The sequence below is a fragment of the Streptomyces rubradiris genome (assembly GCF_016860525.1).
GTDB lineage: Bacteria > Actinomycetota > Actinomycetes > Streptomycetales > Streptomycetaceae > Streptomyces > Streptomyces rubradiris.
Genome location: NZ_BNEA01000001.1, coordinates 1,520,786 through 1,633,967, shown reverse-complemented (window position 1 = coordinate 1,633,967; position 113,182 = coordinate 1,520,786). Strand labels below are relative to the sequence as shown.

Annotated in this window: 105 protein-coding genes and 2 pseudogenes (1 of these 107 only partly in view); 62 read left to right on the top strand and 45 right to left on the bottom strand. The window is 72.1% G+C overall.

The window, feature by feature from the left end; genetic code table 11:
• Together polA and Srubr_RS07585 are read left to right on the top strand one after the other, a co-directional pair.
• Positions 1-51, top strand: partial view of a DNA polymerase I gene (polA, locus tag Srubr_RS07590; RefSeq protein WP_189996663.1) — the 3' portion only. Its footprint begins 2,676 nt before the window's first position; the window shows 51 of its 2,727 coding nt (coding positions 2,677-2,727); the start codon falls outside the window, past its left edge; its stop codon occupies positions 49-51.
• A 268-nt stretch (positions 52-319) separates the two neighbouring features.
• Entirely contained in the window at positions 320-721 is a 402-nt protein-coding gene (locus tag Srubr_RS07585) for a hypothetical protein (RefSeq protein ID WP_189996664.1), read from the top strand.
• Here Srubr_RS07585 and Srubr_RS07580 read toward each other — a convergent pair.
• Positions 639-1,499 (bottom strand): DUF4184 family protein, encoded by an 861-nt coding sequence (locus Srubr_RS07580; protein ID WP_189996665.1) that lies wholly within the window; start codon positions 1,497-1,499, stop codon positions 639-641. The two genes, Srubr_RS07585 and Srubr_RS07580, sit on opposite strands and share 83 nt — an antisense overlap.
• Positions 1,500-1,815: 316 nt before the next feature.
• Here Srubr_RS07580 and Srubr_RS07575 point away from each other — a divergent pair, with 316 nt between their 5' ends.
• The 3 genes from Srubr_RS07575 to Srubr_RS07565 all read left to right on the top strand — a co-directional run bounded on the left by Srubr_RS07575 (position 1,816) and on the right by Srubr_RS07565 (position 4,922).
• The gene (locus Srubr_RS07575) at positions 1,816-3,585 is read left to right on the top strand and encodes a lytic transglycosylase domain-containing protein (protein ID WP_189996666.1); all 1,770 of its coding nucleotides are present in this window, start codon (positions 1,816-1,818) and stop codon (positions 3,583-3,585) included.
• A 183-nt stretch (positions 3,586-3,768) separates the two neighbouring features.
• Positions 3,769-3,903, top strand: a complete 135-nt coding sequence (locus Srubr_RS07570) for an SPW_0924 family protein (protein ID WP_189752364.1) — start codon at positions 3,769-3,771, stop codon at positions 3,901-3,903.
• A 26-nt stretch (positions 3,904-3,929) separates the two neighbouring features.
• A complete protein-coding gene (locus Srubr_RS07565; protein ID WP_189996667.1) occupies positions 3,930-4,922 on the top strand; it encodes a PorA family protein in 993 nt (330 codons plus the stop codon).
• Here the strand turns inward: Srubr_RS07565 and hrpB are convergent.
• Both hrpB and Srubr_RS07555 read right to left on the bottom strand, forming a co-directional pair.
• Entirely contained in the window at positions 4,912-7,422 is a 2,511-nt protein-coding gene (gene hrpB / locus Srubr_RS07560) for an ATP-dependent helicase HrpB (RefSeq protein WP_189996668.1), read from the bottom strand. The two genes, Srubr_RS07565 and hrpB, sit on opposite strands and share 11 nt — an antisense overlap.
• Before the next feature lie 168 nt (positions 7,423-7,590).
• Positions 7,591-8,427 (bottom strand): class I SAM-dependent methyltransferase, encoded by an 837-nt coding sequence (locus Srubr_RS07555; RefSeq protein ID WP_189996734.1) that lies wholly within the window; start codon positions 8,425-8,427, stop codon positions 7,591-7,593.
• Between the two features lie 366 nt (positions 8,428-8,793).
• On the opposite strand from Srubr_RS07555, the gene rpsA reads away from it, so the two are divergent.
• Positions 8,794-10,290, top strand: a complete 1,497-nt coding sequence (gene rpsA, locus Srubr_RS07550; protein ID WP_030792463.1) for a 30S ribosomal protein S1 — start codon at positions 8,794-8,796, stop codon at positions 10,288-10,290.
• A 141-nt stretch (positions 10,291-10,431) separates the two neighbouring features.
• Here the strand turns inward: rpsA and Srubr_RS07545 are convergent, their stop codons facing one another.
• The gene (locus tag Srubr_RS07545; RefSeq protein WP_189996669.1) at positions 10,432-11,430 is read right to left on the bottom strand and encodes a right-handed parallel beta-helix repeat-containing protein; all 999 of its coding nucleotides are present in this window, start codon (positions 11,428-11,430) and stop codon (positions 10,432-10,434) included.
• A 195-nt stretch (positions 11,431-11,625) separates the two neighbouring features.
• Here Srubr_RS07545 and Srubr_RS07540 point away from each other — a divergent pair, with 195 nt between their 5' ends.
• From Srubr_RS07540 to Srubr_RS07530, 3 genes are all read left to right on the top strand, one after another.
• The gene (locus Srubr_RS07540; protein ID WP_189996670.1) at positions 11,626-12,564 is read left to right on the top strand and encodes a PAC2 family protein; all 939 of its coding nucleotides are present in this window, start codon (positions 11,626-11,628) and stop codon (positions 12,562-12,564) included.
• A 68-nt stretch (positions 12,565-12,632) separates the two neighbouring features.
• On the top strand, positions 12,633-13,250 hold the full coding sequence (gene coaE / locus Srubr_RS07535) for a dephospho-CoA kinase (RefSeq protein WP_189996671.1): 618 nt from the start codon (positions 12,633-12,635) through the stop codon (positions 13,248-13,250).
• A gap of 49 nt (positions 13,251-13,299) precedes the next feature.
• Positions 13,300-13,680: a tetratricopeptide repeat protein gene (locus tag Srubr_RS07530; protein WP_181795697.1), complete on the top strand. Its 381-nt coding sequence runs from the start codon at positions 13,300-13,302 to the stop codon at positions 13,678-13,680.
• A gap of 63 nt (positions 13,681-13,743) precedes the next feature.
• On the opposite strand, the gene Srubr_RS07525 is transcribed toward Srubr_RS07530, so the two are convergent.
• Positions 13,744-14,028 (bottom strand): DUF6343 family protein, encoded by a 285-nt coding sequence (locus Srubr_RS07525; RefSeq protein ID WP_189996672.1) that lies wholly within the window; start codon positions 14,026-14,028, stop codon positions 13,744-13,746.
• Positions 14,029-14,237: 209 nt separating this feature from the next.
• Here Srubr_RS07525 and Srubr_RS07520 point away from each other — a divergent pair, with 209 nt between their 5' ends.
• Complete coding sequence (locus tag Srubr_RS07520) at positions 14,238-14,930, top strand: class I SAM-dependent methyltransferase (RefSeq protein ID WP_229926742.1); 693 nt, start codon at positions 14,238-14,240, stop codon at positions 14,928-14,930.
• A gap of 333 nt (positions 14,931-15,263) precedes the next feature.
• Here the strand turns inward: Srubr_RS07520 and Srubr_RS07515 are convergent, their stop codons facing one another.
• Positions 15,264-15,944: an RNA-binding S4 domain-containing protein gene (locus tag Srubr_RS07515; RefSeq protein ID WP_189996674.1), complete on the bottom strand. Its 681-nt coding sequence runs from the start codon at positions 15,942-15,944 to the stop codon at positions 15,264-15,266.
• A gap of 134 nt (positions 15,945-16,078) precedes the next feature.
• Here Srubr_RS07515 and Srubr_RS07510 point away from each other — a divergent pair, with 134 nt between their 5' ends.
• Positions 16,079-16,774 carry a uracil-DNA glycosylase gene (locus Srubr_RS07510; protein ID WP_189996675.1) on the top strand — a complete coding sequence of 232 codons (696 nt, stop codon included), beginning with the start codon at positions 16,079-16,081 and terminating at the stop codon, positions 16,772-16,774.
• A gap of 19 nt (positions 16,775-16,793) precedes the next feature.
• Here Srubr_RS07510 and Srubr_RS07505 read toward each other — a convergent pair whose 3' ends face one another.
• On the bottom strand, positions 16,794-17,468 hold the full coding sequence (locus Srubr_RS07505) for a GntR family transcriptional regulator (RefSeq protein WP_189996676.1): 675 nt from the start codon (positions 17,466-17,468) through the stop codon (positions 16,794-16,796).
• A 199-nt stretch (positions 17,469-17,667) separates the two neighbouring features.
• Here Srubr_RS07505 and Srubr_RS07500 point away from each other — a divergent pair, with 199 nt between their 5' ends.
• Positions 17,668-19,125 carry an NCS1 family nucleobase:cation symporter-1 gene (locus tag Srubr_RS07500; RefSeq protein ID WP_189996677.1) on the top strand — a complete coding sequence of 486 codons (1,458 nt, stop codon included), beginning with the start codon at positions 17,668-17,670 and terminating at the stop codon, positions 19,123-19,125.
• Position 19,126: 1 nt separating this feature from the next.
• The gene (locus Srubr_RS07495) at positions 19,127-19,912 is read left to right on the top strand and encodes an aspartate/glutamate racemase family protein (RefSeq protein WP_189996678.1); all 786 of its coding nucleotides are present in this window, start codon (positions 19,127-19,129) and stop codon (positions 19,910-19,912) included.
• On the opposite strand, the gene Srubr_RS40255 is transcribed toward Srubr_RS07495, so the two are convergent.
• Together Srubr_RS40255 and Srubr_RS41820 are read right to left on the bottom strand one after the other, a co-directional pair.
• Entirely contained in the window at positions 19,894-20,361 is a 468-nt protein-coding gene (locus Srubr_RS40255; protein WP_229926745.1) for a GNAT family N-acetyltransferase, read from the bottom strand. The genes Srubr_RS07495 and Srubr_RS40255 overlap by 19 nt on opposite strands.
• Positions 20,350-20,751, bottom strand: a pseudogene (locus tag Srubr_RS41820) (RidA family protein); the annotation flags it as partial. The pseudogene Srubr_RS41820 and the gene Srubr_RS40255, both read right to left, overlap by 12 nt.
• Positions 20,752-21,082: 331 nt before the next feature.
• On the opposite strand from Srubr_RS41820, the gene Srubr_RS07485 reads away from it, so the two are divergent.
• The 4 genes from Srubr_RS07485 to Srubr_RS07470 all read left to right on the top strand — a co-directional run bounded on the left by Srubr_RS07485 (position 21,083) and on the right by Srubr_RS07470 (position 25,805).
• Positions 21,083-23,155 (top strand): FUSC family protein, encoded by a 2,073-nt coding sequence (locus Srubr_RS07485; protein WP_373313553.1) that lies wholly within the window; start codon positions 21,083-21,085, stop codon positions 23,153-23,155.
• A gap of 132 nt (positions 23,156-23,287) precedes the next feature.
• A complete protein-coding gene (locus tag Srubr_RS07480) occupies positions 23,288-24,658 on the top strand; it encodes an amidohydrolase (RefSeq protein ID WP_189996681.1) in 1,371 nt (456 codons plus the stop codon).
• Between the two features lie 132 nt (positions 24,659-24,790).
• Complete coding sequence (locus Srubr_RS07475) at positions 24,791-25,435, top strand: DUF899 domain-containing protein (protein WP_189996682.1); 645 nt, start codon at positions 24,791-24,793, stop codon at positions 25,433-25,435.
• 193 nt (positions 25,436-25,628) lie between these two features.
• A complete protein-coding gene (locus tag Srubr_RS07470) occupies positions 25,629-25,805 on the top strand; it encodes a hypothetical protein (RefSeq protein ID WP_189996683.1) in 177 nt (58 codons plus the stop codon).
• A gap of 166 nt (positions 25,806-25,971) precedes the next feature.
• Here the strand turns inward: Srubr_RS07470 and Srubr_RS07465 are convergent, their stop codons facing one another.
• Positions 25,972-26,352, bottom strand: a complete 381-nt coding sequence (locus Srubr_RS07465; RefSeq protein WP_189996684.1) for a hypothetical protein — start codon at positions 26,350-26,352, stop codon at positions 25,972-25,974.
• Between the two features lie 278 nt (positions 26,353-26,630).
• Positions 26,631-27,386 (bottom strand): ATP-binding protein, encoded by a 756-nt coding sequence (locus Srubr_RS07460; RefSeq protein WP_189996685.1) that lies wholly within the window; start codon positions 27,384-27,386, stop codon positions 26,631-26,633.
• Positions 27,387-27,588: 202 nt separating this feature from the next.
• Between Srubr_RS07460 and Srubr_RS07455 the strand changes: the two genes are divergently transcribed.
• Together Srubr_RS07455 and Srubr_RS07450 are read left to right on the top strand one after the other, a co-directional pair.
• Entirely contained in the window at positions 27,589-28,449 is an 861-nt protein-coding gene (locus Srubr_RS07455) for a helix-turn-helix domain-containing protein (RefSeq protein ID WP_189996686.1), read from the top strand.
• Entirely contained in the window at positions 28,450-28,704 is a 255-nt protein-coding gene (locus Srubr_RS07450) for a DUF397 domain-containing protein (RefSeq protein WP_189996687.1), read from the top strand. It begins immediately after the preceding gene.
• Positions 28,705-28,865: 161 nt separating this feature from the next.
• On the opposite strand, the gene pdxR is transcribed toward Srubr_RS07450, so the two are convergent.
• Positions 28,866-30,323 (bottom strand): MocR-like pyridoxine biosynthesis transcription factor PdxR, encoded by a 1,458-nt coding sequence (gene pdxR, locus Srubr_RS07445; RefSeq protein ID WP_189996688.1) that lies wholly within the window; start codon positions 30,321-30,323, stop codon positions 28,866-28,868.
• A 47-nt stretch (positions 30,324-30,370) separates the two neighbouring features.
• Between pdxR and Srubr_RS07440 the strand changes: the two genes are divergently transcribed.
• On the top strand, positions 30,371-30,928 hold the full coding sequence (locus Srubr_RS07440; protein WP_189996689.1) for a carboxymuconolactone decarboxylase family protein: 558 nt from the start codon (positions 30,371-30,373) through the stop codon (positions 30,926-30,928).
• Positions 30,929-31,290: 362 nt separating this feature from the next.
• Here the strand turns inward: Srubr_RS07440 and Srubr_RS07435 are convergent, their stop codons facing one another.
• On the bottom strand, positions 31,291-32,778 hold the full coding sequence (locus Srubr_RS07435; protein WP_189996690.1) for a glutamate synthase subunit beta: 1,488 nt from the start codon (positions 32,776-32,778) through the stop codon (positions 31,291-31,293).
• Between the two features lie 316 nt (positions 32,779-33,094).
• Complete coding sequence (locus Srubr_RS07430; RefSeq protein WP_189996691.1) at positions 33,095-33,241, bottom strand: hypothetical protein; 147 nt, start codon at positions 33,239-33,241, stop codon at positions 33,095-33,097.
• 154 nt (positions 33,242-33,395) lie between these two features.
• Here Srubr_RS07430 and Srubr_RS07425 point away from each other — a divergent pair, with 154 nt between their 5' ends.
• A complete protein-coding gene (locus Srubr_RS07425) occupies positions 33,396-34,028 on the top strand; it encodes a nucleoside/nucleotide kinase family protein (RefSeq protein WP_189996692.1) in 633 nt (210 codons plus the stop codon).
• A 126-nt stretch (positions 34,029-34,154) separates the two neighbouring features.
• Here Srubr_RS07425 and Srubr_RS07420 read toward each other — a convergent pair whose 3' ends face one another.
• The 3 genes from Srubr_RS07420 to Srubr_RS07410 form a co-directional block, all read right to left on the bottom strand.
• A complete protein-coding gene (locus Srubr_RS07420) occupies positions 34,155-35,282 on the bottom strand; it encodes a magnesium and cobalt transport protein CorA (protein ID WP_189996693.1) in 1,128 nt (375 codons plus the stop codon).
• Positions 35,283-35,547: 265 nt separating this feature from the next.
• The gene (locus Srubr_RS07415) at positions 35,548-36,483 is read right to left on the bottom strand and encodes a carbohydrate kinase family protein (RefSeq protein WP_189996694.1); all 936 of its coding nucleotides are present in this window, start codon (positions 36,481-36,483) and stop codon (positions 35,548-35,550) included.
• Positions 36,468-37,373, bottom strand: a complete 906-nt coding sequence (locus Srubr_RS07410; RefSeq protein ID WP_189996695.1) for a pseudouridine-5'-phosphate glycosidase — start codon at positions 37,371-37,373, stop codon at positions 36,468-36,470. The genes Srubr_RS07415 and Srubr_RS07410 overlap by 16 nt, the downstream gene beginning before the upstream one ends.
• Before the next feature lie 99 nt (positions 37,374-37,472).
• On the opposite strand from Srubr_RS07410, the gene Srubr_RS07405 reads away from it, so the two are divergent.
• Positions 37,473-37,901 (top strand): VOC family protein, encoded by a 429-nt coding sequence (locus tag Srubr_RS07405; RefSeq protein WP_189996696.1) that lies wholly within the window; start codon positions 37,473-37,475, stop codon positions 37,899-37,901.
• A 146-nt stretch (positions 37,902-38,047) separates the two neighbouring features.
• On the opposite strand, the gene Srubr_RS07400 is transcribed toward Srubr_RS07405, so the two are convergent.
• Positions 38,048-38,602 carry a methylated-DNA--[protein]-cysteine S-methyltransferase gene (locus Srubr_RS07400; RefSeq protein ID WP_189996697.1) on the bottom strand — a complete coding sequence of 185 codons (555 nt, stop codon included), beginning with the start codon at positions 38,600-38,602 and terminating at the stop codon, positions 38,048-38,050.
• Positions 38,603-38,641: 39 nt separating this feature from the next.
• On the bottom strand, positions 38,642-39,514 hold the full coding sequence (locus Srubr_RS07395) for a glycerophosphodiester phosphodiesterase (RefSeq protein WP_189996698.1): 873 nt from the start codon (positions 39,512-39,514) through the stop codon (positions 38,642-38,644).
• Between the two features lie 274 nt (positions 39,515-39,788).
• Between Srubr_RS07395 and Srubr_RS07390 the strand changes: the two genes are divergently transcribed.
• The 5 genes from Srubr_RS07390 to Srubr_RS07370 all read left to right on the top strand — a co-directional run bounded on the left by Srubr_RS07390 (position 39,789) and on the right by Srubr_RS07370 (position 46,145).
• A complete protein-coding gene (locus Srubr_RS07390; protein ID WP_189996699.1) occupies positions 39,789-40,667 on the top strand; it encodes an MHYT domain-containing protein in 879 nt (292 codons plus the stop codon).
• Positions 40,668-40,707: 40 nt separating this feature from the next.
• A complete protein-coding gene (uvrB, locus tag Srubr_RS07385) occupies positions 40,708-42,846 on the top strand; it encodes an excinuclease ABC subunit UvrB (protein ID WP_189996700.1) in 2,139 nt (712 codons plus the stop codon).
• Between the two features lie 164 nt (positions 42,847-43,010).
• A complete protein-coding gene (locus Srubr_RS07380; RefSeq protein ID WP_189996701.1) occupies positions 43,011-43,589 on the top strand; it encodes a TerD family protein in 579 nt (192 codons plus the stop codon).
• Between the two features lie 288 nt (positions 43,590-43,877).
• Complete coding sequence (locus Srubr_RS07375; RefSeq protein WP_189996702.1) at positions 43,878-44,867, top strand: TerC family protein; 990 nt, start codon at positions 43,878-43,880, stop codon at positions 44,865-44,867.
• A 177-nt stretch (positions 44,868-45,044) separates the two neighbouring features.
• On the top strand, positions 45,045-46,145 hold the full coding sequence (locus Srubr_RS07370; RefSeq protein WP_189996703.1) for a calcium:cation antiporter: 1,101 nt from the start codon (positions 45,045-45,047) through the stop codon (positions 46,143-46,145).
• A gap of 28 nt (positions 46,146-46,173) precedes the next feature.
• On the opposite strand, the gene Srubr_RS07365 is transcribed toward Srubr_RS07370, so the two are convergent.
• Positions 46,174-47,484, bottom strand: coding sequence for an MFS transporter (locus tag Srubr_RS07365; protein ID WP_229926744.1), 1,311 nt, complete (start codon positions 47,482-47,484; stop codon positions 46,174-46,176).
• A gap of 183 nt (positions 47,485-47,667) precedes the next feature.
• Between Srubr_RS07365 and aroQ the strand changes: the two genes are divergently transcribed.
• Positions 47,668-48,141 carry a type II 3-dehydroquinate dehydratase gene (aroQ, locus tag Srubr_RS07360; RefSeq protein WP_189996736.1) on the top strand — a complete coding sequence of 158 codons (474 nt, stop codon included), beginning with the start codon at positions 47,668-47,670 and terminating at the stop codon, positions 48,139-48,141.
• A 14-nt stretch (positions 48,142-48,155) separates the two neighbouring features.
• On the opposite strand, the gene Srubr_RS07355 is transcribed toward aroQ, so the two are convergent.
• The 5 genes from Srubr_RS07355 to Srubr_RS07335 form a co-directional block, all read right to left on the bottom strand.
• Positions 48,156-48,884 carry an amino acid ABC transporter ATP-binding protein gene (locus Srubr_RS07355; protein ID WP_189996737.1) on the bottom strand — a complete coding sequence of 243 codons (729 nt, stop codon included), beginning with the start codon at positions 48,882-48,884 and terminating at the stop codon, positions 48,156-48,158.
• Between the two features lie 67 nt (positions 48,885-48,951).
• Positions 48,952-49,878 (bottom strand): amino acid ABC transporter permease, encoded by a 927-nt coding sequence (locus Srubr_RS07350; RefSeq protein ID WP_189996704.1) that lies wholly within the window; start codon positions 49,876-49,878, stop codon positions 48,952-48,954.
• Entirely contained in the window at positions 49,875-50,759 is an 885-nt protein-coding gene (locus Srubr_RS07345; RefSeq protein WP_189996705.1) for an ABC transporter substrate-binding protein, read from the bottom strand. Before Srubr_RS07345 ends, Srubr_RS07350 begins: the two co-directional genes overlap by 4 nt.
• A 478-nt stretch (positions 50,760-51,237) precedes the next feature.
• Positions 51,238-51,894 carry an MBL fold metallo-hydrolase gene (locus Srubr_RS07340; RefSeq protein ID WP_189996706.1) on the bottom strand — a complete coding sequence of 219 codons (657 nt, stop codon included), beginning with the start codon at positions 51,892-51,894 and terminating at the stop codon, positions 51,238-51,240.
• A gap of 81 nt (positions 51,895-51,975) precedes the next feature.
• Positions 51,976-52,662: a maleylpyruvate isomerase family mycothiol-dependent enzyme gene (locus Srubr_RS07335; protein WP_189996707.1), complete on the bottom strand. Its 687-nt coding sequence runs from the start codon at positions 52,660-52,662 to the stop codon at positions 51,976-51,978.
• A gap of 224 nt (positions 52,663-52,886) precedes the next feature.
• Between Srubr_RS07335 and uvrA the strand changes: the two genes are divergently transcribed.
• Positions 52,887-55,961, top strand: a complete 3,075-nt coding sequence (gene uvrA, locus Srubr_RS07330) for an excinuclease ABC subunit UvrA (protein WP_189996708.1) — start codon at positions 52,887-52,889, stop codon at positions 55,959-55,961.
• Positions 55,962-56,151: 190 nt separating this feature from the next.
• On the opposite strand, the gene Srubr_RS07325 is transcribed toward uvrA, so the two are convergent.
• Positions 56,152-57,072 carry a carbohydrate kinase family protein gene (locus Srubr_RS07325; protein ID WP_189996709.1) on the bottom strand — a complete coding sequence of 307 codons (921 nt, stop codon included), beginning with the start codon at positions 57,070-57,072 and terminating at the stop codon, positions 56,152-56,154.
• Between the two features lie 294 nt (positions 57,073-57,366).
• Between Srubr_RS07325 and Srubr_RS07320 the strand changes: the two genes are divergently transcribed.
• Positions 57,367-57,795, top strand: a complete 429-nt coding sequence (locus Srubr_RS07320; protein WP_189996710.1) for a Rieske (2Fe-2S) protein — start codon at positions 57,367-57,369, stop codon at positions 57,793-57,795.
• A 62-nt stretch (positions 57,796-57,857) separates the two neighbouring features.
• Here the strand turns inward: Srubr_RS07320 and Srubr_RS07315 are convergent, their stop codons facing one another.
• Positions 57,858-58,805, bottom strand: coding sequence for a hypothetical protein (locus Srubr_RS07315; RefSeq protein ID WP_189996711.1), 948 nt, complete (start codon positions 58,803-58,805; stop codon positions 57,858-57,860).
• A gap of 530 nt (positions 58,806-59,335) precedes the next feature.
• Between Srubr_RS07315 and uvrC the strand changes: the two genes are divergently transcribed.
• The 12 genes and pseudogenes from uvrC to pgi all read left to right on the top strand — a co-directional run bounded on the left by uvrC (position 59,336) and on the right by pgi (position 74,509).
• Positions 59,336-61,456, top strand: a complete 2,121-nt coding sequence (uvrC, locus tag Srubr_RS07310; protein ID WP_189996712.1) for an excinuclease ABC subunit UvrC — start codon at positions 59,336-59,338, stop codon at positions 61,454-61,456.
• Positions 61,453-62,496, top strand: coding sequence for an RNase adapter RapZ (gene rapZ / locus Srubr_RS07305; RefSeq protein ID WP_189996713.1), 1,044 nt, complete (start codon positions 61,453-61,455; stop codon positions 62,494-62,496). The genes uvrC and rapZ overlap by 4 nt, the downstream gene beginning before the upstream one ends.
• Entirely contained in the window at positions 62,493-63,560 is a 1,068-nt protein-coding gene (locus tag Srubr_RS07300; protein WP_189996714.1) for a gluconeogenesis factor YvcK family protein, read from the top strand. The genes rapZ and Srubr_RS07300 overlap by 4 nt, the downstream gene beginning before the upstream one ends.
• Positions 63,551-64,540, top strand: coding sequence for a DNA-binding protein WhiA (gene whiA, locus Srubr_RS07295; RefSeq protein WP_030605113.1), 990 nt, complete (start codon positions 63,551-63,553; stop codon positions 64,538-64,540). The genes Srubr_RS07300 and whiA overlap by 10 nt, the downstream gene beginning before the upstream one ends.
• A gap of 159 nt (positions 64,541-64,699) precedes the next feature.
• The gene (locus tag Srubr_RS07290) at positions 64,700-67,645 is read left to right on the top strand and encodes a M14 family metallopeptidase (RefSeq protein ID WP_189996715.1); all 2,946 of its coding nucleotides are present in this window, start codon (positions 64,700-64,702) and stop codon (positions 67,643-67,645) included.
• 298 nt (positions 67,646-67,943) lie between these two features.
• Entirely contained in the window at positions 67,944-68,951 is a 1,008-nt protein-coding gene (gene gap, locus Srubr_RS07285) for a type I glyceraldehyde-3-phosphate dehydrogenase (RefSeq protein WP_189996716.1), read from the top strand.
• 134 nt (positions 68,952-69,085) lie between these two features.
• Positions 69,086-70,297 carry a phosphoglycerate kinase gene (locus tag Srubr_RS07280; RefSeq protein ID WP_189996717.1) on the top strand — a complete coding sequence of 404 codons (1,212 nt, stop codon included), beginning with the start codon at positions 69,086-69,088 and terminating at the stop codon, positions 70,295-70,297.
• A gap of 5 nt (positions 70,298-70,302) precedes the next feature.
• Positions 70,303-71,079, top strand: a complete 777-nt coding sequence (gene tpiA, locus Srubr_RS07275) for a triose-phosphate isomerase (RefSeq protein WP_189996718.1) — start codon at positions 70,303-70,305, stop codon at positions 71,077-71,079.
• Between the two features lie 109 nt (positions 71,080-71,188).
• Complete coding sequence (gene secG / locus Srubr_RS07270; protein ID WP_078637776.1) at positions 71,189-71,425, top strand: preprotein translocase subunit SecG; 237 nt, start codon at positions 71,189-71,191, stop codon at positions 71,423-71,425.
• A 234-nt stretch (positions 71,426-71,659) separates the two neighbouring features.
• A complete protein-coding gene (locus Srubr_RS07265; protein WP_078637775.1) occupies positions 71,660-71,995 on the top strand; it encodes an RNA polymerase-binding protein RbpA in 336 nt (111 codons plus the stop codon).
• A 70-nt stretch (positions 71,996-72,065) separates the two neighbouring features.
• Positions 72,066-72,798, top strand: a pseudogene (locus Srubr_RS07260) (MFS transporter); the annotation flags it as partial.
• Between the two features lie 58 nt (positions 72,799-72,856).
• On the top strand, positions 72,857-74,509 hold the full coding sequence (gene pgi, locus Srubr_RS07255; protein WP_203854916.1) for a glucose-6-phosphate isomerase: 1,653 nt from the start codon (positions 72,857-72,859) through the stop codon (positions 74,507-74,509).
• 83 nt (positions 74,510-74,592) lie between these two features.
• Here the strand turns inward: pgi and pgl are convergent, their stop codons facing one another.
• The 5 genes from pgl to tkt are packed head-to-tail and all read right to left on the bottom strand — an operon-like array spanning position 74,593 to position 81,248.
• A complete protein-coding gene (gene pgl / locus Srubr_RS07250; protein ID WP_189998181.1) occupies positions 74,593-75,375 on the bottom strand; it encodes a 6-phosphogluconolactonase in 783 nt (260 codons plus the stop codon).
• Positions 75,372-76,472 (bottom strand): glucose-6-phosphate dehydrogenase assembly protein OpcA, encoded by a 1,101-nt coding sequence (opcA, locus tag Srubr_RS07245; protein ID WP_189998180.1) that lies wholly within the window; start codon positions 76,470-76,472, stop codon positions 75,372-75,374. Before opcA ends, pgl begins: the two co-directional genes overlap by 4 nt.
• Entirely contained in the window at positions 76,469-78,007 is a 1,539-nt protein-coding gene (gene zwf, locus Srubr_RS07240) for a glucose-6-phosphate dehydrogenase (RefSeq protein WP_189752313.1), read from the bottom strand. The genes opcA and zwf overlap by 4 nt, the downstream gene beginning before the upstream one ends.
• 1 nt (position 78,008) lies before the next feature.
• Entirely contained in the window at positions 78,009-79,127 is a 1,119-nt protein-coding gene (gene tal / locus Srubr_RS07235; protein WP_189998179.1) for a transaldolase, read from the bottom strand.
• Positions 79,128-79,160: 33 nt separating this feature from the next.
• Complete coding sequence (gene tkt / locus Srubr_RS07230) at positions 79,161-81,248, bottom strand: transketolase (protein ID WP_189998178.1); 2,088 nt, start codon at positions 81,246-81,248, stop codon at positions 79,161-79,163.
• 439 nt (positions 81,249-81,687) lie between these two features.
• On the opposite strand from tkt, the gene Srubr_RS07225 reads away from it, so the two are divergent.
• The 3 genes from Srubr_RS07225 to Srubr_RS07215 all read left to right on the top strand — a co-directional run bounded on the left by Srubr_RS07225 (position 81,688) and on the right by Srubr_RS07215 (position 84,310).
• On the top strand, positions 81,688-82,677 hold the full coding sequence (locus Srubr_RS07225) for a heme o synthase (protein ID WP_373313612.1): 990 nt from the start codon (positions 81,688-81,690) through the stop codon (positions 82,675-82,677).
• A gap of 69 nt (positions 82,678-82,746) precedes the next feature.
• Positions 82,747-83,067, top strand: a complete 321-nt coding sequence (locus Srubr_RS07220) for a hypothetical protein (protein WP_189998177.1) — start codon at positions 82,747-82,749, stop codon at positions 83,065-83,067.
• Between the two features lie 493 nt (positions 83,068-83,560).
• On the top strand, positions 83,561-84,310 hold the full coding sequence (locus tag Srubr_RS07215; RefSeq protein ID WP_189998176.1) for a nucleotidyltransferase family protein: 750 nt from the start codon (positions 83,561-83,563) through the stop codon (positions 84,308-84,310).
• A gap of 1 nt (position 84,311) precedes the next feature.
• Here Srubr_RS07215 and Srubr_RS07210 read toward each other — a convergent pair whose 3' ends face one another.
• The 4 genes from Srubr_RS07210 to Srubr_RS07195 all read right to left on the bottom strand — a co-directional run bounded on the left by Srubr_RS07210 (position 84,312) and on the right by Srubr_RS07195 (position 87,997).
• A complete protein-coding gene (locus tag Srubr_RS07210) occupies positions 84,312-85,322 on the bottom strand; it encodes a COX15/CtaA family protein (protein WP_189998175.1) in 1,011 nt (336 codons plus the stop codon).
• 141 nt (positions 85,323-85,463) lie between these two features.
• Positions 85,464-86,180, bottom strand: a complete 717-nt coding sequence (locus tag Srubr_RS07205; RefSeq protein WP_229926904.1) for an ABC transporter permease — start codon at positions 86,178-86,180, stop codon at positions 85,464-85,466.
• A gap of 47 nt (positions 86,181-86,227) precedes the next feature.
• The gene (locus Srubr_RS07200; protein WP_189998173.1) at positions 86,228-87,151 is read right to left on the bottom strand and encodes an ABC transporter ATP-binding protein; all 924 of its coding nucleotides are present in this window, start codon (positions 87,149-87,151) and stop codon (positions 86,228-86,230) included.
• A gap of 30 nt (positions 87,152-87,181) precedes the next feature.
• The gene (locus Srubr_RS07195; protein WP_189998172.1) at positions 87,182-87,997 is read right to left on the bottom strand and encodes an AAC(3) family N-acetyltransferase; all 816 of its coding nucleotides are present in this window, start codon (positions 87,995-87,997) and stop codon (positions 87,182-87,184) included.
• Positions 87,998-88,181: 184 nt separating this feature from the next.
• On the opposite strand from Srubr_RS07195, the gene Srubr_RS07190 reads away from it, so the two are divergent.
• The 11 genes from Srubr_RS07190 (at position 88,182) to dapD (ending at position 96,762) form a co-directional block, all read left to right on the top strand.
• Positions 88,182-88,916, top strand: a complete 735-nt coding sequence (locus tag Srubr_RS07190) for a helix-turn-helix transcriptional regulator (protein WP_189998171.1) — start codon at positions 88,182-88,184, stop codon at positions 88,914-88,916.
• Positions 88,913-90,334: a Fe-S cluster assembly protein SufB gene (gene sufB, locus Srubr_RS07185; protein ID WP_055707848.1), complete on the top strand. Its 1,422-nt coding sequence runs from the start codon at positions 88,913-88,915 to the stop codon at positions 90,332-90,334. Before Srubr_RS07190 ends, sufB begins: the two co-directional genes overlap by 4 nt.
• A gap of 54 nt (positions 90,335-90,388) precedes the next feature.
• Positions 90,389-91,606 (top strand): Fe-S cluster assembly protein SufD, encoded by a 1,218-nt coding sequence (gene sufD / locus Srubr_RS07180; RefSeq protein WP_189998170.1) that lies wholly within the window; start codon positions 90,389-90,391, stop codon positions 91,604-91,606.
• On the top strand, positions 91,603-91,923 hold the full coding sequence (locus Srubr_RS07175) for a non-heme iron oxygenase ferredoxin subunit (protein WP_189998169.1): 321 nt from the start codon (positions 91,603-91,605) through the stop codon (positions 91,921-91,923). Before sufD ends, Srubr_RS07175 begins: the two co-directional genes overlap by 4 nt.
• Positions 91,924-91,930: 7 nt before the next feature.
• Positions 91,931-92,695: a Fe-S cluster assembly ATPase SufC gene (gene sufC, locus Srubr_RS07170; RefSeq protein ID WP_189998168.1), complete on the top strand. Its 765-nt coding sequence runs from the start codon at positions 91,931-91,933 to the stop codon at positions 92,693-92,695.
• Positions 92,692-93,948 carry a cysteine desulfurase gene (locus Srubr_RS07165; protein WP_189998167.1) on the top strand — a complete coding sequence of 419 codons (1,257 nt, stop codon included), beginning with the start codon at positions 92,692-92,694 and terminating at the stop codon, positions 93,946-93,948. Before sufC ends, Srubr_RS07165 begins: the two co-directional genes overlap by 4 nt.
• A gap of 16 nt (positions 93,949-93,964) precedes the next feature.
• Complete coding sequence (sufU, locus tag Srubr_RS07160) at positions 93,965-94,432, top strand: Fe-S cluster assembly sulfur transfer protein SufU (protein ID WP_189998166.1); 468 nt, start codon at positions 93,965-93,967, stop codon at positions 94,430-94,432.
• Entirely contained in the window at positions 94,429-94,761 is a 333-nt protein-coding gene (locus Srubr_RS07155; protein WP_189998165.1) for a metal-sulfur cluster assembly factor, read from the top strand. The genes sufU and Srubr_RS07155 overlap by 4 nt, the downstream gene beginning before the upstream one ends.
• Before the next feature lie 89 nt (positions 94,762-94,850).
• Positions 94,851-95,174, top strand: a complete 324-nt coding sequence (locus tag Srubr_RS07150) for a DMT family transporter (RefSeq protein ID WP_189998164.1) — start codon at positions 94,851-94,853, stop codon at positions 95,172-95,174.
• Complete coding sequence (locus tag Srubr_RS07145; RefSeq protein WP_189998163.1) at positions 95,174-95,710, top strand: TetR/AcrR family transcriptional regulator; 537 nt, start codon at positions 95,174-95,176, stop codon at positions 95,708-95,710. The genes Srubr_RS07150 and Srubr_RS07145 overlap by 1 nt, the downstream gene beginning before the upstream one ends.
• A gap of 65 nt (positions 95,711-95,775) precedes the next feature.
• Entirely contained in the window at positions 95,776-96,762 is a 987-nt protein-coding gene (dapD, locus tag Srubr_RS07140) for a 2,3,4,5-tetrahydropyridine-2,6-dicarboxylate N-succinyltransferase (protein ID WP_189998162.1), read from the top strand.
• Positions 96,763-96,815: 53 nt separating this feature from the next.
• On the opposite strand, the gene dapA is transcribed toward dapD, so the two are convergent.
• The gene (gene dapA / locus Srubr_RS07135) at positions 96,816-97,736 is read right to left on the bottom strand and encodes a 4-hydroxy-tetrahydrodipicolinate synthase (protein WP_189998161.1); all 921 of its coding nucleotides are present in this window, start codon (positions 97,734-97,736) and stop codon (positions 96,816-96,818) included.
• Between the two features lie 171 nt (positions 97,737-97,907).
• Here dapA and Srubr_RS07130 point away from each other — a divergent pair, with 171 nt between their 5' ends.
• The 3 genes from Srubr_RS07130 (at position 97,908) to Srubr_RS07120 (ending at position 99,495) form a co-directional block, all read left to right on the top strand.
• A complete protein-coding gene (locus Srubr_RS07130) occupies positions 97,908-98,048 on the top strand; it encodes a hypothetical protein (protein ID WP_189998160.1) in 141 nt (46 codons plus the stop codon).
• Positions 98,045-98,740 (top strand): hypothetical protein, encoded by a 696-nt coding sequence (locus Srubr_RS07125; RefSeq protein ID WP_189998159.1) that lies wholly within the window; start codon positions 98,045-98,047, stop codon positions 98,738-98,740. The genes Srubr_RS07130 and Srubr_RS07125 overlap by 4 nt, the downstream gene beginning before the upstream one ends.
• Before the next feature lie 107 nt (positions 98,741-98,847).
• Positions 98,848-99,495, top strand: coding sequence for a DUF3618 domain-containing protein (locus tag Srubr_RS07120; RefSeq protein WP_189998158.1), 648 nt, complete (start codon positions 98,848-98,850; stop codon positions 99,493-99,495).
• 69 nt (positions 99,496-99,564) lie between these two features.
• Here the strand turns inward: Srubr_RS07120 and Srubr_RS07115 are convergent, their stop codons facing one another.
• Positions 99,565-101,388, bottom strand: a complete 1,824-nt coding sequence (locus Srubr_RS07115) for an endonuclease/exonuclease/phosphatase family protein (RefSeq protein WP_189998157.1) — start codon at positions 101,386-101,388, stop codon at positions 99,565-99,567.
• 268 nt (positions 101,389-101,656) lie between these two features.
• Between Srubr_RS07115 and Srubr_RS07110 the strand changes: the two genes are divergently transcribed.
• The 3 genes from Srubr_RS07110 (at position 101,657) to Srubr_RS07100 (ending at position 105,523) form a co-directional block, all read left to right on the top strand.
• The gene (locus tag Srubr_RS07110; RefSeq protein WP_189998156.1) at positions 101,657-103,081 is read left to right on the top strand and encodes a hypothetical protein; all 1,425 of its coding nucleotides are present in this window, start codon (positions 101,657-101,659) and stop codon (positions 103,079-103,081) included.
• A gap of 312 nt (positions 103,082-103,393) precedes the next feature.
• On the top strand, positions 103,394-104,845 hold the full coding sequence (locus tag Srubr_RS07105) for an alkaline phosphatase PhoX (protein ID WP_189998155.1): 1,452 nt from the start codon (positions 103,394-103,396) through the stop codon (positions 104,843-104,845).
• A 102-nt stretch (positions 104,846-104,947) separates the two neighbouring features.
• Positions 104,948-105,523, top strand: a complete 576-nt coding sequence (locus Srubr_RS07100; protein ID WP_189998154.1) for a TetR/AcrR family transcriptional regulator — start codon at positions 104,948-104,950, stop codon at positions 105,521-105,523.
• A gap of 106 nt (positions 105,524-105,629) precedes the next feature.
• Here the strand turns inward: Srubr_RS07100 and Srubr_RS07095 are convergent, their stop codons facing one another.
• From Srubr_RS07095 to Srubr_RS07065, 7 genes are all read right to left on the bottom strand, one after another.
• The gene (locus Srubr_RS07095; protein WP_189998153.1) at positions 105,630-106,823 is read right to left on the bottom strand and encodes a TerD family protein; all 1,194 of its coding nucleotides are present in this window, start codon (positions 106,821-106,823) and stop codon (positions 105,630-105,632) included.
• Positions 106,824-106,936: 113 nt separating this feature from the next.
• Positions 106,937-107,926, bottom strand: coding sequence for a zinc-dependent alcohol dehydrogenase family protein (locus Srubr_RS07090; RefSeq protein WP_189998152.1), 990 nt, complete (start codon positions 107,924-107,926; stop codon positions 106,937-106,939).
• The gene (locus Srubr_RS07085) at positions 107,923-108,747 is read right to left on the bottom strand and encodes a carbohydrate ABC transporter permease (protein WP_189998151.1); all 825 of its coding nucleotides are present in this window, start codon (positions 108,745-108,747) and stop codon (positions 107,923-107,925) included. Before Srubr_RS07085 ends, Srubr_RS07090 begins: the two co-directional genes overlap by 4 nt.
• Positions 108,744-109,679 carry a carbohydrate ABC transporter permease gene (locus tag Srubr_RS07080; RefSeq protein WP_189998150.1) on the bottom strand — a complete coding sequence of 312 codons (936 nt, stop codon included), beginning with the start codon at positions 109,677-109,679 and terminating at the stop codon, positions 108,744-108,746. The genes Srubr_RS07085 and Srubr_RS07080 overlap by 4 nt, the downstream gene beginning before the upstream one ends.
• Positions 109,676-111,043 carry an ABC transporter substrate-binding protein gene (locus Srubr_RS07075; RefSeq protein WP_189998149.1) on the bottom strand — a complete coding sequence of 456 codons (1,368 nt, stop codon included), beginning with the start codon at positions 111,041-111,043 and terminating at the stop codon, positions 109,676-109,678. The genes Srubr_RS07080 and Srubr_RS07075 overlap by 4 nt, the downstream gene beginning before the upstream one ends.
• A gap of 82 nt (positions 111,044-111,125) precedes the next feature.
• Positions 111,126-111,896, bottom strand: coding sequence for a DeoR/GlpR family DNA-binding transcription regulator (locus tag Srubr_RS07070; protein ID WP_189998148.1), 771 nt, complete (start codon positions 111,894-111,896; stop codon positions 111,126-111,128).
• A 285-nt stretch (positions 111,897-112,181) separates the two neighbouring features.
• Complete coding sequence (locus Srubr_RS07065; RefSeq protein WP_189998147.1) at positions 112,182-112,991, bottom strand: NAD-dependent epimerase/dehydratase family protein; 810 nt, start codon at positions 112,989-112,991, stop codon at positions 112,182-112,184.
• Between the last annotated feature and the right edge of the window lie 191 nt (positions 112,992-113,182).

Here is a 113,182-nt window from a genome sequence, read left to right as displayed (position 1 = left end):
CTGGACGTCTCGGTCGGCGTCGGCCCGGACTGGGAATCAGCGGCCCACTGACCCCGCCGGGCGGCGGAGAGCGCGCCCCGCACCGACCAGAGCCTTCGCGCTCCGCTCGGTGCCCCTCTCCGCCGCGGCACCGGCCGCCCGCCGGGACACCGCCCGACCGTCACCGAGAGCGGCGGAAGAGCGGCAGCACAGCCCAGCCCAGCCGCCACCCGGAAAGCGGCCCTCGCCCCCTGCGCCCCGCCCAACCCCCGGAGGGCCCGTCACTCTCGTGGCCCCCGTCAAAACGCCCCCCACCGTCCGCAGCCGCAACACTGCGGGCATGGGTATACGCATGCTTCACCGCCGGACGCCCGAGGCAGTCGCCGGGGCCTGGGCGGGTGTCGCCTCGGCGCAGGCCGCGCCCGCCGCGCCGGTCCCGGCCCTCGCGGCCGGCGCAAGCACCGCCCGCATCCCGGCCGACCTGGCCACGACCGTCCGCACCGTCACCAAGGGCCTCGGCCGCGGGCTCACCGCCCGCCCCGCCCGCGTCCCCGACTGGCGCCAGTGGTCCGACCTGGCCCGCGGCTACCTCGCCCTCGCGCTCGCCCTGCTCCCCAGAGCGCGCCCCCGGAACAAGCTCACGGTCTTCGTCGCACCCCTCACCGCGAGACCGAACGCCCCCGGCCCGCACCGACCACCCCACCGTCACCCCCGCGACCAGCGGCCGGACGCCAGACCCTGACCCCCACGGCGTACACCAGCAGCCCCGGCACCAGCCCCGCGCCCACCCCGAAACACAGGGTGGGCACCAGGTCCCACGGCCGCGCCCCCGTACCGCCACGCTCCCGCCAGTGGGCCGTCCGCTGCACCGCCCCCGCCAGCGCGCAGCCCCCGATCACCGCCAGCGCCCACCACCGGTCCCGTACGGACAGCACCGGCACTCCCACGGGCGCCCCACCGGGCAGCCGCCGTAGCGCCCGGACCAGGAACACCACGATCAGCACGGCGCCCGCCGCCGACGACCCGTACTGCAGCCAGGTGTACAGCGGCACGCCCGCCGGACGGGCCCGTCCGATGGCCGGGATCAGCCGCGTACCCCACCGGTCGTGATGGGTGAACGCGTCCCACACCACATGGGTCAGCGCGCCGAGCACCGCGGAGGCGTACCACCGGACCACCGACGCGCCCCGCACGCGCCCGCGGGGCGCCCGGCAGCCGAGCAGGACGGCCGGCCGCCCCTGCCACGCCCGCGGCAGCAGCGCCAGCAACGGCTCCCGGGCCAGTAGCCACAGCCCCGCGAGCGCCCAGGCGAGGAGCACATCGACCGTGACGACTGCGGCGAACGCGTGCGTGACCGAGCCGAACCCCATTCCACCCGGCAGGACATCGGCCGCGTAGTACGGCAGGTCGGGCGCGCAGGAGCCGGCCACGAGCACGGCGGGTACCAGCCGGCCCCGCCCGCCGCCGTCCCGGCGGACCGCGGGCAGCACCGCCGCCGCATGGCTGAGCGTGAACGGCAACAGAGCCTCCTGAGCGTACGCCGGCCCGTACGGGACCGCCGGTGACCGGATCCGGCCAGTATCCGCGACGCCGCTGGAAGGGTCCGTGTGACAACCGGGGTTGGCCGACCGGTGAACTTCGGGTACCAACGCGTGCCCGTCCACAACAAGTTGTCGTAGGGTCACCAGGGTCCCTTGCCGGGCGCACGGTGACACACGGCGCTCGGACGCGACGGCGGAACAGGGGCAACCAGAGCACCGGGTCAACCGTCACACCAGAGCGAGGCAGGCAGCGACGGAGACGGACGCGCGGGCGTCCACGGGAGGGGTTCACTCTATGGCGGCGCATATCGGCAGGCGACTGCGCAAGGGAGCGGCGAGCACCGCCGTGGCCGCGGCGGCGGTCGCGGCTCTGTCCGCGTCCCAGGCTCCGGGAGTGGCCGGCGAGGACAACAGACCCACGACGGCCGGAGCCACGGACTCGGTACCGGACGGCATCGGCGGCGCCACCGGCAACTCCCCGTACTACACGGACCTTCCACCGCTGAAGAGCCCCGCGCCCAGCCCCTCGGCCCCCGTCGGGACACCCGTCTCCCGGGGAGACGCGGAGGCCGGCATTCCGGCGACGGTCCTCGACGCCTACAAGAAGGCCGCGGCCGAACTGCGCACCTCCAAGCCCGGCTGCAACATGCCCTGGCAGTTGCTGGCCGCCATCGGCAACGTCGAGTCCGGGCAGGCCCGCGGCGGGCAGGTCGACGCCGACGGCACCACCCTGCACCGGATCCTGGGTCCGCAGCTCGACGGCAACGGCTTCGCCCTCATACCGGACACCGACGGCGGCGCGTACGACGGCAACAGCACGTACGACCAGGCCGTCGGGCCCATGCAGTTCATCCCGTCCACCTGGGCCTGGGCCGGCCGTGACGGCAACGGCGACGGCAAGAAGGACCCGAACAACATCTACGACGCCGCGCTCGCCGCGGGCCACTACCTGTGCCGCAACGACTGGGACCTGTCCCGCGAGGCCGACCTGCACAGCGCGATCCTCAGCTACAACAACTCGCAGGACTATCTCGACCTGGTCCTGAACTGGATGGAGTACTACCGCAAGGGCACCCACACCATCCCCGACGGCACCGGTGGCGTCCCGGAGCACCGCAGCGACGAGGGCACCCGGCGCGTCCCGTCCCCGTCCCCCCGCCCGACGCGGCCGCCGACGACCAAGCCGGCCCCCAAGCCCCACAAGCCCGGCAACGAGCACGGGGGCAACGGCGGCAAGGAGACGCCCGAGCCTTCGAAGCCGCCGGTCCCGCCCACGCCCCCGCCGACGACCCCGGGGACGCCCACCGACCTCGTGGACCACCTGACGGGCACGGGCACCGGGAAGCTCACCGCGATGACCGGCGACGCCTTCACCGAGCGGATCGGGGTGCGCGCCGAGACCAAGGTCGGCAAGTCCGTCGCCAAGGTCAGGATCAGGTTCACGCTCACCGGTGACACCGACGCCACCTTCGCGAACGGCGAGACCGTCGCGACGGTCGCCACCGACGCCAAGGGCGTCGCGCTCGCCCCGCCGCTCCAGGCCGGGGAGAAGACGGGCGACTTCAAGGTCACCGCCGCCGTGGTGGGCCGCCAGGTCAAGGGCGTCGACTACACGGCGACCGTCACCGAGCGCGTCGCCGACGCCCTGGCCCGCACCGGCACCGACCCGCTGATCTGCGCCGCGGGCGCGGAATTCGCCGAGCAGGTGCAGGTGAAGGCGACGTACCGGGGTGCCGCCGCGGGCAAGGTCGCGGTCACCGCCACCCTGGTCAAGTCCCTCATCGACGCCAGGGCGAACGACAAGGGCCCCTACTTCAAGGACGCCACCGGAAAGCCCGTACGCTCCCTCACCGGCCTCCGGACGGACGCGAACGGCCTGCTCACGCTGCCCAAGCTGTACGCCGACGACACCGCCGGCACCTTCCTGCTCCGCGTCACCACCGCGGGCGGCGCGACGCTCACCGTCCCGCTGACGGTGGAAGCAGCCGGTTCCCCGGCCGTTCCCACGCCGGACCCGTCCACCTCCTCGGACAGCCCCGCCCCCGACGCGTCCGCCTCCTCCTGACGCCGCGCGGCACACCACCAGGGCGCCCTCCCCGCTCGCCGGGGAGGGCGCCCTCGTTCGTGCCCGCGGCGCTGTTCTCATCTCGCCCGCGTGTTGCTACGGTGCCGGACCTGACGGGCCGTCAGCAGCCGCGGGCGGCCGGCCAGTCCAGTCAGGCCACGACCGTCCGCCGGGAGGCCCCGCATGCGCGCCCTGATCGCCGCCGCGACCGGTCTCGCCCTCGCGTTCGCCCTGGTCCTCGCGATCAGCGCGCTGGGCCGGCCGTCGGGCCGGACATCCCCCGAACCGCTGCTGACGACGGTGCCGGCACACCCCTAGCCGCGCCCGTCCGGGAGGGAGCCGCCATGCGCCGCACGGCAAGCCTGGTCCTGCTCGCCTGCGCCGTGTGCTGCGCCGCGCTGGCCCCGCTGCTGCGCTGGTACGCCTTCCCGCGTCTGGCCCGCGTCCCCGCCCACCAGTACCAGGCGATGGTCCTGGAGGCCCGCGACGCCACCCTCCTCGACTACGGCACCATGCGCGCGAAGAAGGTCCCCAAGGTCACCATCGTGCAGACCCTCAAGGGCGACGTGGAGGCCGCGCGGCGGATCGAGAGGACGGCGGGACGGCCGGTCGTCGTCTGGGACAGCCTGTCCTACGTCCAGGGCCCCGACGGCAAGATGGTCTCCAAGGTGCCCGAAAGGTACATCTTCGACGCCCACAGCCAGGACCCCGTGCACGCCACCGGCGAGACGGTCGACGGCGACCCGGTCCGGCGCGAGGGCATCGAGTTCAAATGGCCCTTCCTGACGAGGAAACGGGACTACCGGTACTTCGACGCCCAGACCCGCGCCGCCGGCCCCATCCACTACCGGGGCACCCGGTCCTTCCGCGGCCTGACGGTCTACTGCTTCGAGCAGACCGTCCCCTGGACCAAGGTCCGCATGCCGAAGACCATGCCCGTGCGGGGCATCACCCCCGAGACCGTCGCCGCGACCGGCACCACCCGCTGGTACTCCACGGTCCGCAGGTTCTGGGTCGAACCGGTCACCGGAGCGCCGGTCTACGGCGAGGAGATCCACCGGGAGGAACTGCGCGGCGGCACCCTGCTCGGCGGCCGCGCCAAGGTCACCGCGTTCGCCGGGCACGTGAAGATGCGCGAGGACTACATCACCCACACGGTCGCCATGGTCAAGCACAACCGCACCCTCGTCCTGGCCCTCACCTCGTACGCCCCCTGGGGCTCCCTCGGCCTCGGCGTCCTGCTCCTCGCCCTCTCCCTCTGGCTGGAGGCCCGCGCCCGGCGCCCCCGGGGCCCGGCGCCCGCCCGGCCCGGTAAGGCCGCGCCGGTCAGCGCCTGAGCCGCGCGTTGGTGTGCCGGGTGGGCTCGGCGGTCGCCGGGTCCTCGGGCCACGGATGCTTGGGGTACCGGCCGCGCAGCTCCGCCCGCACGGCCCGGTAGCCGTCCGCCCAGAAGGAGGCGAGGTCGGCCGTCACGGCGGCGGGCCGCCCGGCGGGGGAGAGCAGGTGCACCAGCAGCGGCACGCCCGCCACGGCCGGCGTCTCCCGCAGCCCGAACAGCTCCTGGAGCTTCACGGCGAGCACCGGCCGCTCCGGATCGCGGTAGTCGATCCGGACCCTGGACCCGCTCGGTACGGTGATCCGCTCGGGCGCCAGCTCTTCCAGCCGGGCCGCGTCCCCGCTCGCCCACGGCAGCAGCCGGGCCAGCGCCTGGCCCGCGTCGATCCGGGCGAGATCGGCCCGCCGCCGGGCCCGGCCCAGTTCCGGTTCCAGCCACTCGTCCACGCGCGCGTGGAGCGCATCGTCCGACACGTCCGGCCAGGGCTCCCCGAGGTGCGCCCGCAGGAACGCCAGCCGCTGCCGCAGCCCCAGCGCCTCCGGCGACCAGCGCAGCAGTCCGAGCCCCTCCTCCCGGAGGCCGTCGAGCAGGGCGGCGCGTACGAGGGCGGCGCCGGCGTCCTTCAGGGGGCGCACGGCCAGCTCGATCGCCCCCAGCCGCTCGACGTGCCGGGCCACGACGTCCCCGCCGGCCCAGCGCACCTCGTCCCGCGCACCGAGCAGGGCCCCGGCGGCGGCCCGCGCCACGTCCTCGTCGACGGCCGCGCCGAGCCGCACGCGCGCGTGCCCCTTGCCCGCGGGCCGGTCGGCGACGGCGACGACGATCCACGGCGCCCCCCGCAGCCCCGAGCCCTCGGCCAGTTCGACCCGGGTCCCGGACGCCATGAGGTACGACCCTCCGTCGAGCCTGGCCACCCGCTCGGGGAACGCGAGGGCGGCGACCAGTCCGGCGAGCCGGTCGTCGCCGGTGTCCGGACCGACCCGGACGGCCCCGTCCCGCGCGGGCTGGGCGGACCCGGCCGCGACGGCGCGCAGCCGCCGCACCTCCGCCGCCCACCGCGCGCCATAGGCGTCACCGCCGGCCCGGGCCCGCCGCAGCGCGCCCGCCAGGTCGTCGCCGTACTCCCGCGGCACCTCCTCGGAGAGCAGCGCCACCACCGGCGCCCCGTCCCCGCCCGTGTCCAGCAGCGCCCGCCCCAGCCGGGGGTGCACGCCCAGCCGGGCCAGCCGCGCGCCGGTCTCCGTGGCCCGCCCGGCACAGTCCACCGCGCCGACCGCCGTCAGCGCGGAGCGGGCCGCCGCCATCGCCCCGCCCGGCGGCGGATCGAGCAGCGCCAGCCCGGAGGCGTCAGGATCGCCCCAGCAGGCCGCCTGAAGGGCGAACGAGGTCAGGTCGGCCACCTTGATCTCCGGCGCCGGAAAAGCCGGCAGCCGGCCGTCCTCGGCCTCCGTCCAGCACCGGTACACCACCCCCGGCGCCTCACGCCCGGCCCGGCCCGCCCGCTGCCGCCCGGCCGCCCGCGAGGCCCGCACGGTGGTCAGCCCGCTCAGCCCGCGCGCGTGATCCACCCGCGGCTCCCGGGCCAGCCCAGAGTCGACCACCACCCGCACCCCGGGCACGGTCAGCGACGACTCGGCCACGGACGTCGCCAGCACCACCCGGCGCCGCTCCCCGGCCGACAGCACCGCGTCCTGTACCGCCGCCGGAGCCCGCCCGTGCACCTGGAGCACCTCCACCCCGCCGAGGTCCCCGAGCAGCCCCGCCACCCGCGCGATCTCGCCCACCCCGGGCAGGAAGCACAGCACGTCCCCGTCCCGCTCGGCCAGCGCCCGCCGCACCACCGACGCCACATGCGCCGGCAGCGCCGGATCCACCCGCATCCCGTGCGGCGGCCGCAGCGGACGGGCCGGCGGCGCCCACACCACCTCCACCGGATGCGCCACCCCCGCCGCCTCCACCACCGGCGCCCCGCCGAGCAGCCGCGACCACCCCTCGGCGTCCGTGGTCGCCGACGCGGCCACCAGCCGCAGCTCCGGCCGCAGCGCCTGCCGCACGTCCCACAGGAACGCGGCCACCGTGTCGGCGTCCAGATGCCGTTCGTGGCACTCGTCCAGGACCACCACGTCCACCCCGGCCAGCTCCTGGTCGCGCTGGAGCCGCTGGAGCAGGACACCGGTCGTCACGACCTCCACGCGCGTGTGCCGCCCCACCGCCCGCTCGCCGCGCACCGTGAAGCCGACGCTCTCGCCGGGCCGCTCGCCCAGTAGCCACGCCATGCGGCGGGCCGCCGCCCGCGCCGCGATCCGCCGCGGCTCGGCCACCACGACCCGCCGCGCGGGACCGTCGCCCACCAGCCCCGCGAGCACGAGCGGCACCAGAGTCGTCTTGCCGGTGCCGGGCGGCGCCACCAGGACTGCGGCCCCCTCGCCTTCCAGGGCGTCGGTCAGGGCGGGCAGGGCGGAGCGCACGGGCAGCGCGTCCAGAGCGTCGTAACGGATCACGCCCCCCAGTGTCGTACGACAGGAAAACGGCCCCCCACGCGCGCGTGCCGCCCACGACCGAAGACGAGCCCCTGGAGCTGTGCCGGACTGCGGTCTCCACGCGCGCACGGGGTCCTCATGAACACGGGCGGTGATCAGACGACTCCCGCGGGCCGTTTTCGGACGGCTTCAGTCCCGCTCGCACACGAAGATCGCCGTGCCCGGGATCAGGTTCCCGCGCATAGGCGACCAGCCACCCCACTCGGAGGTGTTCCACGCCGGCCACTCCGGCTCCACCAGGTCCACCAGCCGGAAGCCGGACGCCACGATGTCCCGCACCCGGTCGCCGAGCGTCCTGTGATGCTCCACGTACACCGCGCGGCCGTGCTCGTCCTGCTCCACGTAGGGCGTGCGGTCGAAGTAGGAGGCGGACACCGACAGGCCCTCGGGGCCCGGCTCGTCCGGGAACGCCCAGCGGATCGGATGCGTCACCGAGAACACGAACCGTCCGCCCGGCCGCAGCACCCGGTGCACTTCACGCAGCACCAGCCGCGGGTCGGCCACGAACGGCAGCGCCCCGTACGCGGAGCACGCCAGGTCGAAGGCGCCGTCCGCGAAGGGCAGCGCGCCGGCGTCGGCGCAGACCAGCGGGAAGGCCCCGCCGATCCGCAGCGCGTGCTGGAGCTGGCGGTGGGAGAGGTCCAGGGCCACCGGCCGCGCACCCTGGGCGGCCAGCCAGCGCGCGCACTGCGCCGCGCCCGCGCCGATCTCCAGGACGTCCTTGCCCTTCAGCTCCTCCGGCCGGCCGAGCAACCCGGCCTCCACCTCGTCCAGGCCCTCCGGGCCCCACACGAAGCGGTCGTCGCCGAGGAAGGTGCCGTGTTCGGTCTGGTACTCGTCCGCGTTCCGGTCCCACCAGCCCCGGTTGGCCCGTGTGCTTTCCGTGACGTCCGCGTCGCGCCGGGTGGCCTCCGGCTCGAACCCTTCGGACCGCTGGGGCGCGTGCCCTTCCGGCTCTTGGATGATCGGCTCCCTCGTCGTACTCTTCCGTCCAGCCCGCCGGAGGGGCCCGCATGGGAGGGTTCCCACGGCTCCGTGCGGCCTGTTGACGCATCTTCTCCGCCGGATATGCGGCGATCCGCCCCGGGTGTCCGCCGTCGCGCATTGACCCTGCCCGGCTGCCCCCGTATGCTACAAGTTGCGCTGCGGGCCTGCGCACCTCAGACGTAGCAGGCTGCGCTCGCATCTGTTGTATGTCCCCTCGGTTGTCGAGGCGCCATCGCCAGCAATGGTGGGGCGCTTCCTTGGCTGTCCGGCTTCTGCAGAGCGAAACGGGCTCCCGGCGTAAGCAGTACCTACGACTTCAATGTCCGTACCGGAGCCCTTTCCCACATGACGAGCAGCACCGAGACCACCGCCACCACCCCGCAGGTAGCGGTCAACGACATCGGTAACGAGGAAGCATTCCTCGCAGCGATCGACGAGACGATCAAGTACTTCAACGACGGCGACATCGTCGACGGCGTCATCGTGAAGGTCGACCGGGACGAGGTCCTGCTCGACATCGGTTACAAGACCGAAGGTGTCATCCCGAGCCGCGAGCTCTCGATCAAGCACGACGTCGACCCGAACGAGGTCGTGGCCGTCGGCGACGAGATCGAGGCCCTGGTCCTCCAGAAGGAGGACAAGGAAGGCCGCCTGATCCTCTCGAAGAAGCGCGCCCAGTACGAGCGTGCCTGGGGCACCATCGAGAAGATCAAGGAAGAGGACGGCATCGTCACCGGTACCGTCATCGAGGTCGTCAAGGGTGGTCTCATCCTCGACATCGGCCTCCGTGGCTTCCTGCCGGCCTCCCTGGTCGAGATGCGCCGTGTCCGCGACCTCCAGCCGTACGTCGGCAAGGAGCTCGAGGCCAAGATCATCGAGCTGGACAAGAACCGCAACAACGTGGTCCTGTCCCGCCGTGCCTGGCTGGAGCAGACCCAGTCCGAGGTCCGCCAGACGTTCCTCACGACCCTCCAGAAGGGTCAGGTCCGCTCCGGTGTGGTCTCCTCGATCGTCAACTTCGGTGCCTTCGTGGACCTGGGTGGCGTCGACGGTCTGGTCCACGTCTCCGAGCTGTCCTGGAAGCACATCGACCACCCCTCCGAGGTCGTCGAGGTCGGCCAGGAGGTCACCGTCGAGGTCCTCGACGTCGACATGGACCGCGAGCGCGTCTCCCTGTCGCTGAAGGCGACCCAGGAAGACCCGTGGCAGCAGTTCGCCCGCACCCACCAGATCGGCCAGGTCGTGCCCGGCAAGGTCACGAAGCTGGTGCCGTTCGGTGCGTTCGTCCGCGTGGACGAGGGCATCGAGGGTCTGGTCCACATCTCCGAGCTGGCCGAGCGCCACGTGGAGATCCCGGAGCAGGTCGTCCAGGTCAACGACGAGATCTTCGTCAAGGTCATCGACATCGACCTCGAGCGCCGTCGCATCAGCCTCTCGCTGAAGCAGGCCAACGAGTCCTTCGGTGCCGACCCGACGGCGGTCGAGTTCGACCCGACCCTGTACGGCATGGCCGCGTCCTACGACGACCAGGGCAACTACATCTACCCCGAGGGCTTCGACCCGGAGACCAACGACTGGCTGCCGGGCTACGAGAAGCAGCGCGAGGAGTGGGAGCGCCAGTACGCCGAGGCGCAGTCCCGCTTCGAGCAGCACCAGCAGCAGGTCATCAAGTCCCGCGAGGCGGACGCCCAGGCCGCTGCCGAGGGTGGCGACGCCGCCGGTGCGGCTCCGGCCGCGGGTGGCGGTTCGTACTCCTCCGAGGGTGCGGACACCTCCGGTGCCCTGGCCTCGGACGAGGCGCTGGCCGCACTGCGCGAGAAGCTGGCCGGCGGCCAGAGCTGATCGCTGCCGCTGAGGCTTAGCCGATAGTCGCTGAGGGGCCGTACCTTTCGAGGTGCGGCCCCTCAGGGTTTTCTCCGGGCGGGTGCGGTCCCCGTCCGGGTGCAGGTCCGTCGTGGCTCGTCGCGCGGTTCCCCGCGCCCCTCAGGGTGTCACCTGGACGTTGGTCAGTCCGTTACCGCCTGTCACCGTATTGCTGCCGTGGACCGTGGCCGGGCAGGTGGCGCTGTAGTTGGTGACGTTGATCGCCAGACGGGTCGCGCCCGTCGCGCCCGTCAGGGTCGACTTGTTGCCCTTGAAGACCGTGCCGCAGCCCCAGCCGGGCTGCTGGGTGTGGGTCTGGTAGCCGTCATTGGTGGTGGCGGTGCCGGTGTTGTCCTGGACGAGGACGTCGTTGCCCTTCACGTCGACCCACGAGTCGTCGTAGTTGGCGCCGGTCAGGCCGCTGCCGTCGAAGGTGTTGCCGATGATCTGCGCGCCGGTCGTGCCCTCCTTGATGTCGACGTTCTCGCCGCCCACGTCCGGGCCGATCGTGTTGTTCAGGATGCGCACGCGGTCGCTCCGGTCGGACAGCGTGTTCGCGGTGCCGACGTACACGCCCTCGCCCATGCCCCGGCCGTCGTTCCCGGTGTCGTAGATCCTCGAGTTCTCGATCACGCCGTCCGCGCTGGAGTTGCGGAAGTGCACGCCCTCCATGTCCAGGCCGTGCACCGTGACACCGTCCAGGACGACGCCCCTGGCCGCGTCGATCATGATGCCCTTCTGGCCGCCGGTCACGGTCAGGCCGTCGACCGTCCAGTAGGAGGCGCCGTTCAGGTGCAGTCCGTAGCCGCCGGCGGCGGTGAGCACGGCGTCCGGGGAGCCGGTCAGGGTGATCCGGGCGGTGGCCGTGGCCGGGGTGGTCGCCTTGAAGTTGCCGGCGTAGGTGCCGTCCGCCAGACGGATCGTGTCGCCGGGCCGGGCGGCGGCGAGCGCGGTCTTCAGCTGCGCGGCGGTCGCGACCTCGATGGTCCCGGCTGCCGAGGCCGGTCCCGTGGCCGACGCCGGTCCGGTGGCCGAGGCCGGTCCCATGGCCGACAGGGCCAGGCCGCCGGCGGCGAGGGCGGTGGCGAGCAGGGAGGTGAGCGGCGTGCGTATGCGCATCGGAAGTGCCTTCCCGTATTTCTCCTACGTGAACGGCGGTCGTCACCGTGAACTCGTCGCCCGTGAAGGTACGGACCAGGTGACGGGTCGTCAAGGCGTCGGCCCCGCAGGAGATCCCCGACGAGCGGCATGTGGCGGGAATTCCGCTGTTCCGGGGCGCGTTGTCCATGACGAACACGAGGAGGAGCGGTCACAGTGCTTGATCCGCAGGGTTTGTACGCATGGGAGCCGAAGGGCCTCGCCGTGGTGGACATGGCGCTCGCCCAGGAGTCGGCCGGCCTTGTCATGCTCTACCACTTCGACGGATACATCGACGCGGGTGAGACCGGCGACCAGATCGTCGACCGGCTGCTCGACTCACTGCCCCACCAGGTCGTGGCCCGGTTCGACCACGACCGGCTCGTGGACTACCGGGCCCGCCGGCCCCTGCTGACCTTCCAGCGGGACCGCTGGACCGGCTACGAGACCCCGGCCATCGAGGTCCGCCTCGTCCAGGACACCACCGGTGCCCCCTTCCTGCTGCTGTCCGGCCCCGAACCGGACGTGGAGTGGGAGCGGTTCGCGGCGGCGGTGCGGCAGATCGTGGAACGGCTCGGCGTGCGCCTGTCCGTGAACTTCCACGGCATCCCCATGGGCGTCCCGCACACCCGCCCGGTGGGCCTGACCCCGCACGGCAACCGCACCGACCTCGTCCCCGGCCACCGCAGCCCCTTCGACGAGGCACAGGTGCCCGGCAGCGCCGAGTCGCTGGTCGAGTACCGCCTCATGGAGGCCGGCCACGACGTCCTGGGCGTCGCCGCGCACGTCCCGCACTACATCGCCCGCTCCCCGTACCCGGACGCCGCGCTGACCGTCCTGGAGGCCGTCACGGCCGCCACCGGCCTGGTGCTGCCCGGCGTGGCCCACGCGCTGCGCACGGACGCCCACCGCACGCAGACCGAGATCGACCGGCAGATCCGGGAGGGCGACGAGGAACTGACCGCACTCGTCCAGGGACTTGAGCACCAGTACGACGCGGCGGCGGGCGCCGAGACCCGCGGCAACATGCTGGCCGAACCTGTGGAGATCCCGTCGGCCGACGAGATCGGGCGGGAGTTCGAGAAGTTCCTGGCGGAGCGGGAGGGCGACAACTGAGCGGGGGAGCGGGCGCTGGCGGGCACCTGCCGTAACGGCCTCCTGGCTGAGCGTCTAGGCTTCCGCTCATGCTGACAGTGGGCCTGACCGGCGGGATCGGTGCCGGCAAGAGCGAGGTGTCCCGGCTGCTCGTGGAGCACGGGGCCGTCCTGATCGACGCGGACCGCATCGCCCGCGAGGTCGTGGCGCCCGGCACCCCCGGCCTCGCCGCCGTGGTCGACGCCTTCGGCCCGGACGTCCTCGCCGCCGACGGCGGTCTGGACCGGCCCCGGCTCGGCTCCATCGTGTTCGCCGACCCGGAGAAGCTCGCCGTCCTCAACTCGATCGTGCACCCCCTGGTCCGGGACCGCTCCCGCGAGCTGGAGAGCGCGGTGCCCGAGGACGCCGTGGTGGTCCACGACGTTCCCCTGCTCACCGAGAACGGTCTCGCACCCCTCTACGACGTCGTGATCGTCGTGGACGCGAGCCCCCGGACCCAGCTCGACCGGCTGGTACGGCTGCGCGGGATGACCGAGGAGGACGCACGCGCGCGTATGGCCGCGCAGGCGACGCGCGAGCAGCGCCGGGAGATCGCGGACATCGTCATCGACAACGACGTCTCCCTGGACGCCTTGCGCGAGCGGGTCGCCGAGGTGTGGGACGACCTCGCCCGCCGGGCGCGGCAGGGGAGCGCCGGCGCGGAATAGCCGACCGCTTCGGGGCGTTGAACCGCTGGAGCAAGGGAAGGACTCAGCCGTGCCCGAGACCAGCGGTTCCACCGGACGCACTCCGGAAACGCATGTCATCGACTTCCGTGCCGCCGAGCAACTGCTCAACGCGCGGGACCCGCGGGGCGCGGTGAAGCTGCTCGACGGAGTCATCGCCGCGCACCCCGAGAACACGGCGGCCCGGCTGCTGCGCGCGCGTGCCTTCTTCGCCGCGGCGCAACTTCGGCCCGCGGAGCTGGAGTTCACCATCGTGCTGGAACGCGAGCCGGACAACGCGTTCGCGCACTTCGCCCTGGCCCGCACCTACGAACGCCAGGGCCGTCCCGACCAGGCCAAGCGGCACTTCCGGCTGGCCGCCGCGCTGGACCCCAACCCGCGGTACCTGGAAGCGGCGCGCTTCGACGCGTGAGCCCGGGCGGCGCCGTCAGCACCGTCCGCCCGGTCCGGACAGGGGAGAGCCCGGCCCGCTCGTTCACGGACGCCGGGGCGGGTACGGCGGTCCGTCCTCCGGCGGCTGGTACGGGGGTACGTCACGGCCCGGCTGGTAGTGCGGGCCCTGCCGGAGGTGCCGCAGGACCACGGCCAGGTCGACGGTGGTCACCAGCCACAGCGCCGCGCACGCCGCCGCCCAGCCAGGCCGCCCGGCCAGCGCGAAGGCCACCGTGCCGAGGGCCGTCCAGCCCGCCCCCCACACGCTCAGCCAGAACCGCGCCCGCAGGGCACTGCGGGCGGTCGCCGGTTCACTGCCCGTACGCATCGCACCCACCACTCCTCCTTGCAACGTACTCTTCGCCGCCGGCCCGCACCACCACTCGGCCTGGCCCAGCTCGGCCCGGCCCGGCATGCGCGGGGCAAAGGGCGCCGGTGGGTAGGGCTCGGATGGTTCCCGTTCCGGCCTGAATAACTCGAAGGAGCGAATCGGGGGAAAGGGGGAACGGGCGTACGGGCGTGGGCCGTTGTCCGGGCATGAGGATCGAGATGCGTGAGGGATACGAGGGCACGGGCCCGGGGGCGATCACCCCGGACGGCTGCGCGGTCGAGCTGTACGCACGGCTGCCGGTGGGGGACGAGCCGGACATCATCGCCGCCGCGGTGCCGGCCGGGGCGCACATCCTGGAGCTGGGGAGCGGGGTCGGCCGGGTGACCCATGCGCTGCTGGAGCGAGGCTTCACGGTCACGGCGGTGGACGAGTCCGCCGACATGCTGGCCAGGGTCCGCGGGGCGCGCACGATATGCGGTCCCATCGAGACCCTGGACCTGGGCGAGACGTTCGACGTGGTGATGCTCGCGTCGTTCCTGGTGCACGCCGGTGACGAGGACGTGCGCAGAGGTTTGCTGCGTACCTGTGCCCGGCACGTGGCGGAGGACGGCTGCGTGCTCATTCAGCGGGAGGGCGCGGACTACCACACCAACGTGCCCAGGGAGCGGGTCGACCCGAGCGGGTTCACCGTCCGGATCAGCTCGGTGGAGCCGGCCGGGGAGGGCGTGCACTCGGTCCACGCGGAGTATGTGTTCCCGGACGCGGTCTGGACCCAGACCTTCCTGTCCAGGCCCCTGACGAAGGACCAGTTCGAGTCGGCGCTGGCGGAGGCGGGACTGCGGGTCGACAGGTATCTGACCCCGGACGGGATATGGGTGAGGGCGGTGCCGGTGGGGTGATCGGGGCGGTAGTCGCGCCGGTTGGGGTGGATGAGCGGGCTTGGGCGGCCACCCGGGCCTGGCCGGTCACGTCGGCCGGGGTGGTCGCGCCGGGATGATCACGCTGGTCGGGCCGACGACAGGGGAGGCGTCAGGCGGCCGAGGCCGTTGGTTCACCGGCGGTGAGGGATGCCGTCGGGCGCGTCGGCTCACCGGCCCTGGGCGGCATCGCCCGGACCGTCAGCTCACCGGTCCCGGGTGACCGCCGATGCTCGTAGGGGTCGCTGCCAGTGCCGGGGGCGCCGCCGGTGCCGTGCCGGTGCCGGAGCCGTCGCCTCAGCCACGGCCCTCCGGTCAGCCGTGGCCCGCCGATTCCCCACGGTCGCCCGGTCCGCGGGTGCCCCTGCGGGCGCCTGCGCCCGAGCCGCCCGTGGTCGCGCCCCTCGTGCCGCCCGGTCCGCCTCGGCCGGTGGGCGGGCCGGGGTCGGCGAAGCCGGCGGGGCTGCCGAGGGTCAGGGCGCGTAGGCGTTCGAGTTCGCGGCGGTCGCGCTTGGTGGGGCGGCCGGTGCCCCGGTCGCGGAGGCCGACGGGAGCTACGGCCTCGCGGGGCGGTGGCGGAGGGGAGTTGTCGATGTAGCACTGCGCGGCCACCGGCGCCCCGACCCGCTTGCGGATCAGGCGCTTGACGATCACGACCCGTTCCCGGCCCTCGTGCCGCAGCCGTACCTCGTCACCGACGCGCACGGAGTAGGCGGGCTTCACCCGCTCGCCGTTCACCCGCACATGCCCGCCCCGGCAGGCGGTGGCGCCGAGGGAACGTGTCTTGATCAGACGGACGGCCCAGATCCAGCTGTCGATACGGACGGTCTCGCCGCCCGCGGGCCCGGCGGCCTCGGCCGCGGCCACCGCGGCGGCGATCTTGGGGTCGAGCGGCTGTGCGGAGGGGGCGGACCCCGCCTCGCCCGACGCACCCGGCGCGCCCGCCCCCTCGCCGGTCCCACGGTCCACGTTCTCGTCCGCATCCTCGGAAGCCATGCCCTGACCTTAACGCGCACGGGCCACCGAACCGGAAGCGTTTTCCCGGCGCTCACCCGGGCACCCGCGCAACCCGGCGGGCCGCCCCGCCGCCGGCCCCGCCCCACCACCCACCCCCGACCTACGGTGACCACATGGACCACACCAGTGCCCTCGCCCGGCTGGACCGGCGCGTCGCCCGGTGCCGGGCCTGTCCCCGGCTGGTCGAGTGGCGGGAGGAGGTGGCCCGCACGAAACGGGCCGCGTTCGCGGACTGGACGTACTGGGGGCGGCCGGTGCCCGGCTTCGGCCCCGCCGACGCCCGGCTGGTGATCATCGGGCTCGCTCCGGCCGCGCACGGCGGCAACCGCACCGGCCGGATGTTCACCGGCGACCGTTCCGGAGACGTGCTCTACCAGGCGCTGTACGACGTGGGGCTCGCCTCCCAGCCCACCTCCGTCAGCGCGGACGACGGGCTGGAGCTGTACGGCGTGCGGGTCACGGCGCCGGTGCACTGCGCGCCGCCCGCCAACAAGCCGACCCCGGGGGAGCGCGACACCTGCCGTCCCTGGCTGGTGCAGGAGCTGACGCTGCTCCGGCCGACGCTGAGGGCGGCCGTCGTGCTCGGTGCCTTCGGCTGGCAGGCCGCGCTGCCCGCGTTCGCGGCGGCCGGCTGGACGGTGCCCCGACCCCGTCCGGCCTTCGGTCACGGCGCCCGGGTCGCGCTGGACGGCCTGGACCTCTTCGGCTGCTTCCACGTCAGCCAGCGCAACACCTTCACCGGCCGGCTCACCGCCGAGATGCTGCGGGAGGTCCTGCGTACGGCGGCGGACGCGGCCGGGCTGTCGTGAGCAGCCGGTACGGCCGCGCTCAGTCCTCCTCGCCGAACAGGTGCCGTACGGTCGAGCGGTAGTTGGCGCGGACGTGGCCGAGCGCGTGGGCGCGGGCCCGGTCCGGGTCGCCGGAGGCGATGGCCTCGTACAGTTCGCGGTGTTCGGCGAGGAGTTGGGGCCACTCCTCGTTGCGCCGGGTGAGCCAGCGCAGGCGGCCGTCGACCGGTTCCATCACCGAGATCAGCAGGCCGTTGCCGGCCATGGCGAGGACCCGGTCGTGGAAGCGGGTGTTGACGTCTGTGATCGCCTCGGCGTCCCCCGCCTCCGTCGCCCGGGCCGCCCGGCCGAGCAGGTCCCGCAGCTCCGCCAGCGCCTCCGGGGTCGCCCGGGCCGCCGCCAGGCCCGCCGCGTACACCTCCAACGCCTCGCGCAGCTCGAAGAGTTCGCGGACATCGGCCGGGGTGAGCCGGCGTACGACGGTGCGCCGGGCCGACTCGAAGAGGACGAAGCCCTCGGCGACCAGGGCCCGGATGGCCTCGCGCACCGGCACCCGCGAGACCCCGAACCGCTCGGCCAGTTCCCGCTCCACGAGCCGGTCGCCGGGCCCCAGGCGACCGGCGATGATGTCCTCCCGCAGGCTCGCCAGGACCCGCTCGCGCACCGCGCCCAGGGGTTCGGTCTTGGCCCGCCCGGGGCCCGTCGTGGGGCTCATGGGCCCATCTTCGCCGACGGCAGGGGTCTTTTACCGGGCCGTAACGGCGACGACATCGGTCCGGACGCTTGACGGCGGGACCATGACCGCAGTTTGGTATACCAAACGCGCTCGTCCGGCACACAAGGAAACCCGCCCGGCACGCAAGGAAACCCGCCGGGAAACCGCCGTCCTCCGTCCCCGCGACCCTGGAGGCCCCGTGTCCCTCGCCGACCGCGCCACCGCCACCGGCGCCGCCGCGTCCGTCCCCGACCCCCGCCTCGTCAACGAGGACCTCGCCCCCGCGAAACAGCGGAACTGGAAGGTCTTCGACCTGTTCGCCCTGTGGATGTCCGACGTCCACAACCTCGGCAACTACACCTTCGCCGCCGGCCTGCTGGTCCTCGGCCTGAACGTCTGGCAGGTCCTCACCTCCCTCCTCGTCGGCTTCGTGCTCATCTACGCGGGCATGAACGGGATGGGCAGGATCGGCCAGCGGCACGGGGTGCCCTTCCCCGTCGTCAGCCGCATCAGCTTCGGCGTCTGGGGCGCCAACTTCCCGGCGCTGATCCGGGCCGTGATCGCCATCATGTGGTACGGCATCCAGACCTATCTGGCCTCCGTCGCCGTCAACGTCATGCTGCTGGCCGCCTGGCCGGGCCTGGAGTCGCTGACGCGCTCCTCCTTCCTCGGCCTAGACGCGCTCGGCTGGATCTCCTTCGTCTCGCTCTGGCTCCTCCAGGCGCTGATCATCAGCCGGGGCATGGAAGCCGTGCGCCGGTTCCAGGACTTCTGCGGTCCGGCGATCTGGCTGGTGATGATCGCGCTGGCCGTCTGGGTGCTCGCCGAGGCCCACTGGCACATCCCGCTCACCGCCACCCCGAACCCGGTACCGGCCGGCGAGCAGTGGCGGCAGTGGTTCGGCGCGATCGGCCTGATCCTCGCCACCTACGGCACCCTGATGCTCAACTTCTGCGACTTCTCCCGCTTCGCGCCCGACCAACGGACGGTCCGGCGCGGCAACTTCTGGGGCCTGCCGGTCAACTCCACGGCGTTCGTGGTGGTCTCGGTGATCGTCACGGCGGGCTCCCTGGAGGCGTTCGGCGAGGCCATCACCGACCCGGCGGAGCTGGTCGCCAGGGTGGGCAACACGTGGGTGCTCGTCGTCGCCGCCCTGACCTTCGCCATCGCCACCATGGGCGTCAACATCGTCGCCAACTTCGTCTCCCCGGCGTACGACCTGGCCAACGTCTGGCCGCGCAGGATCACCTTCAAGGCCGGCGGGATGATCAGCACGGTGGCGGCCCTGGTGGTCACCCCCTGGAACCTCTTCTCCAACCCGGCCGTCGTCAACTACTTCCTCGGCGGCCTCGGCGCCTTCCTGGGCCCGCTGTTCGGCGTGATCATGGTCGACTACTACTGGGTCAAGCGCGGCAGGATCGACGTGGACGCGCTGTTCGACGCCCGGCCCGGCACCCCGTACCACTACCGCAAGGGCGTCAACCCCAAGGCGCTGTGGGCGTTCCTGCCGTCCGCCGCGGTCGCCGCCGTCATCGCCCTGGTGCGGACCTTCGGCGCGGTGTCCCCGTACTCCTGGTTCATCGGCACGGCACTCGCCGCCGGCCTGTACGCGGCGCTGTGCCGCCGGGAGCGCGCGGCGGCGGGACAGGAGGGCTGACGTGCGGATCGTCGTCACCAACTGCAACACCACCCGCGAGATGACCGAGGACATCGTCCGCGGCGCCCGTGGTGCCGCGGGCCCGGACACCGCCGTGACCGGACTGACCCCCGCCTGGGGACCGGAGTCCGCGGAGGGCTGGCTGGACAGCTACCTGTCCGCCGCCGCCGTCCTCGACGCGCTGCGCACCTACGCCGGCCCGCCCTACGACGCGGTGGTGCTGGCCGGGTTCGGGGAGCACGGGCGGGAGGGCGTACGGGAACTGGTGGACGTACCCGTGGTGGACATCACCGAGGCCGCGGCCCACCTCGCCTGCCTCCTCGGGCGCCGCTACGGCGTCGTCACCACCCTCGACCGGTCCCGCGGCCAGATCGAGGACAGCCTGGAGACCGCGGGCGTGGCCCGCAACTGTGCCGCCGTCGTCGGCACCGGCCTCGGCGTGCTCGACCTCGCCGCGGACCCGGCCCGGACCGAGACCGCCTTCCTCGCCGCCGCCGAACGCGCCCGGGACGCCGGCGCCGAGGTGCTGATCCTGGGCTGCGCCGGGATGACCGGACTGGAGCGGACGGTGGCACGGAAGCTCGGGATGCCGGTCGTCGACGGCGTAGGGGCGGCGGTCAAGCTCGCCGAGTCCCTGGTGGCACTCGGCCTGACCACGAGCCGCGCGGGTGGTTACGCCAAGCCGCTGCCCAAGCACCGGGTGTGGGGACAGCGGGCCGCACCCCCCGATGCCCCGGGGACACCGGGTGTGCGGGAGGTCCCGGTGCCTCAGGGGCGCCAGTCGTAGCGGACGTCCGGTTCGCGCTCCTCGTTGCGGCCGCCGTCGGTGAACGCCACGGCGGTGAAGCCGTGCCGCTCGTAGAAGCGGCGCGCGGGCTCGTTCACCTGGAACGTCCACAGGGTCAGCCCGCCCGGGCTGCGCTCCTTCGCCAGCGCGACGAACCGGTCCCCGATGCCCCGGCCCCGCCACCCGGGGTCCAGGTACAGCTGGTCCAGCGTCTCCCCGTCCAGCACCATCAGGCCGATCACACCGGCGCCGGCCGCCTCCGCCACCCAGGTCTCCCGCGCCGGCACCACGACCTCACGGAAGTAGTCCCGGACCTCGTCGTCCGTGTGCGGGCGGACGACGGTCGGCAGCGCGGCGTCGAAGGACCGCAGATAGACGTCGGCGACGGCACGGGCGTCGGCCGGCACGGCACGGCGCAGCACCACCGGGTCCGCCGCCGGCTCCGGCACCACGGCGGTTGCCGTGATCTCCACGAGCTGGCCGGGGTAGCCGAGGCAGCTCACGCCGAGCAGCGTGGAGGAGTGCGGTCCCGCGCTCAGCCCCGAGGACTCCACGACCTGCCACACCGCGGCCAGCGCCGCGCTGTCGTCGCCGACCACGTACACGTCCGTCGTCAGCACGTGCTCCAGATCGCTGCCGACGGCCCGCAGCTGCTCGCGCAGGTTCGCGATCACCTGCTCGGCCTGGCGCACCGGGTCCCCCGTCCCCACCAGCTTCCCGTCGGCGGTCAGCGGCACCGAGCCGGCGAGGAACGCGAGTCTCGTGCCCGCCTCGACGACGGAGGCGTGGGAGTAGGTGGGCGGAGGGAACAGGGCGGGGGCGGTCACACGCCGTATCACGAAGAGGCTCCTACGGGGGGTGGTGGACAGGTGTCCGATGATCCGGCCCGCCCGGCCTCGCCCGCATCCGAATTAACGGGGCCCAGAGACCGTCCTGACGACGCCAAGGAGGCCGTCGGGGCGTCGCGCTCATGAAGGGTGGTCGTGCTTATGAAGGCGAGGGGGCCCTCCGGGCATTGCGTTCATAAAGAAAACGGCCGTCCCGGCAGGTTTCACATGGGCGAAACGTGAGTGTTCCCTTCACGCGGGGAACGCGATCTACCGTGGAACCACCTCCACCGGCCACCGTCGTCCGAAGGCCCACCCCCGCCCTCGAATGAACAGGAGCCCCGTGCCCCGGCCCGCCCTGCCCGCCGTACCCCCCTGGCTCGCCCACGCCTTCCGCGCCCAGCGCGAACCCGTCCCCTGGAACGCGGTGTGCCGGGGCGCCCTCGCCGCCGGACCGGCGCTGCTCGCCGGGATGCTCCTCGGCCGGACCGCTCTCGGGGTGCTCGCCGCCATCGGTGCCATGCTCGCCGGCATCAACGACCGGCCCGGCGGCCGGCGGGCCTCCGTGCGCCGGCTCGGCGTGCCCGCGTGCGCCGGAGCGGCCGGGCTGCTCGTGGGGACGTATGCCGGGCAGGGGCTGACCGCCGTACCGCTGACCCTGGTGCTCACCACGCTGGGCCTGGTCGCCGGCGGCGTCAGCGCCGTCGGGCCCGTCGCCTCAGCGGCCGGTACCCAGCTGCTCGTCGCCGCGGCGGTCGGCGCCGGGATGCCCGCGGCCGACTCCGGCTGGCAGCGCGCCCTCGCCTTCCTCGCCGGGGCCGGCTGGCTGCTCGTGCTGCGGCTCGTCCTGCCCACCCCCGGCTCGCTCGCCGGGGACTTCCGGTTCGACGGGGAGCGGGCCGCGGTCGCCGGCGTGTACGACGCGATCGCCGCGCTCGTCGAAGCCGCGGGCGGCGCGCACGCCACCGCCCGGCGGGCCGCGCTGACCGCCGCGCTCGACCACGCCCAGGACGCCCTCGCCGGACCCCGGCTGCGCGGATACGCCGCGTCCGCCGCCGAACGCCGGCTGCACGCGCGGTTCGCCGCGGCACTGCCCCTCGCCGAGGCCGCCACCGCCCTGTGCTGGGCGGGGGAGCCGGTGCCGGCGCGGGCGGCGCAGGGGCCCCGGCGGCTCGCCGCGGCGGTCCGCGCCGACACCGGACCCGGCCCGCTGCCCGCCCCGCACCTGCCGCGCACCGGGCTCCGCGTCCGCGAGGCAGCCCCCGTGCTCCCCGCCCTGCGCGCCCTGGACGACGCCCTGCTGCGCGCCGCCGAGGCCTTCGACCGGGGCGAGGGCGCCCACCGCGGGCTGCCCGTCCGGCGCCGGGGCCCGCGCCGGGCGCTGCGGGCCGCACTCGGTCCCGGCGGGCGCGAGTACGGTCTGCGCGTCGCCCTCTGCTTCGGCGCCGGCGCGGCCATCGCCCAGGCCCTGCACCACGCCCGCTGGTACGGGCCGCACGCGCACTGGTACTGGCTGCCCGCCACCGCCGTCTTCCTCGTCAAGCCCGACCTCGGTCCGCTCGCCTCCCGGGTGCTGTGCCGGGCCGCGGGCACCGTCCTCGGCGCCCTGGTCTTCGCCGGGCTCGCCGCGCTGCTGCCCCGCCCGGCCGGACTGATCGCGCTGGTGGCGGTGTGCGGCGCGCTCATACCGGTCGCCACCCGGCACTTCGCGGCGCTCACCGCCGTCGTGACCGTCCTCGTCCTCGCCCTGATCATGGCCGGTGGCGAACCCCAGGCCTCGGCCGGCCGGATCGGCGAGACCCTGCTGGCCTGCGCGCTCGTGCTGGTCGTGGGACACCTGCCGATGCCGGGGGAGCGGGGCGGCCGGGTACGCGACCGGCTCGCGGCGGCCGGGGGCGCGGCACACGCCTACCTGCTGCACGTCCTCGGCCCGTCCGCCCACGAGTACGCCGCCGGGTCCGGGGCCCGCGCCGAGCGGTGGTCGACGGGCGGGGGGCCTGGTGACGGCGTCGGGCGGTGGTCGACGGGCGGGGGGCCTGGTGACGGCGTCGGGCGGTGGTCGACGGGCGGGGGGCCTGGTGACCGTGCCGAGCGGTGGACGTCGGGCGAGGCACCTGACGACCGCGCCCGGCGGTGGGCGTTGCGCCGGGAGGCATACCGGACCCTCGCCGAGGCCCGGACCGCCATCTCGCACGCCGCCGCCGAACTGCCCGCGCTGGCCCGGCACACGGAGGGCACGGACGCCGTCGCCGAGGCCCTGGAACGGCTCGTGGACACCACCACGGCCTGCGCCGTGCACCTCGACGACACCGGGCGGCTCACCCCCCGGCACCTCCGGCGGCTGCGCGAGGCGCTGGAGGAGCTGGAGCGGCTGGAGCGACAGGGTGTACGGGTACCGCTGCCCGCCGCCGCGTAGCCGTACGCACCGAGCCGCCGTACCTGTACGAGTCGCCGTAGCCCTACGGTCTTGGCGGTACCGTCGGCCGTCGTGTCCGCAGTCGTACCGGAGGATCCCCCACCACCCGGCGAAAACCCGTACGTTGGTCGTATGAGTGCCGTTGGGATCGCGGGTGGCTCTCCCGCCGACCTCGTCGTCACCGGCTGTGCCGTCCTGGTGCACGACGACGCGGAACGCATCGGTTTCCGCGAGGACGCCGCGATCGTCGTCCGTGACGGGGCGATCGACGCGGTCACCACGGCCGCCGCCGCCCGGGACGTACCGGCCGTGACGCGGATCGAGGCGTTCGGGCAGGTCGCGCTGCCCGGTCTGATCAACTGCCATACGCACGCCCCGATGGTGGCCCTGCGGGGGCTCGCCGAGGACCTGCCGACGGAGCAGTGGTTCAACGACGTCGTCTGGCCCGTCGAGACCAACCTCACCGAGCGGGACGTGGCGCTGGGGGCGCGGCTGGCCTGCGCCGAGATGATCCGGGGCGGGGTGACCTGCTTCGCCGACCACTACTTCCACATGGACGCGGTCGCCGACGTCGTCGCCGAGTGCGGGCTGCGCGCCCACCTCGGGCAGGTCTACTTCTCCGGCCAGGGGCCCCGGGGCCGGGAGGCGTCGCTGGAGTTCGCGCTCCGCCGGCGCGGCGCCGCCGACGGCCGCGTCACCACCGCGCTCGCCCCGCACGCCCCCTACACCGTCACCGACGCCGACCTCACCGCCACCGCCGTACTCGCCCGCGCGCACGGCCTGCCCGTCCACATCCACGCCGCCGAGAACCGCGACCAGACCGAGACCAGCCTGGCCCGGCACGGCCGCACCCCCATCGAGATCCTGGACCGCGCCGGCCTGCTGGACACCGACCTGCTCATCGCCCACGGCACCGGCATCCTGGAGCGGGACCTGCCGCTGCTGGAGCGGACCGGCGGCCGTACGGCGGTGGCCACCGCACCCCGTGGCTACCTGAAGTTCGCCTGGCCGACGACCACTCCGGTGCGGGCGCTGCGCGCGGCCGGCGTCCCCGTCGGCCTCGCCACGGACGGCGCCGCCTCCAACAACTCCCTGGACGTGTGGGAGGCGATGGCGCTGACGTCACTCATCCAGAAGTCCGCCGAGGGCGACCCGCGCTGGCTGACCGCACGTCAGGCCCTGCACCACGCCACCTCGCAGAGCGCCCGCGCGGTCGGCCTCGGGGACCGGATCGGCTCCCTCGCGCCCGGCCGGCGCGCCGACATCGTCCTCGTCGACCTCACCGGCCCGCACACCCAGCCGGTCCACGACCTCGCCGCCACCCTGGTGCACAGCGCCCGCGCGGCCGACGTCCGTACGACGATCGTCGACGGCCGCGTCCTGATGCGGGACCGCGTCCTGCTCACCCTCGACGTGGAAGACGTCGTACGGGAGTTGACGCGGCGGCTGCCCGGGCTGACCGCGCGCGGCCACGGACGGCGCGTCCAGGAGTACGACACCTGAGCCCGCCGCCCGGCGGAACGCGGGTGGCCTGGGAGCCCCGTGAGACTGGCCGAAAAACTCCCCCTCCGCAGCGATGAGTTCCGCGCACGCCGACGGTCACCACCCCGGACGGACCGTCGGACAGGAGGGCTCATGTCGTTTCCGGAGATCGTCTCGCGTGAGCGGTGGCGCGCAGCGCGCGAGGAGTTGCGGCGCAAGGAGGAGGCGGCCAGGAGGGCGCGCGAGGCCCTGGACGCCGAGCGCCGGAGGCTGCCCATGGTCGAGGTCGACCCGGAGTACGTCTTCGAGGGCGGCGACGGCAAGGCCACCCTCCTGGACCTCTTCGAGGGCCGGGCCCAGCTCGTCGTCCACCACTTCATGTTCGCGCCCGAGTGGGAGACCGGCTGCCCGTGCTGCGCGGCCTTCCTGGACCAGGTCGGCCACCTCGCCCATCTGCGCGCCCGCAACACCTCCTTCGCGGCCGTCTCCCGGGCGCCGTTCACCCGGATCCTGCCGTTCAAGGCGCGGATGGGCTGGGCGGTGCCCTGGTACTCCTCGGCGCACAGCGACTTCAACCGCGACTTCGAGGCCACCGTCGAGACGGACGGCGAACTGGTCGAACGCGCGGGCGTCAGCTGCTTCCTGCGCGACCACGACCGGGTCTTCCACACCTACTCGCTGTACGACGACGGGCTGGACGTGCTGGGCACCACCGCGGCCCTGCTCGACCTGACCGCGCTCGGCCGCAACCCCGCCGGCAGCGACCGGCTGCGGCTGCACGACGAGTACGACTACTGACCGGGACTGCGCCTGCTGATACGCGAGGTACGGGCGGCGATACGGAGCGTACGGTTCGTGTCACCGAGGTGAACGGATTCTCACGGTCCGCGCCGAACCGGTGTCGGCCAGGTCTCAGTACCGTCACCGGGCGAGGCGTTTTCCCTCTCCAGAGCGTTGACTCCTTACACGTACGACGCTTCTGGAGGTCGAGATGGTGAACGGGCGAAGAGTGCTCGAACGCTTCCCCGCCGGTGGTCCGCGCGGCTCCTGGCCCGCGGAGGAGTTCGCGCACGCGCGACGGCTGGAAGGCCTGCCCGCCGAGGTCGTCATGGACCTCGCTACGGACGCGTTCCTGGTGATCGTCCGCGGCGCCGACCCGTCCGAGTGAGCCGGCCGGGCGGGGCGTGACGAGGCGTACGGGGGTGTGAGGAGACGTACGGGGCGGGGGACGTACGGGGGCGGGGTGGGCGAGGTGTACAGGGGGCACACGGGGTGCGCGGGCCGTGCGCCGCGTACCAGGGGGCGTGCAGGGCGTACGAGAGGCGTGCGGGGGGTTACGCCGACGCGGCTCGTGACCAGTCCGGAGCCGTACCCGTCACCCGGCACAGGGCCAGGTAGAGCGGGATCGGCGGGGTGTACGGGACGGTGCCCGCCGGGCGGTGGATCAGCCGGGCGGTGCCGGTGGCCAGGGCACCCGTGGTGTAGCGGGCCGGTGCCGGCCAGGGCAGGGCGTAGTCGGAGTCCGACGGCACGATCCACCACCACTGGGAGCCGTCGGTGTACACGCAGCCCACCCTCGGCAGCCGGGGTACGACGAGCGGGCCCAGCCGGTCGGGCACGGCCACGGCGTCCCAGCCGAGCGGCGCGGTCATGCCGTCCGGCAGCGACAGCGGCCGACCCGCGTCCTGGTCCGGGACTGACCGCCGGCGTTGCATCCGGACGAGCGTGTCCAGGCCGAAGGCGCTCTCCGGACCGGCACTGGTACCGGCAGCGGCACGGGAACGGGGTCCGGCGCCGACTTGGGAACTGGCGCCGGCGTGGGAGCCCGCACTGGGATGGGACCCGGCACCGGCGTGGGCCCCGGCACCGGCATGGGCCCCGGCACCGGCATGGGACCCGGTACCGGCGTGGGACCCGGTACAGGCATGGGAGTCGGACCCGGCCTCGGCACCGGTCCCGGTGTCCCCGGTCCGTCCGGCGCCGGCGGTGCCCGTCACGGGCCCTCCCGGTGAGGACGCTGCTCGGGCGTGCGGCACGGGTGTCCCGCCGCCGCCGGGTGCCGGTGCGGCCCGGCGTGGAGGGCGGCGCCGTCGTACTGCCCCGGCTCCCGCAGGGGACGCTCCGCCGCGGCCTGCTGGTCCTCCCCGGAGTCCTCCGGGCGGCCCGGCTTGGGGCGGGCGCCCCAGCCGAGGTCGGCGCGCGGCTCGGGCGCGTCCTCGGCGGTGTCGGTGCCGCGGGGCAGTTCGGCCCAGACCAGCAGGCCGGGGCCGTGCTCCTGGGCGCCCCAGGCCCGGCACAGCGCGTCGACGAGAAGCAACCCCCTCCCGTGCTCCTCGTCGGGTCGCTGCGGGGACGGGTGGGGCTCGCCAGGAGCACAGCCCTCGTCTCGGACGGCTATGCGCACCATGTCGTCGTGGTCGTGCAGCTCGCACACGACCCGGCTGCTCGCGGTGTGCACGATGGCGTTGGTGACCAGCTCGGATATGACCAGGGCCGCGCTGTCACAGGTGTCCGCGCAGACCGCCCAGCCGGACAGCCGGGTCTGGGTCAGGCGTCTTGCCTGGGCGACGGAACCCGGATGTGCGGCCAGCTCGAAGCGGAACCTGCGTCCGGCGGCGCCTCCGTGGAGGGCTGCCCCCTCCACCAGGCCCGAACCGGCTCGCGCGGGGATGCCCCCCTCGGCACCGAGGCCGGCACGGCCGGCGGCGGCGTCTGTTCCTAAAGGCGCGGACGGAATCACGCCTGCCACTATCGCCCCGTCGCGGACACTTGGCAAGAGTCACTCTGAAAAATGCAGAGTGTTAGGGACTCTGTCAGGGAGCGTGGCACACTGCTCGCAACAGCACCTCGCGCGGCGCCAATTGGAGTCGTCGGAGATCGGGCCCGGTCTTCGAATGAACCTTCGAATGGCGCCGCAGGGCTGTCGGGAAACTTTCGGTGGAGGTGGGAGCGTGAGCGAACCGCGGTCCGCGCCGACGGTGGGCCAGGTGGTCCTCGGCCGGCGCTTGCAGGACCTGCGGGAACGCGCCGGGCTGAAGCGCGAGGAGGCCGCCCGCGTTCTCCATGTCGCACCCGCCACCGTCCGCCGCATGGAGACGGCGGAGGTCGCCCTCAAGATCCCGTACCTGCAGCTGCTGCTGAAGGCCTACGGCGTCCCCGACGACGAGGCCGATGTCTTCGTCCAGCTGGCCGAGGAGGCGAACCGCCCCGGCTGGTGGCAGCGGTTCCACGACATCCTGCCGGGCTGGTTCTCGATGTACGTCAGCCTGGAGGGCGCGGCCAGCCTCATCCGGTCCTACGAGCCGCACTTCGTCCCCGGCCTGCTCCAGACCGAGGACTACGCGCGCGGCGTGCTGAAGTCCGGTGCCGTCGGACAGACCAGCCCGGACGACATCGAGCGCCACGTCGACCTGCGCATGCGGCGCCAGGCCCTGCTCACCCGCCCCGACGCCCCCCGCTTCTGGGCGGTGATGGACGAGACCGCGCTGCGCCGTCCGGTCGGTGGCCCGGAGGTCATGCGCGCACAGATCGACAAGTTGCTTGAGGCCACGGAGTTGGCCCATGTGACGCTCCAGGTCGCCCCGTTCGCCAACGGGCCGCACCCGGGGACGTACGGGCCCTTCGTGCTGTTCCGATTCGCCGTGTCCGAACTGCCGGACATGGTCTACAGCGAGTACCTGACCGGCGCCGTCTATCTGGACGCGCGCGCCGAGGTGGCGACCCATCTCGAGGTCATGGACCGCATGGCGGCGCAGGCCGCTACGGCACAACGCACGAAGGAGATCCTCCGGGATCTCCGCAAGGAGCTGTGAATGGATCGCATCATGCCGCGCGGACGCGTCTACAACGGCATGCCCGCGCGGGAGTTGGGCAGCGAGGGGTGGCACAAGCCCTGGAGCGGCGGCAACGGCGGGAACTGCCTGGAGGCGATGAAGCTCGCCGACGGGCGGATCGCCGTACGCCAGTCGACCGATCCGGACGGACCGGCGCTGATCTACACCATGGACGAGATGACCGCGTTCATAGAAGGCGCCAAAGCGGGGGTGGCCGACTTCCTGCTGTCCTGAACTCGCCGACGGCCCGGCCCGGCGCCCCGTCGAGGTTTTTGATTCTTGGCTCAACTTTCCTGTCGTGACCCTCTGTCGTGACCACGAATTGACCGTTCCCCGCGTCCTACGCTCACGGAGTGCCGCATGAACAGGGCATGGCCCGACCGGGTGTACGGGAGTCACGCCGCCGCAAGCACCTCGCACAGCGCCTCCAGCGCCGCCCCGTAGGCGTGGTCGGCCGGGGCCGCGTACCCCACCACCAGGCCGTCGCCGGCCGATGCAGGGCCGTCCGGGTGCCGGAACGCGGCAAGACCGTCGAGGGCGATGCCCCGCCGCGCGGCGGCCTCCACCACCGTCTGTTCCGTGCCGGGCGGCAGCCGCAGCACCGCGTGCAGCCCCGCCGCGACACCCGTCACCTCGATGTGCGGCGCCCGCTCGGCCAGCGCGGCGACCAGCCGGTCACGCCGGCCCCGGTAGCGCTGCCGCATCCGCCGCACATGCCGGTCGTACGACCCACCGGCCATGAAGTCCGCGAGCGCCAACTGGTCCGGCACGCTCGCCCACCCCTCCCGCTCGCCCTTCGCCGCCAGCACCGGCTCCACATACCGCTCCGGCAGGACCATCCAGCCCAGCCGCAACGCCGGTGACAGGCTCTTGCTGACCGACCCGATGTGGATCACCCGCTCCGGGTCGAGTCCCTGAAGCGCGCCGACGGGCCGGCGGTCGTAGCGGAACTCGCCGTCGTAGTCGTCCTCCAGCACCACCGACCCCCGCGCGCGTGCCCAGTCGATCACCGCCGCCCGGCGCTCCGGACGCAGCGGTCCGCCGGTCGGGAACTGGTGCGCGGGCGTCAGCAGCACGGCCCGCTCGCGCCCGAGCGCCGCCACTCGCGCGCCGTGCTCGTCCAGCGGCAGCGGCACCGTGCGCACGCCGGCCGCCGCGAGCAGGTCCCGGTGGAAACCGAGACCGTACCCCTCCACACCCAGCGGCCCCCGCAGCACCCCGCCTCCGGCCGGCCCGCCCCAACCGCCTGTCCCGCCGGGCGTGTCCCGGCCGAAGAGCAGCCGCAGCGCGTGCGCGAAGCCCGAGCAGATCACGATCCGGTCCGGCTCGGTGCGCACCCCACGCGCGCGTGCCAGGTATTCCGCCAGCGTCTCCCGCAGCTCCCGGCGCCCGGCCGGATCGCCCGGCCCGAACGCCTCGCTGGGTGCCGCCTGGAGCGCCCGGCGGTACGAGGCCGCCCACGCCGCGCGGGGAAAGGCCGAGGCGTCCGGCCTGCCCTGCCGCAGATCGTGCCGTGGGCCACGCGCGCGTGCCGGCGCCCGGGCCGGCGCACCCACGGCCTGGCGCAGCGGGCGCGCCCGCTCGGCGACCCGGGTCCCCGAACCCTGCCGGGCGGTCAGCCAGCCCTCCGCGACCAGTTCCGCGTAGGCGTCGGCCACCGTGTTGCGGGCCACGCCCAGGTCCGCGGCGAGTGACCGGTACGGCGGCAGCCGGGTGCCCGGAGCCAGCCGGCCTCCGCGCACGGCCTCCCGCAGCGCCCGGGTCAGCGCGGCCCGCCGGCCCCCCGGTCCGGACAGCTCCAGATGCAGGTCGACGCCGATCCGCTCCGCGTAATTGACCCACGATTCCGTCATGGAAATGCACCCTACTATCGGTCTTTCCGGCTCCTACGGTGGAGCACATGACCACGGACACGCACACCGTCAGCACCTCCGGCCGCACTTCTGACGGCACCTTTGACAGCACCTTCGACCCCACCACCGGGATCGCCGCCGCCGAGGCCGCCCGCACCCGCCTGGACTTCGCCAAGGCCGCGCCGGAGGTCTACCGCGCGATCATCCGCTTCGACACCGCCGCCCGAGCGGGCCTGGACCCGGCCCTGGTCGAACTGATCCAGATCCGCGCCTCCCATCTCAACCACTGCGCCTACTGCCTGCACATGCACACCAACGACGCCCGCAAGGCCGGGGAGAGCGAGGACCGGCTCCACCTGGTCGCCGTCTGGCGGGAGGCCCGGCACTTCTTCACCTCCAAGGAACAGGCCGCGCTGGCCCTGACCGAGGCGGTCACCCTGATCGCCGACGGCGGTGTCCCCGACCCCGTCTACGCCGAGGCCGCCGCCCACTTCGAGGAACGGGAACTGGCCCAGGTCCTGTCCCTGATCCTCACCATCAACACCTGGAACCGGGTGGCCCTGGCCACGGGGAAGGTGGCGGGCACGGACGAACGCACCGGCTGAGGACGGGTCGACGGTGGGGGCGGGCTCGTGGGGTGGCGGAGGGTGGGCCGACGGATGGATGCGGGCTCGTGGGGTGGCGGAGGCGGTCCGGCCTGGGGGATGGCGAAGCCGGTCGGGCCCGTGCGGCGGCAGAGCCGGTGACACCCGGTCGTCCGGTCGTCCGGTCGTCCGGTTGGTCGTGGAGGGAGCATGGTGGTGCGGGTTGCCCGCGCGGTCGTGGGGGGAGCCGGGTGGCGCGGGTTGCCCAGGCGCTGTGGGAGGGAGCCGGGTGGTGCGGGTTGCCCGGGCGGTCATGGGGAGGGGCAGCCGGGTGGTACGCGTTGCCCGGGCGGAGCCCTGGGCGCGTTCGGCGGTGCCGTCGCTCAGACGGTCATCGGCCGGTCAGCGGGGGTGATCGGAGCCGGGAGCCGGGAACTCCCCGTCAGATAGCGGTCGACGGCCGCCGCGACCGCCCGGCCCTCCGCTATCGCCCAGACTATGAGCGACTGCCCGCGCGCCGCGTCCCCCGCGGCGAACACCCCGGGGACGTTGGTCGCGAACCCGTCGTCCCGGGCGATCGTGCCGCGCGGCCCCAGCGCCAGCCCCAGCTGTTCGATCAGACCGTCCTCCCGGTCCGGCCCGGAGAACCCCAGGGCGAGCAGCACCAGGTCGGCCGGGAGCGCCCGTCCGGTGCCCGGCAGCGGAAGCCGCCGCTCGTCGACCTCCACCAGATGCAGTGACCGTACATTCCCCCTCTCGTCCCCCGTGAAGCGGAGCGTGGACGCCGCGAACAGCCGGGCGTCCGCGTCCGCCGCCGGCGCCGTCCGCAGCTCCCCCGCCTCCTCGTGCGCGGCCGACAGCCGGTAGATCTTCGGATACGTCGGCCACGGGTCGCTGTCCTCGTCGCGCTCCGCGCCCGGCTGGGCGTAGATGTCCAGCTGGGTGACGGACGCGGCCCCCTCGCGCACCGCCGTGCCCAGGCAGTCCGCCCCGGTGTCCCCGCCGCCGACGATCACCACGTGCTTGCCGGCGGCCGACAGTGGCGAGACCTCCAGATCCCCTTCGCACACCCGGTTCGCCAGCGGCAGATACTCCATCGCCTGGTGTATTCCGTTCAACTCCCGGCCCGGTACGGGAAGTTCCCGCCACGCCGTGGCGCCGGTCGCGATCACCACCGCGTCGTACCGGCCTCGCAGCTCGGCCGCCGGAACATCCCGGCCGACCGCTGTCGAGGTGCGGAACTTCGTCCCCTCGGCCAGCATCTGCCCGATCCGCCGCTCCAGATGCCGCTTCTCCATCTTGAACCCGGGGATGCCGTACCGCATCAGCCCGCCGATCCGGTCGTCCCTCTCGTACACCGCGACCGTGTGCCCGGCCCGGGTCAACTGCTGCGCCGCGGCCAGCCCGGTGGGTCCGGAGCCGATGACGGCGACCGTCTTCCCGGACAGCCGCTCGGGCGGCCGGGCCGGTGTGAAGCCCTCCTCCCACGCCCGGTCGGCGATCGCGCACTCGACGTTCTTGATGGTGACGGCCGGCTGGTTGATCGCCAGCACACACCCCGACTCGCACGGTGCCGGGCACAACCGGCCGGTGAACTCGGGGAAGTTGTTGGTGGCGTGCAGCCGGTCGGAGGCGGCTCGCCAGTCCTCCCGCGAGACCAGGTCGTTCCACTCGGGGATGAGATTGCCCAGCGGACAGGCCTGGTGGCAGAACGGGACGCCGCAGTCCATGCAGCGGTCGGCCTGCTCGCTGATGATGGGCAGCAGCGCTCCCGGGACGTACACCTCGTCCCAGTCCCGCACCCGCTCCTCGACGGGCCGCCGCGGCCACTCCTGGCGCGGCGTGGTCATGAACCCCTTGGGATCGGCCATGGCGTCTTCCTCGCGTACGGGGCACCACAGGCGCCGGGTGTGCGAAGGTCCGTCCGACATCGGGCAGCACTCTTCCGGCCACGATACGTCCCCACGGGCCCCCGCGCAGAGCGGCGGACAGCGCTTTCTGCCGGGGTTGCACGCGACCTTGGGATCAGAAGGCGCCCATGCGCGGACAGACGGCGCTTCATACGTGCACAAGCGACGCCGGCGGCGGAACCGACGGCCCGACCGTGATGCCGGCAGGCCCGCTCGCACCCATGGCTCCGGCAGGCCCGCTCGCGCCCGCGGTCCCCGCCTTCCGCCCGCCGGCTGCTCAGCCCGTGGCCGCCACGGCTTCCACGGCCACCACCTTCTTCTCCTGCCAGGCCCGCAGCACCCTCTCCACGGCCGGCGCGATCCGGTGCCGTGCCTCTTGCCGTGACTTTCCCCGTGCACCCGCACGCCTCTCACCCCCGTCCATGCGTCCTCCCTTCCTTCCGGTGCCACATCTGCTTATCGGCCTCCCCGTCCTTGTCCTCCGCCACCGGACTGACCTGCTCCGGCCCATGGCCTGGTCGGCGTCGGTGCCCGACCGTCCTCGTCGCCCCACCGGGCCACCCGGCATCATGGGCTTCGTGCGACTCGAAGCGATCACCTGGGACCGGTTGGCCGAGCGGCTCGCCGACCGGCTGGCCGACGTGGTGCCGGCCGACGGAGGGGACTGGCCGCGCGTCGGCTTCGACGGTGCCCCGGCCGCCGAGCCGGGAGACCTGGCCAGGCGTGTCGGCGAGGCGCTGCGCGTCCGCGGCCGTCCGTCCCTCCTCATCGGCACGGAGGGCTTCCTGCGCCCGGCCTCGCTGCGCCTGGAGCACGGTCGCCGTGACGTGGAGTCCTACTACAGCGGGTGGTTCGACACCGGCGCCCTGTGGCGGGAGGTGTTCGGCCCGCTCGATCCCGGAGGCAGCGGGCGGGTCCTGCCCGACCTATGGGACCCGGTCACGGACCGGGCCACCCGCAGCCCCTATGCCCAACTCCCGCCCGGCGGGATCCTCCTGCTCCACGGTCCTCTCCTGCTGCGTCATTGGTTTCCCTTCGATCTGACCGTGCATCTCCTCCTCTCCCCGGGCGCTCTGCGCCGCCGCACCCCTGAGGCCGACCACTGGACCCTTCCCGCTTTCGAGCGCTACGAGGCCGAAGCCGACCCGGCCGGCACGGCGGACGTGCTGGTCCGCGCCGACGACCCGCGTCACCCCGCCTGGAACGGCTGACCGGCCCGCCCGGAGCGGCTGACCCGATGGACGGACAGGCCGCCGGGTCAGCCGGGCGGCCGTGGGAGCCGGCGTCCTGGAGCCGTACTCACGGTCGTACCGCTGCCGTGTGACCCCGGGGCCCGCTCAGAGCCAGCCGTTGCGCCGGAAGCCCCGGTACACCGCCAGACACGCCGCCGCCGTCACGGCTATGACCAGCGGATAGCCGAACCGCCAGTGCAACTCCGGCATGTGGTCGAAGTTCATGCCGTACATCCCGCACACCATCGTCGGCACGGCGATCACCGCGGCCCATGCCGTGATCCTCCGCATGTCCTCGTTCTGCGCGACGGTCACCTGCGCCAGATGCGCCTGCAGAATGGAGTTGAGCAGTTCGTCGAACGCGGCGATCTGCTCCTTGGCCCGGATCAGATGGTCGAGCACATCCCGGAAGTACGCCTGTATCTCCGGGTCGACGACCCGGATGGGCCGGGTCGCCAGATCCTCCACCGGGCGGCCCAGCGGCACCACCGCCCGTTTCAGCTCCAGCAGTTCACGCTTCATCTGGTAGATACGGCCGGGGTCGAGCCGCGCGCCGTTCTCCGAGAACACCTCCGTCTCGACCTGGTCGATGTCGCCCTGCACCGCGTCCGTGACGTTCAGATAGTCGTCGACCACATGGTCGGCGATCGCGTGCAGCACCGCCGCCGGCCCCTTGGCGAGCTGCTGCGGGTCCGTCTCCAGTTCCTCGCGCAGCGGGCCGAGGGAGCCATGGCGTCCGTGCCGCACCGTGATCACGAAGTCCTCGCCGACGAACACCATGATCTCGCCGGTGTCCACCACCTCGCTGGTCGCCGTCAGCCGTTCGTGCTCCACGTAGCAGACGGTCTTGAACACCGCGAAGAGCGTGTCCCCGTAGTGCTCCAGCTTCGGCCGCTGATGGGCCTCGACCGCGTCCTCCACCGCCAGTGGGTGCAGGTCGAACAGCTCGGCGACGCCGACGAACTCACGCTCCGTCGGCTCGTGCAGCCCGAGCCAGACGAAGCCCTCACCGGTCTTGCGTACCAGCCGCACGGCATCCACCAGATCGGTACACCCAGGGACGCGCACGCCGTCCTGATACGTCACGCAGTTGACCACCGAGGAGCCCAGGGGGGATCTGGCGGGATGGCTCAGGTCCACGCGCGGCCGACGCCGGGCCAGCCGTGCCACCTTGCGCAGGCCACCGACGCTGCCCAGCCCCGTGACCTTCCGCAGATTCCCTGCCATGGACATCTGGATCTCCTCGCGTGGATCTCCGATCGCGACGCTTCCGCGCCTCGTCCCGCAAGTCTGCCAGTCCTGGGAAAAGCGCGTGGAAGCCTGTGGGAACAGGGAGTTCCGCTTGGTTCCCGCCTGTGGACAAACGACGGCCGAACCGGGAGATCCGGGCGACCGGATGATCGGACCTGCTTCCGGCCCAACCCTCCAAGTCTTCGGACATCCCGCAGGCCGCCGCGCCCCGGCACGATCGGGGCGACGAGCCGGCCCGCGACGGGGCTCAGCTCCCGCCGTCCCGGTGCGGCGGTCTGCCGCCCACCCGGCGGACCGCCTCCGCACCCGCCCGGCAGCCCCGCGCCGCCGCCTCCTCCGGGCCCGCGCCCGCCAGCAGGGCGGCGAGGAACGCGCCGGTGAAAGCGTCACCCGCACCCGTGGTGTCGCGGGGCGCCACGGGCAGGGCCGGAACCCGGATGGGCACGGCACCGCGCCGGGCCACCAGCGCCCCGTCCGCCCCGGCTTTGACCACGACCAACGGCACCAGACGGCTCAGCTTGGCCGCCGCGTCCGCCGGATCCGGCAGGCCGGTCAGCAGGCACGCCTCGTCCCGGCTGGGCAGCAGCACGTCCAGCCCCTGCGCGAACGCCAGAAAACGCTCCACCCCCAGCTCCACCAGGAAGCCGGCCGACGCCGGATCCAGACTGACCGGCACCCCTCGCACACGCGCCGCCGCGAGCGCCGTCCCGGCGAGTGCCCGGCTCGACTCCGTGAACAGCAGATAGCCCGACAAATGCAGCCGGGCCACCCCGTCGAGCAGCGCGTCCGACCAGTCGGCGGGGTCCAGCCGCAAGGACGCCCCGCTGTCCGTCAGGAACGTCCGCTCGGCCGCCACACCCGTGTCGACGAGGCAGATCACCGTCCCGGTCGCCGCCTGCGGATCCACCACCAGCCGGGGCCGCACCCCGGCCGCGACCAGCTCCCGTTCGTGCCAGGCCACCGCGTCCGCGCCCACCCGCCCCAGCAGCCGCACGTCCGCCGCGCCCGTGTACGCCGCCCAGCAGGCCACGTTGGCGCCCGCGCCGCCCGGCAGCGTCCGGATCGCGGCGGCCGTGTCGGTGCCGGCCGCGAGCGGCCCCCGGTGCCGGGCGACCACGTCGGTGACCACGTCCCCGACGACCAGCAGGCTTCCGTTCCGGTCCGCGCTCACCCCCTGGCCCACTCCGTGGCGATCCGCGCCGCCAGCCGTACGTTGCCGCGCACCGCGGCCAGGTTGGCGTGCAGCGAGGCACCATCGGTGTGCCGTACCAGGTGGTCCAGCAGGAACGGTGTCACCGCCTGCCCGGTGACGCCCTGCTCCGCGCAGGCGCGCAGCGCGTCGGCGAGCACGCGCGCGTGCAGAGCGGGATCGAGCTGCTCCGCCTCCGGGACCGGATTGGCGACGATCAGCGCCGACCCCGGGGCGTCCAGCGCGTCCTGCGCGCGCATGACCGCGGCCACCTGCTCCGGAGTGTCCAGCGTCCAGTCGACCGGCTGCCCCGAGTCCGCCAGATAGAAGCCCGGGAACCGGTTCGTGCGGTATCCGGCGACGGCCACGCCCAGCGTCTCCAGGCGTTGCAGCGTCGCCGGCACGTCCAGGATCGATTTCACGCCCGCGCACACCACCGTGATCCGGGTGCGCGCCAGCAGTCCCAGGTCCGCCGACTCGTCCTGGGTGACCGTCCACTCCCGGTGCACACCGCCCAGCCCGCCGGTGGCGAACACCCGGATGCCCGCCAGCGCGGCCAGCTGTGCCGTCGCCGAGACGGTGGTCGCCCCGCTCGCCCCCGCCGCCACGGCGAGCGGCAGATCGCGGTGGCCCAGCTTGCGTATGTCCTCGTTCGCGACCCGTTCCAGCTCTTCCTTGCCCAGACCGATCCGGGGCCGCCCGTCGAGCACGGCGACGGTCGCGGGCACGGCACCCTCCCGCCGTACCGCTTCCTCCAGTTCGAGTGCCACCTCCAGGTTGCGCGGGCGGGGCAGGCCGTGCGCGATGATCGTGGACTCCAGGGCCACCACCGGTCGCCGCGCGCCGATCGCCTCCCGGACTTCTTCCGGCATCACCAGCACCATGTGCCCGCCTCCTGCCCGTCGGTCCTGTCTCATCTCTGGCGGGCCCCGGCCCCGGCTAAACGCTTGTGGGTCGCCCGAGAGGCCACCAGCCTGGTGCGTATGACGAAGAACAGCACGCGTCTCGACCACGTCGTCCTGTGGGTGACCGACCCGGTCGCCGCGGCGGCCTTCTACGAGACGGCTGTCGGCCTGGAACCGGTCGGCGTCGCCGAGTACACGAACGGGGAGTCGTCCTTCCCGTCCGTCCGTGTCAACGAGGAGACCATTCTGGATCTCGCCCCGCACAGCCTGGCCGCACGGATGAGGATGCTGCCCGGCTCGGCCGACAGCGCGGGTCACCCGGTCAACCACATCTGCCTGGCCCTGCCGGCCGACGCCTTCGACGACCTGCGCGCCCGCCTGGAGGAGCACGGCGTCCCGGTGTCCGGAATCGACCCCGGCCTGTCGGGCGCCCGCGGCGACGCCACGCGCAGCTTCTACTTCCGCGACCCCGACGGCAACGTCTTCGAGGCCCGGCACTACGACTAGCCGCACCCGTCGGCGAGGTCTTCGAGGCCCGGCACTACGACGAGCCGCACCCGTCGGCAAGGTCTTCGCGACCCGGCACTACGACGAGCCGTACCTACGGCAAGGTCTTCGAGGCCGGCCCTACGACCAGCCGCACCCGGAGCCGGTCAGAACAGGGGCTCCGGCAGCACGCCCTCCAGGGCGAGCAGCTTCCGCTTCGTCTCCAGCCCGCCCCCGAAACCGCCGATGCCGCCCTCGCTCTCCACCACTCGGTGGCACGGCACCACGACCGGCAGCGGATTGGATCCCATCGCCATCCCCACCGCCTGCGCCCCGCCGGGCTGCCCGACCCGCCCCGCCAAATCGCCGTACCCGACCACGCTGCCGTACGGCACACCGGACGCCAGCTCGCGCAGCACCTGCCGGTTGAACCCGGAGCTCAGCGACCAGTCCAGCGGCAGGTCGAAGCTGTGCCGCTCGCCCGCGAAGTACGCCCGCAGCTGGCGTATCGCCTCCGCCAGCAACGGGGAGTCCGGATCCTCCACGAGCCGGCCGCCCAGTCGGGCGGCCAGCCGCTGAAGCGCCCGGTCGCGCGCCGCTCCCGAAGCGTGGAAAACCACGTTGACCAGGCCGTCCCGGGTCGCCGCCAGCATCAGCGGGCCGATGTCCGTACCGACCACGGCCCATACGACCCGCTGCTCATCGTGCCCAAGGCTGTCCATGCGCCCACGGTACGACCCGGCACTGACAACGCTCGCCGGTCAGCTCGAACTCAGGGCGTCCCGCACCACGTCCGGCTTGTTGGTGATGATCCCGTCGACTCCGTAGCCGGCGACCCGGCGGGCGCCGGCCGCGGTGTCCACCGTCCAGGTGAACACTCTGAGCGGCCGGCCGTGCGGACCGCGGAGGCCGTGCACCGCCGAGACGTACTCCGCGGTGAGAGACCCGTTCTGGGGGTTGACCATATCCGTGAAGCGCGCGAAGTCCTTCAGCTCCGTCACGGCGGGCGTACCCAGGTACGCCGTGGTGACCGCGGGCTTCAGTTCGTGGACGGTCCGCACGCTGTCGGCGCTGAAGCTCTGGATGATCAGCCGGTTCCGGTGCCGGCCGTCCAGCCAGCGCTCGTTGCGGAGGAGCTTGAGCGTCTGCTTCTCGATGCCCGGGTACAGCTCAGGATTCTTGATCTCCAGGAGCAGTTTCTCGTGGTTGCGCTCGACCCGGCGCATGTACTGCTTCAGCGTCGGCACGCGCGCGCCCGCGTACGTGGAGGAGAACCAGCTGCCCGCGTCGAGCCGGGCGATCTCCGCGGCGGTGAAGTCCCGCACCTTCCACGGGGCCCGCTCGGGGAACACCTCCTCGACGTTCGTTGTGCGTGCCAGGGAGTCGTCGTGGAGGACCACCAGCTGGCCGTCCTTGGTGCGCTGGACGTCGTTCTCCACCCAGGAGAAGCCCAGCTGGGCGGCCTTGTCGATGGCGGCCAGGGTGTTCTCGGGGGCGTAGGCGGAGGCGCCCCGGTGGGCGATCACGGTGGGCACGGCCCCGTCGCCCGCCCGGGCGTCGGAACCGGTGCTCAGCAGGACCGTCGCCGCTCCCAGGGCCGCGATGACCGTCCCGGCGACTGCGCGCGCGTACATGCGTACTCCTCCCGTCGGGGATACCGACAGCACCAGACTGACAGCAAAGCGTCAACGGCACCCGCGCAGGATGGCCACATACCGACGCAGGCGCCCCGAGTCCGCTCACCGGTGACGCACATCTGCGGCAAGGGCGTGTTTCTTTGCCGGAGAGTCGTTCGAGCATTCCGGTGCGAGTCATACTCTCTGCGACAACCCTGACCGCCCGCGCCGTCCTGGGACGGGGGCATATTCAGGTATTCCGGGACGCAAGAAGGCGGAAGGGCAGCCGCGGATGCAAGGCACGGTCGACGGATTCAGCTACGGGGCCGTCACCCCGGTGGTGGCCTACCTGATGGCCTGCCTCGGTGGCGCCCTCGGCCTGCGCTGCACCACACGGTCGCTGCTGGTCACGCACTCCCGGCGCCCCGCCTGGCTGGCCCTCGGCTCGGCGGCGATCGGCTCCGGCATATGGACCATGCACTTCGTCGCCATGATGGGCTTCACCATCGAGGAGACGCCGATCCACTACGACAAGTCGCTCACCTACGCGAGCCTCGGGCTCGCCATCGTCATGGTCGGCATCGGCATCTTCATCGTCGGCTACCGGGGCGCCACCGGCGCCCCGCTGTTCACCGGCGGCACGATCACCGGCCTCGGCGTCGCCTCGATGCACTATCTCGGCATGGCGGGCGTCCGCTTCCACGGGCAGTTCACCTACAACACCTACACCGTCGCGGCCTCCGTCGTCATAGCGGTCGTGGCCGCCACCGCCGCCCTGTGGGCCGCCGGACAGGTGCGGGGCTTCGCGTGGAGCGTGGGTGCCAGCCTCGTCATGGGGCTCGCGGTCAGCGGCATGCACTACACCGGGATGGCGGCCCTCGGCGTCCACCTCGACAGCGCCCCGCATCCCGCCGACGGCGGGTCCGCGGCGTCCTCGCTCGCGCCGATGCTGATCGGCCCGCTCGCCTTCCTGCTCATCGCCGGTGTCGTCGTGGTCTTCGACCCGCTGATGGTCGTGGGCGGGTCCGAGTGGTCGCCGGTCGAGCACAAACCGGGTGTCCCGGCCGCCGCCGTCGCCTCCCACGCGGTCCATGGCCCCGCAGTCCACCAGGAGCACGGGCCGGTCCGCCGAGCCGCGCACCACCGCCCCCGCACCCCGCAGAACCGCTGATCGGAACCGGTTGTCAGTGCGGGGTCGTACGGTGGATGACATGCGGCCCGTTTCCCACATCGAACGCACGGTGGCGCCCTTCGAGGTCGTCAGCCCCTACCAGCCCAGCGGCGACCAGCCGGCGGCCATCGCCGACCTGGCCCGGCGCGTCCAGGCCGGTGAGAAGGACGTCGTCCTCCTGGGCGCGACCGGCACCGGCAAGTCCGCCACCACGGCGTGGATGATCGAGAAGCTCCAGCGCCCCACGCTCGTGATGGCGCCGAACAAGACACTGGCCGCCCAGCTCGCCAACGAGTTCCGCGAGCTGCTGCCGAACAACGCGGTCGAGTACTTCGTGTCGTACTACGACTACTACCAGCCCGAGGCGTACGTCCCCCAGTCGGACACCTACATCGAGAAGGACTCCTCGATCAACGAGGAGGTCGAGCGCCTGCGCCATTCCGCCACCAACTCGCTGCTCACCCGCCGCGATGTCGTCGTGGTCGCCTCGGTGTCCTGTATCTACGGCCTCGGTACGCCGCAGGAGTACGTGGACCGCATGGTCCCCCTCAGGGTCGGCGACGAGATCGACCGGGACGAGCTGCTGCGCCGCTTCGTGGACATCCAGTACACGCGCAACGACCTGGCGTTCACCCGCGGCACCTTCCGGGTCCGCGGCGACACCATCGAGATCTTCCCGGTCTACGAGGAGCTGGCCGTCCGCATCGAGATGTTCGGCGACGAGATCGAGGCGCTGTCCACGCTCCACCCGATCACCGGCGAGATCATCAGCGACGACCAGCAGCTGTACGTCTTCCCCGCCTCCCACTACGTCGCCGGCCCCGAGCGCATGGAGCGGGCCGTCAACGACATCGAGAAGGAACTGGCCGAGCGCCTGGCCGAGCTGGAGAAGCAGGGCAAGCTCCTGGAGGCCCAGCGGCTGCGGATGCGCACCACGTACGACATCGAGATGCTCCGCCAGATCGGCACCTGCTCCGGCGTGGAGAACTACTCGATGCACTTCGACGGCCGTTCCCCCGGCTCCCCGCCCAACACCCTGCTGGACTACTTCCCGGACGACTTCCTGCTCGTCATCGACGAGTCGCACGTCACCGTCCCGCAGATCGGCGCGATGTACGAGGGCGACGCCTCCCGCAAGCGCACCCTGGTCGACCACGGCTTCCGCCTGCCCTCCGCCCTGGATAACCGCCCCCTGAAGTGGGAGGAGTTCCAGGAGCGCATCGGGCAGACCGTCTATCTCTCGGCCACCCCGGGCGCGTACGAGCTGTCCCGCTCGGACGGCGTCGTGGAGCAGATCATCCGCCCGACCGGCCTGGTCGACCCGCAGGTCGTCGTCAAGCCCACCGAGGGTCAGATCGACGACCTGGTGCACGAGATCCGCAAGCGCACCGAGAAGGACGAGCGGGTCCTCGTCACCACGCTGACCAAGAAGATGGCCGAGGACCTCACGGACTACTTCCTGGAACTCGGCATCCAGGTGCGTTATCTGCACAGCGACGTCGACACCCTGCGCCGCGTCGAGCTGCTGCGCGAGCTGCGCGCCGGTGAGTACGACGTCCTGGTCGGCATCAACCTCCTCCGTGAGGGCCTGGACCTGCCCGAGGTGTCGCTGGTGGCGATCCTGGACGCCGACAAGGAGGGCTTCCTGCGCTCCGGCACCTCGCTGATCCAGACCATCGGCCGCGCGGCGCGCAACGTCTCCGGCGAGGTCCATATGTACGCCGACAAGATCACCCCGGCGATGGAGAAGGCCATCGAGGAGACCAACCGCCGCCGGGAGAAGCAGATCGCCTACAACAAGGCCAACGGCATCGATCCGCAGCCGCTGCGCAAGAAGATCAACGACATCGTGGCGCAGATCGCCCGCGAGGAAGTCGACACCGAACAGCTCCTCGGCTCCGGGTACCGCAAGACGAAGGACGGCAAGGGGGCGAAGGCACCCGTTCCGTCGCTCGGGGACAAGGCGGCCAAGGGCGCGAGGGCCGGCAAGGCCGCCAAGGGCAAGGCGGTGCCCACGGACCGTCCGGCGGCCGAGCTGGCCGAGCAGATCGAGGAGATGACCGAGCGGATGCGCGCCGCCGCCGCTGAGCTGCAGTTCGAGATCGCGGCCCGGCTGCGCGACGAGGTCTCCGAGATGAAGAAGGAGCTGCGTCAGATGCGAGAGGCCGGCCTCGCCTGACCACTCGGCTCCGCCGACCTCGGCATTTATGTGCCAAGTGTTGCAACACCGACACAAAGCGCGGGCCGGGGTCGGTACCGGCGGTCGCCCTGCGTAGGGTCTGAACAACCGCGTCGCGCGACGGCCCGGCGCGGCAGCAGGGACTGTCGAGAGGGGATTCAGCCGTGTCCGTCAACTTGTCCAAGGGCCAGGCCATCAGCCTGGAGAAGAACGACGGGGCCACCCTGACCGCGGTCCGCATGGGGCTCGGCTGGCAGGCGGCGAAGCGGCGCGGCCTGTTCGGCACCCGCACCCGCGAGGTGGACCTGGACGCCTCGGCGGTCCTCTTCGCCGGACAGGAACCGCAGGACGTCGTCTTCTTCCGCCACCTGGTGAGCGACGACGGCTCGGTGCGCCACACCGGTGACAACCTCGTCGGCGGTGCCGGCCAGGGCGGCGACGACGAGGCGATCCTGGTGGACCTGCAGCGCGTCCCGGCCCGCATCGACCAGATCGTCTTCACGGTGAACTCCTTCACCGGCCAGACGTTCCAGGAGGTGCAGAACGCGTTCTGCCGACTCGTGGACGAGACCAACGGCCAGGAACTCGCCCGCTACACCCTGGCCGGCGGGGGCGACTACACCGCTCAGATCATGGCCAAGGTGCACCGCGCGGGCTCCGGCTGGACGATGACCGCCCTCGGCGCCCCGGCCAACGGCCGCACCTTCCAGGACCTCATGCCGGCGATCCGCCAGCACCTCTGAGTCAGGGAGCCCGCCCACAGGGCTCGGCACCGCGAGAGAAGCGGAACCCGCACCAAGCGTTGGTAAAGAGCCTCTGACCTGCGGTCTTGGTATTTACTTTACTAAACTCTTTACCTTTCCTTGGTGCTTGGGGTACTGTCTTCCGTACGGAGGGGAGTACTCCTTACTGCGGCGCACCCGTCAATACGGACCGGTTCCGGTCCCGGGGCGTCGGCCCGTCCCGGGCGGAAGAGACCTCCGGCAGCGACAACGCTGATGTGTTTGCCGTCACGCAATGCCGGAGGTGCAGTGGAAGTCTCCATGGGCCTGTGGGTCCTCACCATCGTGGGTCTCGCCGCTCTGATCGCGGTCGACTTCTTCATCGGCCGCAAGCCGCATGAGGTGTCGATCAAGGAAGCGGGTGTCTGGACGGTCGTCTGGATCACCCTGGCCGGCCTCTTCGGCCTCGGCCTCCTCGTCTTCGGTGGCGGACAGCCGGCCGGCGAGTTCTTCGCGGGCTTCATCACCGAGAAGTCCCTCAGTGTCGACAACCTGTTCGTCTTCGTCCTCATCATGGCGAAGTTCGCGGTGCCCACCCAGTACCAGCAGCGGGTGCTGCTCGTCGGCGTCCTCATAGCCCTGGTCCTGCGGGCCGTCTTCATCGCCGCCGGGGCCGCGATCCTCGCCAGCTTCGCCTGGGTGTTCTACCTCTTCGGCGCGTTCCTCATCTGGACCGCCTGGAAGCTCATCCAGGAGGCGCGCGCGGAAGAGCAGGACGACGAGTACGAGGAGAACAAGCTCCTGAAGGCCGCCGAGCGCAAGTTCGGCGTGGCCGACCGCTACCACGGCACCAAGCTGTGGATCCAGCAGAACGGCAAGCGCGTCATGACCCCGATGCTGGTCGTGATGCTCGCCATCGGCACCACCGACGTGCTGTTCGCCCTGGACTCCATACCCGCGATCTTCGGCCTGACCCAGGACCCGTACATCGTCTTCACCGCCAACGCCTTCGCCCTGATGGGGCTGCGCCAGCTGTACTTCCTCATCGGCGGACTGCTCAAGAAGCTGGTCCACCTGTCGTACGGGCTGTCGGTCATCCTCGGCTTCATCGGCGTCAAGCTCGTCCTGCACGCCCTGCACGAGTCCGGTGTCCACGTTCCCGAGATCAGCATCCCCGTCTCGCTCGGCGTGATCTGCGCTGTTCTCGCCGTCACCACGGTCACCAGCCTGCTCGCCACCAGGAAGCAGGAGGCGAACGCCGAGGGCGAGGACGCCCCGAGGGAGCGCGTCGACGTGTGACGGCGCGCCGTCCGCCGGCACCGTCACGGAAGTCCGAGACCTCGCCCAGCCTCCTGGGCGAGGTCTCGCCATAAGGCGCCTCCGGTCCCACCGGCACCGGACCCCGCACCGGAAAGGATGAGAGGTATCCGAAAAGAACGGAATGCGAACCCTGTACGCCTCTGCGACCATCGCCGCATGATCACTCGGCTACGGTCGCTCACCCGTCAATGGACGACGCTCGTGCCGGTGCTCGCCGTCGTCCTGCTGGCCCTCACCTGGGGCCGGGGCCTGCCCGGCGCCCTGGTCGCCCTGGTGACCCTCGTCCTGGCCGGTTCCGTCCTGGCGGCGGTGCACCACGCCGAGGTGGTCGCGCACCGGGTCGGCGAGCCCTTCGGTTCCCTGGTGCTCGCCGTCGCCGTCACGATCATCGAGGTCGCTCTGATCGTCACCCTCATGGCCGACGGTGGCGACAAGAGTTCCACACTGGCCAGGGACACCGTCTTCGCCGCCGTGATGATCGCCTGCAACGGCATCGTCGGGCTCAGCCTCCTCGTCGCCTCCCTGCGGCACGGCACGGCGCTCTTCAACCCCGAGGGCACCGGCGCCGCGCTGGCGACCGTGGCGACGCTGGCCACGCTCAGCCTGGTGCTGCCGACCTTCACCACCAGCAAGCCCGGACCCGAGTTCTCCACCGTCCAGCTGACCTTCGCCGCGCTGTCCTCACTGATCCTCTACGGACTGTTCGTGACCACCCAGACCGTGCGGCACCGTGACTACTTCCTGCCCGTCACCCGGCAGGGCAAGGCGATCAGCGGCGAGGACCACGCGTCACCCCCCTCGGCGCGCACGGCCTGGATCAGCCTGGGCCTGCTCGGGCTCGCCCTGGTGGGCGTGGTCGGCCTGGCCAAGGGGGTGTCGCCCACGATCGAGTCGGGGGTGGCGGCGGCCGGCCTGCCGCACGCGGTGGTCGGTGTGATCATCGCCCTGCTCGTCCTGCTGCCCGAGACGATCGCCGCACTGCGCGCCGCCCGCCGGGACCGGGTGCAGACCAGCCTCAACCTCGCGCTCGGCTCAGCGATGGCCAGCATCGGCCTGACCATCCCCGCCGTGGCCCTCGCCTCCGTCTGGCTGTCCGGGCCGCTCGTCCTCGGCCTGGGCCCGACCCACATGCTGATGCTCGCGCTGACCGTGGTGGTCAGCTCCCTGACCGTGGTACCCGGCCGGGCCACACCGCTCCAGGGTGGCGTCCATCTGGTGCTGTTCGCGGCCTACCTGGAACTGGCGGTCAACCCCTAGCCGACGGCCCGCGCGCGGGCACGTCCGGTCAGCCCGTGACCGGCTTCGGCTGCACCGCCGCCACGGGCACCGGACGCGTCTCCGGCAGCAGCGTGAAGCACACCAGGCTGATCAGCGCGATCCCCGTCAGATACGCGCCCACGCCCCACGGCACCCGCCCGCCACGCTCGGCGAGCGCCGTGGCCACGATCGGGGTGAGGGCGCCGCCGAGGACCCCGCCCAGGTTGTAGCCCACGGCGGCGCCCGTGCAGCGCACCCGCGGCTCGTACAGCTCCGGCAGATAGGCGGCGACCACCGCGAACGCGGTGACGAAGGTGAGCAGGGCGCCCAGGATGCTCAGGAACATCAGCAGCGGTTCTCCGGTCGCCAGCAGCGCGACCATCGGGAACATCCACAGGGCGCACGCCACGCAGCCCGCCACACACATCGTCCGGCGCCCGAACCGGTCGGCGAACAGCGCCACGACCGGCACGAGCGCGCCCTGCACCAGCACCGCACCCATGACACACGTCAGCATGACCGTACGGCTCACGCCGAGCCGTTCCGTCGCATACGCCAGCGACCAGGTCGTCACCGCGTAGAACACCGCGTAGCCCACGGCGAGCGCCCCGGCCGTGAGCAGCACCAGCCGCCCGTGATGGCGTACGACCTCGAAGAACGGCACGCGCGCGTGGTCGTCGATCTCCAGGAAGCTGGGGCTTTCCGCCAGGGACGAGCGCAGCCACAGACCGGCCAGTGCCAGCGCTCCGGCCGCCCAGAACGGCACGCGCCAGCCCCAGCGCGCGAACTCCGCGTCGGACAGCGCCGTCGACAGCGCGAGCACCACCCCGTTGGCCAGCCCGAAACCGAGCGCCGGGCCCATCTGCGGAAAGCTCGACCACAGGGCGCGCCGTCCGGCGGGGGCGTGCTCGGCGGTCAGCAGCACCGCGCCGCCCCACTCCCCGCCGAGCCCGAGGCCCTGGAGGAAGCGCAGGAGGAGCAGCAGGAGGGGCGCGGCGATGCCGATCGTGTCATAGGACGGCACACAGCCGACCGCGACCGTGGCGGCGCCGGTGAGCAGCAGTGAGACGACGAGCACCGGCCGCCGGCCGCGCCGGTCCCCGAGGTGCCCGAACAGCACCGAGCCCAGCGGTCTGGCGATGAACCCCACCCCGAACGTCCCGAACGCCGCCAGCGTGCCCGCCACGGGCGAGAACGTCGGGAAGAACAGCGGTCCGAGCACCAGGGCCGCCGCGGTGCCGTAGACGAAGAAGTCGTAGAACTCGATCGCCGTCCCGGCGAGCGAAGCGGCGGCGAGCCGCGGCATGGACGGCCTGTTCACGGTCTGTACATCGTGCATATGGGGTCAACTACCCGTCGTGATCGGGAGTTACGGGGGCGTGCGGAGGTGATCACGAGACCGGTGGTGCGCGCCGTGGAGACGGGCATACAGGGCCGGCTGTCCGCCCGGGACGGCGTGATAGACCGGTTCATGACGAGCGGCGGACGCGGACGCGCCGCCCACCGACGGACCGGAGGAACCGTGCCCCGCACCCTGGCCAACGCACCGATCATGATCCTCAACGGACCCAACCTGAACCTGCTCGGCCAGCGCCAGCCCGAGATCTACGGCAAGGACACACTGGCCGACGTGGAGGCGCTGTGCGCCAAGGCGGCGGCCGCCCACGGCGGCACGGTGGACCTGCGGCAGTCCAACCACGAGGGGCAGCTCGTCGACTGGATCCACGAGGCGCGGCTCGGGCACTGCGGGATCGTCATCAACCCCGGCGCGTACTCGCACACGTCGGTCGCCATCCTGGACGCGCTCAACACCTGCGACGGCATGCCCGTGCTGGAGGTGCACATCTCCAACATCCACCAGCGCGAGCCGTTCCGGCACCACTCGTACGTCTCCCAGCGCGCCGACGGCGTGATCGCCGGCTGCGGGGTGCAGGGCTACGTGTTCGGCGTGGAGCGGGTCGCGGCGCTGCTCGGAGCGGCGCGGGCGGACGCGTAACCCCCCGCGCGGGACTACAGCCGGCCCGCCTCCACGATCCGGCGCAGGAAGCGCCGGGTGCGCTCGTGCCGCGGCTCGCCGAAGACCTGCCCGGCGCTGCCGCGCTCCAGCACGACCCCGCCGTCCAGGAAGCACACCTGGTCGGCGACGTCCCGCGCGAACCCCATCTCGTGCGTCGCCAGCACCATGGTCATCCCCTCCTCCTTCAGACCCCGGACCACCTCCAGCACCTCGCCCACCAGTTCCGGGTCGAGCGCGGCCGTGATCTCGTCCAGCAGCAACAGCCGGGGCCGCACCGCGAGGGCCCGTACGATCGCCACACGCTGCTGCTGGCCGCCGCTGAGCCGGTCGGGGTAGGCATCCGCCTTCCCGTTCAGGCCGAGCCGCTCCAGCAGCTCCCTGGCCCGTTCCTCGGCCTCCGCGCGGGCCACCCCGTGCACCCGGCGCGGCGCGAGCGTGATGTTGTCGAGCACGCTCATGTGCGGAAACAGGTTGTACGCCTGGAAGACGACGCCGATCCGGCGCCGTACCGCGTCCTGGTCCACCCGCGGGTCGGTGATCTCCTCGCCGTCCAGCCAGATCGCGCCGTCGTCGATCTCCTCCAGGAGGTTGGCGCAGCGCAGCAACGTGGACTTGCCCGAACCGGAGGCGCCGATCAGCGCGGTCACCGTGTGCGGGGCGACCTCCAGGTGCACGTCCCGCAGGACGACCGAACCGCCGAAGGTCTTGCGGACCGACTCCATGCGCAGGACGGGCCCGTGGCCCCCGGGCGCGTTCTCCAGCGTGCTCACAGCGATCCTCCCCGGGTGCTCACAGGGAGCCTCCCTGCGCCCGCTGACGGTCCATCCGGGCCGTCACCCAGTCGGTGAACCGGGTCATCGGAATGGTCAGCGCCACGAAGACCAGCCCCGCGACGATGTACGGCGTGTAGTTCAGACTGCGGCCCACGATGATGTCGGCCGCGCGCACGGCGTCCACCGCACCGCCGATGGAGACCAGACCGGTGTCCTTCTGCAGCGACACCAGGTCGTTGAGCAGCGGCGGCACCTGACGGCGCACCGCCTGCGGCAGCACGACGTGACGCAGGGCCTGCCGGCTGGTCAGGCCCAGCGAGCGGGCCGCCGCGCGCTGCGAGGGGTGGACGGACTCGATGCCGGCCCGGAACACCTCCGCCACATAGGCCGAGTAGGTCAGCGTCAGCGCCGTGCCGCCGAGCAGCACCGGATCGACCGTCACCCCTTGCAGCCGCAGCGCCGGTACGCCCAGGACGACGATCATCAGGTTGATGATCAGCGGCAGGCCGCGGAAGAAGTCGGTGTACGCCGCCGCCAGCACTCGCAGCGGGAAGAAAACCGGGCCGCGCAGGGTCCGCGCGATCGCGATCAGCATGCCGAGGACCAGGACGGCGGCCCCGCAGACCAGCAGCAGCCGGAGGTTCAGCCACAGCCCTTCGAGGACCTTCGGGAGCGCCTCGCGCGCGTAGTGCGCGCTGAAGAAGGTCTCCTTGGTGCGCGGCCAGCCGGGGGCGTTGACGACGACCAGGTAGAGCAGTGCCGCGGTGACGAGGGTCGACACGGCCGCGATCGCCGTGGCGCGACGGGCACGCGCGCGGCGGTGGCGTTCGCGGGCCAGCCGCCGTTCGGAGGGCACGTAGCCGTCGCCGTCCGGGCCGCCAACGGTCATGCCACCGGTGTCGTCCGCCCCTTCCGGGACCGGCTCGCCCTTGACGACCGTCACTTGAGCACCGGGGCGTCGACGGCGTCCGAGAGCCACTGCTTCTCGATGCCGGCCAGCGTGCCGTCCTCGCGCAGGGCGTCGACGGCGGCGGTCACGCACGGGGTCAGCGCGCTGCCCTTGTCCAGCACGAGCCCGAACTGCTCGGGCGCACTGCCCTGGTTCTCGAACTGGCCGACGATCTTCGCGTCCGTGACCTCGGCCGCGGTGATGTAGAACGCGGTGGGCAGATCGGTGACGACGGCGTCGACCTGACCGTTCTTCAGCGCGGACTTGGCCTGGTCGTTCTTGCCGAACACGGCCGCCTGCCGGGCCGGCTTCACCAGGTTGGTGACGTAGTCGAGGCTCGTGGTGCCCACCTGGGCACCCAGCTTGAGCTCGCGCAGGTCCGCGATGCTCGTCGCCTTGGCCGCCTTGCTGTCCTTGAGCGCGATGACGGCCTGGCGCACGTCGTAGTAGCCGGAGGAGAAGTCGACGGCCTTTTTGCGCTCGTCGCTGATCGAAACTTGGTTGATGTCGAAGTCGAAGCTCTTCACCCCCGGCGCGAACGCCTTGTTGAACGGCACGCTCTGCCAGACGACGGCGCTCTTGTCATAGCCGAGCCGCTTCGCCACGGCATAGGCGACCGCCGACTCGAAGCCCTGGCCGTTGGCGGGCTCGTCGTCCTTGAACCACGGCTCGTACGCCGGTTCGTCTGTCGCGATCGTCAGCTTCCCGGACGTCTTCGTGGCGAGCTTGCCCTTGGCGCAGCTGTTCGCCGCCGGCCCGGACGAGGTGGCGGACGCCTTCTCCTCGGGTTGCGGCGCACAGCCGACAGCGGTGGCGAGCAGGGCTACGGTGGCGGCGGCGACCGCGCGGCGCAGGGTGCGAGGGGCAGGATGCATGGCGGGAGAGTGGCAGCGAACGCGGCATCTGTCCAGGTCACAGCGGTAGTTGTCCGCATAGTGGGAACGGGTGTTGCGGCTGTGTGAACGTGGCCGGGCGTGTCCCACGGGCCCGCGGGAATGCCTGGGCCGCCGGCCGAGGGCGGTGGGTTGGAGACCGGCGGCCCTACCGCTTCAGGAACCGGTGTCCTGTGCGGGCTGCTACCAGTTGACAGCGGAGCGCCGTTCTCCGCGAGTGCGCACGGGGGCTCCGTCCGGGCGAAGGAATCACACGGGGCGCGTGCCGAGGCGGTGTGCGCCCGGAGCATGTACGGTGCGCGGTGCGCGCCTGGCGCGCGTGCGACGTGCCCGCGCGGGGCGCGCGGACGACCGGATACGCCCGAGCGCGACTGTCTTCAGCACCGGGAGCCTGGCAAGGGGGGCGGGCGGGCCCGCGGACCCATCCGGGCGGACCGGCCGTGAAGGGCCCGTTCCCCGCTCACCACCCGCGCGCGTGCCACTCCGGCAGATGCGGCCGCTCCGTGCCCAGCGTCGTGTCGTTGCCGTGCCCCGGGTAGACCCATGTCTCGTCCGGCAGCACGTCGAAGATCTTCGTCTCCACGTCGTGGATCAGGCTGGCGAACGCCTTCGGGTCCTTGTGAGTGTTGCCGACACCGCCGGGGAAGAGGCAGTCGCCGGTGAAGACGTGCGGGTGGCCGTGCGGGTCGTCGTAGACCAGCGCGATCGAACCGGGCGTGTGACCGACCAGATGGCGCGCGGTCAGCTCCACCCGGCCCACCCTGATCACGTCGCCGTCGTCGACGAGGACGTCCGTGGGCACGGGGATGCCGGCGGCGTCCTCGCGGCCGGCGTACGTACGCGCGCCCGTGGCCGCGACCACCTCGGCGAGCGCCTGCCAGTGATCACCGTGCCGGTGCGTGGTGACGACGGACGCGATGCCGTCGTCACCGATCATGCCGAGGAGCGTTTGCGCCTCGTTGGCGGCGTCGATCAGGAGCTGCTCGTCGGTGGCCCGGCAGCGCAGCAGGTAGGCGTTGTTGTCCATCGGGCCGACCGCGATCTTGGTGATCATCAGGTCTTTCAGCTCGTGCACATCCGCCGGTCCGCCGACCTTGACCTCTCCGGAGTACGTCATGTCCGCAGCCTATAGCGGGACGGGTCCCGCGCACGGCCGCTCGGCCAGGTCCGGGGACGGCCCAGGTCCGCGGACGGTCTCCTAGAGCGGAGGCAGCTTCGGCAGCTCCCCGCCGGTCACCTCCAGCGCCGCTCCGTCGCGGCGCCCGGCGAGCCAGCCCAGCAGGTCCGCCGGCCGGCCGGTGACCGTGATCGCGGGCGTGTCGGCCCCGCGCCCGGTGGTCCACGCGCGCGTGCCGTCCGTGAGGCGGACCGCCGGGACATCGGAGTGCCCGGAGAACCGTTCCGCGAGGAAGCCGGTCTCCCGCTCCACGAACTCGGCCGGCAGGTCCTCCAGCTCGTACCCGATCCCGAGGTCCACGTGGTGCAACTCCACCTCCACCCACCGGCGGAACGGGACCCGCGACGCGGAGTCGGTGACCCCGTTGCGCAGCTCCACCGTGCGCGTCCAGTCCGCGGGCACCTCCCCGGCCGCCTGGAAGCGGGCCGCGCTGTCCCGGACGTCGGCGGCCTGAACCTCCACGGGACGCGGCGCGCCCTCCTCGATGTCGGCGTCCCGCGCCTCGGCGCTCGGGTACATGGGCCGGCCCTTGAGGACGTTCACGAGCGCGTCCGCGTTCCGGGCGAGGTGGGCGAGGACGTGCCCGCGGCTCCAGCCCGGGAGCCGTGACGGTCCGGCGAGCGCGGCGTTGTCCAGTGCGGCAACCGCGGTGAGCAGCCGGTCGGTCGCCTCGCGTACACAGGCCAGGTCATGAGCGTGATCCATCATGGCGCCGACCCTAGCCCGGCCACTCCTTCGGGTGAAGGTGACGAACCCCGCCCGCAAATCGAATGCACGTGCTATATCGTCGGTGGCGGCATCGGGCATGCTGGATGGCCGGGGATTGTTATGCAACCGGGCAATCCGCCCGACGTTGTCAGTGGCTCCCCCTAGTCTGAAGAAGCACGGGGGCCCCGCCCCTGTCACTTCTCCAAAGAAAGGTGCGGACCGGCGTGGCCGACCGTCTCATCGTCCGTGGCGCGCGCGAGCACAATCTGAAGAATGTCTCGCTCGACCTGCCTCGTGACTCGCTCATCGTCTTCACGGGCCTGTCCGGGTCGGGCAAGTCCTCCCTGGCCTTCGACACGATCTTCGCGGAGGGCCAGCGCCGTTACGTGGAGTCGCTCTCCTCGTACGCACGGCAGTTCCTCGGCCAGATGGACAAGCCCGACGTCGACTTCATCGAGGGTCTTTCCCCCGCGGTCTCCATCGACCAGAAGTCGACCTCGCGCAACCCCCGCTCCACAGTCGGCACGATCACCGAGGTCTACGACTATCTGCGTCTGCTCTTCGCACGCATCGGCAAGCCGCACTGCCCCGAGTGCGGCCGCCCGATCTCGCGCCAGTCGCCGCAGGCCATCGTGGACAAGGTCCTGGAGCTGCCCGAGGGGAGCCGCTTCCAGGTGCTCTCCCCGCTGGTGCGCGAGCGCAAGGGCGAGTTCGTCGACCTCTTCGCCGACCTCCAGGCCAAGGGCTACTCCCGCGCGCGCGTGGACGGCCAGACCGTCCAGCTGTCCGACCCGCCGGCCCTGAAGAAGCAGGAGAAGCACACCATCGAGGTGGTCGTGGACCGCCTCACGGTGAAGGACTCCGCCAAGCGGCGCCTGACCGACTCCGTGGAGACGGCCCTCGGCCTGTCCGGCGGCATGGTCGTGCTCGACTTCGTGGATCTCCCCGAGGACGACCCCGAGCGCGAGCGCATGTTCTCGGAGCACCTCTACTGCCCGTACGACGACCTGTCCTTCGAGGAGCTGGAGCCCCGCTCCTTCTCCTTCAACTCGCCCTTCGGCGCCTGCCCCGAGTGCACCGGCATCGGCACGCGCATGGAGGTCGACCCGGAGCTGATCGTCCCGGACGAGGACAAGTCCCTGGACGAGGGCGCCATCCACCCCTGGTCGCACGGACACACCAAGGACTACTTCGGCCGCCTGATCGGCGCCCTCGCGGACGCCCTCGGCTTCCGCACGGACATCCCCTTCGCGGGCCTGCCGCAGCGCGCCAAGAAGGCCCTGCTCTACGGCCACAAGACCCAGATCGAGGTGCGCTACCGCAACCGGTACGGCCGCGAGCGGGTCTACACCACCCCCTTCGAGGGCGCGGTGCCCTTCGTCAAGCGCCGGCACAGCGAGGCCGAGAGCGACGCCAGCCGCGAGCGCTTCGAGGGCTACATGCGCGAGGTGCCCTGCCCCTCCTGCGAGGGCACGCGCCTGAAGCCCATCGTCCTCGCGGTCACGATCATGGGGAAGTCGATCGCCGAGGTCTCCGCGATGTCGATCAGCGACTGCGCGGACTTCCTGGGCGAGCTGAAGCTGAGCGCCCGCGACAAGAAGATCGCCGAGCGGGTCCTGAAGGAGGTCAACGAGCGGCTGCGCTTCCTGGTCGACGTCGGCCTGGACTACCTCTCGCTCAACCGCGCGGCCGGCACCCTCTCCGGCGGCGAGGCCCAGCGCATCCGCCTGGCCACCCAGATCGGCTCCGGCCTCGTCGGCGTCCTGTACGTCCTGGACGAGCCGTCCATCGGCCTGCACCAGCGGGACAACCACCGGCTGATCGAGACCCTGGTCCGGCTGCGCGACATGGGCAACACGCTCATCGTCGTGGAGCACGACGAGGACACGATCAAGGTCGCCGACTGGATCGTGGACATCGGCCCCGGCGCCGGTGAGCACGGCGGCAAGGTGGTGCACAGCGGCTCCGTGAAGGAACTGCTCGACAACACCGAGTCGCAGACCGGCGCGTACCTCTCGGGCCGCAAGTCGATCCCGCTCCCGGACGTGCGCCGGCCGCTCGACCCGTCCCGGCAGCTCACCGTGCACGGCGCCCGCGAGAACAACCTCCGGGACATCGACGTGTCCTTCCCGCTGGGCGTGTTCACGGCCGTCACCGGTGTCTCCGGCTCCGGCAAGTCGACCCTGGTCAACGACATCCTGTACACCCACCTGGCCCGCGAGCTGAACGGCGCCCGGACCGTCCCCGGACGGCACACCCGCGTCGACGGCGACGACCTGGTGGACAAGGTGGTGCACGTCGACCAGTCGCCGATCGGCCGGACCCCGCGGTCCAACCCGGCGACGTACACCGGTGTCTTCGACCACATCCGCAAGCTGTTCGCCGAGACCACCGAGGCGAAGGTCCGGGGCTATCTGCCCGGCCGCTTCTCCTTCAACGTCAAGGGCGGCCGCTGCGAGAACTGCGCGGGCGACGGCACGATCAAGATCGAGATGAACTTCCTCCCGGACGTCTACGTCCCGTGCGAGGTCTGCCACGGCGCCCGGTACAACCGGGAGACCCTGGAGGTCCACTACAAGGGCAAGTCCATCGCCGAGGTCCTGAACATGCCGATCGAGGAGGCCATGCACTTCTTCGAGGCGGTCCCGGCGATCTCCCGCCACCTGAAGACGCTGAACGACGTCGGTCTCGGCTACGTCCGCCTCGGCCAGTCCGCCACCACCCTCTCCGGTGGCGAGGCGCAGCGCGTCAAGCTCGCCAGCGAACTGCAGAAGCGGTCCACCGGACGCACGGTCTACGTCCTGGACGAGCCGACCACCGGTCTGCACTTCGAGGACATCAGCAAGCTGCTCACGGTTCTCGGCGGACTGGTCGACAAGGGCAACACGGTCATCGTCATCGAGCACAACCTCGACGTGATCAAGACCGCCGACTGGATCGTGGACATGGGTCCCGAGGGTGGCGCCGGAGGCGGCCTGGTCGTCGCCGAGGGCACGCCGGAGGAGGTCGCCGGGGTCCCGGCCAGCCACACGGGCAAGTTCCTGCGGGAGATCCTCGGCGCCGACCGCGTCAGCGACGCCCAGCAGGTCAAGTCACAGAACGGCGGCAGGACCCGGAAGACGGCCGCAGCCAAGGCACCGGCGAAGAAGACGGTGACGGCCAAGGCCGGCAGCACCGCCGCCAAGACCAAGGCCAACAGCACCGCGACCAAGAAGGCCGCCACCGCGACCAAGAAGGCCGCCACCGCCACCAAGAAGGCGACGTCCGCGAAGAAGACCACGCGGACCCGCAGTTCCTGAGACGACGGGCCCGGAGGACGGCTCGGTGCAGCCGGTCTGACGTCCCATCAAAAAATCGGCGCCCCGCGGGAACTCCCCGCGGGGCGCCGTTCGTTCCACCACCAGCAGGCCCGGTCCGGCGGCCCGGCAGGTCCCCGCACCACCACCGGCCCGGTCGTACCTTGTCAACAGCACAGGGAAGAACAGCCGCTCACAGTGCGGCCGGATCACCCAGCTCCCCCGCGTACGGGGGCTCGGCCCCCGCCCGCGAGCAGGTGATCGCCGCCGCCCGGGCCGCGAAGCGCAACAGCCGCGTCCAGCCCTCCGTCCCGAGGGCGGCCAGCGCTTCGGCGGACAGCGCGTCACGGGCTGCCAGTCCGTGCAGCAAAGCCGCGTTCACCGTGTCGCCGGCCCCGATGGTGTCCACGACATCGACCTTCTCACCCGGCACGGAATGCTCCCCGCCGTCCCGGGTGAACACGGTCAGACCGTCGCCGCCCCGCGTGATCACGACGGCCGCCGGTCCCGCGGCCAGCCAGGCGCGCGGCGTGCCGCCGAGCCACGCCGCGTCCTCCGAGGACAGCTTCAGCAGCGTCACCGAGGGCAGCCAGCTCAGAAAACGCTCGCGGTAGGCGTCCGCGTCCGGGATCAGTCCCGCCCGGACATTGGGGTCGAGCGCGGTGAACAGCCCCTGCCCGGCAGCGGTCCGCAGCAGCTCCTCGTAGGCGCTCGCCCCTGGCTCCAGGACGAGCGAGCAGGTACCGAAGGAAACCGCGCGCGTCCCGGCGGGGAGCGCGGCGGGGGCCGTGAACAGACGGTCGGCGGTGCCGTCGACATAGAAGGAGTACGCGGCCGAGCCGCCGGCGTCGAGCGTGGCCACGGCGAGGGTCGTCGGCTCCGGCCCCCGCTGTACGAGGGACACGTCGACGCCGGTCCGCCGCAGCCCGTCGAGCAGGGCCTCACCGAAGGGATCGGACGACAACCGCGAGCAGAAGGCGGTGGGGGAGCCGAGCCTGCCGAGGGCCACGGCGGTGTTGTACGGGCCGCCGCCCGGCGCCGGCTTCAGGTCCGCGAGGGCACCCGGGCCCTGCGGTACCAGGTCGATCAGTGCCTCACCGGCGACGACGATCACGAGGCGGTTCCCTTCTCGGACAGCGCGGACGGTGCGGTGCGCCCGGCGGCTTCGGCGCGGCCCGGCACCGGGGCGGCCGCAGGACACGCGGTGGACGGACCTTCACCGCGCGGGCCGTTGCTCACCGATCCGACCACCCGGCCCTCGGTCGTCTTCCGGCCGGGACGCTATCCCATGACCCGGCCCGGCGTAAACGCTCACGTGAGCGACCACACCCGCCGCCCCCCGCCCGAGGAGCGGCCCCTCTGTCCCGGTATCGTGCGCTCCGCACACCCCTCGACCAGTGGAGTCCAGATGTCCGCCCGCTCCTCCGCGAGCCGTCGTACCGTCCTTCGAGGGGCCGCCGCGGCCCCGGTCGCCGGGCTCGCCCTGGCCGCGTGCTCCTCCCCGGACGAAGGCGGCTCGTCCTCGTCCGCCGCCACCGAGTCCGTCGACCTCGGCAAGGAGAGCGAGGTCGCCAAGGGCGGGGCGAAGCTCTACCGGGATCACAACGTGGTGGTCAGCCGTGACCAGGACGGCGGCCTCAAGGCGTACAGCACGATCTGCACGCACGCGGGGTGCCCCATCAACAAGCTGGAGGGGACGACGCTGGTCTGTCCCTGTCACGGCAGCCGGTTCGACGCCATCACCGGCAAGGTGGTCGCGGCGCCGGCCACCGAGCCGCTGATCGAGCTGGCGGTGAAGGCCACCGACGGCCGGATCGTCGCCGGTCCGGCGAACTGACCGCACAGCCGCCGGGCCGGGCAGCATGTCTCACGGCCGGGCGGCGCGAGGGCGGGAGCCGGTCACTCCCAGTCCCAGGCGATCCCCAGGATGCCGGGCCGCAGCCGTGGCTCGACCAGATGAGCGCTGTGATGCGGACCGGTCACGGGCAGCTCCTGCCGGCCGGTGCGCGGGGCCGCCACCGAGTGCTGGGCGAAGCGGTGGCAGCGCACCGGCAGCGCCGCCGCGTCGAAGCGCACCTGGAGCGCGTACTGGCCGCCGGGAAAGCCGCACCGGTGCCGGTACTCACCAGACGCCCCGGCCGTGCCGTCCTCGACGGCGTACCGGAAGAGAAAGGTGCCGCCCGAGCGCAGCCGCGTGCCGAAGAGCAGCTCGGCCACCAGGACGCCAGTGTCCCGGTCCCAGCGCAGGCGTCCGGTGCGGCAGTTCTCCAGGGCGTGCACGGTGACGCGGCGGGGGTCGCAGCCGGGGTCTCCGTGATGGACGGCGACGAAGCGGTCGACGCCGTCGTGGTGGGCGCGCACGATGTGGTGGGCCTCACGGCTCGCCAGCTCCCGCCGGGCGCCGATCCGGACGCATTCGTGGTGGCTCAGGGTGCGTAATCCGCCGTCCAGTGACCAGCCGAGGCCGGCCGTGAGCCGGTCGAGAACGTCCGACGCCTCGACCAGGGAGCGGTAGGAGCGGCCCGCCGGGTGGTCGGCGGGCGGGTGCCCGTCGGACTCGGCGAGCAGCCGGATCAGCGACTCGTCGGGCAGCCGGAGGATCTCCTCCAGCGCCCGTACGGCCCGCAGCGACTCCGGGCGCTGCGGGCGGCGCGCGCCCTGCTGCCAGTAACTCAGGCTGGTGACGCCCACCTTGACCCCGTGGCGCGACAGATGGTGCTGCACCCGCTGGAGCGGCAGTCCGCGTGCGGCGATCGCGGCGCGCAGCGCCACGTGGAAGGGGCCGCCCCGCAGGGCCGTGGCCAGTTCCGCGGCGGGGACGTCCGCGTGCTCTGTGGCATGCCGCATGCCGAGGGGCCTTTCTGTGAGTGTCACTACGGCCGGTCACACCGCCTGCACCGGTGTGCGGGACCGCCTCCGTGGGCGCGGCGCACGCCCGGGGCCGGGCAGGCCGAGCCCGCACACCTGGGTGCGCGGCGCCGATTCCCCCGCATTGAAGCGTGTTGACCAGGACCCGACAACACCTCGACCCGGTCGTTCCGGCACGACTGGCCGGACCTCGCCGTCGCGCGGACGGCGCAGCCGAGCGGAACGTGTCGCGGTGGACGCTCGTACCGGGCCCGACCGGAGAGCGACGGGCGGGCAGCGGCCGGCGCGTCCCCGGCACCCGGCATGGCCGGATCCCGGCCGTCGGACATGCCGGGACCCCGCGGCCGCACGGCACCCCCGGCCCACCGCGCACCCCCGGGCCCCGGCGCACCCTCGATCGCCCACGGCACACCGTCGGACCGGGCGGGCCGCCGTGTGGGAGCGAGGTTATCCACAGGCCCCGCGACAGGCCCGACGCGGTGTCGGTGCTCGCCAGTAGGGTGTGAGACATGGCCGATCCCTCCAGCTACCGCCCCAGGCCGGGTGACGTCCCGGACTCCCCGGGGGTGTACAGGTTCCGCGACGAGCACCGCCGGGTGATCTACGTCGGAAAGGCGAAGAGCCTGCGCCAGCGCCTGGCGAACTACTTCCAGGACCTGGCGAACCTGCACCCGCGCACCCGGACGATGGTGACCACCGCCGCGTCCGTGGAGTGGACCGTGGTGTCCACGGAGGTCGAGGCGCTGCAGCTGGAGTACTCCTGGATCAAGGAGTACGACCCCCGGTTCAACGTCAAGTACCGCGACGACAAGAGCTACCCGTACCTCGCGGTGACGATGAACGAGCAGTTCCCCCGCGTCCAGGTGATGCGCGGTCACAAGAAGAAGGGCGTGCGGTATTTCGGGCCGTACGCGCACGCGTGGGCCATCCGGGACACCGTCGACCTGCTGCTGCGGGTGTTCCCGGTGCGCACCTGCTCGGCCGGCGTCTTCAAGAACGCCGCCCGCACCGGCCGCCCCTGCCTGCTCGGTTACATCGACAAGTGCTCCGCGCCCTGCGTCGGCCGGGTCACCCCCGAGGACCACCGGGAGCTGGCCGAGGAGTTCTGCGACTTCATGGCCGGCCGGACCGGCGCTTACCTCCGCCGTCTGGAGAAGCAGATGATGGAGGCGGCCGAGGAGATGGAGTACGAGCGGGCGGCCCGTCTGCGCGACGACATCGGGGCGCTGAAGAAGGCCATGGAGAAGAACGCGGTCGTCCTCGCCGACGCGACCGACGCCGACCTCATCGCCGTCGCCGAGGACGAGCTGGAGGCGGCCGTGCAGATCTTCCACGTACGCGGCGGCCGGGTCCGCGGTCAGCGCGGCTGGGTCACCGACAAGGTCGAGGACGTCACCACCGGCGCCCTGGTCGAGCACGCCCTGCAGCAGCTCTACGGCGAAGAGAGCGGGGACGCCGTCCCCAAGGAGGTGCTGGTCCCGGCCCTGCCCGAGCCGGTCGAGCCGGTCCAGGAGTGGCTGACCGGCCGCCGCGGGGCGAACGTGTCGCTGCGCATCCCGCAGCGCGGCGACAAGAAGGCGCTCATGGAGACCGTGCAGCGCAACGCCCAGCAGTCCCTCGCGCTGCACAAGACCAAGCGCGCCTCCGACCTGACCACCCGCTCGCGCGCGCTGGAGGAGATCGCCGAGGCCCTCGGCCTGGACAGCGCCCCGCTGCGGATCGAGTGCTACGACATCTCCCATCTCCAGGGCGACGACGTGGTGGCCTCCATGGTCGTCTTCGAGGACGGGCTCCAGCGCAAGGGCGAGTACCGCCGCTTCCAGATCAAGGGCTTCGCCGGCCAGGACGACGTGCGCTCCATGCACGAGGTGATCAGCCGCCGCTTCCGGCGTTACCTCGCCGAGAAGGAGCGGACGGGGGAGTGGGCCGACGGCACCGGCACCGACCCCCTCGGCGACGGCGGCACCGGCACCGAGGGCGCGGCCACCGACGGCACGCTCGCCGGTCCGGAGGTGATCACGGACTCCCTCAAGGACGACGACGGCCGGCCCAGGAAGTTCGCCTACCCGCCCCAGCTCGTGGTCGTCGACGGCGGTCAGCCGCAGGTCGCCGCGGCCCAGCGCGCCCTGGACGAACTGGGCATCGACGACATCGCCGTCTGCGGTCTCGCCAAGCGCCTGGAGGAGGTCTGGGTGCCCGGCGAGGACGACCCGGTGGTCCTGCCCCGCACCAGCGAGGGGCTCTACCTGCTCCAGCGGGTGCGCGACGAGGCCCACCGCTTCGCGATCACCTACCAGCGCACCAAGCGCGCCAAGCGCTTCCGCGCCGGCCCGCTGGACGACGTCCCCGGCCTCGGGGAGACCCGCAAACAGGCCCTCATCAAGCATTTCGGCTCGGTGAAGAAGCTGCGGTCCGCCACAATCGAGCAGATCCAGGAAGTGCCCGGGATAGGCCGGAAGACGGCGGAGACCATCGCCGTGGCCCTCGCCCAGGCGGCCCCGGCAGCACCCGCCGTGAACACGGCGACCGGAGAGATCATTGAGGACGAGGAACCCGACACGACGGGGGGTTCCTCGGGGGAGCCCGTGACCGCGGGCGTCCCGGACGAACGACGGGGGCAGGAGACATGACGGAGCACGACGCACAGCCCAGGGCACAGCGGGATCGGACGCACGGCGCCACGGGCGGCGAGACCGTCCGGCAGGACACCGGCCAGGGCCCGGCCCGGCCCGACGCCGGCCGGGAGACGGGCCAGGACAACGGAGCACAGGTGAGTACGGGCAGCGAGACAGCCGGGGTCCCCGAGGCGGCCATCCCCGAGCTGGTGATCATTTCCGGTATGTCCGGAGCCGGCCGGTCCACGGCCGCCAAGTGTCTGGAGGACCTCGGCTGGTTCGTCGTGGACAACCTGCCGCCCGCCCTCATCCCCACCATGGTGGAGCTGGGCGCCCGCTCGCAGGGCAACGTGGCGCGGATCGCGGTCGTCGTGGACGTGCGCGGCCGGCGCTTCTTCGACAACCTGCGCGAGTCCCTCGCCGACCTGGACGCCCGGGGCGTCACCCGGCGGATCGTCTTCCTGGAGTCCTCCGACGAGGCCCTGGTCCGCCGCTTCGAATCGGTGCGCCGGCCGCACCCGCTCCAGGGCGACGGACGCATCGTGGACGGCATCGACGCCGAGCGCGAGCTGCTGCGCGAGCTGCGCGGCGACGCCGACCTGGTGATCGACACCTCCAGCCTCAACGTGCACGAGCTGCGCGCCAAGATGGACGCCCAGTTCGCCGGCGAGGAAGAGCCCGAGCTGCGGGCCACGGTGATGTCGTTCGGCTTCAAGTACGGCCTCCCGGTCGACGCCGACCTGGTCGCGGACATGCGGTTCCTGCCCAACCCGCACTGGGTCCCGGAGCTGCGCCCCTACACCGGCCTCAACGAGGAGGTCGCGGCCTACGTCTTCAACCAGCCCGGTGCGAAGGAGTTCCTGGACCGGTACGCCGAACTCCTGCGGCTCATCGCCGCCGGCTACCGGCGCGAGGGCAAGCGGTATGTGACCATCGCCATCGGCTGTACCGGCGGCAAGCACCGCTCGGTCGCGATGTCGGAGAAGCTCGCCGCGCGCCTGGCGGCCGAGGGCGTGGAGACGGTGGTCGTGCACCGGGACATGGGACGGGAATGACGCAACGTACACCGCGGCTGGGCAGGCTGCGCCGGATGGTGCCCGAGGCGCGCGCCGGCCGCCCGGCCGAGGCCCGCGGCGGCCGGCCCCGCCGGCGCGGCGCCCAGCCCAAAGTGGTCGCGCTCGGCGGCGGCATGGGCCTGTCCGCGTCGCTCGCCGCGCTGCGCCGGATCACCGGCGATCTCACTGCTGTCGTCACCGTCGCCGACGACGGCGGCTCCAGCGGCCGGCTCAGGGACGAGCTGGGTGTGCTGCCGCCCGGCGATCTGCGCAAGGCGCTGGCCGCGCTGTGCGGGGACGACGAGTGGGGCCAGACCTGGGCCCGGGTCATCCAGCACCGCTTCCAGTCCCAGGGCGAACTGCACGAGCACGCGGTCGGCAACCTGCTGATCGTCGCGCTGTGGGAGCAGCTCGGCGACCATGTGCAGGCCCTGGACCTGGTCGGCAAGCTGCTCGGGGCGCACGGCCGGGTGCTGCCCATGTCCGCCGTGCCGCTGGAGTTGCAGGCCCTGGTCAAGGGGCACGACCCGGAGCGCCCGGACGACGTGGACACGGTGCGCGGGCAGGCGACGGTCGCCCTGACCCCCGGCGAGGTGCAGTCGGTGCACCTGGTGCCCAACGACCCGCCCGCGGTCCCCGAGGCCGTGGCGGCGGTCCTGGACGCGGACTGGGTGGTGCTGGGCCCCGGCTCCTGGTTCTCCTCGGTCATCCCGCACCTGCTGGTGCCCGAGTTGCTGGACGCGCTCACCGAGACCAAGGCGCGCCGTGTGCTCTCCCTGAACCTGGCGCCGCAGCCGGGAGAAACCGAGGGCTTCTCCCCGCAGCGTCATTTGGAGGTTTTGGGGCGACACGCCCCTAAACTCGCCCTGGACGTGGTGCTGGCCGACGAGGCCGCCGTGCCCGACCGCGCATCGCTCACAGAGGCCGCCAAGCGGCTGGGAGCAGCGGTCGAGCTGGCGCCGGTGGCCCGGACGGACGGATCGCCCCGGCACGACCCGGAGCTGTTGGCCGCCGCGTACGACCGTATTTTTCGGATGCATGGAAGGATCGGCCCATGGCGATGACGGCAGCGGTGAAGGACGAGATCTCCCGGCTCCCCGTCACCCGGACCTGCTGCAGGAAGGCGGAGGTCTCCGCCATCCTGCGGTTCGCCGGCGGCCTCCACCTGGTGAGCGGGCGCATCGTGATCGAGGCCGAACTGGACACCGCGATGGCGGCGCGCCGGCTCAAGCGGGACATCCTGGAGATCTTCGGGCACAGCTCCGAGCTGATCGTGATGGCCCCCGGCGGGCTGCGCCGCGGCTCGCGCTACGTCGTCCGGGTCGTCGCGGGCGGTGACCAGCTGGCCCGGCAGACCGGCCTGGTCGACGGACGGGGCCGGCCGATCCGCGGGCTGCCCCCGCAGGTGGTCTCCGGGGCCACCTGTGACGCCGAGGCGGCCTGGCGCGGGGCCTTCCTGGCGCATGGCTCGCTGACCGAACCCGGTCGTTCCTCCTCCCTGGAGGTGACCTGTCCGGGCCCGGAGGCGGCGCTCGCCCTGGTCGGTGCGGCCCGCAGGCTGTCCATCGCCGCGAAGGCCCGCGAGGTGCGCGGGGTGGACCGGGTGGTCGTCCGCGACGGCGACGCGATCGGCGCCCTGCTGACCCGGCTGGGCGCGCACGAGTCGGTGCTGGCCTGGGAGGAGCGCCGGATGCGCCGCGAGGTGCGGGCCACGGCCAATCGCCTCGCCAACTTCGACGACGCCAACCTGCGCCGCTCGGCCCGGGCCGCCGTGGCCGCCGGCGCCCGTGTCCAGCGGGCCCTGGAGATCCTCGGCGACGAGGTTCCCGAGCACCTCGCCGCCGCCGGCCGGCTGCGCATGGAGCACAAGCAGGCGTCCCTGGAGGAGCTGGGAGCGCTCGCCGACCCGCCGCTGACCAAGGACGCGGTCGCGGGCCGTATCCGCCGGCTGCTGGCGATGGCCGACAAGCGGGCGGCCGACCTGGGCATCCCGGGCACGGAGGCCAACCTCACCGAGGAACTCGCCGAGAACCTGGCCGGCTGAAACCGGACGGATCGTCAACTCGCCGGTGTCGCCGCCCCCCCTTTCGGGTGACCGGCACCGGCGTCCGCGTGTCCATGAGGCGCTCTTGACTCGATCATCGAGTGCCATGAGCCTGGCAGCCTTGTTCGCCGCTGGTGCGGACCACCTGTAGGGGGGTTCATGAGACACGGAGCGAGATCGATCCTCGCTGTCGGCGCGCTGATGATCGGCGGAGCGAGCCTCGCACCCACAGCCCAGGCGCGGAGCGGAGACCCGGCTCCCGCGCCGGAAGAGGTCAGGGTTTTCCACGCGGAGGTCACGGAGCAACAGGTACCCCTGCTGCTCAAGGCCGGTCAGGACGGTCACGAACTCGGTGAGCGGACGGCCGCGGGAGGCAGGACCCGGGTCGAGGTCTACCTCACCGGCAAGCAGGCCGCGCGACTGCGCGAGCAGGGCGTCGCCCTCACCGAGCACACCCTCTCGGCCAAGGCCGAGGCCCGGGTCGAGGACGCGGCCCAGGGCGTGTTCCGCCCGTACAGCGGAAGCGGCGGGCTGAAGGAGGAGATCCTCCGCACCGCCGCGGCCCACCCCGGCCTCACCAAGGTCGAGTCCATCGGCAAGACCGTCAAGGGCCAGGACATCCTCGCGCTCAAACTGACCAGGAACGCGAGGACGTCCGAGGACGGCTCCAAACCGGCCGTGCTCTACATGTCCAACCAGCACGCGCGCGAGTGGATCACGCCGGAGATGACCCGCCGGCTGATGCACCACTACCTGGACCGCTACGAGACCGACCGGCGCATCAAGAAGATCGTCGACTCCACCGAGCTGTGGTTCGTCCTCTCGGCCAACCCGGACGGCTACGACTACACCTTCAAGGGCCCCGGCACCCGCCTGTGGCGCAAGAACCTGCGCGACGTCGACGGCGACGGCGTCATCGGCAGCGGCGACGGCGTCGACCTCAACCGCAACTTCCCCTACAAGTGGGGTTACGACAACGAGGGTTCGTCCCCCAACCCCACCAGCCAGACCTACCGCGGCGCGAGCCCCGGGTCCGAGCCGGAGACCAAGGCCCTGGACGCCCTGGAGAAGCGGATCGGCTTCCGTTACGGCATCAACTACCACTCCGCCGCCGAACTCCTGCTCTACGGCGTGGGCTGGCAGGTGGCCACGCCGACCCCCGACGACGTCCTGTACCGGGCACTGGCCGGCACGCCGGACAACTCGGCCGTCCCCGGCTACCGTCCGCAGGTCTCCTCCGAGCTGTACACCACCAACGGCGAGGCGGACGGCCACGCGTCGAACGTCAACGGGATGGCCATGTTCACCCCGGAGATGTCGACCTGTCAGACCGTGTCGGACAGCGACCCGGACGACGCCTGGGACCGCCGGGACTGCCGGTCGGGCTTCACCTTCCCCGACGACGAGAAGCTGATCCAGCGGGAGTTCGCCAAGAACATCCCGTTCGCGCTCTCCGTCGCGGAGACCGCGGCGCACCCCGACCGGCCGGCCTCCGCCGTCGGCCTGGACGCCGCCGACTTCACCCCGGCCGCGTTCAGCACGTCGTACTCCCGGGGCGCGGACCAGGAGGTCGCGGTCGTCGCCCGCAAGGCGGTCCGGGACAAGGAGCTCAAGTACCGCGTCAACGGCGGCCGCATCCTCGACCAGGCGCTCAGGCCCTGGAAGGGCGGCGAGACCTACGGCGGCGAGGACAACCTCTACTTCGACGAGTACCGCGCCAGGGTGCGGGACGGCGAGCCGGGCGACCGGGTGGAGGTGTGGTTCACCGGCGAGACCAGGAGCGGCGAGAAGGTCTCCAGCCCGCACTTCACCTACACCGTCGCGCGGCGGCCGGCCGCCGACACCCTCGTGGTCGCCGAGGAGGGCACCGCCGCCGAACAGGCACGGGCCTACACGGACGCGCTCCGGGCCGCCGGGCACCGGGCCCTGGTGTGGGACGTGGCGACCCAGGGCGCCCCGGACGCGCTCGGCGTGCTGAAGCACTTCCGGACGGTCGTGCACTACTCCGGCGCGAGCGGCCCCGGCACCGCCACCCAGATGCGGCTGCGCGCCTACCTCAACGAGGGCGGCAGGCTGATCGAGGCCGGCGAGCGGGCCGGCGGCAGCGTCGACCTCGGCGACGGCACCCTGTCGGACGACTTCAGCCAGTACTACCTGGGTGCCTACAGCCGCATGCCGGCCAAGGGAGCCACCGGCTTCACCGGCTCCGGCACGCTCGCCGGCTTCTCCGGCGCCCTCGGCGACGCGCCCGGCAACCCGCTCGATACGGCGGGTACCTACGGCGTCACCTCCGAGGAACTGCCGGTCGCCGGGTTCCCGCAGTTCAAGAGCGCGGGCGCGGGGACGTTCACGGGGACCGCCAACCCGTACGGGCCGTACGCGGGCGCCTTCATGGCCGCCGCCGCACACACCGACGACGCCTACAAGCGCCTCACCAGCACCATCGACCTCACCGGCGTCACCGCCGCCGACAAGCCGGCCCTGAGCGCCCGGCTGCTGTGGGACACCGAACCCGGCTACGACCACGTGGTGGTCGAGGCGCACACCGTGGGCGCCGACGACTGGACCACGCTGCCGGAGGCATCGGGGGCCACGCGGACGGCCGTGCCGGACGAGTGCGGTTCCTTGGTCGGCGAGCATCCGTGGCTCAGGCACTACCTGACGCCGGCCGACAACGCCTGCGCCGCGACCGGGACCACCGGTTCCTGGAACAGCCTCGACGGAACCTCCGCCGGCTGGCAGCAGGTGGGCTTCGACCTGAGCGCGTACGCCGGGAAGTCCGTCGAGGTGTCGATCGGGTACGTCACCGACACCGGCACCGGCGGGTACGGCGTCCTGGCCGACGAGACCTCGCTGGTCGTCGGTGGTGCGGCACGCCGGACGGAGGGATTCGAGTCGTCCCTGGGCGCCTGGCGGGCGGCCGGACCGCCCGCGGGCAGCGCCCCGGTCCGGAAGGACTGGACCCGTACCGAAGCCCTGTTCCGGACCTACGCGGCGGTCACCACGGACGACACCGTGCTGCTCGGGTTCGGCCTGGAACAGGTGGTCTCGGCGGCCGACCGGACGGCCCTGCTGAGGAAGGCGTTCGCCGCTCTCGACAGGTGAGCGCGGACCCCTCTCAACGGTGCGCGGACGGCCGGTTCATCAAGTGAGCCGACCCGCTCACGAACGAGTGAAAATGGGGCCGGAGGTGCCCGGCATTCCGTAACAAATACGGGTGAATCCACTGTCGATCCGGGGCGGTCCGTACCTCTACTGGCGGGTACGGACCGCCTGCCCGTGTATGGGTCATCTCGATGTCACCCAGGGGGCCTCAGAGAGGTAGGGTCGGGGGTGGTCGGGGACATCCCAAACAGAGCTCGCCGGCACCGCATAGCCGGCGTACCAACGAGGAGATCGGTTCGTGACGATCCGCGTAGGCATCAACGGCTTCGGCCGCATCGGTCGTAACTACTTCCGCGCCCTGCTGGAGCAGGGGGCGGACATCGAGGTTGTGGCTGTCAACGACCTGGGTGACACCGCGACCACCGCCCACCTGCTCAAGTACGACACGATCCTGGGCCGCCTCAAGCAGGAGGTCACCCACACCGCCGACACGATCACCGTCGACGGCCACACCATCAAGGTGCTCTCCGAGCGCAACCCGGCCGACATCCCGTGGGGCGAGCTGGGCGTCGACATCGTCATCGAGTCCACCGGCATCTTCACCAAGAAGGAAGACGCCGCCAAGCACATCGCCGGCGGTGCCAAGAAGGTCCTCATCTCGGCTCCGGCCAAGGACGAGGACATCACCATCGTCATGGGCGTCAACCAGGACAAGTACGACCCGGCGAGCCACCACGTCATCTCCAACGCCTCCTGCACCACCAACTGTGTGGCGCCGATGGCCAAGGTCCTCGACGAGAACTTCGGCATCGTCAAGGGCCTGATGACGACGGTGCACGCGTACACCAACGACCAGCGCATCCTGGACTTCCCGCACAAGGACCTGCGCCGCGCCCGGGCCGCCGCCGAGAACATCATCCCGACCACCACCGGTGCCGCCAAGGCCACCGCCCTGGTCCTGCCGCACCTCAAGGGCAAGCTGGACGGCATGGCCATGCGCGTCCCGGTCCCGACCGGTTCGGTCACCGACCTGGTCGTGGAGCTGAGCCGCGAGGTCACCAAGGAAGAGGTCAACGCCGCCTTCCAGAAGGCCGCCGAGGGCGAGCTGAAGGGCCTCCTCGACTACACCGAGGACCCGATCGTCTCCTCCGACATCGTCAACGCCCCGGCGTCCTGCACCTTCGACTCCTCCCTGACCATGGTCCAGGAGGGCAAGAACGTGAAGGTCATCGGTTGGTACGACAACGAGTGGGGCTACTCCAACCGCCTCGTCGACCTCACGGTCTTCGTCGGCAACCAGCTCTGATCGTAAACAGCAGGACCACGAAGTGAGAGCAGGGCTCGGGCAGCGCACCGTCGCGCTGACCGGGCCCTGTCCCACGTAGCGACCACGCCCTTTTACGATCAGGTGCACACGAGCCCTCCTCAGGAGTCCACCCCATGAAGACGATCGACGAACTTCTCGCCGACGGCGTGAGCGGCAAGCGGGTCTTCGTCCGCGCCGACCTCAACGTGCCGCTCGCCGACGGCACGATCACCGACGACGGCCGCATCCGCGCCGTCCTGCCCACCGTCAAGGCCCTCGCGGACGCGGGCGCCAAGGTGGTCGTCGCCTCGCACCTGGGCCGCCCCAAGGGTGCCCCGGACCCCGCCTTCTCGCTGCTGCCCGCGGCCGAGCGCCTCGGTGAACTGCTCGGCGCCCCCGTCGCCTTCGCCGAGGACACCGTCGGCCCCGCCGCCCACGGCGCCGTCGACGGCCTCCAGCCGGGCCAGGTCGCGGTCATCGAGAACCTGCGCTTCAACCCCGGCGAGACCTCCAAGGACGACACCGAGCGAGGGGAGTTCGCCGACCGGCTCGCCGCCCTCGCGGACGTCTACGTGGGCGACGGCTTCGGCGCCGTCCACCGCAAGCACGCCTCCGTCTTCGACCTCCCGGCCCGGCTGCCGCACTACGCCGGCTACCTGATCGCCACCGAGGTCGGCGTGCTGAAGCAGCTCACCGACGACGTCAAGCGGCCCTACGCGGTGGTGCTCGGCGGCGCCAAGGTGTCCGACAAGCTGGGCGTCATCGACCACCTGCTGGAGAAGGCCGACCGCATCCTCATCGGCGGCGGCATGGCCTACACCTTCCTCAAGGCCCAGGGCCACGAGGTCGGCATCTCCCTGCTCCAGGAGGACCAGATCCCGGCGGTCAAGGAGTACATGAAGCGCGCCGAGGAGCGCGGGGTGGAGTTCGTCCTCCCCGTCGACGTCCTCGTATCGCCCGACTTCCCGGACCTGAAGACCAAGGCCCCGGCCAACCCGACCACGGTCGCCGCGACCGCCATCCCGGCCAACCAGGAGGGCCTGGACATCGGCCCGCAGACCCGTACGCTGTACGCTTCGAAGCTCGCCGACGCCGCGACCGTGTTCTGGAACGGTCCCATGGGCGTCTTCGAACACCCCGACTACGCCGAGGGCACCAAGGCGGTCGCCCAGGCCCTCGTCGACTCCGACGGCTTCACCGTCGTCGGCGGCGGTGACTCCGCCGCGGCCGTGCGCACGCTCGGCTTCGACGAGAAGGCATTCGGCCACATCTCGACCGGTGGCGGCGCCTCCCTCGAATACCTCGAGGGCAAGACGCTCCCCGGCCTCGCCGCACTGGAGGACTGACCTCGATGAGCACGCGCACGCCGCTGATGGCGGGCAACTGGAAGATGAACCTCAACCACCTCGAGGCCATCGCGCACGTCCAGAAGCTCGCCTTCGCCCTGGCCGACAAGGACTACGAGGCCGTAGAGGTCGCCGTCCTGCCGCCCTTCACCGACCTGCGCTCCGTGCAGACCCTGGTCGACGGCGACAAGCTCAAGATCAAGTACGGTGCCCAGGACATCTCCCAGCACGACTCCGGCGCCTACACCGGCGAGATCTCCGGGCCGATGCTGGCCAAGCTGAAGTGCACCTACGTGGCGATCGGCCACTCCGAGCGCCGCCAGTACCACAACGAGACCGACGAAGTGGTCAACGCCAAGGTCAAGGCCGCCTACAAGCACGGCCTCACCCCGATCCTGTGCGTCGGCGAGGAACTGGACGTCCGCGAGGCGGGCAACCACGTCACCCACACCCTCGCCCAGGTCGAGGGCGGTCTGAGGGACCTCCCGCCCGAGCAGGCCGAGACCGTCGTGATCGCCTACGAGCCGGTGTGGGCCATCGGCACCGGCAAGGTCTGCGGCGCCGAGGACGCCCAGGAGGTCTGCGCCGCCATCCGCGCCAAGATCGCCGAGCTGTACTCCCAGGACGTGGCCGACAAGGTCCGCATCCAGTACGGCGGCTCCGTGAAGTCGGGCAACTGCGCCGAGATCATGGCCCAGCCCGACATCGACGGCGCCCTGGTCGGCGGTGCCTCGCTGGACGCCGACGAGTTCGTCAAGATCGTGCGCTTCCGCGATCAGTGACGCCCCCGCCGTGAGTAGGCGGTAGCGGCGATACGTCGTACTCTTGCGGGGGCACAGCCGAGCGCTGTGCCCCCGTCGTCCATCCGAATCCGAGGAAGTTGGTCCAGCCGTGGTTTTGGGGTTCTCGATCGCCCTGATCGTCTTCAGCCTGCTGCTGATGCTGCTGGTGCTGATGCACAAGGGGAAGGGCGGCGGCCTGTCCGACATGTTCGGCGGCGGCATGCAGTCCTCCGTCGGCGGTTCCTCGGTCGCCGAGCGCAACCTCGACCGGATCACCATCGTGATCGGCCTGCTGTGGTTCGCGTGCATCATCGTCCTCGGCCTCGTGATGAAGTCGAACAGCTGACGCGCGACCGGCGTGAACCGGCCGTACTTCCGGACCGCGCCGCCGATTTCCCACGCGAAGCCCCATGTTGGGTACGCGCCTGAGAGCGCGGCCTATCATGGGGCTTGCGTCTTGGTGTGGGGGCCGGTAACTCCAATCACTGGACGCGCGTTGGGCCTTACGTAGACTGAGGCGCTCGCGGCGAAGCGAAACGCCGACTCGCTTCGCGGCACCATCACGCAGGGAGTTACGACCGTGGCAAGTGGCAACGCGATCCGAGGAAGCCGGGTCGGGGCGGGGCCGATGGGCGAGGCCGAGCGCGGCGAGTCCGCGCCGCGTCTGCGCATCTCCTTCTGGTGCTCCAACGGGCACGAGACGCAGCCCAGCTTCGCCAGCGACGCGCAGGTTCCCGAGACCTGGGACTGCCCCCGCTGCGGCTTCCCGGCCGGCCAGGACCGGGACAACCCGCCGGCACCGCCGCGCACCGAGCCCTACAAGACGCACCTCGCGTACGTGCGCGAGCGGCGCAGCGACGCGGACGGCGAGGCGATCCTCGCCGAGGCGCTCGCCAAACTGCGGGGCGAGATCTAGCACTTCACACCGGCCGGGTGCCCAAGGGCACCCGGCCGGAGCCGTCTGACGCCCACTCGGCCGACCGCCCCTCGCCTTCTCGCTCACCGCCCTGCAGACGCTCTTCGGCAACGCCGCCACGGCCCTGCTGCCCTCCTTGGTCGAGCGCGGGGCACTGGGCGGCGCCAACGCCCGGCTGATGACCGGTCAGCAGCTCGCGGGCGGGCTGCCGGCGGGCCCCGTTCGTGCCCCTGCTGCTGTCGGCCGGCGCCTTCACGCCGTTCGCGACGGACGCCGGCACCTGTCTGGTGGCCGCCGCGCTCGTGGCGTCCCTGCGGATACGCCCGCCGGAGCGGGAGCCGCGCGCGGCCGGCAGCACCCATGCGCTCGGAGGTCGGCGCGGGCCTGCGCGCCCTGGGCCAAGACCGGGTGCTGCGCGCGGTGTGTCTGGCGACCTTGCTGTGCGACATCGGCATGGGTGCCCTGATCGCCACGCCGGCACTCCACGTCACCCGCTGGCTGGAGGCGGGCGACACCGGGTATGTCGCCGCCATGACGGCGTACTCGGCCGGCAGCCTGGCCGGCGGTTTCGTCGCCCAGCGGATCGCCCGCCGTACGGGGCGGGTGCGGGCCCTGCTGTCCGGCTGCGCGATCCAGACGGGCTCGCTGCTCCTCATCGGCTCCTCTGGGGACTCAACGGACCCGCCCTGCTCGCGGCCGTCCTGTTCGCGTCGGCCGCCACCGCGCTGATACCGGCACGCCGACCGGACGTATCCGTCGTCGCGCCGGCGAACGGCGGCGCGACCGCTCACCAGGAACGCTGATCAATTAGGTTGGAGCCGGCAGCGGGACAGGCAGCAGGAAAGAAGGCTGAAGACGGACATGAACGCAGACGGCCGTACCAGGCTCCACCAGACGCCCGAGTGGACCGCCCTCGCCAAGCACCGGGAGGAGCTGGCGGACACCCGGCTGAGGGAACTGTTCGCCGCCGACCCCGGGCGCGGCACCGGGTACACGCTCAAGGTCGGCGACCTGTACATCGACTACTCCAAGCACCTGGTCACCGACGACACCCTGCGGCTGCTGCGCGAGCTGGCCGCGGCGACGGACGTCTTCGGACTGCGGGACGCCATGTTCCGCGGCGAGCGGATCAACGTCACGGAGGACCGGGCGGTGCTGCACACCGCGCTGCGCGCCCCGCGGGACGCCGTGATCGAGGTCGACGGCGAGAACGTCGTGCCCAAGGTGCACGCGGTGCTGGACAAGATGGCCGGCTTCGCCGACCGGGTCCGCTCCGGCGCGTGGACCGGGTACACCGGCAAGCGCATCCGCAATGTGATCAACGTCGGTATCGGCGGTTCCGACCTCGGCCCCGCGATGGCCTACGAGGTGCTGCGCAGCTTCACCGACCGCGACCTCACGGTCCGCTTCGTCTCCAACGTGGACGGCGCCGACCTGCACGAGGCCACCCGGGACCTGGATCCGGCGGAGACGCTGTTCATCATCGCCTCCAAGACCTTCACCACGATCGAGACCATCACCAACGCCACCTCCGCGCGCCAGTGGCTGCTGGCCGCGCTGGGCGACGAGGCCGCGGTGGCGAAGCACTTCGTGGCGCTGTCGACGAACGCCGGGAAGGTCGCGGAGTTCGGCATCGACACGGACAACATGTTCGAGTTCTGGGACTGGGTCGGCGGCCGGTACTCCTACGACTCCGCGATCGGCCTGTCCCTGATGATCGCGATCGGCCCGGACCGGTTCCGGGAGATGCTCGACGGCTTCCGTCTGATGGACGAGCACTTCCGCACCGCGCCCGCCGAGGCCAACGCGCCGCTGCTGCTGGGCCTGCTGGGCATCTGGTACGGCAACTTCCACGACGCCCAGTCGCACGCGGTGCTGCCGTACTCGCACTACCTGTCGAAGTTCACCGCCTACCTCCAGCAGCTGGACATGGAGTCCAACGGCAAGTACGTCGCCCGCGACGGCAAGCGGGTCGACTGGCAGACCGGGCCGGTGGTGTGGGGCACGCCCGGCACCAACGGGCAGCACGCCTACTACCAGTTGATCCACCAGGGCACCAAGCTGATCCCGGCGGACTTCATCGGCTTCGCCGAGCCGGTCGCCGAGCTGAGCGAGGAACTCAAGGCCCAGCACGACCTGTTGATGGCCAACTTCTTCGCCCAGACCCAGGCGCTGGCGTTCGGCAAGACCGCCGAGGAGGTCCGCGCGGAGGGCGTGCCCGAGGAACTGGTCCCGCACAAGACCTTCCAGGGCGACCGGCCCACCACGACGATCCTCGCCCGCGCGCTGACCCCGTCCGTGCTGGGCCAGCTGATCGCGCTGTACGAGCACAAGGTGTTCGTCCAGGGCGCGGTGTGGAACATCGACTCCTTCGACCAGTGGGGCGTGGAGCTCGGCAAGGTCCTCGCCAAGAAGGTCGAACCCGCGCTCACCGAGGGCGCCGACGTACCCGGTCTGGACGCGTCCACGAAGGCGCTGGTCGCCAAGTACCGGGAGCTGCGCGGCCGGAGCTGAACCGGGGCAACGCCGGGACGGCGGGGACCGAGGCCCCCGCCGTCCCGGCGTTCACACCCGTGCCCGAGGGCGCTGCCCGCGGCTCACGGCGACGCCGGCGGATACAGCGACCGCGGCAGCTGCGAGGCCGCGGCGGAGTCCAGCAGCCACAGGGTGCGCCGGGTGCCGTACGCGCCCGCCGCCGGGGCCTGGATCTCACCGGCGCCCGACAGGGCGATGGCCGCGGCCTCCGCCTTGTCCTCGCCGGCCGCGAGGAGCCAGACCTCGCGGGCCGCGCGGATCGCCGGGAGCGTGAGGGTGATCCGGGTGGGCGGGGGCTTGGGCGCGCCGTGCACGCCGACCACCGTGCGCTCGGTCTCCCGTACGGCCGGCAGCTCCGGGAAGAGCGAGGCCACATGGGTGTCCGGGCCGACGCCCAGCATGAGCACGTCGAAGGCGGGCACCGGGCCGTGGTTCTCCGGTCCGGCAGCCTTGGCCAGCTCCGCCGCGTACGCCTCGGCGGCCGCCTCGACGTCCGAGCCGTACGGGCCGTCGGAGGCGGGCATGGCGTGCACGCGCTCCGGGTCCAGCGGGACGGAGTCCAGCAGTGCCGCGCGGGCCTGCGTGACATTGCGCTCGGGGTCGCCCTCGGGGAGGTAGCGCTCGTCGCCCCACCACAGGTCCAGCCGACCCCAGTCGACGGCGTCCCGGGCGGGCGCCGCCGCCAGCGCGGCGAGCAGCCCGTTGCCGTTGCGGCCGCCGGTGAGGACCACGGACGCGGTGCCCCGGGAGGCCTGCGCGTCCACGATCTTCGTGATCAGGCGGGCCGCGGCGGCCTGCGCCATCAGTTCCTTGTCGTGGTGGACGACCAGTTGCGGTGCACTCACTTCGCTGCCGCCTTCCTCGCCGGTGCCTTCTTGGCGCTCTTGGCCGCCGCCTTCTTCGCGGGGGCCTTGGCCGCCTCCTGAACCGGCTCCGGCTCGGCGACCGGTTCGGCCCCCTCCGCGGCTGCCGGTTCGGTGACCGGTTCGGCCGGGGGCTCGGCGGACTGCTTCGGTACCGTGTTCAGCCGCTCCACGCCGTAGCGCAGCGCCGACGCGTAGGTGTCGTCCGGGTCCAGCCGGCGCAGCTCCTCCGCGATCAGCTCGGCGGTGTCCCGCCGCTTCAGCGCCACCGCGCGGGCCGGCTGGCCCTCGATGGCGAGCGTGGCCAGCGAGCCGTCCGCGCGGTCCAGCGTGATCGGCCCCCGGCTGGTGTCCAGCCGGACGGCGGTGAGCCCCGGGCCGGCGGACGGGGAGCGCCGGACGGGAACGTCCAGCCGGTCCGCGAGCCACATCGCCAGCAGCTCACAGCTCGGGTTGAACTCCTCGCCCTCCACCTCCACGCCCCGCACCTCGCACGCGACCTGGTCCAGGGCCGCCGCCAGCATCGAACGCCACGGCGTGATCCGGGTCCAGGACAGGTCGGTGTCGCCGGGGGTGTAGGCCGCGGCGCGGGCGGTCAGCTCGCGCACCGGCTGCTCGGCGGTGTAGCTGTCGGTGACCCGGCGCTGGGCGAGCGCGCCCAGCGGGTCCTTCGCCGGGTCGAGCGGCGCGTTCACCGGCCACCACACGACGACCGGGGCGTCCGGCAGCAGCAGCGGCAGGACCACCGAGTCCGCGTGCTCGACGACCTCGCCGTACAGCCGCAGAACCACCGTCTCGCCGGTGCCCGCGTCCGCGCCCACCCGCACCTCGGCGTCCAGCCGCGAGGAGGTGCGGTCGCGCGGGCCGCGGGAGACCCGCTTGATGACGACCAGGGTGCGCGAGGGGTGCTCGCGGGAGGCGTCGTTGGCGGCCTTCAGGGCGTCGTAGGCGTTCTCCTCGTCGGTGACGATGACGAGGGTCAGGACCATGCCGACGGCGGGGGTGCCGATGGCGCGGCGGCCCCGCACGAGCGCCTTGTTGATCTCTCCGGCGGTGGTGTCGGTCAGATCTATCTTCATGGCCGGCGCCAGCTCCGTCCGTCTCGTGCGAGCATCTCGTCCGCTTCCACCGGACCCCAGGTGCCCGACTTGTACTGCGCGGGCCTGCCGTGCGTGTCCCAGTACTCCTCGATCGGGTCGAGGATCTTCCAGGACAGTTCGACCTCCTCCGTGCGCGGGAAGAGGTTGGCGTCGCCGAGCAGCACGTCCAGGATCAGCCGTTCGTACGCCTCCGGGCTGGACTCCGTGAACGACTCGCCGTAGGCGAAGTCCATGGACACGTCCCGGATCTCCATCGAGGTGCCCGGCACCTTGGAGCCGAAGCGGACCGTGACGCCCTCGTCGGGCTGGACGCGGATGACGATCGCGTTCTGGCCCAGCTCCTCCGTCGCCGTGGTGTCGAACGGGGAGTGCGGGGCCCGCTGGAAGACCACCGCGATCTCGGTGACCCGGCGGCCCAGCCGCTTGCCGGTGCGCAGGTAGAAGGGGACGCCCGCCCAGCGGCGGTTGTCTATCTCCAGCTTGATCGCGGCGTAGGTGTCGGTCTTCGACTTCGGGTCGATGCCCTCCTCTTCGAGGTAGCCGATGACCTTCTCGCCGCCCTGCCAGCCGGCCGCGTACTGACCGCGTACGGTGTCGGCGCCCAGGTCCTTCGGCAGCCGCACCGCGCCGAGCACCTTCTCCTTCTCCGCGGCCAGCGCGTCCGCGCCGAAGGAGGCGGGCTCCTCCATCGCGGTGAGCGCCATCAGCTGGAGCAGGTGGTTCTGGATGACGTCGCGGGCGGCGCCGATGCCGTCGTAGTAGCCGGCCCGGCCGCCGATGCCGATGTCCTCGGCCATGGTGATCTGCACGTGGTCGACGAAGGACCGGTTCCAGATCGGCTCGAACATCTGGTTGGCGAAGCGCAGCGCCAGGATGTTCTGGACGGTCTCCTTGCCGAGGTAGTGGTCGATCCGGAACACCTGGTCCGGCTCGAACACCTCGTGCACGACCTTGTTGAGCTCCTCGGCCGACGCCAGGTCGTGGCCGAACGGCTTCTCGATGACCGCGCGCCGCCAGGAACCGCCGCTCTGGTCGGCCAGGCCGTGCTTCTTCAGCTGCTGGATGACCACCGGGAAGGAGCGCGGGGGCACCGACAGGTAGAAGGCGAAGTTGCCGCCCGTGCCCTGGGCCTTGTCCAACTCGTCGATGGTGGCGCGCAGCCGCTCGAAGGCATCGTCGTCGTCGAAGGTGCCCTGGACGAAGCGCATCCCCTGGAGGAGCTGCTGCCAGACCTCCTCGCGGAACGGGGTGCGCGAGTGCTCCTTGACGGCGTCGTGGACGACCTGGGCGAAGTCCTCGTGCTCCCAGTCACGGCGGGCGAAGCCCACCAGGGAGAACCCCGGCGGCAGCAGACCCCGGTTGGCGAGGTCGTACACCGCGGGCATCAGCTTCTTGCGGGACAGGTCGCCCGTGACGCCGAAGATGACCAGGCCCGACGGCCCCGCGATGCGCGGGAGCCGTCGGTCGGCCGGGTCACGAAGCGGGTTCGCTCCGGAACCGGAAACGGGTGACAACTCAGCCCTCCGAGGGGGCAAGGCGCTCAAGCTCCGCCTGAGTCGACTTCAGCAGGTCGTTCCAGGACGCCTCGAACTTCTCGACGCCCTCGTCCTCCAGCACCTGCACGACGTCGTCGTACGAGATGCCGAGCCGCTCCAGCGCGTCGAGGTCGGCGCGCGCCTGCTCGTAGGTGCCGGAGATGGTGTCGCCGGTGATCTCGCCGTGGTCGTCGGTGGCCTCCAGGGTGGCCTCCGGCATGGTGTTGACCGTGTTCGGCGCGACCAGCTCGGTCACGTACAGGGTGTCCTTGTACGCCGGGTCCTTCACACCGGTCGACGCCCACAGCGGACGCTGCTTGTTGGCGCCCGCCTTCTCCAGCGCCGTCCAGCGGTCGGAGGAGAAGACCTCCTCGTACGCCTGGTAGGCAAGCCGGGCGTTGGCGAGGGCGGCCTTGCCGCGCAGCGCCTTGGCCTCGTCGGTGCCGATGCCGTCCAGGCGCTTGTCGATCTCCGTGTCCACACGGGAGACGAAGAAGGACGCCACGGAGTGGATCTCGGACAGGTCCAGGCCCCGCTCCTTGGCCTTCTCCAGACCGGTCAGGTACGCGTCCATGACGGCCCGGTAGCGCTCCAGCGAGAAGATCAGCGTGACGTTGACGCTGATGCCGAGGCCGATCACCTCGGCGATCGCCGGCAGACCCGCCTGGGTGGCCGGGATCTTGATCAGGGTGTTGGGGCGGTCGACGAGCCAGGCCAGCTGCTTGGCCTCGGCGACGGTCGCCTTGGTGTTGTGGGCCAGGCGCGGGTCGACCTCGATGGAGACCCGGCCGTCCTGGCCGCCGGTGGCGTCGAAGACCGGGCGCAGGATGTCGGCGGCGTCACGGACGTCCGCCGTCGTGATCATGCGGATGGCCTCTTCGACGGTGACCTTGCGGGCGGCGAGGTCCGACAGCTGCCGGTCGTAGCCGTCGCCCTGGGAGATCGCCTTCTGGAAGATCGTCGGGTTGGTGGTGACGCCCACGACGTGCTGCTGGTCGATCAGCTCGGCGAGGTTGCCGGACGTGATCCGCTTGCGCGACAGGTCGTCCAGCCAGATCGCGACGCCTTCTTCGGAGAGGCGCTTGAGTGCGTCTGTCATGGAATTACATCTCCTACGTGTCGTATATGGGCGTCAGCGCTGGGCGTCGGCGAGGGATTCCCGCGCCTTGGCGGCCACGTTCTCCGCGGTGAAGCCGAATTCGCGGAAGAGCAGCTTGCCGTCGGCGGAAGCGCCGAAGTGCTCCAGGGAAACGATGCGGCCGGCGTCCCCCACGTACTTGTGCCAGGTCAGGCCGATGCCCGCCTCCACGGCGACACGGGCCTTGACGGACGGCGGCAGCACGGAGTCCCGGTACCCCTGGTCCTGCTGCTCGAACCACTCCACGGACGGCATCGACACCACGCGGGTGGGCACGCCCTCGGCCTGGAGCCGCTCACGGGCCTCGACGGCCACGTGCACCTCGGAACCGGTGGCGATCAGGATGACCTGCGCCTCGCCGCCTTCGGCCTCGAACAGGACGTAGCCGCCCTTGGCCGCGTCGTCGTTCGGCTCGTACGTCGGCACGCCCTGGCGGGTGAGCGCGAGGCCGTGCGGCTGGCCCTTGCCGAACTCCTTGGTCCAGCGCTTGAGGATCTCCCGCCAGGCGATAGCGGTCTCGTTGGCGTCGGCCGGGCGGACGATGTTCAGGCCCGGGATGGCGCGCAGCGAGGCCAGGTGCTCGACCGGCTGGTGGGTGGGGCCGTCCTCGCCGAGGCCGATGGAGTCGTGCGTCCACACGTACGTCACCGGCAGGTGCATCAGGGCCGACAGGCGCACGGCGTTGCGCATGTAGTCGGAGAAGACGAGGAAGGTGCCGCCGTAGATCCGGGTGTTGCCGTGCAGGGCGATGCCGTTCATCTCGGCGCCCATGGAGTGCTCGCGGATGCCGAAGTGGATCGTGCGGCCGTACGGGTTGGCCTCCGGCAGCGGGTTGCCCGCGGGCAGGAACGAGCTGTCCTTGTCGATGGTGGTGTTGTTCGAGCCGGCCAGGTCGGCGGAGCCGCCCCACAGCTCGGGGATCACCGCGCCGAGCGCCTGGAGCACCTTGCCGGAGGCGGCACGGGTGGCCACGGCCTTGCCGGGCTCGAAGACCGGGAGCTTCTCCTCCCAGCCGGTGGGCAGCTCGCCCGCCGCGATCCGGTCGAACTCGGCGGCCCGCTCCGGGTTGGCCTCGCGCCACTGCTGGAGGGACTTCTCCCACTCGGCCTTCGCCTGCGCGCCGCGCTCCAGCGCCTTGCGGGTGTGGGCGATGACCTCGTCGGCGACCTCGAACGACTTCTCCGGGTCGAAGCCGAGGACGCGCTTGGTGGCCGCGACCTCCTCGTCGCCCAGCGCCGAGCCGTGCGCGGCCTCGGTGTTCTGCGCGTTCGGGGCCGGCCAGGCGATGATCGAGCGCATCGCGATGAAGGACGGGCGGTCGGTGACCCGCTTGGCCTCCTGGATCGCGGCGTGGATCGCCGCCGGGTCCAGGTCGCCGTTCTCCTGGGCCTCGACCCGCTGCACGTGCCAGCCGTAGGCCTCGTACCGCTTGACGGTGTCCTCGGAGACGGCCGTCTCGGTGTCGCCCTCGATCGAGATGTGGTTGTCGTCCCACAGCAGGACCAGGTTGCCCAGCTTCTGGTGGCCGGCCAGCGAGGACGCCTCTGCGGCGATGCCCTCCTGGAGGCAGCCGTCACCGGCGATGCAGTAGACGAAGTGGTCGAAGGGGGACTCGCCGGCCGGCGCGTCCGGGTCGAACAGGCCGCGTTCGTAGCGGGCGGCCATCGCCATGCCCACCGCGTTGGCCACACCCTGGCCCAGCGGGCCGGTGGTGGTCTCCACACCCTTGGTGTGTCCGTACTCCGGGTGGCCCGGGGTCTTCGAACCCCACGTCCGGAAGGCCTTCAGGTCGTCCAGCTCCAGGCCGAAGCCGGCCAGGTAGAGCTGGGTGTAGAGGGTCAGGGACGAGTGGCCGGCGGACAGCACGAAGCGGTCGCGTCCGACCCACTCCGGGTCGGCCGGGTCGTGCCGCATCACCTTCTGGAAGAGGGTGTAGGCGGCGGGGGCCAGGCTCATCGCCGTACCGGGATGGCCGTTGCCGACCTTCTGTACGGCGTCTGCGGCCAGTACACGGGCGGTGTCCACGGCCCGCTGGTCCAGCTCGGTCCACTCAAGGTCTGTGGTGGTCGGCTTGGTGCTCACCCTGGGTCAGGGCTCCTCTCCACATGTCGGTCGCCGGTCGTCGGGCAATACGCCAGAACCGGCCGCCGAGGGGCTTGTCGCCCGCCGGTCGTTGTCGAGCCTACCCCCGTGAGGACGTGCGTTTTTTCGAGTGTTTCAAGACTGCCGGGAGTCGCCGGGATCCGCCTCCCGACTGGGCGGAACGGCATTCGGCACATGAATAAGGACCCGCTCATCTGACCGCTCAGGAGAGCTTTCCCGCGCACGGAGGATCACCCTTTGGATCACCCCTTTTCCGGCGCATCCGAGCGGGGTCGCGCACGTGTGTACGGAGGGCCCCGCCAACACGAACCCACCCCCGCGAAGGCCGGGGTATGGGCAACGTCTAAAGTGGCGTGGTACGCGCGAGCCGTAACCCGGAGTGTCCGGCAGGAGGCTCGCTGGGATGTCTCTGTCAGGGGTGTGCGTGACGGCCGTCGAATCCCGTCCTGGGGGTCCCTCCCAGGCCCTCAAGGCCCTGGGGGAGGGTGTGCTCGGTGGTGCGAGCCAGGGCCCGGTTCACCGGCCGTTGGGGGCCCGTGTCAAGGCGTTCGTGGCGCTGACCAAGCCACGGATCATCGAGCTGCTGCTCATCACCACCGTTCCGGTGATGTTCCTGGCGCAGCAGGGTGTGCCGGACCTGAAGCTGGTCCTGCTCACCTGCCTCGGCGGCTATCTGTCGGCGGGCGGCGCCAACGCGCTCAACATGTACATCGACCGGGACATCGACGCCCTGATGGACCGCACCTCCCAGCGCCCGCTGGTGACCGGGATGGTCAGTCCGCGCGAGTGCATGGCGTTCGGCATCAGCCTGGCGGTCGTCTCGACGCTGCTGTTCGGGTTCACCGTCAACTGGCTGAGCGCCTGGCTGTCACTCGGGGCGCTCCTCTTCTACGTCGTCGTCTACACGATGATCCTCAAGCGGCGCACGTCGCAGAACATCGTGTGGGGCGGCATCGCGGGCTGCATGCCGGTGCTCATCGGCTGGTCGTCCGTGACGAACTCGCTGTCCTGGGCGCCGGTCATCCTCTTCCTCGTCATGTTCTTCTGGACGCCGCCGCACTACTGGCCGCTGTCCATGAAGGTCAAGGAGGACTACGCGCGCGTGGGCGTGCCGATGCTGCCGGTCATCGCCTCCAACAAGGTGGTCGCCAAGCAGATCGTCATCTACAGCTGGGTGATGGTCGTCGTCTCCCTGCTGCTGACCCCCCTCGGCTACACCGGCTGGTTCTACACGGCCGTCGCCCTCGCGGCGGGCGGCTGGTGGCTGTGGGAGGCGCACGCGCTGCAGAACCGGGCCAAGGCCGAGGCGACGGGCACGAAGCTGAAGGAGATGCGGCTCTTCCACTGGTCGATCACCTACGTGTCGCTGCTGTTCGTGGCGGTCGCGGTGGACCCGTTCCTGCGCTGAGCCGCACCGGGCGTACGTCACAGCGCCCTGCCCTCGCCAGTCGATCTACCGGTGAGTAGCATCCTGGGCATGGCAGACACGCAGCAGGTTGACGCGAGGGCCGAGCGCACGGTGTCCCGGCTCGCCCACCGGATCGGCGCCTTCGCCAAGGCGCACGGCGGCGCGGAGGGCCAGGTGGCCCACATCGGCGAACGCGGCGCCCGCATCGTCCTCGTCGGCGAGGACGGCGCCTGGGGCGACCTGGTGGCCCCCACGTACGCCATCGCCGAGCAGGCGGTGACCAAGTCCGGCATCACGGTCCACGAGTCCTTCGACGGCGAGTTCGCGGCCAAGGTGACCACGGGGCCGTACGAGTGGAAGCGGATGGCCGGCATCCAGATCGGCGGCTGAACCACCACCCCGACGCCCCGCGGCTCCGCCGCGGGGCGCGCTTGTTCGGCACGAGACCTTTTCCGGCAGTGCCCGCCTGCCCGAGTTCTCCAGCGGCGCCCGGCGCCTGCCCGAGCCGCACGTCGCCGGCGCCCGTCCGCCTCCGGAGGCCGCCCGGCGGGTGGCCCCGGCTGGCCGCGGTGGGTGGCGCGCGAGCCCGGTGCAGAGGCTTCGGTGGGTGGCCCGGATGATCGCGGCGGGTAGGGCGCGCCGGATGTACCGGCTCTGGCGGGTGGCCCGGCCGACCGGGTGTGGAGCCCTTCGGTGGGTGGCCCCGGCCGGTCGCCGTGGGCGGCGCGCGGGCCGGTGTGGAGCCCTTCGGTGGGTGGCCCCGGCCGGGTGTGGTGGGTGGCGTGCGGGCCGGAGGCAGAGGCTCCGGCGGGTGGCCCGGTCGGTCTCGGCGGGCCAAGCGCGCCGGATGTACACGCTCCGGTGGGACGCCGAGACTGGGCGGATGACGACCGCTTCCCTGCTCGACGGGTTCCTGGACGCCCTGCTGCCGTTGCGGCCCCGCGCCGTCTGGGCGCATGGCTCCCTGGCCGGCGGCGACTACCAGGAGGGGCGCAGCGACCTGGACCTCATCGCCGTACTGCCCGGCCCCCTCGGCCCGGCACACGCCTTACGGATCACCGCCCTGCACACCAGGCTGCGCCGGCGGCCCCTCGCGGCGAAGCTCCACTGCTCCTACCTCACCCCGGCCACCCTGGACGACCCGGACCGGCCGCACTTCACCTGGGCGCACGGCCGGCCGCTGCGCCGCCCGGTCACTCCTGTCACCCGGTGCGAGCTGCACGAGTTCGGCCGGGTGCTGTACGGGGAACCGCCGGGCGGGCTGCTGCCGCCGGTGCCGGAGGGGCAACTGCGCGACTTCGTCGTACGGGATCAGCGCGACTTCTGGCGGCCCGCGGTGGACCGGGCCCGGCTGTGGCGGCAGGACGTCTGGGTGGACCTGGGGCTGCTGACCTTCGCCCGGGCCACCGTGACCCTGCGCGACGGCCGGCTGATCTCCAAACGGGAGGCCCTGGCCGAGCTCCCGGCCCTCGGCGCGCCCGCCGAGGTGGTCGCGGACATCGCCCGCCGCCGGTACGAGGACCCCGTCCCCGCCCCGGCCGGCCCGGACCGGATCGCCCGGCGGGCCGCGGCGACCCGGGCTTTCCTTGGGCCGGCGATCGACGCCCTCGTCCGGGGCGCGGACGCCGGATGACTCAGGCGCGTGAGCCGACCGTCACCTCGGCCGGGGCCACCGGCAGGTCCCGTGGGGCCTCGGGGCGTTCGCGCAGCGCCAGCAGTACCCGCAGCACCCAGATCCACATCACCGTGGAGCCGAGCATGTGGGCGGCCACCAGGACCTCCGGGAGGTGGGTGAAGTACTGGACGTAGCCGATGGCTCCCTGGCACAGCAGGATGACGAACAGCTCCCGGGTGCGCGCCAGCGGCCCCTTCGGCGCGTCGACCGCCTTCAGCACGAACCACAGCGCGAACGTCAGCGTGACCACGATCCAGGCGAGCACCGCGTGCAGCTTGGAGACGGTCTCCCAGTCGATGGGGATGCGCTCGACCTCGCTGGAGTCGCCGGCGTGCGGCCCGGCCCCGGTCACCACCGTGCCGACGGCGATGAGCAGCGCGGACGCGGCCACCAGGAACCACACCAGCTGCGCCACCGCCTTGCCGACCAGCGGGCGCGGGGCCTCGTCGCCCTCCCGGGTGCGCTGCCACATGACCGTCGCGATGGCGATCAGGGCCGTGGAGAGCAGGAAGTGCGCGGCGACCGTGTACGGGTTCAGGCCGACCAGGACGACGATGCCACCGAGCACGGCGTTGCCCATGACGACCCAGAACTGCGCCCAGCCCAGCCGGGTCAGGCCGCGCCGCCACGGCTTCTCGGAGCGCGCGGCGATGATCGCCCAGCCGACGGCGGCGCACAGCACGTACGTCAGCATGCGGTTGCCGAACTCGATGATCCCGTGGAAGCCCATGGCCCGGGTGGTGGTCAGCGAGTCGTCGGTGCACGTGGGCCAGGTCGGGCAGCCGAGGCCCGAGCCGGTCAGGCGGACGGCGCCGCCGGTGACCACGATGACCACCGACATGACGAGCGCGGCGAGGGCCGCCCGCCGGACGGTCCGGGGGTCCGGGGTCCAGCGGTCGGCGATGAAGGCGAGCGGATTGCGCAGGGCGGCTTCGGCGTCGGCGCGGTTCAGCTTAGGCACGCGCACCATCGTAGGCCGCCGCTTGTGCACGCGTTCACGAGGGTCGCTCCGGCGGGGGTGTTCCCGCTCACGGCCAGGGCCGCTCGCCGGTAGGGGTCCTGCTCGCGGGGAGGGTCACTCGCCGACCGGGGGCGTGCCTCATGGGGAGGGTCACTCCCAGCGGAAGAAGCGTCCGGCCGCGGCCAGGCCGGCGACCGCCCAGGCGGCGAGGACGCCCAGGTCGCCCCAGGGCATGCCGGCGCCGTGCTGGAGCACGTCCCGCAGGCCGTCGGAGAGGGCGGAGATGGGCAGCAGGCCCAGGATCCGCTCTCCCGCCGAGCCGAACTTCTCCAGCGGCACGATCACCCCGCCGCCCACCAGCAGCAGCAGGAAGACCAGGTTGGCGGCGGCCAGTGTCGCCTCCGCCTTCAGGGTGCCCGCCATCAGCAGGCCGAGCCCGGAGAAGGCGGCGGTGCCGACGACGAGCAGGGCCACGACGGCGGCCGGGTTGCCGTGCGGGGACCAGCCCAGCGCGAAGGCGATCACCGTCAGCAGGACCACCTGGAGGACCTCCGTGACCAGCACGGACGCCGTCTTCGCGGTCATCAGGCCCCAGCGCGGCAGCGGCGAGGAGGCGAGCCGCTTGAGCACGCCGTAGCGGCGCTCGAAGCCCGTGGCGATGGCCTGCCCGGTGAACGCCGTCGACATCACGGCCAGCGCCAGCACGCCGGGGGCGAGGAAGTCGACCGCCTCGCCCTCGCCGGTGTCCACGATGTCGACGGAGCTGAAGAGCGTCAGCAGCAGGGTCGGGATCACGACCGTCAGCAGCAGCTGCTCGCCGTTGCGCAGCAGCATCTTCGTCTCCAGCGCCGCCTGCGCCGCGATCATGCGGGGGAGCGGGGCCGCTCCGGGCTTCGGGGTGTACGTACCCGTGGTCACGAGCGCAGCTCCTTGCCGGTCAGCTCCAGGAAGACGTCCTCCAGCGTGTGCCGCTCGACCGAGATCCGGTCGGGCATCACCCCGTGCTGGGCGCACCAGGAGGTCACGGTGGCCAGCAGCTGCGGGTCGACCTTGCCGACGACCCGGTAGCCGCCCGGGGTCAGCTCGGCGGCCGCGCAGTCGGCCGGGAGCGCCTTGAGCAGCGAGCCGACGTCGAGGCCGGGGCGGCCGGTGAAGCGCAGGGTGTTCTCGGCACCGCCCTTGCACAGCTCCTCCGGGGAGCCCTGGGCGATGACCCGGCCGCCGTCGATGATCGCCACGTCGTCGGCGAGCTGTTCGGCCTCGTCCATGTGGTGCGTGGTGAGGATCACCGACACGCCGTCGGCGCGTAGGTCCCGCACCAGGTCCCAGGTCGCCCGGCGGGCCTGCGGGTCCAGGCCGGCGGTGGGCTCGTCCAGGAACACCAGTTCCGGGCGGCCCACGACGGCCATGGCGAGCGCGAGCCGCTGCTGCTGGCCGCCGGAGAGCCGGCGGTAGCTCGTCCGGCCGCAGGAGCCGAGGCCGAGGCGTTCGACGAGGGCGTCGACGTCGAGCGGGTGCGCGTGCAGCTTCGCCACGTGCCGGAGCATCTCCTCGGCGCGGGCGCCGGAGTACACACCGCCGGACTGGAGCATCACGCCGATGCGGGGCCGCAGCTCGGCGGCCTGCCGGACCGGGTCGAGGCCCAGGACGCGCACCGTGCCGGAATCCGGCTTCCGGTACCCCTCGCAGGTCTCGACCGTGGTCGTCTTCCCGGCGCCGTTCGGGCCGAGTACGGCGGTCACGCCCGGCCGGGCCACCAGGTCGAGGCCGTCCACCGCGGTCTTCGTGCCGTACCGCTTGACCAGGGCCGCCACCTGGACCACAGGCTCACTTCGCATGGGGCCGAGTGTAGGGAGACCGCGCGCGGATCAGACGGGCGGGTACGGGAAGTCCTCCTCGCGTGGCCGGTGCGCCGCGAGCCACCGTTCGGCGTAGGCCACGGCGTCCGCCACCGGGAACAGCCGGGCGTCCGCGCCGCCGACCCGGCCGCGGCGGACGGGCCGGTCCCGCTCGAAGGCGTGCCCGAGTTCACCGAACCGGTCCGAGGTGATCGACACCTCGACCACCGTCTCCCAGCCGCCGCCGGGAGCGGGCCGGCCGACCTCCACGCGCGGGGCGGGTATCCGGTACTCGGCCAGGTGGAAGGCGGTGCAGGAGTCGTAGCCCGCGCCGAGCAGCAGGACCCGGGCGCCGAGCTGCTCCAGCCGGGCCAGCGGGCTGTGCTCGCCGAGCCGGCAGTCCGGGGCGTGGCCCTCGGTGATCTCCCGCGCGCGGGGGCCGAGCGCGGCGAAGGAGGTCTGCGGGTGGGCGCTGCGCAGGGCGCCGGGCCAGGTCCGCACGGTCTCGGGGATCACGCCGACTCCGCTGGAGGGGGTGACCAGCGGGTCGTACGGGGGCATGGTGGCGCGGATCCGGTCCCACCATTCCCGGGGCACCGGCGGGTTCTCCCACAGGGCCGGGTCGGACTGGTCGCCGGTCTGGGTGGGGACGACGAGGGTGCCGGCGGGGCCGAGCGCGTCGAGGAGTCCCTGGACGACCGCGACCGGGCCGCCGTTGACCCAGCCGAGCGAGCTGAGCGAGGAGTGCACGAGCAGGGTCTCGCCGCTCTCGACGCCCAGCAGGCGCAGACCTGTGGCGAGGGAGTCCCGAGTGACAAGTGGGCCGGTCGGAGGGGGTGCGGGCATGGTTCGGGAGTCTTCCGGACGGGGCCTTGGGGCGCCACCGTTTTCGACCGTGGAAACGATTTGGAATGATCAGCAGAAGATCGTTTCCGCAGGTCAGATTAGGTATGCCTAAGTGACGCAGGGCACCGCCCGATGATCCGGACGTCGCTTGTCAGGCTCCGCGGAATTACGCAACAATGGCGTTGTGAAAAACGTCGGCGAGGCTCGGGAGACCCCCACGGGGGCCCCTCAGGAGGAGCTAGCGACCGGTGAGCGCTCCACGCGCAACCGGGTCGCGCGCTCCATCCTGGACCACGGGCCGTCGACCGTCGCCGAACTCGCCGGCCGGCTGGGGCTGACCCAGGCGGCCGTCCGGCGCCATCTGGACGCGCTCGTCGCGGACGATGTCGTGGAGGCCCGCGAGCAGCGGGTGTACGGCACGCGCACGCGTGGCCGCCCCGCCAAGGTCTTCGCGCTCACCGACTGCGGCCGGGACGCGTTCGACCAGTCCTACGACAAGCTCGCTGCGGACGCGCTCCGCTGGATCGCCGAGCGGGAGGGCGGCCCCCAGGCGGTCGCCGCCTTCGCCCGCGCCCGGGTCGCCGCCCAGGCGCGTGCCTACCGCGAGGCGATCGAGGCCGCGACCCCGGACAAGCGCGCCGAAGCACTGGCCAAGGCCCTGAGCGCGGACGGGTACGCTGCTACGGCGCGCAGCGCACCGGTCGGCGAGCAGCTCTGCCAGCACCACTGCCCGGTCGCCCATGTCGCGGAACAGTTCCCGCAGCTGTGCGAGGCGGAGACGGAGATCTTCGCGGAGCTGCTGGGCACCCACGTCCAGCGACTGGCGACCATCGCGCACGGCGACGGCGTCTGCACGACGTTCATCCCCAAGATTTCCACTGACGCACCTGCAAGCACGGCCGGGAGGAACCCCGCATGACTCTCCCCACGGAGACTGCCCACCCTGAGCTGGAGGGCCTGGGCAAGTACGAATACGGCTGGGCCGACTCGGACGTGGCCGGTGCCTCCGCCAGGCGTGGCCTGAGCGAGGAGGTCGTCCGCGACATCTCCGGCAAGAAGTCGGAGCCGGAGTGGATGACCAAGCTGCGCCTGAAGGGCCTGAAGCTCTTCGAGAAGAAGCCGATGCCGAACTGGGGCTCCGACCTCTCGGGCATCGACTTCGACAACATCAAGTACTTCGTGCGCTCCACGGAGAAGCAGGCGGAGTCCTGGGAGGACCTGCCCGAGGACATCAAGAACACCTACGACAAGCTGGGCATCCCGGAGGCCGAGAAGCAGCGCCTGGTCGCCGGTGTCGCCGCCCAGTACGAGTCCGAGGTCGTCTACCACCAGATCCGCGAGGACCTGGAGGAGCAGGGTGTCATCTTCCTGGACACCGACACGGCGCTGAAGGAGCACCCGGAGCTCTTCAAGGAGTACTTCGGCACGGTCATCCCGGCCGGTGACAACAAGTTCGCCGCGCTGAACACCGCCGTGTGGTCCGGCGGCTCCTTCATCTACGTGCCGAAGGGCGTGCACGTCGAGATCCCGCTCCAGGCCTACTTCCGCATCAACACGGAGAACATGGGCCAGTTCGAGCGGACCCTGATCATCGTCGACGAGGGTGCCTACGTGCACTACGTCGAGGGCTGCACGGCGCCGATCTACAAGTCCGACTCGCTGCACTCCGCGGTCGTCGAGATCATCGTCAAGAAGAACGCCCGCTGCCGTTACACGACCATCCAGAACTGGTCGAACAACGTCTACAACCTGGTCACCAAGCGCGCCGTCGCCTACGAGGGCGCGACCATGGAGTGGATCGACGGCAACATCGGCTCCAAGGTGACGATGAAGTACCCGGCCGTCTACCTGATGGGCGAGCACGCCAAGGGCGAGACCCTGTCCATCGCCTTCGCGGGCGAGGGCCAGCACCAGGACGCGGGCGCCAAGATGGTCCACATGGCGCCGAACACGTCGTCCAACATCGTCTCCAAGTCCGTGGCGCGCGGCGGCGGCCGTACCTCCTACCGCGGTCTGATCGAGATCGGCGAGGGCGCCGCCGGCTCCAAGTCCAACGTGCTGTGCGACGCGCTGCTGGTCGACACCATCTCCCGGTCGGACACGTACCCGTACGTCGACGTCCGCGAGGACGACGTGTCCATGGGCCACGAGGCCACCGTCTCCAAGGTCTCCGAGGACCAGCTCTTCTACCTGATGAGCCGCGGTCTGTCCGAGGACGAGGCGATGGCGATGATCGTGCGCGGCTTCGTCGAGCCGATCGCCAAGGAACTGCCCATGGAGTACGCGCTGGAGCTCAACCGGCTGATCGAGCTGCAGATGGAGGGCGCGGTCGGCTGACCGCCGCCATCGCCAGCAGACGTCTTACTCAGGAAAGAGAGCACTACGACAGCCATGGCTGAGGCCCAGAACTCCCCCACGCTCGGCTCCGCTCGCGCGGGGGGCCCCCCACCGGTGGGCTCCACCACCGCCGGCTCGATCGCGGTCGCCGCGGAGTCGACCGTCGTCTCGCGCATGAGCGCGCCCCCGTCCTTCGACGTGGCGGACTTCCCGGTCCCGCACGGCCGTGAGGAGGAGTGGCGGTTCACCCCGCTGGAGCGGCTGCGCGGGCTGCACGACGGCACCGCCGTCGCGGGCGGCGACGGCGTGAAGGTCGACGTACAGGCCCCCGAGGGCGTCACCGTCGAGACCGTCGGCCGCGACGACGCGCGAGTCGGCAGGGCGACCCCCGTCGACCGCGTCGCCGCGCAGGCGTACTCCGCCTTCCAGCAGGCCTCGGTCGTGACCGTGCCCAAGGAGACCGTGCTCACCGAGCCGATCCGCATCGCGGTGCACGGCCAGGGCGGTACCGCCTTCGGCCACCAGGTCATCGAGCTGGGCGCCTTCGCCGAGGCCGTCGTGGTCATCGACCACACCGGTGACGCGGTGCTCGCCGCCAACGTCGACTACGTCCTGGGCGACGGCGCCAAGCTGACCGTCGTCTCCGTCCAGGACTGGGACGACAAGGCCGTGCACGTCGGCCAGCACAACGCGCTGATCGGCCGGGACGCCTCCTTCAAGTCCGTCGTCGTCACCTTCGGCGGCGACCTGGTGCGCCTGCACCCCCGCGTGGAGTACGCCGGCCCCGGCGGCGAGGCGGAGCTGTTCGGCCTGTACTTCACCGACGCCGGCCAGCACCACGAGCACCGCCTGCTGGTCACGCACAACACCCCGCACTGCAAGTCGAACGTCGTCTACAAGGGCGCGCTCCAGGGCGACGACGCGCACGCCGTCTGGATCGGCGACGTGCTCATCGAGGCCAAGGCCGAGGGCACGGACACCTACGAGATGAACCGCAACCTGGTCCTCACGGACGGCGCGCGCGTCGACTCGGTGCCGAACCTGGAGATCGAGACCGGCGAGATCGTCGGCGCCGGCCACGCCTCCGCCACCGGCCGCTTCGACGACGAGCAGCTCTTCTACCTGATGGCCCGCGGCATCCCGGAGCACGAGGCCCGCCGCCTGGTGGTCCGTGGCTTCTTCGCCGAGCTGGTCCAGCAGATCGGCGTCGCCGACATCGAGGAGCGGCTGCTCGCCAAGATCGAGACGGAGCTGGAGGCCTCGGTCGCATGACGACCTTCGTACGCGTCTGCGGACTGGGCGAGCTGTCGGAGGACACCCCGAAGCGGGTGGAGATCGACGGCACGCCGGTCTCGGTCGTACGGACCGAGGGCGAGGTGTTCGCGATCCACGACATCTGCTCGCACGCGAACGTCTCGCTGTCGGAGGGCGAGGTCGACGACTGCCACATCGAGTGCTGGCTGCACGGCTCGCGCTTCGACCTGCGGTCCGGCAAGCCCGACAGTCTTCCGGCGACGCGCCCCGTCCCCGTATACCCCGTAAAGATCGAAGGGGACGACGTTCTCGTCTCCCTCACCCAGGAGTCCTGAGGCACCCATGGCAACGCTTGAAATCCGAGACCTGCACGTCACCGTCGAGGCCGACAACGCCACGAAGGAGATCCTCAAGGGCGTCGACCTCACCGTGAAGCAGGGCGAGACGCACGCCATCATGGGCCCCAACGGCTCCGGCAAGTCGACCCTCGCCTACTCCCTCGCGGGTCACCCGAAGTACACCATCACCGGCGGCACCGTCACCCTGGACGGCGAGGACGTCCTGGAGATGTCGGTCGACGAGCGGGCCCGCGCCGGCCTGTTCCTGGCGATGCAGTACCCGGTCGAGGTCCCCGGCGTCTCCGTCTCCAACTTCCTGCGCACCTCCGCCACCGCCGTCCGCGGCGAGGCCCCGAAGCTGCGCACCTGGGTGAAGGAGGTCAAGGAGGCCATGGAGCGCCTCAACATGGACCCGTCCTTCGCCGAGCGCAATGTCAACGAGGGCTTCTCCGGCGGTGAGAAGAAGCGCCACGAGATCCTCCAGCTTGAGCTGCTCAGGCCGAAGGTCGCGATCCTCGACGAGACGGACTCCGGTCTGGACGTCGACGCGCTCCGCATCGTCTCCGAGGGCGTCAACCGCGTCCGCGAGACCGGCGAGGTCGGCACCCTGCTGATCACGCACTACACGCGCATCCTGCGCTACATCAAGCCCGACCACGTCCACGTGTTCGCCGGCGGCCGCATCGTCGAGTCCGGCGGCCCCGAGCTCGCGGACAAGCTGGAGAACGAGGGCTACGAGGCATACGTGAAGGGTGGCGCATCCGCGTGACACAGCTGCCGGGCCTCCTCGACACCGAGGCGATCCGCAAGGACTTCCCCATCCTGGACCGAGTCGTCCACGACGGCAGGAAGCTCGTGTACCTGGACAACGCGGCGACCAGTCAGAAGCCGCGCCAGGTGCTGGACGCCCTGAGCGAGTACTACGAGCGCTACAACGCCAACGTCCACCGCGGTGTGCATGTGCTCGCCGAGGAGGCCACGGCGCTGTACGAGGGCGCGCGCGACAAGGTCGCCGAGTTCGTCAACGCGCCCAGCCGCGACGAGGTGATCTTCACCAAGAACGCCTCCGAGTCGCTGAACCTCGTGGCGAACATGCTCGGCTGGGCCGACGAGCCCTACCGGGTGGACCAGGACACCGAGATCGTCATCACGGAGATGGAGCACCACTCCAACATCGTGCCGTGGCAGCTGCTGGCGCAGCGCACGGGCGCGAAGCTGAAGTGGTTCGGCCTCACCGACGACGGCCGGCTGGACCTGTCGAACATCGACGAGATCATCACGGAGAAGACGAAGATCGTCTCCTTCGTGCTGGTGTCGAACATCCTGGGCACGGTCAACCCGGTCGAGACGATCATCCGGCGCGCCCAGGAGGTCGGCGCGCTGGTGTGCATCGACGCCTCCCAGGCCGCCCCGCACATGCCGCTGGACGTGCAGGCGCTCCAGGCCGACTTCGTGGCCTTCACCGGCCACAAGATGTGCGGCCCGACCGGCATCGGCGTGCTGTGGGGCCGCCAGGAGCTGCTGGAGGACCTGCCTCCCTTCCTGGGCGGCGGCGAGATGATCGAGACCGTCTCGATGCACTCCTCCACCTACGCCCCGGCACCGCACAAGTTCGAGGCGGGCACGCCCCCGATCGCGCAGGCGGTCGGGCTCGGCGCGGCGATCGACTACCTGAACTCGATCGGCATGGACAAGATCCTCGCCCATGAGCACGCGCTGACGGAGTACGCGGTGCGGCGCCTGGCCGAGGTGCCGGACCTGAGGATCATCGGTCCGACGACGGCCGAGGACCGGGGCGCGGCGATCTCCTTCACGCTCGGCGACATCCACCCGCACGACGTGGGCCAGGTGCTGGACGAGCAGGGCATCGCGGTGCGGGTCGGCCACCACTGCGCGCGTCCGGTCTGCCTCCGCTACGGAATTCCCGCGACCACGCGAGCGTCGTTCTATCTGTACTCCTCGCCGGCCGAGATCGACGCTCTGGTCGACGGCCTGGAGCACGTACGGAACTTCTTCGGCTGAGAGGCGTGCTGACAAGGTGAAGCTGGACTCGATGTACCAGGACGTCATCCTGGACCACTACAAGAACCCGCACGGGCGTGGTCTGAGGGATGGCGACGCCGAGGTGCACCATGTGAACCCGACGTGCGGCGACGAGATCACCCTGCGCGTGAAGTACGACGGCACGAAGATCGAGGACGTGTCGTACGAGGGCCAGGGCTGCTCGATCAGCCAGGCCAGCGCGTCGGTCCTCAACGACCTGCTGGTCGGCAAGGACCTGGACGAGGCGCAGAAGATCCAGGAGACCTTCCTGGAGCTGATGCAGTCCAAGGGCAGGATCGAGCCCGACGACGCGATGGAGGAGGTCCTGGAGGACGCGGTCGCGTTCGCCGGGGTCTCCAAGTATCCCGCGCGGGTCAAGTGCGCCCTCCTGAGCTGGATGGCGTGGAAGGACGCGACGGCCCAGGCGCTGGGTGGCGCCGACGCCGAAAGGAAGACGGCATGACCGACACCGCTGAGATGAAGCCGGCATCGGAGGAGGAGCTCCGCGAGGCCCTGATGGACGTGGTCGACCCCGAGCTGGGCATCGACGTCGTCAACCTGGGCCTGATCTACGGCATCCACATCGACGACGCCAACATCGCGACCGTCGACATGACCCTCACCTCGGCGGCCTGCCCGCTGACGGACGTCATCGAGGACCAGGCCAAGTCCGCCACCGACGGCCTGGTCAACGAGCTGCGCATCAACTGGGTCTGGATGCCGCCGTGGGGCCCCGACAAGATCACCGACGAGGGCCGCGACCAGCTCCGCGCGCTGGGCTTCAACGTCTGACCGCACCGCGTGTGTGAAGCGGCGGTACCCCGTGGGGTGCCGCCGCTTTCGCGTGCCCGTCCGCGGGCCCGTTGTGTACGCTCGTACACATGGGATATCTGCTGCTCGCGGGTGCTATCGCGGCCGAGGTCACCGCTACGACGGCGATGAAGTACAGCGAGGGATTCAGCCGGCTCGGGCCCTCGCTGGTGACGGCGGTGGGGTACGTCGTGTCGTTCGCGCTGCTCGCCCAGACGCTGAAGACCGTGCAGATCGGCACCGCCTACGCCATCTGGTCCGGGGTCGGCACCGCGGCCATCGCCGTCCTCGGGCTGCTGCTGTTCGGGGAGGGGCTGACGGCGGCCAAGGTCGGCGGGATCCTGCTGATCATCGGGGGCGTGGTGGTGCTGAACATGGGCGGGGCGACGCACTGATGCCCCGCCGCCACGACCCCGGGCGCCGGCAGCGGATCATCGACGCGGCGATCCGCGTGGTGGGGCGGGACGGCATCGCCGGGCTGAGCCACCGCAGCGTCGCCGCCGAGGCGGACGTGCCGCTCGGCTCCACCACGTACCACTTCGCCACCCTGGAAGAGCTGCTGGTGGCCGCGTTGCGGCAGGCCGGCGAGGGGTTCTCCGGGGTACTGGCCGAGCTGGTCCCGGAGCACGGCGGCCCGGACGGCCTCGCCGCGCAGCTGGCCCGGGCCCTGGGGGTGTGGCTGGGCGGCGAGCGCACCGGCGTGGAGCTGGAGTACGAGCTGTACCTGGCCGCGCTGCGCCGCCCCGCGCTGCGCCCCGTCGCCGCCGAGTGGACCGAGCGGGCTGCGGCGCCGCTGGCCCGGCGCACCGACCCGGTCACGGCCCGGGCCCTGCTCGCGCTGATGGACGGCCTGTGCCTCCAGGTGCTGCTGACGGGCGGTTCGTACGACGAGGACCACGCGCGCACCCTGCTGGCTCGGCTGATCCCCTGAAAGGCGCGCCCGGCACGTGAGACGCGGTTCGCCCTCACCACCCCGCCCACGTTAGGTTTTCCCCCATGACCGAGTCTGCAACCCGTACCACCGGCGCCGTCGCCGCCGGCCTCGCCACCATCGCCTCCGACGGCACCGTTCTCGACACCTGGTTCCCGGCCCCTGAGCTGGTCGAGGAGCCGGGCCCGGCCGGCACCGAGCGGCTGACCGCCGAACAGGCGGCTCAGCTGCTGGGCGGCGGCGCCACCGCGGCGACCGGCCCGGACGCCCGCCGGGGCGTCGAGATGGTCGCGGTCCGCACGGTCATCACGTCGCTGGACGACAAGCCGGTGGACGCGCACGACGTCTACCTGCGGCTGCACCTGCTCAGCCACCGGCTCGTCAAGCCGCACGGCCTCAGCCTGGAGGGCCAGTTCGGCTTCCTCGCCAACGTCGCCTGGACCTCGCTCGGCCCGGTCGCGGTGGACGACATCGAGAAGGTGCGGCTGAACGCCCGCGCCGAGGGCCTGCACCTCCAGGTGACCTCGGTCGACAAGTTCCCGCGCATGACGGACTACGTGGTCCCCACGGGCGTGCGCATCGCCGACGCCGACCGGGTCCGCCTCGGCGCCCACCTCGCCGCCGGCACCACGGTCATGCACGAGGGCTTCGTCAACTTCAACGCCGGCACGCTCGGCACCTCCATGGTCGAGGGCCGGATCTCCGCGGGCGTCGTGGTCGGCGACGGCTCGGACATCGGCGGCGGCGCCTCCACCATGGGCACCCTGTCCGGCGGCGGCAACGTGGTCATCTCCATCGGCGAGCGCTGCCTGATCGGCGCCGAGGCGGGCATCGGCATCGCCCTCGGCGACGAGTGCGTGGTCGAGGCCGGCCTGTACATCACCGCGGGCACCCGCGTGACCATGCCCGACGGCCAGATCGTCAAGGCCCGCGAGCTCAACGGCGCCTCCAACATCCTCTTCCGCCGCAACTCGGTCACCGGCGCGGTCGAGGCCCGCCCGAACAACGCGGTCTGGGGCGGCCTGAACGACATCCTGCACAGCCACAACTGACACCCCGCCGCACCCGGCGCGGCGCCCGCCACCGTGTGGTGGCGGGCGCCGCGTCATGCGGCGGACCGGGGTGACCGGGCCGCGCGCAGCGCCTCGTAGCGGGACAGCAGGCCGTCGCTCGTCTCGCGGCCGGCGGGCAGCAGGGGGGCGCGGACCGGGCCCGCCGGGAGGCCGAGGCGGGTCAGCAGGGCCTTCGCGGTGACCGTGCCGGGCAGACCGGCGCCCGTCATCGCCTCGATCAACGGCGTGGCCGCCAGCTGGAGTTGCCGCGCCCGCGCGGTGTCGCCGGCGTCGAACGCGGCCGGGATCGCGGCGATGTGCGCCGGCACGGCGTTCGCGACCGTGCTGACGCAGCCCGCCGCGCCGACCGCGTACAGCGCCAGCACATGCTCGTCGCAGCCCGCGTAGTACGCCAACTCGCTCCGCGCCAGCACCTTCTGGGTGCCGAGGAAATCGTAGGAGCAGTCCTTGACGGCCACGATCCGCGGGTGCTCCGCGAGCCGGATCAGCGTCTCGGGTTCGATCCGGGTGCCGGTGCGGCCCGGGATGTCGTACAGCATCACCGGAAGTTCGCTCGCGTCGGCGACCTGCCGGAAGTGGGCGGCCACGGCCTCCTGCGGGGGCCGGCTGTAGTAGGGCGTCACCACCAGGACGCCGTCCGCGCCGGCCTTCCCGGCGGCGAGGGCCAGTCGAACCGTGTGCCGGGTGTCCGCCGAGCCCACGCCCGCGACCAGCGCCGCCCGGTCGCCGACCGCCTCCCGTACCGCCTCGATCAGCCGCGTCTTCTCCGCGTCGGTGGTGGTGGGCGACTCGCCCGTGGTGCCGTTCAGGACCAGGCCGTCGCAGCCCTCGGCCACCAGGTGCGCGGCCAGCCGCCGGGCGCCGTCCAGATCGAGCGCGCCGTCCTCGGTGAACGGCGTGATCATCGCGCAGAGGGTACGGCCGAAGGGCGGGGGCTTGCGGGTGCTCGTCATGGGAGTAGTCTCGGCGGCACATCCATGTAGCTCTACTTAATTCTCCTACGATATATGGTTAAGAATTACTGAGAGGTTTTGGATGCCGGACGGAGGCCCTGTGTTCAACTCGCCCCTTATGCGGCACCATGGCCGGAGGGTCACCACCGTCGTCCGGTCATGGGAGGCGCCATGAAGCTCGGCAAGGCACTGGCCACCGGGGTCGCCGAGGAGCGGCCGCTCGTCCACGCGGAGGAACCGCCACCGGTCGAGGAGACCGTCCGCACCGCACCGGCCGAACCGGCCCGCGAAGAGGTGCCGGCCGCCCGATGAGACTGCGGCTCCCGGCGGAACGCCCGACGGAGCCGCCGACCGGTTACAAGATCGCCCACCCGGTGCTGTCCCGGGACGGCACCAGGGCCGGGTTCACCGGGGTGTCGCTCGGCGGCGCGCTGCCGTACGCCGTCCTCGACGACGCCTCCTGCGTCTACGGCCGCGGGCACCGCCCGCCCGCGCGCCGCTGCGACTGCGGCTTCCACTGTGTGCACGACCGGGCCGCCGCCGAGGACCTGCGGTGCACCGCCGAGCACCGCGCGGCCGTGCTGCTGGAGGTCTCCGTCCTCGGCGCCTACATCCGCTTCGAGCGCGGCTTCCGCTACGCCCGGCAGCGGGTGCGTACGGCCACGGCCGGACCCTGCGGCTGCGGCACCGGTGCCGTCGCGCTGGCCGACGCCGGCTGGGGCCGTCCGGGCTGGCGGGCGCTGACCCCCGCCTGCGCGCTGTGCGTGCGCGGCCGTACGTCCGTGTCCCTCGCGGAGTTCGCCCGGCTGGCCGGACACGGGGTCCGGGTGGTCGCCGAGGGCGGTACCGGGCGTCCCGGGTCCGCCGAGTTGGTGTCCGGTGCGGGGCCGAGCGTGCCCGAACTCGTCGCGGAGGCCGCCCTGTTGCAGGCGCGCCTCGACTGGTTCCAGTCCCAACTCGCCCGGCTCGGCGAGCGCGGGGCGGGCGACGGCGCACAGGGGTGAGCGTCCCCGCGCCGGGTACCCGGACGGTCCGCACGGCACCGAGTGCGGCGGGAGATCCGGGCGGACGCCGCCGCGGTCGGGGACGCGATCAGGGAAAGGGCACACCGATGAGGCACAGGAACCCGCGCGGCTCGGGCGCCAAGGGCCCCGACGAGCTGCTGCGGCAGATCGAACAGACCCGGAGCCAGACCCGGGGCCGGCTCGGTGGCACCGTCGGCCGGCTGACGGGCCGCGCCGATGTCACGGGCCGGGCCCGGACGCGGGCCGCGGACCTCAGGGACAAGGCCGGCGCCATGACCGTGCAGCTGCGCTCCGGCGCCGCCCACGCGGGACACGGCGCCCAGGGCCGGGCGGCCAAGGCGGGACACCTCGTGCAGGACCGGGCCGCCAGGGCCGGGCACATCGTGCAGGGGCGGGCCGCCGGGGCGGGCAGCCTGATGCAGGAGCGGGCGGCCAAGGCCGGACATCTGCTCCAGGACCGGGCCGTACGCGCCGGGCACGGCGCGCAGGAGCGGATGACCAGGGCCGGCCACCTGATGCAGGAGCGGGCCGGACACGGCCGGCACGTGCTGCGGGACCGGGCGGTGCACGCCGGGCACACCGCGCAGCACGACCTGCGACTGCCGCGACCGGTGCGCAAGGCCGTGCGCACCGCGCTGCGCCACCCCCGGCCGGCGATGCTCGCGGGCGCGGCGGGCGCCGCCCTGGTCGGCGTGGCCGTGGTCTGGCGCCGGGTCGACCGCGGCGGACAGTGAGCCGCTGACACGGGACGGCGGGACCGGCCGGGCGCGCTGCCCGGCCGGTCCCGCCGTCGTGTCCCGGGGTTACGGACGCAGCCGCAGGACCTGCGGGTCGTGGTCGCTGATCTGGTCGTGGAACTCCGCGTTGATGTGCACGCTGTCGTACTCGAAGCCGCCGCGGCGGATCGCCGGGCTGATCAGGATCTGGTCCAGGACCTGCTGGTTGCCCTGGTAGTCATAGGTGTAACGCTCGCTCTTCGGCAGGGACTTGATCGCCGACCACAGCGCGCCGCCGTCCTCCAGGATCTTCGTGGTGCCGGAGAACTCGAAGTCGTTGATGTCGCCGAGCGCGATCACGTCCGCGTTCTTCTGCGCCGCCAGGATGTCCTTGACGAACGCGTTCACCGCCGTCGCCTGGGCGTGCCGCTGGACCTCCGAGCCGCGCACCGGCGGCTGGTACTGCGCGGTCAGAGCCTGGTCGCCGCCCTTGGAGTTGAAGTGGTTGGCGATCACGAAGACGGTCTTGCCGCGGAAGACGAACTCGCCCACGAGCGGCTTGCGGCTGTTGCTCCAGGCCGCGTTCGCCGGGTCGATCCGGCCCGGCGAGAGGGTCAGCCGGGCCTTGCCGCGCACCTTGGTGACCCCGGTCGCGGTGGCCGGGCCGCCGCCCGGGCGGTCCGTGAAGGAGACCCGCTCGGGGTTGAACAGGAACACCTGGCGGATGTTGCCGCCGGGCTCGCCGCCGTCCTGGCCGTCGACCGGGTCGACCGAGCGCCAGTCGTACACCGGGCCGCCCGCCGCGGCGATCGCGTCGATCAGCTTCGTGACGGTCTGGCCGGCGTCGACCGTACCGTCGTTCTCGGCGCCGTTGTTGTCCTGGATCTCCTCCAGGGACACGATGTCCGGCGACTTCAGGTGGTGCACGATCGCGGCGGCGTGCTCCTCGAAGGTGGCGTCCGACGGGTCGAGGTTCTCGACGTTGTACGTCGCCACCGCCAGCTCGCGCCCCGACTGCGCGCGGGTGGTCTCGCGCTCCAGGCCGCCCTTCTCCAGCGTGCCGAGGCCGCTCGCGACCAGGGTGTAACCGCCGTACTGGTTGAAGTCCAGCGGGCCGGTCGTCGTACCGGAGAGGCGGTCGCCGACGTCCGCCTTGGGGAAGCCGGCGGCGGGACCCAGCGACTGGATCTGGAGCCGGCCGGTGTTCTGGGAGTCGTACGAGCCGTAGACCGTGCCGCCGCGGCGGCTGCGGTGCTCCCACGGCTTGACCGTGACCCACAGCTCGCTGTGCGAGTCGGTCGCGGTGACCACGCGGGCGTCGGCGACCTGGACGTTCATGCCCTCCAGGGACTCGTAGTAGTCCAGGGCGTACGCCGACGGGTCCAGGGCGAGCCCGTTGACCGAGCCCGCCGCGGCGGGGTCGCCCTTCGGCGTGTAGGCGTCCGGCACCGCGTCCTCGTCGATCACGGCCGGCGCCGGGACCGGGTTGCCGGTGGAGACGGTGGTGACCTGCGGCTTGGTGATCTCCGTCAGCGACTGGTTGCCGGACGAGGCGCCGCCCGGGACGTACTCGGTGACCGTGCCGGTCACCGTCACCGCGTCGCCGACCGCGACCTTCGGCGTGGAGCTGGTGAAGACGAAGACGCCCTCACTGGTGGCCGGGTCGTCGTCCGGGGCCGCGTCCTGGAGCCAGAAGCCCCGGGAGGAGCCGTAGGTGCGGGTGGCCGTGACGATGCCGGGCACGTCCGTCACCTGCCGCCCGGCGTACGGCGATATCCGGGTCGTGCCCTGGATGTCGTGGACGCGCACCGAGTCGGCGTGCGCGGGGGAGGTGAGGACGACGGCGGACGCCGCGCCGCAGACGGCGGCGACGGTGAGCGCGGCGAGGCGCGCGGAAGACCTGCTCGGCAAGGGATTCCCTCCGGGACGTGCGTGAGCGCCGGGACGAGGACGGAAACGGAGACCGAGGGGACGCGTGTGCCCCCTGTGACACGCGTAGCGCCGAGTGAACAGTTGTCCCCCGAACTTCTACGCGCGTCAATCTCCTGCCTGCGCCCGGGAGTTGTCAAGGTTTCGGCCATGGCCGACGGCTTACGGACAGATGAACCGGGCGGCATGGGTGGAAATCCGTCTAGGCTGAGCGGCTGAGCCCGTTTCTCGGTCCGAGGAGAACCAGCCGATGTCAGACAGCTCCCCCCTGCCACCCGCGCGGTTGCGCCCCGAAGCGGAGCTGGCGCGCGCCGCGCTGTCCACGCCGTTGCTGTCACGGGCCGCCCGCCTCGCCCGCTGGGCCGGACCGGACACCCGGGTGGACGCGGGCGGCACCCTGGTGGAGGAGCAGCTGCCGGCCGCCGCCGCCCTGCTCGGTCTGGCCGGGGACGACGCCGTCGCCTACGCCGGCGAGGCCTGGCGGGTCGCCGTGGACGCGGGCCTGGTCGAGATCGTCGACGAGGAGGCCGGCACCGTCCGGGCGGGGGAGAACCTGGCCCTGCTCACCGGCTCCCCGCGCGATGTGCTCGCGGTGTGGCTCACCGCGCTGGAGACCGTCCTCGCCGACGCGGCCGTGCCCGATCTGGACGGCCTGGCCGACGCCGTGGACGACAGCGGCAGGGTCGATTTCGCGTCGCTCGACTGGGATCCGCAGGCGGACGCGGACTTCCTCGACGGCGTCCTCGGCAACCTCTATCTGCTCACCGTCGGTGAGGACGGCGTCGGCGAGAGCCCCGTCCCGCTGCCCGCCCTCGCCGCTTCCATGCTGGTGCCCGACGACATGGGCGAGCCCACCAACGACGTCCTGGAGCAGGTCTCCGACGCGATGATGCGGCTGGACGACCAGTTCCGCGCGCTGGAGCCGGCCGGACTCGTGGCCTACCAGCCGGTGGACGAGGCGCTGATGGCCGACGCCGACGAGGAGCCCGCGGCGCCCGTGGACGACACCGACGTCTCCCGGTACGGCATGGTCCGGCTCACCCCGCTCGGCGTGTACGGGTTGCGGGCGCGGCTGCTGGAGGCCGGGTTCGAGGCGCCCGTCGTCGGCGAGCTGGCCGACAAGGGCGCGGACGCGCTGCTCGACGGCACCGCCCGGTTCGGGCAGCCGGCCGCCCGCGCCGAGACGGAACTGTGGCTCGCCCGCCGCGAACCGCTCGACGCGGCCCGGGAGTTGCTGGCGGCGGCCCGCGGCGCGGACGCCGGGGGCCCCTTGCGCCGGCTGCGCTGTCAGCAGGCGCTGTCGCTGCTGGGCGCCGAGGCCGAACCCGCGCTGCGGGAGGTGCTGGACGACCCCGAGCTGGGCGGGCTGGCCCGGGTGTGGCTGAGCGAGCGGGGGGCCGCGGACGTGCCGGCGCCCTCCCAGGAGCTGGTGTTCTGGCTGACCGTCGACACGCTGGCCGCGCAGCTGGCGGCCGAGGGCAACTCCGAGGAACTGCGCGCCCTGGTGGAGGGGCTGGCCGCCCAGCACAGCGGGTTCTTCGCGGCGGCCTGGCGGGTGGACCATCCCGCCACCGCCGAGGTGCTGGACGCGATGGGCCGGCTGCACCCGGACAAGAAGGTGGCCAAGGAGGCCCGGAAGGCGGCGTTCAAGGCGCGGTCCCAGCACGGGGGCTGAGCGCGGAGGTCCCGGCGGGGGAGAGGCCGGGCCGGGCGCCGACGGGTGCGGCGACCGGGGCGGGATGCCGGTGTCGTGGGTGACGAGGTTCCGGGAGCCCGGGGCGGCGTCGCATACGCAGCCGTGATCTCCGTACAGGCAGTCGTGGTCGTCGTATACGGAGTCATGGTCTTCCGCATACGGATTCATGGAACAGGCGCCACGGTGGTGGTCCGGTGTTCAACTTCCGTTCACGGGTGGCCGGAAGCGTGAGCGCCGAACCGAGGCCCCCCACCCTCCACGACACCGCAACCCGTCGTCACAGGAGACACCATGTCGCTCACCCGCAGGGACTTCACCAGGACATCCGCGCTCACCGGTGCCGGGGTCGCCCTGGCGGGCAGCGTCGGCGCCCTCGCCACCGCGCCGAACGCCCTTGCCGCCACGGAGACCGAGAGCGCCGGGGCCGCCCCGGCGCACGGGGGCCACCACCACGGTGTCGGCTACGGCCCGCTGATCCCCGACCCGGACGGCATCCTCGCCCTGCCCGCCGGCTTCCGCTACGAGATCATCACCTACAGCGGCCGGACCCGGCTGGAGTCCGGCGAGTTCACCCCGTCCAACCACGACGGCACCGCCACCTTCGCGGGCCGGCGCGGCACCACCCTGCTCGTCAACAACCACGAGCTGGCCGGCGCCCGCGCCCAGTGGCCGCACCCGGTGCCGCTCGCCGAGGGCCTGGTCTACGACCCGGCGGCGGCCGGCGGCTGCACGGTGGTCGAGGTCCGCCGGGGCGGCGAGGTCGCCGAGTGGGTGGGCATCGCCGGCACCGCCACCAACTGCGCGGGCGGCAGCACCCCCTGGGGCACCTGGCTGACCTGCGAGGAGACCGAGGACAAGGCCGGGAAGAACGGCTTCACCAAGGACCACGGCTATGTCTTCGAGGTCGACCCCGAGGACCGCCGGGCCAACCGCGACCCCAAGCCGGTCAAGGCGTTCGGCCGCTACGCCCACGAGGCCGTCGTCATCGACCCCAAGCGCGGCCACGCCTACCTCACCGAGGACGCCTCCGGCCCCAACGGCCTGTTCTACCGCTGGGTCCCGCCCACCGGCTTCCGGCACGGCCGGGGCAAGCTGCGCACCCTCGCCGACGACGCGGGCGTGCTCCAGGCCTTCAAGTGCTTCGACTCCGGCGGCCGGTACGTGGACGACCTGGCCCGTGCCACGAAGGCCGGCACCGTGTACGGCGTGGACTGGCTGGACGTGCCCGACCGGGACGCCCGGACCGTCTCGGTGCGCAAGCAGTTCACCGACGGCCAGGTCACCCGCGCCCGCAAGCTGGAGGGCATGTGGTGGGCCGACGGCGGTGTCTACGTCGTCTCCTCCTACGCCCGCCAGGAGAGCCCCGCCCAGCACGACGGCCAGGTCTGGTTCTACGACCCGGGGCGCCGCACGCTGACCCTGAAGGTGCTGCTCGGGGTGAACCCGGACCCGGCCGCGGACGGCGCCTTCGACGGCCCCGACAACATCACCGTCTCCCCTTACGGGGGCCTGGTCATCGCGGAGGACGGCGAGGGCGTCCAGCATCTGTTCGGCGCCACCGAGAGCGGGCGGACCTACCCGATCGCCCGCAACGAGCTGAACATCGGCACCCCGGAGGAGCCGGAGTACAGCGAGTTCACCGGTGTCACCTTCTCGCCCGACGGCCGGACCCTGTTCGCCAGCATCCAGACGCCCGGCATCCTGCTCGCCATCACCGGCCCCTGGAAGCGGCAGCGGCGCTGACCCCACCCGGCCGGTCCCTGACCAGGACCGATGGGCGGGGACTCTCTCCGTTTGTCTCGATAAGATGACGGAGAGGGTCCCCGGTCGGCGAGGAGTGGGTGGATGACGCAGGGCAGGCCCATGCGCGCGGACGCTCGGCGCAACTACGAGCGGTTGCTGAAGGTGGCGGCGGAGGCCTTCGCCGAGCGTGGGGAGAACGCGTCACTCGACGACATCGCCAAACGCGCGGGGGTCGGTTCGGGGACGCTGTACCGGCATTTCCCGACGCGGCAGGCGCTGCTGGAGGCGGCGTACGTGGGCCGCGTCGAGGCGTTGGGGGCGCGGGCCGACGAGCTGGCGAAGGAGCTGGCGCCGGGGGAGGCGCTGGCGGAGTGGCTGTACGAGCTGGCGGTCGGCACGATTCAGGTGCGCGGGATGAAGGCGTTGCTGGGTTCGGCGGTGACCGACGGCGGTGCGGCGGCGCTGACCGTGTGCGGGGCCGTGGTGAAGGGGGCCGTGACGCGGTTGGTGGTGGCGGCGCAGGAGGCCGGTGCGCTGCGGCGGGACATCGAGCCGATCGAGGTGCTGCGGCTGACCCACGGGGTGGCTTCGGCGGCGGAGCTGGCGGGGGCGGGGGAGAAGGAGATCCGCCGCTATCTGAGTCTGCTGGGGGAGGGGCTGGGGGCGGTGCACCGCTGACCGGTTGAGGGTGCTTCTCGGTGCGGGTCGGTGGGGCTGGGCGGGGGGGGGGGGGGGGGGGGGGGGGGGCGGCAAGGGTGCCGCCCCCTCCTGCGGGGGGTCGGAGTTACAGCGCCTTCGCGGCCGGGTCCACCATGTTGCGTACCGTGCGGGCCTTGACGAAGTCGCCCATCGCCGTCATGTCCCATTCGCCGGAGAACTGGCGGATGAGCTTGGCCATCATGACGCCCGTACGGGGTTCCGCGGCGGTGAGGTCGAAGCGGACCAGTTCCTCGCCCGTCGCCGCGTCGACCAGGCGGCAGTACGCCTTGGCGACCTCCGTGAACTTCTGGCCGGAGAAGGAGTTCACCGTGAAGACCAGGCCGGTGACCTCCTGGGGCAGCCGGCCGAGGTCGACCGTGATGACCTCGTCGTCGCCCCCGCCCTCGCCGGTCAGATTGTCACCGGAGTGCCGGATCGCGCCGTTCAGGATCACCAGGTTGCCGAAGTAGCAGCTGTCGATGTGGTTGCGCTGCGGGCCGTAGGCGATGACCGAGGCGTCCAGGTCGATGTCCCTGCCCCGGAACGCCGGTTCCCAGCCGAGGCCCATCCGCACCTGGGACAGCACCGGCCGGCCGCCCTTGACCAGGGACACCGTCTGGTTCTTCTGGAGGCTGACCCGGCCCTTGTCCAGGTTGATCTTCCCGGCGCCCGGCACCGGGGCGGGCGGCGGGGCCGCCGGCTGCGGCGGGGCGGCGGCCGGCACGGGCGGGGCGGTCACCGGCCGCGGCGGGGCCGTGGGAGCCGGAGCCGGTGTGGCAGCGGCCGGTTCCTCCACCGTCACACCGAAGTCGGTCGCGATGCCCGCGAGCCCGTTGGCGTACCCCTGGCCGACGGCCCGTGCCTTCCACTGGCCGCCCCGGCGGTAGATCTCCACGATCACCAGCGCGGTCTCGGTGCCGAGCTGCGGCGGGGTGAACGTCGCCAGCACGGCGCCGCCGTCCGCGTCCCGGATCGTGGCCGTCGGCTCGATGCCCTGGAAGGTCTGGCCGGCCGCGTCCGGGCTGGCCGTGACGACGATCTTCTCGATCTCCGGCGGGACGGCGGCGGTGTCCACCGTGACCGCGTCCGGAGCCGTGCCGCCGCCCGAGCGGTAGGTCACGCCGGGGCCGCTCGGCTGGTTGTAGAAGATGAAGTCGTCGTCGGAACGCACCTTGCCGTCGCCGGTGAGCAGCAGGCCCGACACGTCGAGCCGCACCGGGGCGGAGACGTCCACCGTCACGCGCGCGGTCGGCAGAGGGATGTTCGAGCCTGGGGTCATAGCTGTCATGCCGGGTAGAACGAACGACACCGCTTTACCGTTCCCTTACCGGCCGGAACCCGCCGAACGGCCCACGGAACCCGCCGAACGGCCCACTCGATACGCCCGACGGCCTACGGCACCACCACGATCTTCCGCCCCACGCCCGCCGCGAACTGCTCCAGCGCCTGCGGGTAGCGCTCCAGCGGGACCCGGTCGCTGATGAAGACCTCCGGGTCCAGCACCCCGTTCGCGAACAGTTCCGCCGCCCGCTCGAAGCTGTGCAGCACGGCCATGGAACCGGTGATCGTGATCTCCTGGTTGTAGATCCGGTACGGGTCGATGGTCACGCGGGTCGCGTAGTCCGCCACGCCGAACTGGAGGAAGGTGCCCGCCTTCGCCACCCGGTCCAGGCCGTCCTGGATCGCCGCCGCGTTGCCGGTCGCGTCCACGACCACGTCCCAGCCCTGCGGCCGGTCCAGCTCGTCCGCGCTGTCGGCCGCGCCGGTGACGCCGAGCCGGCGGGCGGTCTCCAGCCGGGCGGGGTTCACGTCGACCACGTCCACGCTCGCCGCGCCGGTCCGCTTGGCCAGCTCCAGCATCATCAGGCCCATCGTCCCGGAGCCGTAGATCAGCACGTGCGCGCCGAGGCGGGAGCGCAGCACGTCGTAGCCGCGTACCGCGCAGGACAGGGGTTCCACCAGGGCCGCGTCCTCGGTGCGCACGTGCTCGGGCAGCCGTACGCAGTTCGCCACGGGGGCGACGGCGTACCGGGCCGCGCCGCCCGCCGTCGTCACGCCGATCGCCGCCCAGCGTTCGCAGAGGTTGTTGTGGCCCGTACGGCAGTAGCGGCACTCGTGGCAGTACAGGGAGGGGTCGACGGCGACCCGGTCGCCGGCCGACAGCTCCGTGACCCGGGTGCCGACCGCGACCACCTCGCCGGCGAACTCGTGCCCCGGCACGATCGGCAGCTCGGGCGCGAACTCGCCCTGGAGGATGTGCAGGTCCGTGCCGCACAGGCCGCAGGCGGCGACCTCGACGACGACCTCGCGCGGCCCTGGCACCGGGTCGGGGACCTCGGTGACGACGGCGCGGCCCACGGACTCGATGACTGCGGCCTTCATTTCACGGCTCCCAACGACAGGCCCTGGACCAGCTTGTCCTGGGCGGCGAACCCCGCGGCGAGTACCGGCAGGGAGATGACGAGCGACGCGGCGCACACCTTCGCCAGGAACAGGCCCTGGCTGGTGATGAAGCCGGTCAGGAAGACGGGGGCGGTCTCGGCGACCACGCCCGTCAGGACCCGGGCGAAGAGCAGTTCGTTCCAGCTGAAGATGAAGCAGATCAGGGCCGTGGCGGCGATGCCGGGCAGGGCGATCGGGGCCACCACGCGGGTGAGGACGACCGGGAGCCGGGCGCCGTCGACCCGGGCCGCCTCGATGACCGCGACCGGCACCTCGGCGAGGAAGGACTGCATCATCCACACCGCGATCGGCAGGTTCATGGAGGTGTACAGGACGACCAGCAGCCAGATGTTGTCGAGCAGCCCGGCGTTCTTCGCGAAGAGGTAGACGGGCAGCAGGCCCGCCACGGCCGGCAGCATCTTCGTCGACAGGAAGAAGAACAGCACGTCCGTCCACTTCCGCACCGGCCGGATCGACAGCGCGTAGGCGGCCGGGAGGGCCAGCAGCAGCACGAGGAGGGTCGAGGCGACCGAGGCCACCGCGGAGTTGGCCAGCGCGGGCCACGGGCTCGCGCCGCCGCCGCTGCCGAAGAACGCGCGGTAGCCGTCGAGGGTCAGGGCGGCGGTGAAGGACGGCGGGTTGGCCGCCGCGTCCGCCTCGGAGTGGAAGGACGTCAGCGCCATCCAGGCGATGGGCAGGAAGAACACGATCCCGGCGAACCAGGCCAGCAGGCCCGGCCCGTGGCGGCGTACGGCCCTCATGCGCGGGACACCTCCTCGCGGAACAGCGACGACACCACGCGCAGCGCGAACGTCGCGATGACGAGCGAGCCGATGACCACCAGGACCCCGGCGGCGGAGGCAAGGCCGTTCTCGTGGGCCTGGTAGAAGCTCTGGTACACGGTGTAGGGCAGGTTGGCGGTGCCCAGGCCGCCGGAGGTGATCGTGAACACCGCGTCGAAGTTCTGCACGATGTGGATCGAGCCCAGCAGGGCGCCGAGTTCCAGATAGCGGCGCAGGTGCGGCAGTGTGAGGTGGACGAAGATCTGCCAGTCGCCCGCGCCGTCCACCCGGGCCGCCTCGATCTGCTGCTGGTCCCGGCTCTGCAGCCCGGCCAGCAGGATCAGCATCATGAACGGCGTCCACTGCCACACCAGGGATGCCTCGACGGCGAGCAGCGGGGTGCGGGAGATCCAGTCGGGCTGTGGGCCGCCCACATAGTGCGACAACCCATTCAAGAGGCCGTATTCAGGGTTGTAGAGCACATGCTTCCACAGCAGGGCCGCCGCCACCGGTACCACCAGGAACGGTGCGATGAGCAGGGTGCGCACGATGCCCCGGCCGCGGAACCGGCGGTCCAGCAGCAGCGCCAGCAGAAGTCCCAGGACCAGGCTGGCCAGCACCACCGCCGCGGTGAGCAGCACGGTCGTCCACACCGAGTGGCGCAGGTCCGCGTCGGTCAGGACCTGGCGGTAGTTGTCCAGGCCGGTGAAGCGGCGGGCCTTGGGGTACAGGGCGTTCCAGTCGAAGAAGGAGATCACCAGCGTGGCCGCGAACGGCAGCTGGGTGACGGCGATCAGGAACACGAGGGCGGGCAGCAGCGGGGCCCGGGTGGCCCAGGCGCGCAGCCGGGCCGGAGGCCGGCGGGCGGCGCGCACCGGGGTGCGGGTCAGGGGCGCGGTCGTCGCGGTCATCGTCCCTCGTACTCCTCGGAGATGCGTTCGGCGAGCCGCTGGGACTCGCGCAGCGCCGAGGCGACGGACTGGCGTCCGGCGATGGCCGCGCTGATCTCCTGGGAGACCTTGGTGCCCAGATCGGTGAACTCGGGGATGCCGACGAACTGGATGCCGGGCGCGGGGCGCGGCTGGACGCCGGGGTCGTCCGGGCGGCTGCTCTCGATGGCCTTCCTGGTCATGTCCTGGAAGGCGGCGGCGGACGCCCGGTAGTCAGGGCTGGCGTACGTCGAGGCCCGTTTGCCCGCGGGGACGTTCGCCCAGCCGCTGGTCTCGCCGACCAGCCGTTCGTAGCCCTTGCCGGACGCCCAGGAGACGAACTTCCATGCCTTGTCCGGGTTGCGGGAGGACTGCTGGATGCCCCAGGCCCAGGTGTAGAGCCAGCCGGAGGATTCGGTGCGCTCCACGGGCGCGGGGGCGTAGCCGAGCTTGCCGCGCACCGGGGAGCCCTCCGCCTCCAGCAGGCCGGCCGCGGAGGTGGCGTCGTACCACATGGCGGTCTTGCCCTGGGTCATGTTGTTCAGGCACTCGGCGAAGCCGGACTGGGCGGCACCGGACTCGCCGTGCCGGCGGACCAGGCCGACGTAGAACTCGGTCGCCTCGCGGAAGGCGGGCGAGTCGAGCCGGGCCTTGAAGTCCTTGTCGAACCAGGTGCCCCCGAAGGTGTTCACGACGGTGGTCAGCGGTGCCGTCAGCTCGCCCCAGCCGGGCAGCCCGCGCAGGCAGATGCCCCGCATGCCGGGCCGGGCGCCGTCCGTCTGCGCGGCCAGTTCGGCGACCTGCCGCCAGGTGGGGCGGGCGGGCATCGTCAGGCCCTTCGCCGCGAACACGTCCTTGCGGTACATCAGGAAGGACGACTCGCCGTAGAAGGGCTGCCCGTAGAGCTTGCCGTCGGGGCCGGTGAGGGCCTCGCGCAGGGGCCGCAGGACGTCCGGTTCGTCGTACGCGGGGTCCTTCGCCACGTACGAGTCCATCTCGTGCAGCCAGCCGTTGCGGGCGTAGATCGGTATCTCGTAGTTGGACAGGGTGGCGACGTCGTACTGGCCGGCCTGGTTGGCGAAGTCCTGGCTGATCTTGTCGCGGACGTCGTTCTCGGGCAGGACCGTGAAGTTGACCTTGATGCCGGTGTCCCGGGTGAAGTGGGCGGCGGTCAGCTTCCGCAACTCGGTCATCTGCGGGTTGTTGACCATCAGGACGTTGATGGCGTCGCCGCCGGACCCGGACCCGCCCGCGCCGGCCCAGCAGCCGGACAACAGGGGGGCGAGCAGCGTCCCGGCGGCCACGGCGAGCGCCGCTCGCGGCCTCCGTCGGCTCGGGGTGCGCATGGATCGCTCCTGGATAGAAGGGGAGACAAAGGGCGTACGAAGGGCTGCCGCGGCCGGGGAAGGAGGTGGGACGGGTCGGTGGTCAGACCCGGATGACCTGGGGGCCCAGCAGGGAGTAGCGGTGGGCCTCGGGGGACGGCAGGAGGGTGCTGGTCACGATCGCCTCCAGCGCGCCGACCTCCGCGAACCGGCAGAAGCTGACCGCGCCGAACTTGCTGTGCACGCCCGCGAAGACGGTGCGGCGGGCTGCCCGGACGGCCTGTGCCTTCACCTCGCTGACCGCCGGGTCGGGCGTGGTCAGGCCGTACTCGCGGGATATGCCGTTGGCCCCGATGTAGGCGAGGTCGATCACGAAGCCGGCCAGCATCTTCGTCGTCCAGTGGTCGACGGTGGCCAGCGTGCCCGGGCGGACCCGGCCGCCGAGCAGCAGCACGGACACCCGGTCGGCCTCCGCGAGGGCGCCCGCTACCGGCAGGGAGGCCGTCACGACGGTCAGCGGCCGGTCCCGGGGCAGCGCCTCGGCGATGAGCCGCGGGGTGAAGCCCTCGTCGACGAAGACCGTCTCGGCCTCCCCGAGCAGCCCGGCCGCCGCGGCGGCGATCCGGCGCTTCTCGGGCACCCGGCTGGTGGCGCGGAAGGCGAGCGTCGTCTCGAAGCCGGCGCTCTCCACCGGATAGGCGCCGCCGTGGGTGCGGCGGACGAGGCCGTGGTCCTCCAGGGCGCGCAGATCGCGCCGGATGGTCTCCTTGGCCACGCCGAGTTCGGCGGCGAGGGCGGAGACGTCCACCGAACCGGTGGCGCGCGCGGCCCGCACGATCTCGCGCCGGCGTGCCTCCGCGGTCCACGTGCCCATGTCGTCACCCGCCTCCCTGTGGAGTCGCCCGTTCGGGCCCATGGGGGAAGTTCTACCGCCGGTGCGCGGCGCTGACCAGGTCTGTCACGGGCCCGATGCTGCCCGTTTGTGCCCGCTTCGGCCGGGGCGTGCCCGCGGCGGACCTGTGCGGCCGTCCGGTGCGGGGTGGGTTCGGGCACCGCGGATGCCCGGACACGGCGGCGGGCGGGCCCGTTCGGTGCCCGCCCGCGCGCGTGGACGTCGGTTTCCGGCCGCCGGGGAGTCATCCGGCGGCCGGCGGGGGTTTCAGTACGGCCAGATCGGCGGGTCGGTGACGAAGTGCCCGCCGAGGCGGCCGTGGGCCGGGTTCTCCGGGTCCGGCTCGCCCTGCTCGGCGATGAGCTTCGCCGCGTACGGCTCGGAGTCGTCCTGGGGGTCGTAGCCGAGCGCCCGGGCGCTGCTCAGGTCCCACCACAGGCGGGTGTTGGCGGAGGAGCCGTAGACCACCGTGTGGCCGACCCCCTCGGCGGTCAGGGCCGCGTGGAAGAGGCGGGCGCCGTCGGCGGGGCTCATCCACAGCGAGAGCATGCGCACGCTGGTGGGCTCCGGGAAGCAGGAGCCGATGCGCACCGAGACGGTCTCCAGGCCGTGCTTGTCCCAGTAGAACTGGGCCAGGTCCTCGCCGAAGGACTTCGACAGGCCGTAGAAGGTGTCCGGGCGGCGCGGGGTGTCGACCGGGATGAGCGGTTCGCCCGCGCGCGGGGCCGGGGTGAAGCCGACGGCGTGGTTGGAGGAGGCGAAGACGATCCGCCCGACGCCTTCCTGGCGCGCGGCCTCGTACAGGTTGTAGGTGCCCTCGATGTTCGACCGGAGGATCTTCTCGAAGGGTGCCTCCAGGGAGATGCCCGCGAGGTGCAGTACGGCGTCCACGCCCCGGACCGCCTCGCGCAGCGCGTCCTTGTCGGTGAGGTCGGCGGTGACGGCGTCCGGCTCGCCCTCGATGGGGCGCACGTCGAACAGGCGCAGTTCGTAGCCGTACGCGGGCAGCAGGGACCGCATCAGGGTGCCGAGCCCGCCGGCGGCGCCGGTGAGCAGGACGGTGCGGGGAGCGGGCATCCTTCGATCTCCTTGGGGTCCGGGAACCGGTGTCCTCAACGGCCGCATGTGTGGACAAGGTTCACATGCGTGGACACGCTAGGGAGGGGTGCCGCGCCTCGTCAAGTGTGCCCCGCCAGGAGGAAATCCGCTGCTCTGTTGCCCGCACTCCGGCTTGACCCGCCGCAATTGCGGCCCGTAGCGTGAGGCCG

Excerpts from the sequence above, each read along its gene's own strand:
- Srubr_RS07585 (WP_189996664.1), top strand. The coding sequence starts at position 320 with ATGGGTATACGCATGCTTCACCGCCGGACGCCCGAGGCAGTCGCCGGG.
- Srubr_RS07575 (WP_189996666.1), top strand. The coding sequence starts at position 1,816 with ATGGCGGCGCATATCGGCAGGCGACTGCGCAAGGGAGCGGCGAGCACC.
- Srubr_RS07570 (WP_189752364.1), top strand. The coding sequence starts at position 3,769 with ATGCGCGCCCTGATCGCCGCCGCGACCGGTCTCGCCCTCGCGTTCGCC.
- Srubr_RS07565 (WP_189996667.1), top strand. The coding sequence starts at position 3,930 with ATGCGCCGCACGGCAAGCCTGGTCCTGCTCGCCTGCGCCGTGTGCTGC.
- rpsA (WP_030792463.1), top strand. The coding sequence starts at position 8,794 with ATGACGAGCAGCACCGAGACCACCGCCACCACCCCGCAGGTAGCGGTC.
- Srubr_RS07545 (WP_189996669.1), bottom strand. The coding sequence starts at position 11,430 with ATGCGCATACGCACGCCGCTCACCTCCCTGCTCGCCACCGCCCTCGCC.
- coaE (WP_189996671.1), top strand. The coding sequence starts at position 12,633 with ATGCTGACAGTGGGCCTGACCGGCGGGATCGGTGCCGGCAAGAGCGAG.
- Srubr_RS07525 (WP_189996672.1), bottom strand. The coding sequence starts at position 14,028 with ATGCGTACGGGCAGTGAACCGGCGACCGCCCGCAGTGCCCTGCGGGCG.
- Srubr_RS07520 (WP_229926742.1), top strand. The coding sequence starts at position 14,238 with ATGAGGATCGAGATGCGTGAGGGATACGAGGGCACGGGCCCGGGGGCG.
- Srubr_RS07515 (WP_189996674.1), bottom strand. The coding sequence starts at position 15,944 with ATGGCTTCCGAGGATGCGGACGAGAACGTGGACCGTGGGACCGGCGAG.
- Srubr_RS07510 (WP_189996675.1), top strand. The coding sequence starts at position 16,079 with ATGGACCACACCAGTGCCCTCGCCCGGCTGGACCGGCGCGTCGCCCGG.
- Srubr_RS07505 (WP_189996676.1), bottom strand. The coding sequence starts at position 17,468 with ATGAGCCCCACGACGGGCCCCGGGCGGGCCAAGACCGAACCCCTGGGC.
- Srubr_RS07480 (WP_189996681.1), top strand. The coding sequence starts at position 23,288 with ATGAGTGCCGTTGGGATCGCGGGTGGCTCTCCCGCCGACCTCGTCGTC.
- Srubr_RS07475 (WP_189996682.1), top strand. The coding sequence starts at position 24,791 with ATGTCGTTTCCGGAGATCGTCTCGCGTGAGCGGTGGCGCGCAGCGCGC.
- Srubr_RS07470 (WP_189996683.1), top strand. The coding sequence starts at position 25,629 with ATGGTGAACGGGCGAAGAGTGCTCGAACGCTTCCCCGCCGGTGGTCCG.
- Srubr_RS07465 (WP_189996684.1), bottom strand. The coding sequence starts at position 26,352 with ATGCAACGCCGGCGGTCAGTCCCGGACCAGGACGCGGGTCGGCCGCTG.
- Srubr_RS07450 (WP_189996687.1), top strand. The coding sequence starts at position 28,450 with ATGGATCGCATCATGCCGCGCGGACGCGTCTACAACGGCATGCCCGCG.
- pdxR (WP_189996688.1), bottom strand. The coding sequence starts at position 30,323 with ATGACGGAATCGTGGGTCAATTACGCGGAGCGGATCGGCGTCGACCTG.
- Srubr_RS07440 (WP_189996689.1), top strand. The coding sequence starts at position 30,371 with ATGACCACGGACACGCACACCGTCAGCACCTCCGGCCGCACTTCTGAC.
- Srubr_RS07435 (WP_189996690.1), bottom strand. The coding sequence starts at position 32,778 with ATGGCCGATCCCAAGGGGTTCATGACCACGCCGCGCCAGGAGTGGCCG.
- Srubr_RS07430 (WP_189996691.1), bottom strand. The coding sequence starts at position 33,241 with ATGGACGGGGGTGAGAGGCGTGCGGGTGCACGGGGAAAGTCACGGCAA.
- Srubr_RS07420 (WP_189996693.1), bottom strand. The coding sequence starts at position 35,282 with ATGTCCATGGCAGGGAATCTGCGGAAGGTCACGGGGCTGGGCAGCGTC.
- Srubr_RS07410 (WP_189996695.1), bottom strand. The coding sequence starts at position 37,373 with ATGGTGCTGGTGATGCCGGAAGAAGTCCGGGAGGCGATCGGCGCGCGG.
- Srubr_RS07405 (WP_189996696.1), top strand. The coding sequence starts at position 37,473 with ATGACGAAGAACAGCACGCGTCTCGACCACGTCGTCCTGTGGGTGACC.
- Srubr_RS07400 (WP_189996697.1), bottom strand. The coding sequence starts at position 38,602 with ATGGACAGCCTTGGGCACGATGAGCAGCGGGTCGTATGGGCCGTGGTC.
- Srubr_RS07395 (WP_189996698.1), bottom strand. The coding sequence starts at position 39,514 with ATGTACGCGCGCGCAGTCGCCGGGACGGTCATCGCGGCCCTGGGAGCG.
- Srubr_RS07390 (WP_189996699.1), top strand. The coding sequence starts at position 39,789 with ATGCAAGGCACGGTCGACGGATTCAGCTACGGGGCCGTCACCCCGGTG.
- uvrB (WP_189996700.1), top strand. The coding sequence starts at position 40,708 with ATGCGGCCCGTTTCCCACATCGAACGCACGGTGGCGCCCTTCGAGGTC.
- Srubr_RS07370 (WP_189996703.1), top strand. The coding sequence starts at position 45,045 with ATGATCACTCGGCTACGGTCGCTCACCCGTCAATGGACGACGCTCGTG.
- Srubr_RS07365 (WP_229926744.1), bottom strand. The coding sequence starts at position 47,484 with ATGCACGATGTACAGACCGTGAACAGGCCGTCCATGCCGCGGCTCGCC.
- Srubr_RS07355 (WP_189996737.1), bottom strand. The coding sequence starts at position 48,884 with ATGGAGTCGGTCCGCAAGACCTTCGGCGGTTCGGTCGTCCTGCGGGAC.
- Srubr_RS07345 (WP_189996705.1), bottom strand. The coding sequence starts at position 50,759 with ATGCATCCTGCCCCTCGCACCCTGCGCCGCGCGGTCGCCGCCGCCACC.
- Srubr_RS07340 (WP_189996706.1), bottom strand. The coding sequence starts at position 51,894 with ATGACGTACTCCGGAGAGGTCAAGGTCGGCGGACCGGCGGATGTGCAC.
- Srubr_RS07335 (WP_189996707.1), bottom strand. The coding sequence starts at position 52,662 with ATGATGGATCACGCTCATGACCTGGCCTGTGTACGCGAGGCGACCGAC.
- Srubr_RS07320 (WP_189996710.1), top strand. The coding sequence starts at position 57,367 with ATGTCCGCCCGCTCCTCCGCGAGCCGTCGTACCGTCCTTCGAGGGGCC.
- Srubr_RS07315 (WP_189996711.1), bottom strand. The coding sequence starts at position 58,805 with ATGCGGCATGCCACAGAGCACGCGGACGTCCCCGCCGCGGAACTGGCC.
- uvrC (WP_189996712.1), top strand. The coding sequence starts at position 59,336 with ATGGCCGATCCCTCCAGCTACCGCCCCAGGCCGGGTGACGTCCCGGAC.
- rapZ (WP_189996713.1), top strand. The coding sequence starts at position 61,453 with ATGACGGAGCACGACGCACAGCCCAGGGCACAGCGGGATCGGACGCAC.
- Srubr_RS07300 (WP_189996714.1), top strand. The coding sequence starts at position 62,493 with ATGACGCAACGTACACCGCGGCTGGGCAGGCTGCGCCGGATGGTGCCC.
- whiA (WP_030605113.1), top strand. The coding sequence starts at position 63,551 with ATGGCGATGACGGCAGCGGTGAAGGACGAGATCTCCCGGCTCCCCGTC.
- Srubr_RS07290 (WP_189996715.1), top strand. The coding sequence starts at position 64,700 with ATGAGACACGGAGCGAGATCGATCCTCGCTGTCGGCGCGCTGATGATC.
- Srubr_RS07280 (WP_189996717.1), top strand. The coding sequence starts at position 69,086 with ATGAAGACGATCGACGAACTTCTCGCCGACGGCGTGAGCGGCAAGCGG.
- tpiA (WP_189996718.1), top strand. The coding sequence starts at position 70,303 with ATGAGCACGCGCACGCCGCTGATGGCGGGCAACTGGAAGATGAACCTC.
- pgi (WP_203854916.1), top strand. The coding sequence starts at position 72,857 with ATGAACGCAGACGGCCGTACCAGGCTCCACCAGACGCCCGAGTGGACC.
- opcA (WP_189998180.1), bottom strand. The coding sequence starts at position 76,472 with ATGAAGATAGATCTGACCGACACCACCGCCGGAGAGATCAACAAGGCG.
- tal (WP_189998179.1), bottom strand. The coding sequence starts at position 79,127 with ATGACAGACGCACTCAAGCGCCTCTCCGAAGAAGGCGTCGCGATCTGG.
- Srubr_RS07220 (WP_189998177.1), top strand. The coding sequence starts at position 82,747 with ATGGCAGACACGCAGCAGGTTGACGCGAGGGCCGAGCGCACGGTGTCC.
- Srubr_RS07215 (WP_189998176.1), top strand. The coding sequence starts at position 83,561 with ATGACGACCGCTTCCCTGCTCGACGGGTTCCTGGACGCCCTGCTGCCG.
- Srubr_RS07210 (WP_189998175.1), bottom strand. The coding sequence starts at position 85,322 with ATGGTGCGCGTGCCTAAGCTGAACCGCGCCGACGCCGAAGCCGCCCTG.
- Srubr_RS07205 (WP_229926904.1), bottom strand. The coding sequence starts at position 86,180 with ATGATCGCGGCGCAGGCGGCGCTGGAGACGAAGATGCTGCTGCGCAAC.
- Srubr_RS07200 (WP_189998173.1), bottom strand. The coding sequence starts at position 87,151 with ATGCGAAGTGAGCCTGTGGTCCAGGTGGCGGCCCTGGTCAAGCGGTAC.
- Srubr_RS07195 (WP_189998172.1), bottom strand. The coding sequence starts at position 87,997 with ATGCCCGCACCCCCTCCGACCGGCCCACTTGTCACTCGGGACTCCCTC.
- sufB (WP_055707848.1), top strand. The coding sequence starts at position 88,913 with ATGACTCTCCCCACGGAGACTGCCCACCCTGAGCTGGAGGGCCTGGGC.
- sufD (WP_189998170.1), top strand. The coding sequence starts at position 90,389 with ATGGCTGAGGCCCAGAACTCCCCCACGCTCGGCTCCGCTCGCGCGGGG.
- Srubr_RS07175 (WP_189998169.1), top strand. The coding sequence starts at position 91,603 with ATGACGACCTTCGTACGCGTCTGCGGACTGGGCGAGCTGTCGGAGGAC.
- sufC (WP_189998168.1), top strand. The coding sequence starts at position 91,931 with ATGGCAACGCTTGAAATCCGAGACCTGCACGTCACCGTCGAGGCCGAC.
- Srubr_RS07155 (WP_189998165.1), top strand. The coding sequence starts at position 94,429 with ATGACCGACACCGCTGAGATGAAGCCGGCATCGGAGGAGGAGCTCCGC.
- Srubr_RS07150 (WP_189998164.1), top strand. The coding sequence starts at position 94,851 with ATGGGATATCTGCTGCTCGCGGGTGCTATCGCGGCCGAGGTCACCGCT.
- Srubr_RS07145 (WP_189998163.1), top strand. The coding sequence starts at position 95,174 with ATGCCCCGCCGCCACGACCCCGGGCGCCGGCAGCGGATCATCGACGCG.
- dapD (WP_189998162.1), top strand. The coding sequence starts at position 95,776 with ATGACCGAGTCTGCAACCCGTACCACCGGCGCCGTCGCCGCCGGCCTC.
- dapA (WP_189998161.1), bottom strand. The coding sequence starts at position 97,736 with ATGACGAGCACCCGCAAGCCCCCGCCCTTCGGCCGTACCCTCTGCGCG.
- Srubr_RS07130 (WP_189998160.1), top strand. The coding sequence starts at position 97,908 with ATGAAGCTCGGCAAGGCACTGGCCACCGGGGTCGCCGAGGAGCGGCCG.
- Srubr_RS07125 (WP_189998159.1), top strand. The coding sequence starts at position 98,045 with ATGAGACTGCGGCTCCCGGCGGAACGCCCGACGGAGCCGCCGACCGGT.
- Srubr_RS07120 (WP_189998158.1), top strand. The coding sequence starts at position 98,848 with ATGAGGCACAGGAACCCGCGCGGCTCGGGCGCCAAGGGCCCCGACGAG.
- Srubr_RS07110 (WP_189998156.1), top strand. The coding sequence starts at position 101,657 with ATGTCAGACAGCTCCCCCCTGCCACCCGCGCGGTTGCGCCCCGAAGCG.
- Srubr_RS07105 (WP_189998155.1), top strand. The coding sequence starts at position 103,394 with ATGTCGCTCACCCGCAGGGACTTCACCAGGACATCCGCGCTCACCGGT.
- Srubr_RS07100 (WP_189998154.1), top strand. The coding sequence starts at position 104,948 with ATGACGCAGGGCAGGCCCATGCGCGCGGACGCTCGGCGCAACTACGAG.
- Srubr_RS07095 (WP_189998153.1), bottom strand. The coding sequence starts at position 106,823 with ATGACCCCAGGCTCGAACATCCCTCTGCCGACCGCGCGCGTGACGGTG.
- Srubr_RS07090 (WP_189998152.1), bottom strand. The coding sequence starts at position 107,926 with ATGAAGGCCGCAGTCATCGAGTCCGTGGGCCGCGCCGTCGTCACCGAG.
- Srubr_RS07085 (WP_189998151.1), bottom strand. The coding sequence starts at position 108,747 with ATGAGGGCCGTACGCCGCCACGGGCCGGGCCTGCTGGCCTGGTTCGCC.
- Srubr_RS07080 (WP_189998150.1), bottom strand. The coding sequence starts at position 109,679 with ATGACCGCGACGACCGCGCCCCTGACCCGCACCCCGGTGCGCGCCGCC.
- Srubr_RS07075 (WP_189998149.1), bottom strand. The coding sequence starts at position 111,043 with ATGCGCACCCCGAGCCGACGGAGGCCGCGAGCGGCGCTCGCCGTGGCC.
- Srubr_RS07070 (WP_189998148.1), bottom strand. The coding sequence starts at position 111,896 with ATGGGCACGTGGACCGCGGAGGCACGCCGGCGCGAGATCGTGCGGGCC.
- Srubr_RS07065 (WP_189998147.1), bottom strand. The coding sequence starts at position 112,991 with ATGCCCGCTCCCCGCACCGTCCTGCTCACCGGCGCCGCCGGCGGGCTC.